Source organism: Methylobacterium sp. ap11 (genome assembly GCF_900110515.1).
Taxonomy (GTDB): domain Bacteria; phylum Pseudomonadota; class Alphaproteobacteria; order Rhizobiales; family Beijerinckiaceae; genus Methylobacterium; species Methylobacterium ajmalii.
In genome coordinates, this window is the sequence record NZ_FOEB01000006.1 from 1 (window position 1) to 110,598 (window position 110,598).

Here is a 110,598-nt window from a genome sequence, read left to right on the forward strand (position 1 = left end):
AAGGCCTCGAACCTCGGCAGCCCGGTGACGCTGAACGCGCCGCAGAGCGCGCCGGCGCGGGCCTACGCGGATGCGGTGCGCCGGCTCAAGGGCGAGACGGTGGCGATGACCGTGCCGAGCGAGAAGCGGTCGCTTCTCGGCAAGCTGTTCACCAGGAGGGCGGCATGAACCTGCTGAGCTTCCTGTCGCGGCGCGGGACGGCGCCGGTGGCGCGCGAGCGCCTTCAGATCCTGCTGGCGCACGAGCGCACGGCCTTCGGCCGCTCGGACCTGGTGGCGGTGCTGCGCGAGGAGATCCTGGCGGTCATCGCCAAGCACGTCGCCATCGACCAGGAGAAGGTGAAGATCACCATGGAGCGGGGCGATGCCGTCTCGACCCTGGAGATCGACGTCGAGCTGCCCAAGACCCTCCACCGCGCGGCCTGACGCCGCTCGCGTCCACCCTTGCGCTCCCGCCCGGCCCGGGCGATTCAGGCATCCCCGGGCCCGGACGGAGCGCGCATTGGCGGACGCCTTTCCTCTGCACGACAAGCTGGCCCTGGTCACCGGGGCCGGCGGCGGCATCGGCGCGGCGCTCGCGGCCGGGCTCGCCCGGCGCGGTGCCCGCCTCGTCCTCGTCGACCGCGATCCCGACGGCCTCGCCCGCACCGAGGCGGCCGTCCGGGCACTCGGACGAGACGTCGGCGCCCATTGCCTCGACCTCACGGACGCCGCCGCCATCGCGGCCCTGCCGGAGACGGTCGCCGCCCGCCACGGGCCCCTCGACCTCCTCGTCAACAATGCGGGCGTGGCGCTCGCCGGCCGCTTCGCCGACCTCGACCTGCCCGATTTCGACTGGCTGATGGACGTGAACTTCCGCGCCGTGGTGCGGATGACCCACGCCTTCCTGCCCGTGCTCGAGAGCCGCCCCGCGGCCCAGATCGTCAACCTGTCGAGTCTCTACGGCCTCGTCGCACCCCCGGGCCAGACCGCCTATGCGGCGAGCAAGTTCGCGGTGCGCGGCTTCTCCGAGGCGCTGCGGCACGAATATGCCGGCAGCTCTCTCGGGGTCAGCGTCGTCCATCCGGGGGGCGTGGCCACCGCCATCGCCCGCAACGCCCGCGCCGGCCCGCGCCTCGACCCCGCCGAGGTCGCCCGCGGCAAGCAGGCGGCCGAGCGCTTCCTGCGCCTGTCCCCGGAGGCGGCGGCCGAGCGCATCCTCGCCGGCATCGCCCGCCGCGAACCCCGCATCGTCGTCGGCCGCGATGCCGCCCAGGTGGCGCTGATCCAGCGGCTGATGCCGGTGCGCTACTGGTCGCTGATCGCCCGCGCCATGGAGTGACCCGTGATGACCAGCCTGCGCGCCCATTTCTTCACCTGGATCATCCGCTGGCAGGTCCGACCGAAGATCGCCCGCGCCGGCGGCGACGTCGCGGCGATCCGGCGGGTCATGAACCAGGGCGGCTTCCCCGACCTGCCCGGCATCGCGTTTCGCGACGGCGAGGTCGGCGGCGTCCCGGGCGAGTGGGCCGAGCGCCCGGGCCTCGCGCCCGACGCGCCGCGCCTGCTCTACCTGCATGGCGGCGGCTTCATCGCCTGCTCGCCCCGCACCCACCGACCGTTCACCGGGGGCTTCGCCGCCCGGGGCTTCCGGGTGTTCTGCCCCGACTACCGCCTCGCCCCCGAGCACCCGTTCCCGGCCGCCCTCGACGACGCGGCCGCCTGCTGGTCGGCCTTCGCGGCCGCGGGCCCGGCCGGCATCGCGGGCGATTCCGCCGGCGGCAACCTGGCGCTCGCCCTGATGCTGCGGGCGCGCCGGGACGGGCTGCCGCAACCGCAGGCCGCCGTGCTGTTCTCGCCCTCGACCGACATGCTGGGGCAGGGCGCGTCGATGCGCACCAATGCCCGCCGCGACGCGATGTTCGACCCGACCAAGCTCCAGCACCTCGTCGACCTCTACCTCGCCGGCCACGACCCCGCCGACCCGCTCGCCTCGCCGCTCTACGGCGACCCCGCCGGCCTGCCGCCGCTCCTGTTCCACGTCGGCGAGCGGGAGGTGCTGCGCGACGATTCCGTGCGCTTCGCCGACAAGGCGCGGGCGGCGGGCGTGGACGCCGCCGTGAAGCTCTGGCCGGTGGTGCCGCATGTCTGGCAGCTCGCCCATTCGTTCGTGCCGGAGGGACGCCGCTCCCTGTCCGAGGCCGCCGCCTTCCTGAAGGAGCATGCGCGCGCGCCGGAGGCGGCGCGGTGACGGACGAGCCCGCCCGCGACGCCCCGCCCTGGCCGACGACCCCGCTCGCCGTCCTGGTGATCGGCGCGGGCTTTTCCGGCCTCGCCATGGCGATCCGCTGCCGCCAGGCCGGCATCGACGACGTGATGGTGGTCGAGAAGGCCGCTTCGGTCGGCGGGACCTGGCACACCAACACCTATCCGGGCGCGGCCTGCGACATCCCGGCCCATCTCTACGCGCTCTCCTTCGCGCCGAAGGCCGACTGGACCCGGACCTATGCCGGCCAGCCCGAGATCGCCGCCTATCTGGGCGGGCTGGTCGAGCGGTTCGACCTCGCGCGCGGCCTCGCCCTCTCCACCGCCGTCACCGGCGCTGTCTGGGACGAGGGGCGGGCGCTGTGGCGGGTCGAGACCGACCGCGGACCCGTCGAGGCCCGGGTGCTGGTCTCCGGCATGGGCGCCCTGCACCACCCGGCGCTGCCGGCGATCCCCGGCCTCTCCAGCTTCCGGGGCCCGCTCTTCCACACCGCCGCCTGGGACCACCGCGTGCCGCTCGCGGGCCGGCGCGTCGGCGTGATCGGCACGGGGGCGAGCGCGATCCAGGTCGTGCCGGCCATCGCCCCCCAGGTCGGCCGGCTGGTGCTGTTCCAGCGCACGCCGCCCTGGGTGATGCCGCGCAACGACCGGGCGATCGGCCCGCGGCTCCACGCCCTGTTTCGCCGTCTCCCGCTCGCGCGCCGGCTCTTGCGCGGCGCCCAGTTCTGGCTGCGGGAGGCGCAGGCGGGGCTCGGCTTCACCCGCGTCTCGCGCCTCACCCGCCTCGCCGAGATGGCGAGCCGGCTCCACCTGCGCCGCCAGGTCCGGGACCCGGCCCTGCGGGCGAAGCTCGCGCCCCCCTACCGCCTCGGCTGCAAGCGGGTGCTGATCTCCGACGAGTTCTACCCGGCCCTGACCCGGCCGAACGTGGCGCTCGAGACCGGCACGATCCGCGCCGTGACCCCGGACGGCGTGACGATGGCGGATGGCAGCCGCCACCCCCTCGACGTGCTGGTGCTCGCCACCGGGTTCGACGTCACCGCCTCGCTCGCCCGGGTGCCGGTGGTCGGCCGCGACGGGCTGATCCTCGCCCGCGCCTGGGGCGAGCGGGTGGCGGCGCATCGCGGCGTCGCGCTCGCGGGTTTCCCCAACTTCTTCATGCTGCTCGGCCCCAATACGGGGCTGGGCCACAACTCGGTCGTGCTGATGATCGAGGCGCAGGTCGAGTACGTCCTCGCCTGCCTCGCCGAGATGAAGGCGCGCCACCTCGCGGCGATCGAGCCGGCCCCGGAGGCCCAGGCGCGCCACCTCGCCGAGCTGGAGACGCGGCTGTCGGGCAGCATCTGGCAGCAGGGCGGCTGCGCCAGCTGGTACCAGGACGCGGCCGGCCACAACATCGCGCTCTGGCCCGGCACGGTAGTGGCCTACCGGCGGGCGATGCGGGCGCCGGACTGGTCCGAATTCGTGCTCACGCCCGCCCGGGGCGGGACGTGAGCGGGCGCCGCTCCCGCAACAGGCGTGGATCGCATCGCTGCGCTGCGGCGATAGCGCTTTGCGCCCGTCACGGACGCGTGCTATCGGCCCGTGCCAACTCAATACAGGCAGATTGCCCGGCAGAGCGCCCGGCACGGCGCCGATTCTGCGGCCTCTTCCGGGGTCCGCAGGCAGCAGGAGTTGGTTCATGGCCCGCATCATCACGGATTCGATCATCGAGGGCCTGACCTTCGACGACGTCCTGCTCCGCCCCGCCGCATCCTCGGTGATGCCCGCGGAGGTGAATCTCGGCACCCGCCTCACCCGCACGATCAAGCTCAACATGCCGATCATCGCCTCGGCGATGGACACGGTGACCGAGGCCCGGATGGCCATCGCGATGGCGCAGAACGGCGGCCTCGGGGTGATCCACCGCAACCTCGAGCCGCCGGAGCAGGCCGAGCAGGTGCGGCTGGTCAAGAAGTACGAGTCCGGCATGGTGCTCAACCCGATCACCATCCACCCGGACGAGACCCTGGCCGACGCCTACACGCTGATGCGCCAGCACGGCATCTCGGGGATTCCCGTGGTCGAGCGCGGCCCCAACGGCTCGCGCGGCAAGCTCGTCGGCATCCTGACCAACCGCGACACGCGGTTCGCCACCAACCAGAGCCAGCCGGTCGCCGAGCTAATGACCCGCGACCGGCTGATCACCGTGCGCGAGGGCGTGACCCAGGACGAGGCCAAGCGCCTGCTGCACCAGTTCCGCATCGAGAAGCTGCTCGTCGTCGACGACCACTACCGCTGCATCGGGCTGATCACCGTCAAGGACATCGAGAAGCAGGTCGCCTATCCGCACGCGATCAAGGACGAGCAGGGCCGCCTGCGGGTCGCGGCCGCCACCACGACCGGCGACGGCGGATTCGAGCGGGCCGAGCGCCTGATCGATGCCGGCTGCGACGTGATCGTGGTCGACACCGCCCACGGCCACTCGGCCAAGGTGCTGGAGAGCGTGCGCCGGGTGAAGACCCTGTCGAACGCCGTGCAGGTCATCGCTGGCAACGTCGCGACCCGCGAGGGCGCCCAGGCGCTGATCGATGCCGGCGCCGACGCCATCAAGGTCGGCATCGGCCCGGGCTCGATCTGCACCACCCGCATCGTCGCCGGCGTCGGCGTGCCCCAGCTCACCGCCATCATGGAGGCGGTCGAGGCCGGCAACGAGGCCGACGTGCCGGTGATCGCCGACGGCGGCATCAAGTACTCGGGCGACCTCGCCAAGGCGATCGCCGCCGGCGCCTCGGTGGCGATGCTCGGCTCGCTGCTCGCCGGCACGGACGAGGCCCCCGGCGAGGTGTTCCTATACCAGGGCCGCTCGTACAAGAGCTACCGCGGCATGGGCTCGGTCGGCGCCATGGCGCGCGGCTCGGCCGACCGCTACTTCCAGGCCGAGGTCAGCGACACCCACAAGCTCGTGCCGGAGGGCATCGAGGGCCAGGTCCCCTACAAGGGCCCAGTCGCGGCGGTGCTGCACCAGCTCTCGGGCGGCCTGCGCGCCGCCATGGGCTATGTCGGCGCTCCGTCGATCCCGGAGATGCAGGAGAAGGCGCAGTTCATCCGCATCACCAATGCGGGCCTGCGCGAGAGCCACGTCCACGACGTGACGATCACCCGCGAGAGCCCGAACTACCCGGGCCGCGTGTGACGCGCTGATCGCTGCGTCGGAGCCGGTCCCGGCTCCGACCGCACGATGACGGCCGGGGGCTCGCCACGGTGCCCCCGGACCGACGACTCCCGCCCTCGAATTGGTCGAAACATCCTCCCCGCGTCCGGACGTCGCCGGCGCGGGACCTCCGAGGCGCGGTCGAGGAGGCCCTGCCCGGGACGATCCCGCCGGCCTCAGTTCCCCTGCGCCCCTCCGGGCGCCGATCCGAGTCGCTTGGCCAGCCGCTCGATCCGCTCGGCGGTGCGCTGGACGGTCTCGGCGAGGCGCGCCTCGGCGCCCTCGCGCTCGGCGGTGCCGGCATCGCTGGATTCGCGCAACGCCGCGGTCTCGCGCTCCATCGCCTCCATCCGGCGCTTCGTCTCGGCCAGCTCGTCCGCCAGGGTCAGCGCCGCCATGACGTGCAGGCGCATGTCGCCGATCTCGCCGAAGGCCTTGCGCATGTCGCCGATGCGGGCGTCGAAGCTCGCGGCCAGCCCCTCGAGATGGCGCTCCTCGCCCTCGCCGCAGGCCATGCGGTAGGTCTTGCCGGCGATGGTGACGGTCACTTGGGGCATGGAGTCACCTGGGGGGAGTCACCTGGGGGGAATGGAATCGCCCGGGGCATCGGTCCGCCGGTCGGTGGACGATCGGGGCTGGGGACGATCGGGGCTGGGGACGATCGTGACTGGGGACGATCGGGACTTGGGACGATCAAGACTGGGCTGTCGAAGGCCGTTGTCGGACGGAGGGCCGGGGGAGGGCGGTCAGGCCTCGCCGCGCTCGCCGGCGCGGCCGAGCACGCCCTCGACGGTGCCGATGGCGCGGCCGAGGCGGTGGTCCACGTCCTCGGTCACGGATTGCACCTCGGCGAGGCGCGCCGTCGCCCCGTCCAGCTCCGCGGCCAGCCGGGCCCGGTCGTCGCGCATGATCTCGAGCTCGGTCTCGAGGTCGCTGTGGCTGCGTTCCGCGTCGAGCCGGCGCGCCACCGCGGATTCGAGGAGGGCCACCGAGGCTTCGAGGCGGCGCAGCGCTTCCTCCACCGCTGCGGTCATGCTGATCTCCGAAAACGCGACAATCCGAGAAAAACCCTAAAGCGCCGCGCCGCGCCTCGCAATCGCCGTGCCGGATTCGCGCAGGCTTCCCGGGGCGAGGCTGGGGACAATCAGGCCGCCGCGGCGACCTCGAGCCGGTTCCGGCCGCCGGCCTTGGCCCGGTAGAGCGCCCGGTCGGCGGCCGAGAGCAGCGCCGGCAGATCCCGGTCGTCGGCCCCGGACACCGCGAGGCCGACGCTGACGGTCGCCGGGATGCCGGGGCCGTCGCGATCCGTCGCCGCCGCCGCGAAGGCCCGGGCGACGTCCTCGCCGACCCGCCGGGCCGCCGCCACGTCGAGCCCGGGCAGGAGGCCGGCGAATTCCTCGCCGCCGAGCCGGCCGATCACGGCGCCGGGCCCGGCGATCCGCCGGGTGGTATCGGCGAAGAGCCGCAGCACCGCGTCGCCGGCGGCGTGGCCGTGGCGGTCGTTGATCGCCTTGAAGTGGTCGAGGTCGAACGCGAGCAGGGCCGCCGGCCGCTCCGGCGCCAGCCCGGCCAGGAGCCGGTCGCCGGCCTCGAAGAAGCCGTGGCGGTTGGCGATGCCGGTGAGGTAGTCGGTGCGCGACGCCGCGACCGCCTGGGCCTGGGCCTCCTCGCGCACCAGCGCGATCAGGCTCATCGGCATGGCGACGGAGTAGAGCACGCCCTCGTACATCGTCGCCTTGCCGAAGGCCGGCAGCAGCCCGTCGCCATAGGCCGCGACGAGCACCGGCGTCAGGACCGCCCGCGCCAGGTTGAACAGCGCGTGGCCGCCCGACACCGCGATCGCGACCTGCCGCGCCCGCAGCGGCCGGGCGGTGCGGCTGCGCACCAGCGCGAGCGCGGTCAGCCCGCAGGCCAGCGCGATCGGCAGCGAGGCGACGTAGTTCCAGAACGGCCCGGGAAAGTGCACCCCGAGGGTGGCCCACAGGAGGGCGAGGCCGGCGAGCACCCCGAGCGGCAGGCGCAGCCGCGCCCGCCCGTCGAGGTGGCGCACCCCATGCAGCACCATCAGGTAGCCGGTCACGATCACCAGGTTGACGAGCGCCGGCCCGAGGATGCCCGGCAGGAGCGTCCGGTTCATCGCCAGGACGAGGCCCGCCGCGAAGGTCAGGCAGGCGCCGGCCCAGATCCCGAGCTCGCGGGCCCGCCGCGGATGCGCCTGGCGCTCCCAGAGCGTCATCGCGCCGGCGACGAGCAGCGTCCCGACGATCAGGCAATAGAGGGTGTGGAGATCGATCTGCATGGTGTCGTCACCTGTACCTCCCGGCATACAGGTCGGTGGACGCAATCTTCGTTACGGTTCCCGCCGTCGCCCGCTCCATGCTCTTGCATGGTTAAACGTCTCTCCCGAAGCTCTCGTGCATCGACGTCGTCGCGCGACGGTGACGGCGCTGCCCCGGAACGATGGGCGAAAGGTCGGCGCGCCCGCGGACGGTGCCAAATGAGGTTTAATCCGGCGCAAGACCATGCGACGCGGCCGGATCGCCGCTGGCGCGGGGCGGGGTTTTCCCCAAGGCCCCGCTCGGGTTTGACACGCCCCGGCGCCATGATAGGAAGCCGGCGCCCCCCGCCGGGCGACTGTCGCCGGCGGATTGACGGAATACGAGCTGCCGTGACGCCTCCCGTGCTCTCCGCCCGTACCGTCCCCGTCGGGACGGCAGGCGTGTGCGGGACCACGGGCGCAGCGGGCCCCGCCGGCCGGAGCCGGTCCCCCATCAGCCTCGCCTCCCGCCGCGCCGGCCCGCCCCGGCCCGCCGCCGGGACCCTTCGGCTCCCGCGAGCGCCACGCCTTCACGGGGCGATCCACCCTCGAGAGGCCCTCCGCCTCCGAGGGGCGACGCGCCCCCAACACCTCCGCCACGCCTAACCCCAAGGGAGACAACACATGACGGTCAAGGTCGCCATCAACGGCTTCGGACGCATCGGCCGCAACGTCCTGCGCGCCATCAAGGAAGCCGGTCGCACCGACATCGAGGTCGTGGCCATCAACGATCTCGGCCCGGTCGAGACCAACGCCCACCTGCTGCGCTTCGATTCGGTCCACGGCAAGTTCCCCGGCACCGTCACGGTCGAGGGCGACCACATCGTGGTCGACGGCCAGCGCATCCGGGTCACCGCGATCAAGAACCCGGCCGAGCTGCCCCACCGCGAGCTCGGCGTCGACATCGCGATGGAATGCACCGGCATCTTCACCTCGAAGGACAAGGCGAAGCTCCACCTCGATGCCGGCGCCAAGCGCGTCCTCGTGTCCGCTCCCGCGGACGGCGCCGACCTCACGGTCGTCTACGGCGTGAACCACGACAAGCTGACGGCCGACCACCTGGTGGTCTCCAACGCCTCGTGCACCACCAACTGCCTGGCTCCGGTCGCCAAGGTGCTCAACGATGCCGTCGGCATCGAGCGCGGCTTCATGACCACGATCCACTCCTACACCAACGACCAGCCGTCGCTGGACCAGATGCACAAGGACCTCTACCGCGCCCGCGCCGCGTCCCTGTCGATGATCCCGACCACGACCGGCGCCGCCAAGGCCGTCGGCCTGGTGCTGCCGGAGCTGAACGGCCGCCTCGACGGCACCTCGATCCGCGTGCCGACCCCGAACGTCTCGGTCGTCGACTTCAAGTTCAACTCCAAGCGCGCCACCTCGGTCGCCGAGATCAACGAGGCGATCAAGACGGCTGCGAACGGCCCGCTCAAGGGCGTGCTCGGCTTCACCGAGGCCCCGAACGTCTCGATCGACTTCAACCACGACCCCCATTCCTCGACCTTCCACATCGACCAGACCAAGGTCATGGACGGCACCTTCGTGCGCGTGCTGACCTGGTACGACAACGAGTGGGGCTTCTCGAACCGCATGGCCGACACCGCCATCGCGATGGCCAAGCTCATCTGATCACGGCCGACGCGACGGGCCGGCTCCCCCGGGCGCCGGCCTTCGCTTTCGGGCGGCCCCGGCGCGGGGCCGCCCGCTTCGTCCCGAGACGACTTTGCCTTCAAGGATTCGCCCCCGAGGATCCGCCGATGACCGACGCCGTGCCCGCCCCCCGCCCCGCGAACGCCGCCGACGCCGCCCTGCTGCAGGGGCAGGTTCCGACTCCGGCCGCTCCGCCGCCGAACGCGACCTCCGTCGTCCCGGCGCACGTCCCGCCGGCTTCCGTTCCCGCTCAGGTCTCCGCGCAGCCGCAGCCCTTCGCGCTGCCGCCGCAGGTCGCCGACCAGCTCGCCCGCATCGAGGACAAGGCCTCGCGGATCGAGGACAAGTACGCCCGCTCCGAGGCCCTGCTCGCCCGCGTCGAGGACCGGGTCGAGGCGGCCGGCGCCCGCATGAACGAGGCCGCCCGCCAGTCCGACCTCGCGGCCCTGCGCGCCGAGGTCCGGGCGCTCTCCGACCGCACCCGCCGCCTGCCGGGCGCCGGCGCCCTGATCCTCACCGCCATCGTCACGGCCGTGCTCACGGTGGCGCTGACCCTGGTGGCCCAGCGCCTCAACCTCCAGTCCCTGATCCCGCTGCGCTGATCCGCGCCGCGCCACCCCCACAAGGTGCCCCGCCGATGACCCAGTTCCGTACCCTCGACGATGCCGGCGACCTGAAGGGCAAGCGCGTCCTCGTCCGCGTCGACTTCAACGTGCCGATGGATCAGGGCCGCGTCACCGACGCCACCCGCATCCAGCGCGTGCTGCCGACCCTCAACGAGCTCGTCGAGGCCGGCGCCAAGGTGATCCTGCTCGCGCATTTCGGCCGCCCGAAGGGCAAGCCGGTCGCGGCCGAGTCCCTGCGCCCGATCGCCGAGGCCACCGCTTCGGCGCTCGGCCGCCCGGTCGCCTTCGCGGAGGATTGCATCGGCGAGACGGCCGCGTCGGCCGTGGCGGCGCTCAAGGACGGCGACGTCCTGATGCTGGAGAACACCCGCTTCCACGCCGGCGAGGAGAAGAACGACAAGGCCTTCGTCGAGGCGCTCGCCGCCAACGGCGACGTCTACGTCAACGAGGCCTTTTCCGCCGCCCACCGGGCGCACGCCTCGACGGAAGGCCTCGCCCACGTGCTCCCGGCCTATGCCGGCCGCCTGATGCAGGCCGAGCTCGACGCGCTGACCAAAGGCCTCGAGGCCCCGGCCCGGCCGGTGGTGGCGATCGTCGGCGGCTCCAAGGTCTCGACCAAGATCGACCTCCTGAAGAATCTCGTCGCCAAGGTCGACGCCCTGGTGATCGGCGGCGGCATGGCCAACACCTTCCTGCACGCCGCCGGCCTCGGCGTCGGCAAGTCGCTGTGCGAGCGCGATCTGGCCGCCACCGCCCAGGCGATCATCGAGGCGGCGCGCGAGAACAACTGCGCCATCATCCTGCCGGTCGACGGCGTGGTGGCGGAAGAGTTCAAGGCCGGCGCCCCCCATCACACCTACGGGGTCGACGCGATCCCCGAGACCGGCATGATCCTCGACATCGGCGCCCTGTCGGTCGACCGGATCGCGGCCGCGATCGACGACGCCAAGACCCTGGTGTGGAACGGCCCCGTCGGCGCCTTCGAGATCGCGCCCTTCGACCAGGGCACGGTGGCGGCGGCCCGCCACGCGGCGGCGCGCACCAAGGCCGGCCAGCTCGTCTCGGTGGCGGGTGGCGGCGACACGGTGGCGGCGCTCAACCATGCCGGCGTGTCGGCGGACTTCACCTACATCTCGACCGCCGGCGGCGCCTTCCTCGAATGGCTCGAGGGCAAGCCGCTCCCGGGCGTCGACGCCCTGCGCCGGCAAGCTTGAGGGTTCCGTTCAGGTCGGCTGCGTTAGGACGCCGGCCGACCCATCCGCTATAATCCAGCTATACTGACGATCTCGGAGGATTTCGACATGGCGCGCATCACGCTCAGGCAGCTTCTCGACCACGCCGCCGAGCACGGCTACGGGGTGCCGGCCTTCAACATCAACAACATGGAGCAGGGCCTCGCCATCATGGCGGCGGCCGACGCCACCGACTCGCCGGTGATCCTGCAGGCGAGCCGCGGCGCCCGCTCCTACGCCAACGACGTCGTGCTGGCCAAGCTGATCGACGGCCTCGTCGAGATCTACCCGCACATCCCGGTCTGCATGCACCTCGACCACGGGAACAACGAGGCGACCTGCGCCACCGCGATCCAGTACGGCTTCACCTCGGTGATGATGGACGGATCGCTCAAGGCCGACGGCAAGACCCCGGCGGACTACAACTACAACGTCGAGATTACCCGCAAGGTGACCGAGATGGCGCACTGGGCCGGCTGCTCGGTCGAGGGCGAGCTCGGCGTGCTCGGCTCGCTCGAGAGCGGCGAGGGCGAGGCCGAGGACGGCCACGGCGCCGAGGGCGTGCTGTCGCACGACCAGCTGCTCACCGACCCGGCCGAGGCGGAAAAATTCGTGGCGGCCACCAAGGTCGACGCGCTCGCGGTCGCGATGGGCACCTCGCACGGCGCCTACAAGTTCACCCGCAAGCCCGACGGCGCGGTGCTGGCGATGAACGTGATCGAGGAGATCCACCGCCGCCTGCCCAACACCCACCTGGTGATGCACGGCTCCTCGTCGGTCCCGCAGGACCTGCAGGACATCATCAACCAGTACGGCGGCGAGATGAAGCCGACCTGGGGCGTGCCGGTGGAGGAGATCCAGCGCGGCATCAAGCACGGCGTGCGCAAGATCAACATCGACACCGACAACCGGATGGCGATGACCGGCCAGATCCGCAAGATCCTGCAGGAGAACAAGGCCGAGTTCGATCCGCGCAAGTACCTGAAGCCGGCGATGGACGCGATGACGAAGCTCTGCAAGCAGCGCTTCGAGGAGTTCGGTACGGCCGGCAACGCCGGCAAGATCCGCCCGATCGCGCTCTCCGAGATGGCCAAGCGCTACGCCGCCGGCAAGCTCGACCCGTCCTTCGCCCCCTCGAAGGCCGCCGCGGAGTGATCCCGGCGCGGCGCTGCGGCTCGCGCCGCATCGCCGCCCCATTGACCATGCAGCAGGGCGGGCGGCCGGCGGGCCGTCCGCCCCGCGCGTTTTCGACACCCCCGTCCCGACCCCTCGCGACAGACTGAAGATGGCCGATCCCCAGACCCGCCTGATCCTCCTCACCGCCCCCGAGGCCGGCCCGGACCTCGGCCAGCGCCTGGCGCGCGCGGTCGCGGCCGGCGACGTCGCCGCGGTGATCCTGCGCCTGCCGCCCGGCGAGGAGCGGGCGCTCGTCAACGCCGTCAAGGCGGTGGCGCCCGCGGTGCAGGAGGCCGGCGCCGCCCTGGTGCTGGCCGGCGGCGGCGGCATCGATCTCGCCACCGTGGCCTCCCGCAGCGGCGCCGACGGCGTCCACGTCCCGGCCAATCACGGCGCGGAGGACCGGGCGGAGGCGGACATCCCCGCCGAGGCCGACGGCGAGGAGGACGAGGAGGAGGACGGCGACAGCCCGCTGCGCGCGCTCCGCGAGCGCCTGCGCGACGGCCGCATCCTCGGGGTCGGGCGCCTGCGCACCAAGCACGCCGCCATGGAAGCGGGCGAGGCCGGCGCCGACTACGTCCTGTTCGGCGACGAGGGCAAGCTCGCCCACGACGACCTCGTGGCGCGGCTGACCTGGTGGGTCGAGATCTTCGAGACGCCCTGCATCGCGCTCGCCCGCGACCTCGCGGCGGTGCCGGACCTCCTCGCCACGGGGGCGGAGTTCATCGGCCTCGATCCGGTCCTGTGGGCCGGGGAGGGGGGCGAGGCCGCGGTCGCCGAGGTGCAGCGGATGATCCAGGACCGCCCGGCCGGGGAGGGGTGAGGATGCGCTCCACCCGCCTCGCGCTCGGTCTCGCCGTCGCCCTCGCCGCCGGACCGGCCGCGGCCAGGCCAACGCCCGCGACCCCGCCGGCCGCCGGCACGGCCCTGCCGGGCGGCGTGCTGCCGGTCCAGCCCGGGGTGTCCCCGCTCGGCAGCCAGACCTTCGGCGCGCCCAACAAGACCCTGCCGGGCGCGGCCTCGCTGCCGCCGGCGCCGTCGAAGGACCCGAACGCCGACCTCGCCTACGGCGCCTACCAGCGCGGCTTCTACGTCACGGCCTTCAAGGAGGCGACGAAGCGGCTCGAGGCCAACAAGACCGACTTTCCCGCCATGACCCTGCTGGCGGAACTCTACAGCCAGGGTCTGGGGGTGCGCCAGGATCCCGCCCGCGCCGCCGAATGGTACCGGCTCGCGGCCAATCTCGGCGATCCCCACGCCGCGGCGACGCTCGGCATGATGCAGATCGAGGGCCGCGGCGTTGCGAAGGACCAGGCCGCCGGCCGCGCCCTCCTGGAGAAGGCCGCCGCCCGGGCCGATGCGACGGCGAGCTACAACCTCGCCCTGATCCTGCTCGGCACCGGCGTGCCCGCCGACCTGACCCGGGCCGCCGACCTGCTGCGCCAGGCCGCCCACCAGGAACTGGCCCCGGCCCAGCACGCGCTGGGCGTCCTCCACCTCCAGGGACGCGGGATGCCGAAGGACACCGCCAAGGCGGCGGACTGGTTCCGCCGCGCCGCCGACAACGGCGATTTGCCCGGCGAGGTCGAGTACTCGATCCTGCTGTTCAACGGCGAGGGCGTGGCGAAGGACGAGGCCCGCGCCGCCCGCTACTTCCGCCACGCCGCCTTCCGGGGCAACGCCGTGGCCCAGAACCGCGTCGCCCGGCTCTATGCCAGCGGCCGCGGCGTCCCGAAGAACCTCGTCGAGGCCGCGGCCTGGGACATGGCCGCCCGGGCGCAGGGGCTCTCGGATGCCTGGCTGACCCAGGCGGTGTCCGGACTCAGCGCGGAGGAGAAGGCCCGCGCCGAGCGGCTGGCGGCGGACCGGGCGGGGCCGTGAGCGGGGCCTGCCGGCGCGCACCAGCCCCGCATCGCCCGAAAAGTGGTTTCCTCGCCTCGTGCCGATGCTCTAGAGCCAATCACCAGCCAAGCGCCCCGCCCCCCCGCGGACGCGCGCTCTTGCCGTTTTCATCCGACGCGGGCGCCAGCGCCCGCCCCAAAGGACTTCGCCCATGACCCCGACCCGCATTCCGGGAGCCGCCTCCCGATGATCGTCTCCCCCCTGATGACCGTGATGGTCGATGCCGTGCGCAAGGCGGCGCGCGGGCTCAAGCGCGATTTCGGCGAGATCGAGAACCTGCAGGTCTCGCGAAAGGGCCCGGGCGACTTCGTCACCGCGGCCGACCGCAAGGCCGAGGCGACCCTGCGCGAGGCGCTGATGAAGGCGCGGCCGGGCTACGGCCTGATCATGGAGGAGAGCGGGGTCATCGAGGGCCAGGACAAGACCCATACCTGGCACGTCGACCCCCTCGACGGCACCACCAACTTCCTGCACGGCGTGCCGCATTTCTGCATCTCGGTCGGCCTCGAGCGCGAGGGCACGATCGTCGCCGCGGTGATCTACGAGCCGATCAAGGACGAGCTCTACCTCGCCGAGCGCGGCAAGGGTGCCTTCCTCAACAACAAGCGCCTGCGGGTCGCCGGCCGGCAGGACCTCGCCGACAGCCTGGCGCTCTACGGCTCGCCCTATCTCGGCCGCGGCAGCCATCCGCGCCTGCTCAAGGAGCTCGCGGCCGTGATGGCGGTGACCGGCGGCGTGCGCCAGACCGGCTCGGCCGCCCTCGACCTCGCGGCGGTGGCCTGCGGCCGGGCCGACGTCTACTGGGAGCGCGACATCAAGACCTGGGACATGGCCGCCGGCCTGCTCCTGGTGCGCGAGGCGGGCGGTTTCGCCAGCAGCGCCGACGGCGGCGCCGACCCGATGACCGCCGGCTCGGTCGCCTGCGGCAACGAGGTGCTGCAGCGCGAGCTCGTCGCCATCCTGCGCAAGGTCGGCGGCTGACCCCGCCCGCCGGGCCGGCTTCCTGCCGGTCCGGACCTTCGCCGACATTTCACGAAAAAGGTCTCCGCATGGACCCGCGCACCACGTCCGCCCTCAAGGACGCGATCCGCTCGATCCCGGACTATCCGAAGCCCGGCATCGTGTTTCGCGACATCACCACCCTGCTCGGCGATGCCCGTGCCTTCCGGCGCGCGGTGGACGAGCTGGTGCACCCTTACGCGGGCGGCCGGATCGATCAGGTCGCCGGCATCGAGGCGCGGGGCTTCATCCTCGGCGGCGCCATCGCCCACCAGCTCTCCTCGGGCTTCGTGCCGATCCGCAAGAAGGGCAAGCTCCCTCACACCACCGTGTCGATCGCCTACGCGCTGGAATACGGTACCGACGAGATGGAGATCCATTCCGACGCGGTGAAGCCCGGCGACCGGGTGATCCTCGTCGACGACCTGATCGCCACCGGCGGCACCGCCACGGCGGCGGTCGAGCTCCTGCGCCGGATCGGCGCCGAGGTGGTGGCGGCCTGCTTCGTCATCGACCTGCCGGAGCTCGGCGGCGCCGACCGCCTGCGCGCCCTCGACCTGCCGGTGCGGACCCTGATCGAGTTCGACGGGCACTGACGAAAAAAGGCGGGCCTCTCGGCCCGCCCCCATCATCACCTTTCATCCCACCCTGCCACCTCATCCTGAGGTGTCAGTCGATCGCAAATCGCCCGCGATCGAAGATCGATTGACCTCGAAGGAGGGCTCCAGATGTCGCTGCGATTTCTGGAGCCCTCCTTCCAGGCCCACTGCGTGGGCACCTCAGGATGAGGTCGAGAGTGGGATGGATGGGGGGAAGCCGAGAAGCTCCCCTCAGGCCGCCTTGGCCAGGCTCTCGAACAGGCCGCGCCCGTCGGTGCCGCCGACGAGCCCTTCGACGAAGTTCTCCGGGTGCGGCATCATCCCGAGCACGTTGCGGGTGTCGGAGTAGATCCCCGCGATCGAGTTGAGGGAGCCGTTGCGGTTGGCCTCCACCGTGAGCTCCCCGGCCGCGTCGCAGTAACGGAACGCCACCCGGCCCTCGCCCTCGAGGCGCGCCAGGGTCTCGGGGTCGGCGAAGTAGTTGCCCTCGCCGTGGGCGACGCAGACGTCGATCACCTCGTTCTGGGCGTAGGCCCTGGTGAAGGCGGTGTCGGCGCGCTCCACCCGCAGGGTCTGGCGGTGGCAGATGAAGCGCCGGCCGACATTGCGCATCAGCACGCCCGGCAGGAGGCCGGACTCGCACAGGATCTGGAAGCCGTTGCAGATGCCGAGCACCAGCCCGCCGCGGGCGGCGTGGGCCCGCACCGCGTCCATGGCATGGGCGCGTCCCGCGATGGCGCCGCAGCGCAGGTAGTCGCCGTAGGAGAAGCCGCCGGGCAGGACCGCGAGGTCGGTGCCGGCGGGCAGCTCGGTCTCGGTGTGCCAGACGGTGGTCACCTCGGCGCCGGCGAGGCGCAGGGCCCGGGCGACGTCCCGCTCGCGGTTGGAGCCCGGGAAGACGACGATTGCGGCCTTCATCGGGCGATCTCGACGCGGTAGTTCTCGACCACGGTGTTGGCGAGCAGCCGGTCGCAGGCGGCCTTCACGGTGGCCTCGGCGCTCGCCTCGTCGGCGGCGTCGACCTCGACCTCGAAGAACTTGCCCTGGCGCACGCCGGCGATGCCGGTGATCCCGAGCGAGCGCAGCGCCCCCTCGATCGCCTTGCCCTGGGGATCCAGGACGCCGTTCTTCAGGGTGACGGTGACGCGCGCTTTCATCGGCCAGACCTTCGGCAACGGGGAGGGCTTTTGTCTGGCTCCCGATAGTGCGGAACGTGCGCCGAGGCAACGCCGGGGCGGCGTCCACGGCAGCCGCGCCGGCGCGGATTGATCTTTGCTGGTAGGATTCTAATACTGCCTGGGATACCGGGTACCGCGGCACGGGCGGGTCGGCGCCGCACCGGGGCGGCGCCGCGGTCAGGGGTGGAACATGTCGGACGCCGACGACGCGTTCATTCGTCAATCGTTCGACCTGATCGACGGCCTCGACGGCCTGTCGGACCCCCTGGACGTGCAGAAGACGATCTTCGACCTCGTCGCCCGCTGCGGCTTCTCCTACTTCGCCATCACCCGGCTGCCGCAGCCGAGCGAGCGGATCGGCCCCAACCTGCTGCTGAGCGTCTGGCCCGAGGGCTGGCTCGCGCATTACGACCGGGTCGGACATTACCGTTACGATCCCGTGGTGCGGCACTGCTTCCGCACCACCGAGCCGTTCTCCTGGAACGAGGCGCCCCTCGATCCCGACACCGCCCCGCAGGCCCGCCGGGTGATGGAGGAGGCGCGCGAGCACGGCATGGGCGCGGGCTACTGCGTCCCGATCCACGACGCCCACGGCTTCCAGGGCGGGATCTCGCTCGCCGGCGAGCGGGTCGAGATGACGCCGCGGGTCCGGCGCGCGGTCCACCTCCTCGGGCTCTACGCCTGGTCGGCCGCGGCCCGCACCACGGCCCGCCGGCGCAAGCCGGGCGGTCGGCTCCTGAGCGCGCGCGAGCGGGACGTGCTGTCCTGCGCCGCGCAGGGGCGCACCCAGGAGGAGACCGCCGACTTCCTCGGCGTCTCGGTCGAGACCGTTTCCACCTACCTGCGCAACGCCCGCACCAAGATCGGCACCCGCAACACCACCCACACGGTGATCGAGGCCCTGCGGCTGCGGGAGATCACCCTCTAGGGAAACGGCAGAAATCCACGCGATCGGCGGCTACCCTCCCGGTTTTCCGGGATACCGCGGGGCGTCCTCCTCTGGCCTTATGGCGCCGGACCGAGGGACGTCAGCGCATGATCCGCCTCCATGCCATCGACCGGACGAGCCGCGGGGCCTACGCGGACGCCCTGGCGCAGCACCATGCGCTGCGCCGCGCCGCCTTCGAGGAAGGCCGCTGCCGGGCGCTGCGCAGCGTCGACGCCGCCGGGCGCGACCGGTTCGACACCGAGGCCACCCGCTACCTCCTGGCCATCGACGGCGACGGCCGGGTGGCGGGCGGCACCCGGCTCCTGCCCTCCGACGGCCCGACCCTCCTGAACGCGGTCTTCCCGCACCTCGCCGACATCCGCGGCCTCCCGCGCGAGCCCGGCACCTGGGAATGCACTCGGCTCTTCTCCTCCACGCGCTACCGCGAGGAGCGGCCGCTGTCGCGGGCCGCCGGCATCGTCTCGGCGGGCATGATCGAGCACTGCCTCGAGCAGGGCATCCCGTACCTGAGCCTCGTCGTCGAGACCTACTGGATCCCGCAACTCGCCGAGATCGGCTGGCGGCCGCGGCCCCTCGGCCTGCCCGTGGCGTGCGAGGGCGTGTCGCTCTGCGCGGTCTCGATCGCGATGAGCGAGGAGGCCCTGCGGGAGACCCGGGCGGCCTACGGCATCGTCGCCTCGGTCCTCGCCCGTACCCCGCCGCCGCCCGACCGCACCCGCGCCGGCCGCGGCCTGGCCGCCTGAGGGGAACCGCGATGCCGTACCACGACGACACCCGCGCCTCGATCCCGCTCCGGGCCCTGCACCTGCCGGCCGTGTCGCGCGCCCCGGCCGACCGGATGGCCGAGCACCTGATCGAGGCCTACCGGCATGCCGTCGCCTGCGAGGACCAGGTCGTCCTCGACCTGCTCCGGCTCGCGCTCGGCTATGTCGGACGGACCTATCCGCCCACCGCGCTCCACGCCGCGGAGGAGCCTTGGTCATGACCTCCGGCGCGCTTCCCGCACCCGCTCCCCGATTCTCATCTCCCCACGACCAGGCACGCATCATGGCCCTCGCGATCCACGCCTCCGCCCCGCATTCCGACATGTCCCAGGCCGCCCGGGCCGAGATCCAGGCCCTGCGCCTGGCCGCCGGCATTCTCGACCTGCAGCACACCGCGAGCCCGCAGATCCGCGACCTGCCCTCCGTGCAGGCGATGATCCGCGCCGCCACGGCGCTGTTCGACGAGCTCGGCTTCATCGAGGAGGGCGAGCCCGAGCGGGCGATGTCGTCCTGAACGGCCGCGACTTTCGGCCGTCCCGCCGCGAGGAGCGCCGGACGGACGAGAAGGCGCGCGGCGCCCCGCCCCCGTACGGGAGCCGGGCGCCGTCGCGCCTTTTTTGTCCGGATCGTCGTGCGTCCGATCGAGGGCGCCGCGCCGTCCTCGCGGCGGCGTCATGCGGTTTCCGGTAGTAATCGTCCGGAAACCGTATCAGTACGCCACCCGCTTCTCGACGTAGCGGAACTGGATCGCGGTGAGCCCGATCACGATCGCCATCAGCACCACCGACTGCGCCGCCGAGCCGCCGAGGTCGGCGCCGATGCGGCCGTCCTGGTAGACCTTGTAGACCAGCGTCTGGGTCGCCCGGCCGGGGCCACCATGGGTGAGCACGTCGATGACGCCGAACGTCTCGCAGAAGGCGTAGACGACGTTGACCACCATCAGGAAGAACGTGGTCGGCGACAGCAGCGGGAAGATGATGGTCCAGAACCGCCGGGCCGGGCCGGCGCCGTCGATCGCCGCCGCCTCGATCACGCTGCCGGGGATCGCCTGGAGGCCGGCGAGGAAGAACAGGAAGTTGTAGGAGACCTGCTTCCAGGCCGCCGCCATCACCACCAGGATCATCGCGTGGTTCCCGTCGAGCAGCGGGTTCCACGGGATGCCGATCTGGTTGAGACCCCGGGCGATCAGCCCGAGGCCGGGCTGGAACAGGAAGCCGAACAGCACGCCCGCCACCGCCGGCGCCACCGCGTAGGGCCAGATCAGCAGGGTCCGGTAGATGCCCGAGCCCCGGATCTCCCGGTCCGCCATCGTGGCGAGGAGCAGCGCGAAGCCGAGGGAAAGCCCCGCCACCGCCGCGGCGAAGACCAGCGTGGTGACGAGAGCCTGGTAATAGGCCGGGTCCGTGAACAGGGCCCGGTAGTTCTCGAACCAGACGAACTCGGTCGAGAGCCCGAACGCGTCCTGCATCTGGAACGACTGCCAGACCGCCTGCACCGCCGGCCAGTAGAAGAACAAGCCGACGATGAGGAGCTGCGGCGTGATCAGCGCCGCCGGCAGCAGCCGGCCTCCGAAGGTGACGCGCTCGGGACCCATGCTGTTACCGTCCGGCCTGCTTCTCGAACTGGCGCAGCATCGCGTTGCCGCGGGTCGCCGCCTCGTCGAGGGCTTGCTTCGCCGTCTTCTTGCCGGCCAGCGTCGCCTCGATCTCCTCGGCCCACATGTCGCGCATCTGCGGCAGGTTGCCGAGACGCAGGCCGCGGGAGTTCTCGGTCGGCGGCTTGTTGGTCAGCTCCTTGATCGGCGTCTCGAGGGCCGGGTTCTTGTCGTAGAAGCCGTCCGCCTTCGACTTCTCGTAGGCCGCCTTGGTGATCGGCATGTAGCCGGTGGTCTGGTGCAGCTTCGCCTGCCGGTCGGTGTCCGACAGGAAGGTGAAGAACTTCGCCACGCCCTTGTACTCGTCGGGCTTCTTGCCGCCCATCACCCACAGCGAGGCGCCGCCGATGATGCTGTTCTGCGGCGCGCCCGGCACGTCGGGATAGTAGGGCATCGGCGCCGAGGCCCAGGCGAACTTCGCCGCGCCCTTGACGTTGCCGTAGGAGCCCGACGAGCCGAACATGATCGGGCACTCGCCGGCGGTGAAGCGGCCGAAGCCGCTGTCGTAGCGGCCGGAATAGTCGAAGCTCTTGTCCTTCTGCGCCTCGGCGAGGTTGCCGAGATGCTTGACCTGGAGCGGGCCGTTGATCTCGAGCGTGGTGTCGAGCCCGTCCATGCCGTTGGCCTTGGTGGCCACCGGCACGTTGTGCCAGGCCGAGAGCTGCTCGATGTTGAGCCAGGTGACCCAGGTGGTCGAGAAGCCGCAATTCGGGAAGCCGTTCTGCGTCAGCTTCTTGGCCGCCGCGAACAGGTCCGGCCAGGTCTTCGGCGGCTCGGAGAGGCCGATCGCCTTCAGGGCGTCGAGGTTGGCCCACATCACCATCGACGACGAGTTGAACGGGAACGAGAGCATCTCGCCCTTGGTCGTCGAGTAGTAGCCGGTGATCGCCGGCAGGTAGGCGTTCGCGTCGAACGGCTCGCCGGCGTCCTTCATCAGCTGGTAGACCGGCTTCACCGCGCCCTTGGCCGACATCATCGTGGCGGTGCCGACCTCGAACACCTGCATGATGTGCGGCGCGGTGCCGGCGCGGAACGCGGCGATGCCGGCATTCAGCGTCTCGCCGTAATTGCCCTTGTAGGTCGGCACCACCTTGTAGTCGCTCTGGCTCGCGTTGAACTCGTCGGCGAGGCGGTTGACGGCGTCGTTGTTGGCGCCCGTCATCGCGTGCCACCATTGCAGCTCGGTCACGGCGAGCGCCGGGGTGGTGGCCAGCGCCAGGCCTAAGCCGGCGAGCGCGATGCGGATGGTCGGGGTGGGGGCCATCGGGTTGTCGTCTCCTCGTGTGCGGCCCCTCATGCGGGGCCCGCGTGACACTCCGACGACAGGCGCCGGGGGTGACGCGGTCCGCACCGTCTCCAGCGGCGGGCAGCTTGTTAGTAGCTGGCTAAGCACAGCCGCGACCGGGGGACAAGGGAGGTTGTCTGGTCGGCGTGATCCCACGGCCGGAATTGAAACCCTCCGGGTCATCCCGGGGCTCGGCGAAGCCGAGAACCCGGGATCCATAACCGCTGACGGGGGAGAACTCGGGGGCGCGCGTTCCGCTTCATCTTGGACTGTCGGCGGTGATGGATCCCGGGTTCCGCTTCGCGGCCCCGGGATGACATCGAGGTTTGCAGGGTTGTCGAGAGAGATGAACAGCCTCGGATGACTACGGCCGCTTCCGGTCCCGCAACGCCTGGATCGTCGTCGTCGGGGTAATCGCCTCGGGGTCGGTCGGGCAGTGCAGGATCGCCGGCAGGCCGGAGGCGAGGGCCCGCGCCAGGGCCGCGGGAAAGTCCTCGGTGCGCTCGACCCGCTCGCCGTAGCCGCCGAAGGCCGTGGCGTAGGCGGCGAAATCGGGGTTCTTCAGCGCGGTGCCGGAGACGCGGCCGGGATATTCGCGCTCCTGGTGCATCCGGATCGTGCCGTACATGCCGTTGTCGACCAGGATGACGATCACCGGCAGCCCGTACTGCACGGCGGTGGCGAATTCCTGCCCGTTCATCAGGAAATCGCCGTCGCCCGAGACGACGACCACGGTGCGCTCGGGCAGCAGGCGCTTGGCGCCGATGGCGGCGGGCACCCCGTAGCCCATCGAGCCCGAGGTCGGGGCGAGCTGGCCGTCATGCGACCGGAACGGCCAGAAGCGGTGGACCCAGGTCGCGAAGTTGCCCGCGCCGTTGCACAGGATCGCGTCGGCCGGCAGCGCCTCGCGTAAGACCGCCATCACGCCGCCCATCTGGAGCGTGCCGGGGGTGGTGATCCGGGTGGGATCGCTCCAGGCGAGGTAGTCGGCATGCAGGTCGTCCGTGCCGGCGGCCCAGGGCAGGGCGCGGGGCGGCTGCACCGTCTCGATCGCCGCCGCGAAGGCGGTCGGGCTCGCGTTGATGGCGAGCGCCGGGCTGTAGACGCGGCCGAGTTCTTCCGGGTCCGGGTGGACGTGGACGAGGGTCTGGCGCGGTCCCGGAATGTCGAGGAGCGTGTAGCCCTGCGAGGGGATCTCCGACAGCCGCCCGCCGACGACGAGCAGGAGGTCGGCCTCCTTGATCCGGGCCAGCAGCTTCGGGTTGACGCCCAGCCCGAGATCCCCGGCGTAGCAGCGGTGATCGGCCGAGAAATGGCCCTGGCGCCGGAACGAGCAGGCGACGGGAAGCGAGAACAGGTCGGCAAAGCGCGAGACGCGCCGCACGGCCTCCGCCGACCAGCGGCTGCCGCCGAGGATCGCGAAGGGTTTTTGCGCCTGCCCCAGCAGGTTCTGCAGGGCGACCATCTGGGCCAGCGCCGGATGGGTCTCGACCGGCCGGAAGGCGGGGGCATCCGGGACGGTCGCGGTCTCGACCAGCATGTCCTCGGGCAGCGCAATCACCACCGGGCCGGGCCGGCCGGCGGTGGCGACGTGGAAGGCGCGGGCGATCAGCTCGGGGATGCGCTCGGCGCTGTCGATCTCCGTCACCCACTTCGCCATGGTGCCGAACACCGCCCGGTAGTCGAGTTCCTGGAAAGCCTCGCGCTCGCGGGCCGCCCGCTCGATCTGGCCGACGAACAGGATCATCGGAGTCGAATCCTGCTTCGCGATGTGCAGGCCGGGCGAGGCGTTGGTGGCGCCGGGACCGCGGGTGACGAAGCAGATGCCGGGCTTGCCCGTGAGCTTGCCGTGCGCCTCCGCCATCATGGCGGCGCCGCCCTCCTGCCGGCAGACGGTGAGGCGGATCTGCGCGTCGTGCAGCGCGTCGAGCACCGCGAGGTAGCTCTCGCCGGGGACGCAGAAGATGTCGCCGACGCCGTGGCGGGCGAGCTGGTCCACCAGGATCTGCCCGCCGGTGCGGGGGCGGGGGGCGTCGGTCATGGGTGTGTCCTCCGGTGGTCTCTCAGGCCCTGATTAAGGGCTTCTCACGGTCTATCCGGTTCGCAACCTCATCCTGAGGTGTCAGTCCATCAGAGATGGACTGACCTCGAAGGAGGGCTCCAGAAGGCTTCGCGATCCCGGGAGTCCTCCTTCGAGGTTAGCCGATCTCTGATCGGCTAACACCTCAGGATGAGGTCGAGGGTGGGAGAGAAAAGACTTGCGCGTAATGCTTGCCTTGGATCGATCCGCGTCACCCGCCCCAGGCCGGATCGGCCAGCACGCTCTGCGTATGATCCCCCACCTGCGGCGAGGCGGTCGCGGCCGCCATCGGCACGCCGTCGATGACGATCGGCGAGCGCACGCTCGGGATCGTGCCGCCCTTGGCGCGCGGATCGGGGAGGTCGAGGCGCATCCCGCGATGGACCACCTGGGGATCGGAGAAGACCTCGGCGAGGTCGTTGATCGGGCCGACCGGCACGTTGACGGCGCCGAGCCGCGCCAGGAGGTCGGCCTTGGTGTGGCGGCCGGTCTCGGCCGCGATGAGCGGGATCAGCACGTCGCGCCGCGTTACCCGGCCCGGATTGGTGGAATAGTCCGGGTCGAGGTGCCAGGTGGTGCCGAGCACGCCGCAGAATTTCTGGAACTGTCCGTCGTTGCCGCAGGCGACGATGATGTGGCCGTCCGACGTCGGGAAGACCTGGTAGGGCACAATGCTGGTATGCTCGTTGCCCATCCGGGGCGGCAGCATCCCGGAGACGAGATAGACCAGGGCCTGGTTGCCGAGCACCGAGACCTGCGTGTCGAGGAGCGCCATGTCGATGTGGCAGCCCTTCCCCGTCGCGTGCCGGCCCTGGAGCGCGGCGAGGATCGCCACCGTGCCGTAGACGCCGGTGAACACGTCCGCGAAGGCGACCGCGGTCTTGACCGGCTCGCCCTCGGGCTCGCCGGTGAGCGACATGATCCCGCCCAGCCCCTGGACCATGAAGTCGTAGCCGGCGCGGGGCGCGTAGGGGCCGTCCTGGCCGAAGCCCGTGACAGAGCAGGTGATCAGCCGCGGGTTGAGGGCGCTCAGGGCTTCGTGGTCGAGGCCGTACTTCTTCAGGCCGCCGACCTTGAAGTTTTCGATCACCACGTCGGCGTGGGCGGCGAGCTTGCGCACCACGGCCTGGCCCTCTTCGGTCTCGAAATCGGCCGCGACCGAGCGCTTGCCGCGGTTCGTCGAGTGGAAATACGAGGCCGAGAGCGTTTCGCCGTCGGCGCCCTCGACGAAGGGCGGGCCCCAGGTCCGGGTGTCGTCGCCGACGACCGGCCGCTCGACCTTGACCACGTCGGCGCCGAGATCCGCCAGGAGCTGCCCGATCCAGGGACCGGCCAGGATGCGGGCGAGTTCGAGCACCTTGATGCCGGCGAGGGGTTTGTGCACGGAAAGAACGCCTCCCAACGACGCGCCTCCCGTTTGCGGGATGGCGCCGGGACCCCGACCCGGGACCCCGTCACGCTTGCATACGACGCGGCCCGGCCGCCGGGAACGCCCGCCGGCCTCCGGTCAGCCCTGCGCCAGCCGCCGCCCGGTGGCGGGGTCGAACAGGTGGAGCGCACTCGCGTCGATCGCGAGCCGCACCGTGTCGCCCTCCTGCGTGGCGGAGCCGGCGGGCACCTGCACCGCCACGTCGGTGCCGGCGAGCGGCCCGTGCAGCAGGCGCGTGGCGCCGAGCTCCTCGACGAAGGCGACCCGGAACGGCAGCCCGTCCTCGGCGATCCGCAGGTCCTCGGGCCGGATGCCGGCCTCGACGGCGGTGCCGGGCGTCAGGCCGGCCGCCGGGATCACCGTCCCGTCGATCCGCACGCCGCCGTCCACGGCCTCGGCGGACAGAATGTTCATCGGCGGCGAGCCCATGAAGGTCGCGACGTAGCGGGTGGCGGGGCGGCGGTAGATCTCGATCGGGGTGCCGACCTGCTCGATCTGGCCGCCGTTCATCACCACCAGCCGGTCGGCCATGGTCATCGCCTCGACCTGGTCGTGGGTGACGTAGACCGTGGTGACGCCGAGCTGGCGCTGCAAGCGGCGGATCTCGACCCGCATCTGCACCCGGAGCTTGGCGTCGAGGTTCGACAAGGGCTCGTCGAACAGGAAGACCTGGGGCTTGCGCACGATCGCCCGCCCCATGGCGACGCGCTGGCGCTGGCCGCCCGAGAGCTGGCGCGGATAGCGCGTCAGCATCGCCTCGAGGCCGAGCAGCCGCGCGGCGTCCGTCACCCGTGTCTCGATCTCGGCCTTCGGCGTGCCGCGGTTGCGCAACCCGTAGGCGAGGTTGTCGTAGACGCGCATGTGGGGATAGAGCGCGTAGTTCTGGAACACCATCGCGATGTCGCGGTCGGCCGGCTCGACGTCGTTGACGACGCGTCCGCCGATGGTGATCGCCCCCGAGGTCACGGTCTCGAGGCCGGCGATCATCCGCAGCACCGTGGACTTGCCGCAGCCCGAGGGACCGACGAGGACGCAGAAGGCGCCGTCCGGCACGTCGAGGGAGACGCCGCGCACCGCGTCGACGCCGCCGGAATAGGTTTTTCGGAGTTGGTCGAGGGCGAGGCCGGCCATCAGAGGCACCCGATATTGAAGACCACGGGATACGGCACGACTTTCTGGCGGCGTCCGCAGCCGTTCCTGCCCACAACCTCATCCTGAGGTGTTAGCCGATCGTAGATCGGCTGACCTCGAAGGAGGGCTCCAGAAGTCTCGCTAATCCTGGAGCCCTCCTTCGAGGTCGGTCCATCATTGATGGGCTGACACCTCAGGATGAGGTCGCGGGTGGGAAAAGGCTGATCGCTGCGATTTCTGCGCCAATGTCGTGTATCGCGGCTGAGGACAGACATCACTTCTCGGTCTCCACCAGGCCGCGCACGAACAGCTTCTGCATCGCGAACACCACCACGACCGGCGGCAGCATCGCCAGCACGGCGGTCGCCATCACGATCTGCCACTCGGTGAGCTGGTCGGTGATCGAGGTCATCTTGCGCAGGCCGATCACCACCGTCTGCATGTCGTCGCGGGTGGTGACCAGCAGCGGCCAGAGGTACTGGTTCCAGCCGTACAGGAACTGGATCACGAACAGGGCCGCCATCGTGGTGCGCGAGAGCGGCAGCAGGGTGTCGAGGAAGAACCGCACCGGCCCGGCCCCGTCGATGCGGGAGGCCTCGACGAGCTCGTTCGGCACCGTGAGGAAGAACTGGCGAAACAGCAGGGTCGCGGTCGCCGAGGCGATCAGCGGCAGGGCGAGGCCCGCGTAGGTGTCGAGGAGCTGGAGGTCGGCCGCGACCTTGTAGGTCGGGTAGATGCGCACCTCGACCGGCAGCATCAGGGTGACGAAGATCGCCCAGAAGGCGGTCTGCCGAAAAGGAAACTTGAAGTAGATCAGTGCGTAGGCCGAGAGCAGCGAGATCGAGATCTTGCCGAGCGCGATGGCGAGCGCCATGATCGTGCTGTTGACCAGCATCAGCCCGACCGGCGCGCCGGCCATGCCGGATTCGGTGAGCGCGCGCCGGTAGGTCTCGAACCCGTGCGAGCCTGGCCAGAGAGGCATCTGGCCGTTGGCGATGGTGGCGGCGTCGTGCGTCGAGCCGATCAGCGCGAGGTAGACCGGAAAGACCACGATCCCGACCCCGAGGCAGAGCACGAGGTGCGGGATCAGGTTGCCGAAGCGGCGGTTCTCGACCAACGGGCCGCTCCCTGGCGGATGGTTTCTTGGGTTCCGGTGCCGCACGCGCGTGACGGGCGTGCGACGGCCGGGAGCGCGATGCGCCGCCGGCTGTCGTTGCCGCACCGGCGGGCATCGTTGCGAAGCCGGCTTAGCATCGGTCAAGCTCTGACGGAAGCGCCGCCGTCCGTCAGAGCTTCAGGCCGGCCTGGGCGGCGAGCGCCTTGAGGTCTCCCTGCGGCCGGGCGCCGAGATGCGAGATGATCTCCGCCGCCGCGACCGCGCCGAGGCGGGCGCAATCGGCGTGGTCGAGCCCGCGGGCGAGGCCGGCGAGGAAGCCCGCCGCGAACAGGTCGCCGGCGCCGGTGGTGTCGACCACCTCGCGCACCGGCGAGGCCGGCACGGACTTGGTCTCGGTCCCGGAGACCACCAGCGCGCCGTCCTCCGAGCGGGTGACGACGCCGAGGAGGCCCTTTTCCGCACGGAGCGCCGCCAAAGCCGTGTCGGCGTCTGCGGTCTGGTACAGGCTCTTCAGCTCGTGGATGTTGGCGAACAGGATGTCGAGGCTGCCGTCGCGGATGAGGCCCAGGAACTCGTCGCGGTACCGGTCGACGCAGAACGCGTCCGACAGGGTGAGCGCCACCTTGTTGCCGGCGCCGTGCGCGATCTTCGCCGCCTTGCGGAACGCCTCCTTGGCGGCCGGCGGGTCCCACAGGTAGCCCTCGAGGTAGACGTGGCGGGCGCTCTTCACCGTCTCTTCGTCGACGTCCGCGGCCGAGAGGCCCTGGCAGGCGCCGAGATAGGTATTCATGGTGCGCTCGCCGTCCGGCGTCACCAGCACGAAACAGCGGGCCGTCGCCGGGCCCTCGCTCGCCGGGGTGACGTCGAAGCGGACGCCGGTGGCGGTGAGGTCGTGGGCGAAGAGGCGGCCGAGCTCGTCGTCGCGCACCTTGCCGACGAAGCCTGCCCGCGCGCCGAGGAGCGCCGCGCCCACCGCCGTGTTGGCGCCCGAGCCGCCCGAGATGACCGTGGCCTGGCCCATCACCTGGAACAGGTGCTCGGCTCGCGCCTCGTCGATGAGCTGCATCGCGCCCTTGTGCACGCCCTCGCGCACCAGGAAGGCCTCGTCGGTGCGGGCCATCACGTCGACGATGGCGTTGCCGAGGACGAGGAGGTCGAGGGAGGCGGTCATGCAGGGGCTCGCGCGGGAAGACGTTGTCGCGCCTGTCGCATTCGCCGCCGGGAGGGTCAAGCGCGCGGGTTCATGGCTCCTCGAACAGGGCCGGGACGGAGAGTTCGAGGCCCGGCGGGTCGAGCCTCAGCGTTCCGTCCTGCACGAAGGCGGTGTCGATCCCGTCGCCGGTACGGCGGTGGTGGACGACCGTACGGCGATCGGGATCGACCATCAGGTAGTGGTGGACGCTCGGCACCTTGAAGTAGCCGACGAGCTTCTCGCTCGCATCGATCCGGCGGGTGCTGGGAGACAGGACCTCGACGACGATGACCGGATTCTTCACCTCGATCGCATCGGGGTCGATGCGCGGCCCGCAATAGATCAAAGCATCCGGCTCGTAGGCGGTGTGGGCGTTGATGCGGACGGTCATTCCGTCCGGCATCGCCCGGCATGTGATGCCGGCGGCGCGTATGGCACCACGCAGAGCGTCGAAAACGGCGACGCGTGTATCCGCATGCCGTGCGCGCTCGGCCGCCATCGAGAAGACCTCGCCCTGCACGAGCTCGTATCGTCCGGGATTCGCCTCGCTCCAGGCGAGGTACTCGTCCACATTCATGTGCGTCTGCGGATGCGGCTTCATCGCGTCGAACCTGTCGATGGCTCCTTGCACCGGCATCATAGCACGCCGGTCAGCGCGCGCCGAAGAGATCGTCCACGGCGAGCACGATCCCGGGCGGGTCGAGCGAAAGGCTCCCCTCGCTCACGATCCGGGTCTCGATCGCCGCGCCGGCGCGGCGATGATGGATCAGGCCGGGGCGCCGCGGATCGACCAGCAGATCCATGCACGACGCTCGGCAGCAGGATGTACCCGGCGACGGCACCTCGACCACGATCACCGGCGGGGGCGCCGCGACCGCGTCGGGGTCCATCCGGGGGCCTCAAGTGAGGAGCGCATCCGGCTCGTACGCGGTATGGGCGTCGACGCGGACGGTCACGCCGCCCGGCAGCATCTCGCAGGCCGCGATCGAGGGCGGACCGGACGGCGACCTTGATCCGGGCGTGACGCGCCCGCTCCGGCGCCATCGCGAAGACCTCGCCGTCGACGAGTTCGTGACGGCCCGGAACCGTCACGCTCCAGGCGAGGAACACGTCGACATCCAGGGCGATCGGGTGAAGTGTCATGGGGCAACGAGCCTGACGAGATAGTCGTCGTCCCAGCCTGCGGTTTTGCGGGCGAGGCGCATGGAGTCCTTGCGCTTTTTGCGGGCTGCCACGGTCACCGCGATGTGGCGGACCGTCTTCATGTTCTCCGGAGCATGAGCGGTGCGGATGCGCGATTGATCGTCGTGGAAGGCGACGTCGAGGATCCAGTGCAGGCCGTTCTCGATCGCCCGGTGCTGCCGGATGGCAGGCACGAGGCGGTCGGCGCCGAGCGGTGACGAGGTCAGGTAGCAGCGGGTCTCACGCTCGATCCTGGTTGCCGCGTCACGGGTGCTCGTATCACGGGTGCGGTCGACGACGATGAGGCTTTTCAGCCCCGGCCAAGCGTGGCGCTGAACAGAACCTCGTCCAGGCGATAGGCGACTTTGCCGGGCTGGCGCGGGTCGGGCAGGTCCGCGAAAGGATCGACGAACACCGTCGCCTCCAACATGGCGACTCCCGGCTCGCTCGCCTCGTCCATCGCTCGCTCTCGAGCCACGTCAGGGCGGACGATCGTTTCAGAGCTTCAGGCTCTTGGCCACCTCCAGCATTCACCCGATTGCCCTGGGGCGGCGTGTTCAACACCTTCCCGTACATGTCGTTCTCGCAGAATGTCGGCCTCGTCGGGGTGACGGGGGTGCGCTCGCGCTTCGTCACCGTGGCGGGCGGTGTCGTGATGCTGGCGCTCGGCCTGTCGCCGAAGATGGCCGCCCTCGTCGAGGCGGTGCCCCAGGTGGTGCTCGGCGGCGCCGGCCTCGTGATGTTCGGCATGGCGACGGCCACCGGCGCCCGCATCCTCGGGGGCATCGACTTCCGCAGGCAGCCGGGGAACCAACTCGTGGTGGCGATCGCGGTCGGCTTCGGCTTGATCCCCCTCGTGGCGCCGACCTTCTTCCGCAACCTGCCGCACGTGCTGCACCCGCTGCTCGAATCGGGCATCCTGCTGGCCTCGATCGTCGCGGTCGTGCTCAACGCCTTCTTCAACGGCGTCGGCAGCGCCGAGCGGGCGGGGCGGGGAGGCCTCGGCGGCGGCGGCCGTCGAGCACGTCTGATCCGAGACCCGGAAGACCGCTTCCGGCTCTCGGTTCGGCAGCCGGCGCGGCGCGCGAGAGACGCCGACATCCGCCTTGCGGGGCAAGCGATCGGATTTCGCATGATTGGGAGAGAGTGAGCCATGACCCTGCTGCACAAGACCTACGGCAAGGGCCGGGTGCGGGTGATGCGCGTCCATCGCGACGGCGACCGGCACGCGGTGCGCGAACTGACCGTGCAGGCGATGCTGACCGGGGCGTTCGATCGCACCTTCACGGATGCCGACAACAGCGCCACCGTCTCGACCGACACGATCAAGAACGTCGTCTATGTCGTCGCCCGCGAGAATCCGGCGCTCGCCACGGAGGCGTTCTGCCGCGCGGTGGCGCAACGCCTGCTCGACAGCTACCCGCAGATGGAGACCGCCACCGTCACCGGCCACGAGACCCGCTGGGCCCGCCTGACGGTCGACGGCGCGGCCCATCCCCACGCCTTCACGCTCGACGGCAACGGCCAGCCCTTCGCCCGGGTCGCGCTGTCGCGCGACGGCGCGGTGCTCAAATCGGGCCTGTCCGGCTTCACCTTTCTGAAGAGCACGGAATCGGGCTGGGCCAACTACGTGAAGGACCCCTACACCACGATTCCCGAGACCCACGACCGCATCGCCGCGACCAGCATGGAGGCGTCCTGGGCCTGGAGCGGCGAGCCCGCCGACTACGAGGCCGCCAACGCCCGCATCCTCGACGCGCTGCTCCGGGTCTTCTCGGGCAGCTACAGCCACAGCCTCCAGGACAGCCTCTACCGCATGGGGACGGCGGCCCTGGCGGCCGTACCGGAGATCGCGACCATCACGCTCGCCTGCCCGAACAAGCACTACCTGCTGGCGAACCTGACGCCGTTCGGCCTCGACAACCCGAACCAGGTCTTCATCGCGACCGACGAGCCGCACGGGCAGATCGAATGCACGGTCGGGCGGTGAGGCGCAGATCGTCCGGGCCGCGCCTCAATGCCGCGTCGGGTTCGCCCCCACGGTCTCGGCGGTGAGCCAATCGACCACCTCGGCCAAAGCCTCGCGGGGCGGCAGGCCGCGGCCGTGCGCCTCGGTGAAGAGCGCGAGCTGGCGGTCGGCGCTGGTGCCGCGGGCGACGATCCAGCGGGCGAGGTCGAGCTCCGCCGCGCAGCCGAGCGCGCGGGCATCCTCGGCGACGAGGGCGAGCGTCTCGGCGAGCACCGTCGCCACCGGCCGCGCCGTCCGGGTCGCCTCGCAGACGAAGCTGCCGTGGATGCCGTAGCGCTGCGCCCGCCAGCAATTCTCCGCCGTGATCGCCTGCGAGGCGCCGGTGAGATCGCGGTGGAGGTCCGGATGCCGGGCGAGGTGGCGCACCAGGCAGCGGTAGAGGGCCGCGATGGCGAGCGCGTCGTCGAGCCGGGTGCAGCTGTCGGCGATGCGCAGGTCGAGGCGCGGACCTGCCGGGGAGGGGCAGACCACCCACCAGACGTGGCGCGGATCGTCGATGGCGCCCGCCGCCACCACCGTGTCGAGGTAGCGGGCGTAGTCGTCCTCGTCGCGAAACAGCGGCGGCAATCCGCTGCGGGGCAGTTCCCGCGCGGCAGCCAGCCGATAGCCGAGGAGCCCGGTGCGCTGCGCCTGCCAGAACGGCGACGAGGTCGAGAGTGCGAGCAGCAGGGGCAGGAACGGCTGGACCCGGTTCATCAGGTCGATCCGCGATAAACCCTCCGGCACCTCGACCCCGACGCTGAGGCCGCAGACGACGGTGCGGCTGCCGACCATCTGGAGGTCGCGCAGCACCCGCCCGCCCGCGGCCTGGTCGCGCGGGCGCACCCGGCTCCACAGGGCGAGGGGGTGGGTGCCGGACGCCATCAGGGCGAGGCCGCGGGCCGAGGCGAGCGCCCCGAGGTTGCCGCGCAGCTCCGTCAGCGCCCGGCGCGCCTCGGCGAGGTCGGCGACCGGCGCGATCGCCCAGACCAGCTGCGGCTCCATCAGCTCGGTGCGCACCAGCGGGGAGGCGGCCCGGCAGGCGGCGAGGAAGTCGCGGGTGCGGGCCCGGGCGGCGTCGCGCTTGCCCGCATCGTTGATGAACACCTCCTCCTCGAGGCAGACGTCGAATTCCGCTCGCATCAGCAGGATCTCCGGCAACAGCAGACCGCGGCGCTCCGGCGGCCGAGGGGCCGCGAATCGGCCTCGGCCGCGGGGGCGGCTCCGTTATCAGGGTGTGGCGGGCGGCGCGAGTCCGGGCCCGGCGCCGCGGGGGCGGATCATGCCATCGGCCCAAGATGCTGACGCATCGGGCCGATGGCCCATCTCGAATTTTCGACGCCAAGCCAAAGGCTTGACGAAAATTCGAGAATGGAACCAAAGGTCGTTTTCAACGACCGTCGGTATCAGTCCCCGGGCCGGCCGTCGCCGAGCACGGCCTGGACCAGGGCGAGCACCGCCACGGCGGCGGTGTCGGCGCGCAGGATCCGCGGGCCGAGGGAGAGGCGCACCGTGTTCGGGCGATCTCCGATCAACGAACGCTCCTCCGGCGTGAATCCCCCCTCGGGCCCGATCACGACGGCGAGCGGCAAGGGAGCGTTTCCGGCGAGGGTCCCGGCGGCCTGCCGCAACGCCGCGACGGGATCGGCGAGCGGCGCGTCCTCGTCGCAGAACACCAGCAGGCGCTCCGGCGCCAGGCCGGCCACGGCCTCGGCCAGCGGCGCGGCCTCGCGGATCTCCGGCAGGGCCAGGATGCCGCATTGCTCGGCCGCCTCGATCGCGTTGGCGTGCAGCTTGTCGAGCTTGATCCGGTCGCCCTGCGTGCGCCGGGTCACCACCGGCTGGATCAGGCTCGCGCCCATCTCCACCGCCTTCTGGGCGACGTAGTCGAGGCGGGCGGCCTTGAGCGGGGCGAACAGGTAGTGCAGGTCGCCCGGCGGGGTCTGCGGCCGGATCTGCGCCCGCAGCACCAGGTCCGCCGCCTTGCGGCCGGTCGGCTCGATCTCGGCCCGCCACTCGCCGTCGCGGCCGTTGAAGACCAGCACCGGTTCGCCCGCGGCGCGGCGCAGCACCGAGAGCAGGTAGTTCGCCTGCGCCCGGTCGAGGGTGTGCCGGGCGCCCTCCCGCATCGGGATGTCGAGGAAGAGCCGGGGAGCGTTGAAATCGGTGGCCGCCATGGCCCCGTGCTCGCCGAGGCGGGGGGCGGCTGTCAATCGCCCCGCCTGTGGCCGTGCCGCAACATTCGCCGGCAACCGCGCCGGGCCACGGAACGAACCGGGTGTCGCCGCACGAAGGCGCCACATTCCTGTGCAGAAACCGGTTCGAGGCCGGGAGCGGCAGGGATTTCTTACGTATGCCCGAGGCGCGACACGCCGGACCGGCGAACGACGTTCGGCGGCGATCCCGGCAAGCCGGGGCCTCGGGGATGGATTTTTTGAGGGGGTGGAGATGACCTGCATGCGTGTGACCGTGGCGGCGCTGGCCGGAAGCGTGCTCGGCGCGACGCTGCTCGGCGGGGCGGCTCTCGCCCAAGGGGCCGATTGCTCGTCGATCCAGAAGACCCTGACCGAGCGCAAGGACATCGTCGGCAAGGTCAATGCCGCCTCCCAGGGCAAGAAGGCGAAGATCACCGCGGCGGCCGCCTGCACCCTGTTCACCAAGCTCCAGGCCAACGGCACCGAGGGCCTGAAGTGGATCGGCGCCAACAAGGATTGGTGCTCGATTCCCGATTCCTTCGTCGAGGGCTTCAAGGCCGATCACAGCCGGGTCTCGACCCTGAAGACCAAGGTCTGCCAGGCCGCCGTGCAGCAGGCGGCGATGGAGAAGAAGGCCCGCGCCATGGCGGCCCAGCAGCAGCAGGGCGGCGGCGGTGGCGGCCTCCTCGGCGGTCCCGGCCTGACCGGCAGCTTCCGGGTGCCGCAGGGCGCGCTGTGACGCTCGTGCACGGACCGGTGCGGCTCCCGTCGGCATGACGACCGCCCCCGATCGTCCCGTCGCCGATGCGGTGACGGGACACTGGGTCGACCGGCACGCCCCCGAGGCCGTGCGCCCCTACCTGCGCCTCGCCCGCATCGAGCGGCCGATCGGCTGGTGGCTCCTGCTGCTGCCGTGCTGGTGGTCGGCGGCGCTCGCGGCCATCGCGACGGGACGGCCCGGCCCGAGCCTGTGGCACCTCGGCCTGTTCCTCGTCGGCGCCGTCGCCATGCGGGGCGCGGGCTCGACCTACAACGACATCGCCGACCGCGACCTCGACGCCCGTGTCGAGCGCACCCGCCTGCGGCCGCTGCCCTCCGGGCGCATCCGCGTGCGGCACGCCCTGGCCTTCCTGGTGGTGCAGGCGCTCGTCGGCCTCGCGGTGCTGCTGCAATTCAACAGGACGGCGATCCTCGTCGGCATCGCCTCGCTCGCGCCCGTCGCGATCTACCCGTTCATGAAGCGGGTGATGCCGGTGCCGCAGGCGGTGCTCGGCCTCGCCTTCGCCTGGGGCGCGCTGATGGGCTGGGTCGCCCTGGTCGGGCGCCTCGAGGCCCCGGCCTACTGGCTCTATGCCGGCGCCATCGCCTGGGTGATCGGCTACGACACGATCTACGCGGTGCAGGACATCGAGGACGACGAGATCGCCGGCATCAAGTCCTCGGCCCGCTTCTTCGGCTCCCAGGTGCGGCTCGCCGTGGCGGGCTGCTTCCTCGCCTGCGTCCTGTGCATCGGCCTCGCCCTGTCCGGGGCCGGGGCCGGGCCGATCGGGCTTGCCGGTCTCGCGCTCTTCGCCGGCCACCTCGCCTGGCAGGTCGGGCGGCTCGATCCGCGCGACGGGGCGGAGGCCCTGCGGCTGTTTCGCTCGAACCGCGATGCGGGTCTGATCCTGTTCTGCGGCCTCACCCTCGACGCGATCTGGCAAGGCCTGATGTAGCGCGGTCGACGCAGCGGCGGCTCGTTCGGTGTCCGATCGGTCGCTCCGCGACGCGGAAACCGGCTTCGCTCGATCGCCGCGCGGGCTGGCGATCCTGTCTCCAGACGGGATCGTCCGGAGGCAGAATCAAAGGCTGCCGCCGTCGGTCATCAGGGCCTCGTCGCGGTAGACCAAGGGGCGCAGCGGCAGCCGGGCGGTCTTGCGGCGGGTGAGGAAGCGGGGCCGGCGGTGGGCGAGCAGGCCGTGCCGGCGGCGGATGCGCACCGCGCCGAGCTTCAGCCGGCCGACCTGCTGGCCCATGCTCGAGACGGCGCCGTCCTCCTGGATCACCACCATCGGCAGGCCGGTCTCGGCGCCGAGGCGCCGCCACACCGCCACCACCTCGTCGTCGCCGTAGAGGCCGAGCCGCATCACCGGGTCGCCGTCGCGGTCGAGCAGCATGACGGCGAAGCGGTCCTCGCCGGCGGCGTCGCTGGCATCGCCGTCGAGGCACAGGGCGAGGCTGCCGGCGACCGAGCCGCCGGGCACGCCGCCGACGATCGGGAGGGCCGAGGCCTCGGCCTGGACCGGGCCGCGGTGGATGACCGGGAGCTCGACGTCGCGGCGGACGGCCTGGCTGCCGGAGGAGTGGCGGTTCGAAGAGGGGAATCTGGTGACCATGGTTCTGCTCGACGCCCTGTCCGCGTGAGGCGGCGACCTCTGTCGTGTCGTCCGCCGTTGAGAGGAGATTGCACCCCCGCCGGCTCAAAACGCCTTAAAAGGCAGCGTTAAGCGATGGTTGTCGCGAGCCGGATGCGTCGAATGCTCAATAGATCCTTGTCCGGACGGGATTCATTTATCGTTCACGCCTTGCACAAGGTCGAGCGATGCTCGCGGGCGCATGGGACGACGGTGCGGCGTCCCCGCGCCGGGCGGCGGGCGGCGGGCGGCGGGCGGCGTCGTCCTTGTGGCGTCCGGTGGCGGGGCCTACAACGGAGGGACCGACGTCCGCCCCACGCATCGCGGGGGAAGCCGGGCGCTCCCCCTCGAACCTTCGCGGCCGACCATGCCTCTCCCCGACGACGTGCGCGCGATCCTGCCCGAGGGGCTCGTGCCCGAGGACTTCCTGCCGAAGGTCCGGGCGATCATCCGCGAGGCCGCGCTCCTGGCGCTGCCGTTCTTCCGCCAGGGCGAGCGCACCACCGCCCGGATCTGGAACAAGTCCGGCGGCTCGCCGGTCACGGAAGCCGACGTCACCGTGGACGCCTTCCTGAAGGTGCGCCTGAGCGAGCTCCTGCCCGGTGCCGCCTGGCTCTCGGAGGAGACCCGGGACGATCCGGTGCGCCTCGCCCACGATCTCGTCTGGATCGTCGACCCGATCGACGGCACCCGCGCCTTCCTGTCGGGCGATCCCGACTGGTCGATCGCCGTGGCGCTCCTCGCCCGGGGCGAGCCGATCCTCGGCCACGTCGCCGCGCCGGTGACCGCGACCCTCTACGAGGCGGTGGCCGGGCAGGGCGCGACGAAGGACGGCGTGCCGATCCGGGTCTCGGCCCACGCCACAGCGGCGGGCGCCCGGGTCACCGGCCCGAAGCCGATGGCCGACCGGATCGAGCACCGGCTGGGCCTCGGCGGCACGCCGGGCGAGCTCGTGCGCCTGCCCCGCATCCCCTCGCTCGCCCTGCGGCTGGTGCGAGTGGCCGAGGGGCTGGTCGATGTCGGGCTGGTCTCGTCGGATGCCCGCGACTGGGACCTCGCCGGCGCCGACCTGATCCTGCGCGAGGCCGGCGGCACGGTGGTCGGCCTCGACGGCCGGCCGCCCGTCTACAACCGGCGCGAGCCGATCCACGGCGAGCTGATCGCGGTGCCCGAGGCGCTGCGGGCGGAGGTGCTGGCGGGCCTGGGCTGACGGCCGCCGGCCGGCGCCTCTTCGCCGTTGCCCCGGCGGTCGAGCGGCGCCACCATGCGGGCATGACCCGCGACGACACCGCCCTGTCCAAGACCCTGTCCTACTGGCTGCGCCACAAGCCGGAGGCAGCCGGCCTCGTCCTCGATCTCGCCGGCTGGACGCCGATCAACGCCGTGCTGGCAGCCTTCGCGGCCGTCGGCCGTCCCGTCGATCGGGACGGCCTGCTGCGGGTCGTCGCGACGAGCGACAAGGCGCGGTTCGAGGTCGATGCCGCCCGGGAACTGATCCGGGCCCGTCAGGGCCATTCCGTGGCGGTCGCCGGCGACTGGGTCCGGTCGGAGCCGCCCGCGCATCTCTGGCACGGCACGGTCGAGCGGGTCGTGCCGGCGATCCTCGCCGAGGGCCTGCGGCCGATGGCGCGGCACCACGTCCATCTCTCGGCCGATCCGGAGACCGCCCGGATCGTCGGCGCCCGCCGCGGCCGGCCGGTCGTCCTGCGCGTCGCGGCCGGGCGCCTGGCGGCGCGGGGACATCCGTTCTGGTGACGGGCAACGGGGTGTGGCTCGCCGAGCATGTGCCGCCCGAGGCGATCGACCGCTCGTGACAGGCTAGGCTGTCGCCAGAGCGTTCTCCGAAGACGTGGATCAAGGTTCGTCGTAGAAAATGCGGCAGAATCAGAGGCCTGGAGCATCGACCGATCGCAAGGCCACGGCACACGGCACTGGCCCTGGCCGGGCTCACCGGCTCATCGTCGGCCAACCCCTTTCCGGGTCCGGTACGGGCCTGCACGACTGCAGCGAAGCGGAAGGAGATCCGGGATCCAGCACGACAAGCCGCGAAGCGTCCGTGCGTCTGCGACGGTGCAGCATGCCGAGCCGCTTCGCGGCACATTCTGTGCTGGGTCCCGGATCTCCTTCCGCTGACGCTCCAGTCGTCCGGGAAAGGGGGCGAGCCTTCATGGAACCCGGCATCCACGCTCGCCGGTGCCGTGTGCCGTGTTGCGAGGCGATCGGGTGGTGCTCTAGCGCGACTCGCGCTTCTCCAGCGCCGTCTTCACCTGCTTGAGCTGGTCGAACACCGCGCTCGGCGTGGTGCCGAAGAAGGCGAAGCCCGCGTTGATCGCCCAGTAGCAGCACAGCACGATCACCGGCACCAGGATCCAGCCCAGGATCTCCTCGCCGATCTTGCGCCGGCGGCGGCGCTGGCGGCGGCGTTCGCGCCGCGTCACCCTGGGGGAGGGCGGGGCCACCGTCGCGGCCGGGGCGAGGGGGCCCTCGTTGAGATCTCCGCTCATGGGAACCGTCTCACGTGTCCTGGCGCGGGCGCGGGGGCCCGCGGCGCTGGTCGCCCGGCGGGACCGCCCGGAGAGCGGGGCCAGGGCCTCAAATGAACATCCCGGCGGGGAGGACCCCGCCGGGATGCGTGCGTCTCTGGTCGTGCCTCATACACGGGAGGCGGGCCGGGATCGAGGGGGCCCCTCGGATCCCGGCCGTGTCGTCCCGTACCGGTCAGGCCCGGACCAGCGGCACCTTCGGCACCGTGCGGATGCCGCCGCCGCCGTCGCCCGAGCCGCCGTCCTTCGGCTTCTTCGAGGCGGCGCGGGGGCGCCGCGGCTTCTTGGCCGGGCCGCCCTTGTCGGCCTTCTTCGTCGCGTTCGTCACGTCCTTCTCGGGACGCGGCATCACCGGGCCGGCCGGGAAGACGAAGCCGAGGCTCGGCTTCTCGCCGTCGGGCCGCTTGACGATCACCCGGACGGCGCCGCCGTCCTTGAGCTTGCCGAACAGCACCTCGTCGGCGAGCGGGGTCTTGATGGTCGACTGGATCAGGCGGGCCATCGGGCGGGCGCCCATGGCCTCGTCGTAGCCGTTCTCGACCAGCCAGTCCCGCGCCTCGTCGGAGAGCTCGATCGTGACGTTGCGGTCGGCGAGCTGCGCCTCGAGCTGGAGCACGAACTTGTCGACGACCTTGGCCACGACGGTCTTCGGCAGGTGGCCGAACGACACGGTCGCGTCGAGGCGGTTGCGGAATTCCGGGGCGAACAGGCGGTTGATCGCCTCCTGGTCGTCGCCGGTGCGCTTGTTCTGCGTGAAGCCGAACGCCGCCTTGGCGAGGTCGGCCGCGCCCGCATTCGTCGTCATGATGATGATGACGTTGCGGAAGTCGACCTGCTTGCCGTTATGGTCGGTGAGCTTGCCGTGGTCCATCACCTGCAACAGGATGTTGAACAGGTCCGGGTGGGCCTTCTCGATCTCGTCGAGCAGCAGCACACAATGCGGATGCTGGTCGATGCCGTCGGTGAGGAGGCCGCCCTGGTCGAAGCCGACATAGCCCGGAGGGGCGCCGATCAGCCGCGAGACGGTGTGCCGCTCCATGTATTCCGACATGTCGAAGCGCAGCATCTCGACGCCGAGGCTCGAGGCGAGCTGCTTGGCGGCTTCCGTCTTGCCGACGCCGGTCGGGCCGGCGAACAGGTAGGCGCCGATCGGCTTGTCGGGATCGCGCAGGCCCGCCCGGGCGAGCTTGATCGAGGCGGTCAGCGCGTCGATGGCGGCGTCCTGGCCGTAGACCACCCGCTTCAGGTTGTCGGTGAGGTGGGCGAGCACCTCCGCGTCGTCCTTCGAGACGGTCTTCGGCGGGATGCGGGCCATCGTGGCGATGGTCGCCTCGATCTCCTTCACGCCGATCGTGCGCTTGCGCCGGCCTTCCGGCACCAGCATCTGCGAGGCGCCGGTCTCGTCGATCACGTCGATCGCCTTGTCGGGCAGCTTGCGGTCGTTGATGTAGCGGGCCGACAGCTCGACCGCCGCCTTCACGGCCTCGGTCGTGTACTTGAGCTTGTGGAACTCCTCGAAGGACGGACGCAGGCCCTTGAGGATCTCGATCGCGTCCGGGATCGACGGCTCGTTGACGTCGATCTTCTGGAAGCGGCGCACCAGTGCCCGATCCTTCTCGAAGTACTGGCGGTACTCCTTGTAGGTGGTCGAGCCGATGCAGCGCAGCGCCCCGGAGGCGAGCGCGGGCTTCAGGAGGTTCGAAGCGTCCATCGCACCGCCCGAGGTCGCACCGGCGCCGATCACCGTGTGGATCTCGTCGATGAACAGGACGGCGTTCGGATGCGCCTCGATCTCCTTCATCACCTGCTTGAGGCGCTCCTCGAAGTCGCCGCGGTAGCGGGTGCCGGCGAGCAGCGTGCCCATGTCGAGGGAGAACACCGTGGCGTCGGCCAGGACCTCCGGCACCTCGTGCTGGATGATCTTGCGGGCCAGCCCCTCGGCGATCGCGGTTTTGCCGACGCCGGGATCGCCGACGAGCAGCGGGTTGTTCTTCTGCCGGCGGCAGAGGATCTGGATCGTACGCTGGACCTCGGTCTCGCGGCCGATCAGCGGGTCGATCTTGCCCTCGCGGGCCTTCTTGTTGAGGTTGACGCAGTAGGCGTCGAGGGCGTCGCCCTTCTTCTTCTGGCCGCCGCGCTCGTCCTCGGCCCCGCTCGGACGTTCCGTCTGACCCTCCTCGTCGGCGCCGCGCACCGGCTTGCCCTCGGACAGGCCGGGGCGCTTGGCGATGCCGTGGCTGATGTAGTTGACCGCGTCGTAGCGGGTCATGTCCTGCTCTTGCAGGAAGTAGGCGGCGTGGCTCTCGCGCTCGGCGAAGATCGCCACCAGCACGTTGGCGCCGGTGACCTCCTCGCGGCCCGAGGACTGGACGTGGATCACCGCGCGCTGGATCACCCGCTGGAAGCCCGCCGTCGGCTTGGCGTCCTGGCGCCCGTCGCCCGTGAGGTTGGCAAGCTCGGTGTCGATGTACTCGACGAGGTTGCGCTTCAGGAGGTCGACGTCGACGTTGCAGGCCCGCATGACCGCGGCCGCGTCCTGGTCGTCGACCAGGGCGAGCAGGAGGTGCTCGAGCGTGGCGTATTCGTGTCGGCGCTCGCCCGCCAGCGCCAGGGCGCGGTGAAGAGCTTGTTCAAGGCTGCGTGAGAAGCTGGGCAAAGCGGGCCTCTTTGCTGGTGCCTGTCTTGATGCGTATCCGTCTCGGTCGGTGTCCGTCTCGGCGGGCGCCTATTTCTTTTCCATGACGCATTGCAGAGGATGTTGGTGCTTGCGCGCAAAGTCCATGACCTGCGTCACCTTGGTCTCGGCGACCTCGTAGGTGAAGATGCCGCACTCGCCGACGCCGTTCTGATGGACGTGCAGCATGATGCGGGTCGCGTCCTCGCGCGACTTGTTGAAGAAGCGCTCGACCACGTGGACCACGAATTCCATCGGGGTGTAGTCGTCGTTGAGCAGCAGCACACGGTAGAGGTTGGGCCGCTTGGTGCGCGGCTTCGTCCGCGTGATCACGGCGGTGCCCGATCGCCCGTCGCCGTTGCCGGGAGCCCGGGGGGTGGCCGCGACCGGCCTGGTGGAGGGTTCTCCCTGCCTCGGGACCTGAGCCATCTGAATCGTACCGACCTCGCTCTGGCGACCGCGCCAGGACGCGCCGGCCCCCGCGAGACGAGGGCCGCGGACGACCTGCCGGCTGGCAGCCTATCATGTCGGCTGCCGGTGCCGAGCCTAATCTATAGGCCGAGTCGGCGCTTCGCCAGTCGGCTGCGCGCTCTTGTCGTGCAGGGGTCGCACGGGGGTCGTGCAACGGTCACGAAACGCGCGCGACCGGCACGGGGGCCCTGTGCCGGTCGCGGTCTCTCGGCGGTCTTTCGGCGATCCCGCGCGGGGGCGGCCGTCCGGCCGGCGCCCTTACGGGATGCGAGGCCTGCTTACGCGGCCTGCTTGGCCTCGTCCTCGATCTTGTTGAAGCCGTCCTTGGCCACCGCGAAGGCGCGGTCCTGGGCCTTCGAGGCCTGGTCCTGGGCCTTGGCGACCATGCCCTCGAACGGCTTCGCCATCTCCTTGGCGAGGTTCTGGTACAGCTCGGTCATCTTGGTGGACTGGGCCACGAGACGCTCGTACGAGGTCTTCATGTACTCGGTCTGGATCTCGAGCGCCTTGTCGAGCGAGCGGACGCCGGCGAGCTTCTCCATGGTGGCGGTGCCGAGCTCGAAGGACTGCTTGGCGAAGTCGGTGGCCTCGACGGCGATCGCCTGGCTGGCCTTCGACAGCGAGCCGAAGCTGCGCAGCATCGCGTCCATGCCGTCCTTGCCGAGCTTCTGGGCGGCCTCGGCCTGCTGGCCCATATACTGCTGGTTCATGGTGTCGCGTGGCACCCGAACGGGTGCCCCCTCTCGCGCGGCGGTCGGGCTCGACGGGGACGCCCGCGCGTCGCGCCCCGCCGACCGCAATATGTGCACTGCACAAAATTCGTCAAGGGTCGTTGTGCGTCGCACAATCGAGACAATTCGAGTCGAATTAACCGGGGCGTAACCGCGCCTCCCTAGCCTGATTGACAGTGATGCCGCCGCGCCACGCCGTCTCGCAGGGCGCCGTCGGTCCAGGGTGCCGCCCTCCGGGGCGCGGGCGCCCTCTGCAATCGAACGGGGTATGTGCGTGATGCGTTGCGTTCACGGCCAATCTGGACCCGCACTGCCGGCCGTGCTCGCCGCCGCGGCGGTGCTGACGGCCCTCACCGCCTCGCCCGCCGAGGCGCGTCGGCGGGCCCACCACGGCGGGGGAGGGGGCTACAATCCGCCCTACGCCGCCATGGTGGTGGATGCCAAGACCGGCCGCGTGATGCACGCGGTCAACGAGGATGCCCTGCGCCATCCGGCCTCGATCACCAAGGTGATGACGCTCTACCTGCTGTTCGAGCAGCTCGAGCGCGGCAAGATGGACCTCGACACGCCGCTGACGGTCTCGGCCAACGCCGCCCGGATGCCGCCCTCCAAGCTTGGCGTGCGCCCGGGCTCGACCGTGACGGTCGAGGAGGCCATCAAGGCGCTGGTGACGAAGTCGGCCAACGACATCGCCTGCGCCATCGGCGAGAACATCGCGGGCTCCGAGCCCGCCTTCGCCGAGATGATGACCCGCAAGGCGCATTCGCTCGGCATGAGCCGCACGCACTACGCCAACGCCTCGGGCCTGCCGGATTCCGACCAGATCACCACCGCGCGCGACCTGACGATCCTGGCGCGGGCGATCCAGGACCGGTTCCCGAAATACTACCGCTACTTCCAGACCCGCTCCTTCGCCTTCAAGGGCCGGGTGATCGGCAACCACAACCACCTGCTCGGCCGCATCGAGGGCGTGGACGGCATCAAGACCGGCTACACCCGCGATTCGGGCTTCAACCTGATGACCTCGGCCCGCACGAGCGACCGCCACATCGTGGCGGTGGTGCTCGGCGGCAAGTCGGGCGCCAGCCGCGACAACATCATGGCGAAGCTCGTCCAGGCCAACCTGCCGGTGGCCTATGCGGGCGCCCGCACCTCGGCGCCGGTGATCGAGGTGGCCGAGCGGCCCCGCCCGGCGGTCGTCGCCGAGCGGCCCGCCGCGACCCGCACCCTCGTGGCGTCGGCCGACGAGGACGACGTGGTCGAGACCACGAACTCCACCGGCCAGCCCCTCGACATCGCCCCGCGCGGCGGCGCGACCCCGAAGTGGCGCGCCGGCGCCCCCGGCGCCGTGCCGGCGAGCGCCCAGGCCTACGCCCCCTCGGCCGCGCCCGCCTTCCCGGCGCCCGGCGGCAAGTACGCCTCGCGCCTGCCGACCGCCGAGCCGGGCGAGGCCCGCGCGCCTACGCCCGCCCCGCGCGAGGCCGCCGCACCCGCGGCCAAGCCCGTCACGGTCTCGCCCTGGGTGATCCAGCTCGGCGCCATGGACGACGAGGGCAAGGCCAAGTCGATGCTCGCCGAGGCGCGCCAGCGCAGCGGCGGCGCGCTCGGCAAGGCCGCGCCCTTCACCGAGCGGGTGACCCATGGCGGCACCACGCTGTTTCGCGCCCGGTTCTCCGGCTTCTCGGAGGCGGAGGCCGCGCAGGACGCCTGCAAGGCGCTCAAGCGCAACGGCTTCACCTGCTTCGCGACCCGGAGCTAGGGATTTGGCTCTCCCGCGAGGGAAGAGCTCTCCGCAACAGAAAACAACACGGGTCCCTCCTCTCCCGAGTGGGAGAGGGGCCGGGGGATCGAAGATCCCGCGTGAGGGTGACACGCTTCAGTGTGAAACGTTGAGCGTCGTGCTGGCAGCGCGACCATCGAGCTTTGCACGGATTCCTAGCACCCTCGTGCGATCTTCGGTCGCCCCTACCCCTCTCCCACTCCTTGCAGCGATACCGGGCAAGCCCGGCATCGCCTGGAGAGGGGATCCCGAGTTGGACTCTTCAAGACTTGAGAACAACATCCCCGCCGCGGCGCGTTCCTGCCGCGGCTTCGTCGACACGCGCGTGGAGCATCAGCGATGTCGGTTGAGCAGAAAGTCCTTGGCCGCGTTGACGCGGGCCGCCAGGTAGTCGGACCCGCCCTGGTCCGGGTGAAGCCGCTTCATCAAGGTTCGGTGCGCCCGGCGCACGTCCTCGAGGGGCGCCCCGCGCTGAAGCCCCAGGATCTGATAGGCCTCCTCCTCCGTCATCGGCCCTGGCTGCGCCGAACCGCCCGGCCGCGGGTCTCGGTCAGCCTGAGCGTCTACGCGCCATCCGGCAAACCGGCGGTCCAGATAAGACTCTAGCAGCCGGGCGCCATCCGGGTCGCTCGCGCGGCACTCGGAGAGCAGGGCGACGAGGCGCGGCTGGGCCAGCCCGTCGAGGGCTTGGCCGGCCAGGGTGCCGGCCAGCACCGTGCCGCGCATGGCTCCGCTGGCGTGGTCGAGCTCCATCTCGAGCATGGCCGAGCGCACCCGCGACACCGCGTCCGCCCGCGGGGCGGCGGCACCGAACCGGCCCAGCCCCATACGGCCCAAGCCCATCCTGCCAAGGCCGAAGGGCAGGGCCGCGCCCTGGCGCCAGCCGAGGAGCCAGGCCCCGCCGAGGCCGAGGGCGCCCGCCATGTCGAAGCGCCCGCGCAGGAACAGGAGGGCCGCCGCCGCGAGGGCCAGCCAGCCGCCGGCCTGGCGGATCACCCGCGCGATCGTCGAGGGGTTCGCCGTCGCGTAGTGGCGGCCGAGCCACCACAGGCCGACGAGGACCAGGATACCGAGGCCGAGGGCGATCATCCGGTCAACGTCACCTTCGTCTCGAGATTCATGGAAGAACCGTCCTACCCGCCGGTCATGCCGGCGAGGAGCCGGCGCGCCGCCGCATTCTCTTGCGCGGCGAGGCGCAATCCGTCGAGTCCCCGGGTGGCGAAGATGGCTGCGGCGCGCAGCAGCGCGGCCAGGACATCGGGCGCGCCGGCGTCGAACCGTGCGAAGGCCCCGCCGCTCAGGCGCGCGATCTCGGCAAAGACCGCGGCAGCATCGGGGTCCGGTCCTTCGTGGAAGCAGAAGGCCGGCAGCCCGAGCAGCCCGAGCTCGCCGGCGACGGCGCAGAGGTCGTCCGGCGACTCCTCGACCGCGTCGCCGACCAGGACAAGAGCCTTGACCGGCTCGCGGCCGGCGAGGTTGCGGGCGTGGCGCAGCACCCGGCCGATCTGGGTGTGGCCGCCCTGGCAGGTCACGCCCTGCATCAGCCCGGTGAGCGCCCGCGCATCCGCGACGAAGCGCGAGGCCCGGCACTCGGAGAGACCGCGGAAGTAGACGAGCTGCACCGCGAGCCCGCCGAGCCGGGCGGTGGCCGCGAACATCCCGGCCTGGACCGCGCAGGCGAGGTCCCAGGTCGGCTGCCGGCTCATCGTCGCGTCGAGGGCGAAGACGAGCCGCGGCGCATCGCCGGCCGGCGCGGCGACCTGCCGGGCCGTCTCCAGGAAGGCGTCGACCGCGGCCGACCGCGCGCCGTCGAGGTCGCGGCCGGACCCGCCCATCGCGCGCTCAGTGCCGCCGGATGGTGGAGGCGGTCAGCGCGTGGACCGAGAACAGGCCGTCCTCGTCGATCCAGACCCTGGTGTGGTCCCAGCCGGCCCGGCGGGCGAGCGCCCGGAAGCCCGGCACCGTGTACTTGTAGCTGTTCTCGGTGTGGACCGTCTCGCCGGAGGCGAAGTGGAACGGCACGCCCGCCACCGTGACGAGCTGGCTGCGCCGGCTCACCAGGTGCATCTCGATCCGCCCCAGGTTCTCGTCGAAGAAGGCGTGGTGCGCGAAGGCGTCGAGATCGAAATCCGCCCCGAGCTCGCGGTTGATGCGGGTGAGGAGGTTGAGGTTGAAGGCCGCCGTGACCTGGGCCTCGTCGTCGTAGGCGGCGTCCAGCACCGCCTTCTCCTTGACGAGGTCGATGCCGACGATGAGCGTCGCGCCGGCCCCGAGCGTGCGGGCGAAACTGCCGAGCAGGCCCGCCGCCGCGTCGGGCTCGAAGTTGCCGATCGTCGAGCCCGGGAAGAAGCCGGCCTTCGGCGCCTCGGCGAGGTCGTCGGGCAGGGGGAACGGCTTGGTGAAGTCCGCCGCCACCGGCTCGACGCGCAGGCGCGGGAAGTCGCGGCAGAGCTCCTCCGCCTCGCTGCGCAGGAACTCCTCCGAGACGTCGACCGGCACGTAGGCCGAGAGGTCGCCGAGATGGGGCAGCAGCCGGCGCACCTTGGTGGTGGAGCCGCTGCCGAACTCGACCAGGGCCGCGCCGGGCGGAAGGCCGGCGGCGATCTCGGGACCGTACCGGTCGAGGATCGCGAGCTCGGTGCGGGTCGGGTAGTATTCCGGCAGGCGGGTGATCGCCTCGAACAGCTCCGAGCCGCGCCGGTCGTAGAAGTACTTCGCCGAGAGGTGCTTGTGCGGGGCGCCGAGGCCCGCCAGCACGTCCCGCAGGAAGCCCTTGTCGGAGGTGTCGTCGAGGGAGGCGCTCGGCGCCAGGTGGGGAAGCGGGGCGTTCACGGGCGTCAAACTCCGAAGGTCGGGCGGGCCTCCCGGGGAAGGCCCGTGTCGTGGCAGATCCAGATCGAGGTCGCTCCGGCCGTGCCTCACGCGCCGTAGTGAGATAGACGCAGGCCGGTGAACTGCCAGCGCTGGTGGGGATAGAAGAAGTTCCGGTAGGTCGGCCGGCTGTGGCCTTCCGGCGTCGCCACCGAGGCCCCGCGCAGCACGAACTGGCTGACCATGAACTTGCCGTTGTACTCGCCGAGCGCCCCCGGCAGCGGCCGGTAGCCCGGATAGGCGGAATAGGCGCTGCGGGTCCATTGCCAGACATGGCCGAAGGCGGCGTCGAGCGAGCCGCTGGCGGCCTCCCACTCGGCCTCCGTCGGCAGGTCGCGCCCGGCCCAGCGGGCGAAGGCGTCGGCCTCGTAGTAGCTGACATGGGTCACCGGCAGGGCCGGATCGACGGGCTTCAGCCCGGCGAGCGTCATGCTCGACCACACGCCGTCGCGCCGGCGCCAGTAGCCCGGCGCCTCCCAGCCTTCGCCCTGCGCGGCGACGAATCCGTCGGAGAGCCACAGCTCGGCCTTGGCGTAGCCGCCGTCCTGCATGAACTCGAGCCACTCGCCGTTGGTGACGAGGGCGCGCGACAGCCCGACCGGCCGCAGCAGCACGTCGTGGCGCGGTTCCTCGTTGTCGAAGTGGAAGCCCTCGCCCGCATGCCCCATCTGCGTCACGCCGCCGTCGAGCGCCACCATGCCGGGGCGCTGCGACAGGGCCGGCCAGCGCCAGGATTCGTCGTAGGCCGGCAGGAGCGGGTTCTGCGCGAAGGCGTGCAGGATGTCGGTGAGCATCAGCTCCTGGTGCTGCTGCTCGTGGTGCAGGCCGATCTCCAGGGTGGCGACGATCTCGGCGAGCTTGCCCGCCGGCGCCTCGGCGATCAGGGCCGCGACGGCGCGGTCGACATGGGCGCGATAGGCCGCGACCTCGTCGCAGGTCGGCCGGGTGACGAGGCCGCGGCTGATCCGCGGCGCGCGCGGGCCCGCCTGCACGTAGTACGAGTTGAACAGGTAGAAGAAGCGCTCGTCGAAGACCGTGTAGCCCGTCACCATCGGCTGGAGCAGGAACTGCTCGAAGAACCAGGTCGTGTGCGCGCGGTGCCACTTGGTCGGGCTCGCATCCGCCATCGACTGGACCTGCTGGTCCTCCGGCGAGAGCGGGGCGGCGCGGCGCTCGGTCTCGTCGCGGACGTGGCGGAACGCCGCGATCCAGGCGTCGCGGTCGATCGGCCGGGCGGTGGCGGGGGGTGGGGGGAACGCGGGACGCGCGACGGGGACTTCCTCTCGGGCCTGCGCGGTCGCGGTCGCTGCCATCGGATCTTCCCTCATGCGTAGACGGATTGCCCACGCTCAACGCGGAACCGGGGAACTCGTTTCTCCGGCGCGGCGTTACCGCGCAGCTTGTGGGGTACGGGAGAAGCGGAGCCTTTTTGCCGCCGCAGTGACCAAGCCTTAACGATCGCGCCGGACTCTCGCCGGCAACTCCTCCTCTGCCTCTCGGTCACACCCCCATGCGGTTCGATCTGATGGCCGGCACGGCTGCGGCGCCCCTGGCGCCCTTCACCCGCTCGCCGGTGGTCCTCGTCTTCGATTCCGGCCTCGGCGGCCTCACGGTGCTGGCCGAGGTGCGGCGCGCTCGGCCCGACGCGAAGCTCGTCTACGCCGCCGACGACGCCGCCTTCCCGTACGGCGCCCTGCCCGAGGACGTGGTCCTGTCCCGCGTGCTCGCCGTGATGGAACGGCTGATCGCGCTCCACGCGCCGGACCTCGTGGTGATCGCCTGCAACACCATGACCACCCTGGTGCTGCCGGCCCTGCGCGGGCGGTTCGCCGTGCCGTTCGTCGGCACCGTGCCGGCGATCAAGCCTGCCGCGACCGCGACCCGGTCGGGCCTCGTCAGCGTGCTGGCGACCCCCGGGACGGTGAGGCGGGAATACACCCGTGACCTGATCGAGACCTATGCGGGGGCCTGCGCGGTGACGCTCGTCGGCGCGACCGGGCTCGCCGCCCTCGCGGAGGCGGAGCTGTCGGGCCTGCCGGTCGCCGACGAGGACGTGCTCGCCGAGATCGCCCCCTGCTTCGTCGAGACGCCGGCGGGGCGGACCGACGTGGTGGTGCTGGGCTGCACGCATTACCCGCTGCTGCTCGCCCGCTACGCGCGCATCGCCCCCTGGCCGGTGACCTGGATCGACCCCGCCCCGGCGGTGGCCCGGCGCATGGTGCAGCTCCTCGGCCAGCCGAGCCGCGACGAGATCCCGGGGCCGATCCTCGCCACCTTCACCAGCGGCGCCCGGCTCACCCCGGTCCTGCGCGCGGCCCTCGGCGAGCGCGGCATCGCCGACGTCGCCCTCGAGGCGATGCCGCTCGTGCTGCAGTGAGACGGTCCTGGTGAGCCTGCGGCAGGCGGTATGGGTCGCGGGCGGCGTCGGCGTCGCGCTGCTGGCCCTCTACGGCGCCGTGGTGGCGGCGTTCTGGTGGTTCCAGCGTAGCCTGCTCTATCCGGGCCAGGGTGGTCCGGTGCCGGTGACCGGGGCGCGTCTGCCGCCGGAGGCCGGGACGGTCGCGGTCGCGACCCCGGACGGGGAGCGCTTGCGCGCCTTGTGGCTGGCCCCGGCGCCGGGCGCGGGCGTCGTGGTCACCTTCCACGGCAACGCCTCGCTGCCGGAATGGCACGCCGAGCGCTTCATGGCCGGGCCCTGGCGCCGCCACGGCTGGGGCGTGATGGCGCCGGCCTATCGCGGCTATCCGGGCTCGACCGGGCGCCCGAGCGAGGCCGGCCTGATCGCCGACGGCCTCGCGGCGCTGGCGGAGGCGCGTCGGCGCGCGCCCGGGGCGCCGGTGCTGCTGCACGGCCACTCCCTCGGCGCGGCGGTCGCGGTGGCGGTCGCGGCCCGGGCCGGGGCGGCGGGCGTGCTCGGCCTCTACCTCGAAGCGCCGTTCGACTCGATGACCGCGATGGCCCGGCACCATTTCCGCCTCCTGCCGGCGGGCCTGCTCGCCGACACCTGGCGCTCCGACCGGGCGATCGCGACGGTCGCCGTCCCAGTCCTGATCGTCCACGGCGACGCCGACCCGGTGATTCCGGAAAAGTACGGCGCGCGCCTCGCCCGGGTCGCGGGCGCCGACTTCGTGGCGCTGCCGGGCGACCACGTCTCGATTTTGGGCGTGCGCGACGGTGAGGCCGAAGCGCGGTTCCGGCCGCGCCTATAGGAGCAAGGTGCGGTTCCGGCCGCGCCCATAGGAGCAAGGTGCAGTTCCGGCCGCGCCCCCAGGGAATGACAGAGACCCCCGAGGGTTGACCCCAGACGCTTCGTCGCCTAAGAGCCCCTCGTTCGCGGGGCTCCGGTTTGGGGCCCCGCGGCATTTTGCGCACCCGCGAGCGGCTCGTCACGGCCGCTCTGTCGCCCCGGTTCCGGGGGGAGGAGGGCGCGTTCCTCTCTTAACGTGATGCAGATCTAAGAGGACACGCGATGTCGAAACGCGTTCAGGCGAAGCACAAGCTCGATCGCCGCATGGGCCAGAACATCTGGGGCCGCCCGAAGAGCCCCGTGAACCGCCGCGAGTACGGCCCGGGCCAGCACGGCCAGCGCCGCAAGGGCAAGATGTCCGACTTCGGCACGCAGCTGCGTGCCAAGCAGAAGCTCAAGGGCTACTACGGCAACATCACCGAGAAGCAGTTCCGCCGCTACTACGCCGAGGCGATCCGCCTGCGCGGCGACTCGGGCGAGAACCTGGTCGGCCTGCTCGAGCGCCGCCTCGACGCGGTGGTCTACCGCTCGAAGTTCGTGGCGACCCCGTTCGCCGCCCGCCAGTTCGTGAACCACGGCCACATCCGGGTGAACGGCGTCCGCGTCAACATCCCGAGCTACCTCGTGAAGCCGGACGACGTGATCGAGATCAAGGAGTCGTCCAAGCAGCTCGAGATCGTCCTCGTGGCGAGCCAGCTCGCCGAGCGCGACGTTCCCGACTACATCGAGGTCGACCACGGCAAGATGACTGCACGCATGACCCGCGTGCCGACCCTGTCCGAGGTCCCGTACCCGGTGCAGATGGAGCCGAACCTGGTCATCGAGTTCTACTCGCGCTGATCGCGCGACGACAGGAACCGAGATCCTGGCAAGATTCTGGAAAGCCGTCCGCGAGGGCGGCTTTTCTGTTTGCGCGCCTACTCCTCCGGCACCAGCCGCCCGGCGAAGGTCAGGCAGAGGCACACGGCCCCGAGGACGAATTCCCAGCGGCGGATGTCGCCGCCGATCGAGGCCACCACGGCCTGCCCGATCAGCACGATCCCGACGAGGGGCGGCACCACGGTGAGGAGGAGGCGCAGGACCCTGCGCCAGCCCGATGTTCCGGTTTCCGTCATGGCCGGCGCGGCGCCTCGCGTGTCGGGTGGTGGGGTAGGGGTGATCCATCCGCCACCTCGCGCGGACCACCGGGAGGTGGCGCGCCGCCCCCGACGGTCAAGGCGTCCCGGAGGCGGGACGCCCCATGTCACGACCCTCGGGTCATGCCGCGCCCGGTTGCGGGCCGTCGTAGCCCTCGATCACGATCAGGTCGATGTCGGCGCCGCCCTCCTGCTTGGCGCGGGCGGCTTGGTACTCCGGCGAGTTCCAGCAGGCGAGCGCCTGGTCGTGGCTCGGGAACTCGATGACCACGTTGCGGGCCCGGCTCGTGCCGCTCACCGCCTCGAAGGCGCCGCCGCGGACGAGGAAGCGCCCGCCGAACTTGGCGAAGGCGGCGCCGTTGGCCGCGACGTAGTTCTTGTAGGCCTCGGGGTTCGAGACGTCGACGCGGCCGACCCAGTATCCCTTCGCCATTGTTGACTCCTCCCTTGTCGTTACCCGGATTCTAGAGCGCCCCGGCCATCTCGTCGACGATGCGGCGGGCGACGTCGCGAGGGTCGGCGGCTCCGGTGATGGGCCGTCCGACCACGACGTGGTCCACCCCGGCCCGCATCGCCTCGGCCGGGGTCACGACCCGCTTCTGGTCGCCGATCTCGGCCCCGGCCGGCCGGATGCCCGGGGTGACGATCAGCCGGTCGGGCCCGAGGATCGCCCTGACCTGCGGCGCTTCCGCCGCCGAGCAGACGATCCCGTCGATGCCGGTCGCGTCCGCCGCCGCCGCCCGGGCGGCGACGAGATCGGCCACGCTCGATGCGTAGCCGGCCTCGCGGGCATCCGCGTCGTCGTAGGAAGTGAGCACCGTCACGCCGAGGATCTTCAGGCCCGTCCCCGCCTTGTCGCGCCCGGCCGCCGCCGCCCGCATGGTCTGCGGATAGGCGTGCACGGTGAGGAAGGTGGCGCCGATCCCGGCGAGCGACTGCACGCCCTCCTCGACGGTGTTGCCGATGTCGTGCAGCTTGAGGTCGAGGAAGACCTTGTGCCCGTCCCGGACCAGCCGCTCGGCCAGCGCGAGGCCGCCGGCATAGCCGAGGCGGTAGCCGATCTTGTAGAAGCTCGCCGCGTCGCCGATCCGCCCGATCAGGCGTTCGGCCTCGTCGGTGCCGGCCATGTCGAGGGCGACGATCAGGCGGTCGCGGGGGCTGATGGGCTCGGGCACGGGACCTCCGTCACGCAAGGGACAAACGTGCGCACCCATCACGGGTCCGGGCCGGAATCAACCCCGGCCGGCGAGCCGCGCGACCTCCGCCCGCAGCACCGGCAACAGCTCGGCCTCGAACCACGGGTGCTTCTTCAGCCACGGGGTGTTGCGCCAGGACGGGTGGGGCAGGGGCAGCAGGCGGGGGCGTCGAGACCCGGAAAAGATCTCGCGCCAGCCCGCGACCGTCTCGGTGAGGCCGCCGGGCCGGCGGCCGAGATGCCAGGCCTGCGCGTACTGGCCGATCAGCAGCACCAGTTCGAGGTTCGGCAGGCCGGCGAGCAGCGGCGCGCGCCAGGTCTCGGCGCATTCGCGGCGCGGCGGCAGGTCTCCGCCCTTGGAATCGTGGCCGGGGAAGCAGGCGCCCATCGGCACGATCGCGATCAGGTCGGGATCGTAGAAGGCCGGCTCGTCGAGACCGAGCCACTCGCGCAGGCGCTTGCCGGAGGGGTCCTGGAACGGGATGCCGCTCTGGAACGCCCGGTTGCCCGGGGCTTGGCTGGCGATGCAGATCCGGGCGCGCGCCGTGCCCTGCACGATCGGCCGCGGCTCGACGGGAAGCGGCGGGCCGTGGCGCGGCGCCTCGCGGCAGAGCCGGCAGGCGCGCACCCGCGCGGCCGTCTCGGCGAAGTCCGGCGCGGATGAAAAAAGGGTGCGGCTCGCGCCGCACCCTGAAGTCGTCTCGGGTCCAAAACTGGAAGTCATGCCCACCATATAGGGCAGGGGTTAAACGTGTGGTGCGCGATCACACGCCGCGGAGGCCCGCGACGTCGAGCGGCAGCGAGCGCAGGCGCTGGCCGGTGGCGGCGAAGACCGCGTTCGAGATCGCCGGGGCCAGCACCGGGACGCCGGGCTCGCCGATGCCGGTGGGCGCGGCGGCCGAGGGCACGATGTGGACCTCGACCTTCGGCATCTCGCTCATCCGGGTCGGCTCGTAGGTGTCGAAGTTCTTCTCCTGCACCTCGCCGTCCTTGAAGGTGATGCGGTTGCGCAGGACCGACGACAGGGCGAAGCCGACCGCGCCCTCGACCTGGGCCCGGATGACGTCCGGGTTCACCGCCACGCCGACATCGACCGCCGCGACGATGCGGTTGACCTTCACCTTGCCGGCCTCGGCCGTCACGTCGGCCACCATCGCCACGTAGGAGCCGAAGGATTCGTGCGCGGCGACGCCGTAGCCCCGTCCCGGCTTCTGGTCGCGGGCGCTCCAGCCCGCCTTCTCGGCCGCCAGCGTCAGCGCGGCGGAGAGCCGCGGCGCCTGTTTGAGGAGGCCGAGCCGGTAGGCGACCGGATCCTGGCCGGCGGCGTGCGCCAGTTCGTCGACGAACACCTCCATCGCCTGCGCGGTGTGGGAGTGCCCGACCGAGCGCCACCACAGGACCGGCACGCCCTCGCGGGCGTTGTGGACCTCGAACCGGTAGGCGGGCAGGGCGTAGGGGGTGTCGGACGCGCCCTCGACCGTCGTGGCGTCGACCCCGTCCTTCACCATCATCGCCTCGAGCGGCGTGCCGATGATGATCGACTTGCCGACGATGCGGTGCTCCCACCCGGTGATCGCCCCCTTGGCGTCGAGCCCGGCGCGGATGCGGTGATAGGCGGCCGGGCGATAATAGCCGCCGGTGATGTCGTCCTCGCGGGTCCAGACGAGGTGGATCGGCGCCTTCTCGCCGGTGGCCTTCAGGATCGCGGCGGCCTCGGCGATGTAGTCGGCCGAGGCCGTGGCGCGCCGGCCGAACGAGCCGCCGGCCCACAGGGTGGTGATGCGCACCTTGTCGGCGGTGGTGCCGAGGATGCCCGCCGCCACCGCCTGCTCGATCGTCTGGAACTGCGAGCCGGCATAGATGTCGTAGGAGCCGTCGCCCGCCCGCTCGATCGTGGCGTTGAGGGGCTCCATCGGGGCGTGCGCGAGGTAGGGGAAGGAGAACTCCGCCTCCAGCACCTTGGCGGCGCCCTTGATCGCGCCGGCGGCGTCGCCGCGCTGCGAGGCGACGAGGCCGGGCTTGTCGGCCAGGGCCTTGTAGGCGGCAGCTTGAGATTCCGTCGATTGCCGCTCGGCGCCGGCATCGTCCCAGGTGAGCGTCAGGGCCTCGCGGCCCTTCATCGCCGACCAGGTGTCGCGCGCCACGACCGCGACGCCGCTCGGGATGCGCACGACCTGGACCACGCCCGGCACCGCCTTGGCGGCGGTGTCGTCCACGCCCTTCAGCGTCGCGCCGAAGCGCGGCGCGCGGGCGACCAGCGCCGTGAGCTGGCCCGGCCGGCGCACGTCGAGGGCGTATTGCGCGGTTCCGTCGGTCTTGGCCTTCGAATCGAGCCGCGGCAGCGTCGTGCCGATCAGCCGGAAGGCGGCGGGATCCTTCAGCACCGGGTTCTCGGGCACCGGCTGCACGGCGGCCTTGGCGGCGAAGGTGCCGAACCGGCCCGCCTTGCCGCTCTTGTGGCGCATCACGCCCTTCTCGATCGTGATCTCGCCGGCCGGCACCCCCCACTCGGCGCTGGCGGCCGCGACCAGCATGGCGCGGGCGGCGGCGCCCGCCTTGCGCAGCTGGATCCAGGAATTCGCCACCGCGGTCGAGCCGCCGGTGCCCTGGATCGGCCCGAAGGCGAGGTTGTTGTAGAGGCTGGCATCGGCGGGGGCGAAGACCGCACGCATCTGCCCCCAGTCGGCGTCGAGCTCTTCCGCCACGATGGTGGCGAGGCCCGTCGTGTTGCCCTGGCCCATGTCGAGGTGCTTGATCACCACCGTCACGGTGTCGTCGGCGGCGATGCGCACGAAGGCGTTGGGCTTGGCCGGCGCCTTCGACAGGTCGGGACCGCCCGCGGCGCGCGCGCCCTTGGGGTCCAGGGTGAGCCCGATCACCAGGGCGCCGGCCGCGGTGGCGGAGCCGCGCAGGAAGGAGCGGCGGGACGTGACGGCGGTGTCGCGCGTCTTAATGCGAGAGTTCAGCATGGCGGCGTCCCGGTCAGGCGAGGGAGCGGGCGGCGTCGTGGATCGCCGCGCGGATGCGCTGGTAGGTGCCGCAGCGGCAGACGTTGCCGTCCATGGCGGCGTCGATGTCGGCGTCGGACGGCGCCTTGTTGTCCGACAGGAGGCCGATCGCCGACATCATCTGGCCGGACTGGCAGTAGCCGCACTGCACGACGTCGAGCTTGCGCCAGGCGGTGCGGACCGCCTCGGCCACCGGGCCGGAGATCCCCTCGATGGTGGTGATCTTCGCCGCGCCGACATCGCCGAGCCGGGTCTGGCACGCGCGCACCGGCTGGCCGTCGAGGTGGACCGTGCAGGCGCCGCACTGCGCGATGCCGCAGCCGTACTTCGTGCCGGTCAGGTTGAGGTGGTCGCGGATCGCCCAGAGGAGCGGCATCTCGGGATCGGCCTCGACCTCGTAGGTCCGGCCGTTGAGGGTGAGTGTCGTCATCGTGCGCTTCCGACGAGAGGCTGGAATGGTTCCAGGCCTGCCTTGTGTCGGCCGCTCCTGCACCGCCCGCAAGCGGGGCCGATGTGCGCCAGCGCACCCCTCCTCGCGTGTCCCAGCGGCAGGGCGGGACGGTCCGTTCGCTCGTATTCGTGGGGTTTCGGCAGGGGGACCTTAACGATTTTCGGTGAGCTTGTCCCGGACCGGCCGGCGGTCCGCGGCGGCGAGGGAGCGGCACGACCCGAGCTCAATGTCCGAGATCACGGCGCAAATGGTCCAGCGCGGGCGCGGCCCGACGGCGGAGGAGGCGGCCCGGCGGCGCAAGGTCGCGCGCGACGTCCGTTCCGCGCGCGAGCGGCTGACCTCGTCGATCGGGCTCGAGCGCGCCTTCGACTACGAGTTGCTGCGCGTCTACGCCCAGTACCGGCGCGGCGCCTTCCTGCCCCTGGTGACGCTCGCCTGTCTGGTCGCGGCGGCCTCGGCGTTCTGGGCCCCGATCCTCCTGAGCAGCGCCTGGTGCGCGGCGGCGATCGCGGCGATCGCGGTCAACACCGTCCTGTCGCGCTCCTTCCTGCGGCAGGATCCCGACGGGCTCTCGCTCCGGATCTCGCGGCGCCGGGTGATCGTCGGCGAACTCGCCCAGAGCGCCGTCTGGGCGCTCCTGGTGCTGGTGCCGCTCCAGGTCGACGCCGCGAATGCCCGCACCTACGTGATGGTGGTGCTGGTCATCGTCGCCGCCGTCACCACGATGCTGGCCGCTACGGTGCCGCTCGCGGCCTATGCGGGGCTCCTGCCGCTCTGCGCCGCCACCGCCACCCTGCTGGCGCTGTCGCGCGAGGTCGAGACCGTCCTGCTCGTCGGCATGGCGGTCTGCGCGCAGCTGTTCTTCCTGTTCCTGTCGAACCACCTGCACGCCTCGACCGTCTCGGCGCTGCAATCGCGGGCCGAGAAGGACGCGATCTTCGGCGAGCTGGAGCAGGCCAAGGCCAATTCCGACGAGGCGCGGCGGCGGGCGGAGGAGGCCAACCTCGCCAAGTCGCGCTTCCTCGCCACGATGAGCCACGAGCTGCGCACGCCGCTCAACGCCATCCTGGGCTTCTCGGAGGTGATGAAGAACGAGGTGTTCGGCCCCCACGCGGCCGCCTCCTACAAGGAATACTCGACCGACATCCACGACAGCGGCCTGCACCTCCTCAACCTCATCAACGAGATCCTCGACCTGTCGCGCATCGAGGCGGGGCGCTACGAATTGAACGAGGAGGCCCTGCAACTCGCCTACGTGGTCGAAGAGGGCCGGCACATGATGGCGCTGCGGGCCCGGGCCAAGAACCAGACCTTCCGCGAGATGATCGATCCGTCGCTGCCGCGGCTCTGGGCCGACGAGCGGGCCTTGCGCCAGATCGTCCTCAACGTCCTGTCGAACGCCATCAAGTTCACCCCGCCCGGCGGCGAGATCGTGATCAAGGTCGGCTGGACCTCCTCGGGCGGCCAGTATGTCAGCGTGAAGGATACCGGGCCGGGCATCCCCGAGGACGAGATCCCGACCGTGATGTCGTCCTTCGGGCGCGGGTCGCTGGCGATCAAGACTGCCGAGCAGGGCTCGGGCCTCGGCCTGCCGATCGTCAAGGGCCTCGTCGACCTGCATGGCGGCGGCTTCCAGCTGAAGTCGCAGCCGCGGGAGGGCACCGAGGTCATCGTGACCTTCCCGGCGGCCCGCGTGATGGACGCGCTGCCGGCCATGGCCGAGCCGGCCGCACCACTGCGGTCATCGCGGGCGGCGTGACGCCTCCGCGCGGGCGTCCCGGGACGATTGCGGTCGGATCTCCGGGCCACGCTGCCGGCGTGCCGCGTCGGGCGGAGGCGACGCTGCGGCGGGAGCCGTCAGGCCGTCGGGGCCAGCGGGATGTCGAGCACGAAATGCGCCCCGGGCCCGCCGGAATCGGTGGCGAGCCGGCCGTCGAGCTGGCGGATCAGGCTGCAGATGATCTTGAGGCCGAGGGTCGGCTGGCGCATCGACACGTCGAAGCCCGGCGGCAGGCCGACGCCCTCGTCGCGCACGGCCAGGTGCAGCCCGTCCTCCCGGACGCCGAGGCTCACCCGCACCGGCCCGGTCCCCCGCGGGTAGGCGTACTTGACCGCGTTGCTCACCAGCTCGCTCACCACGAGCCCGATCGGGATCGCCTGGTCGGCGCTGATCACCTTCGACTCGGCCTCGCAGGTCAGGGCGTGGCCCGGCGCCTCGCCCTGGAGCTTGGCCACCAGCTCGCGCAGGAACGCCGCGAGGTCGACCATGCCGAGCTGGTGCAGGCCGCGCCAGAGATGGTCGTGCACCTCCGCCACGGTGGCGATGCGGGTCCCGGCATCCTCGAGGGCGTGGCGGACCGCATCGGTGCCGGCATCGCGGGCCTGGAGCCGCAGCAGGCCGGCCACGACGCCGAGGCTGTTCTTGACCCGGTGGCTCATCTCCCGGGTGAGCTCGACCTGATGGTCGAGGGCGTCGCGCAGGCGCGCATCGCCCTGGTGGCGTTCGACCGCGATGCCGATCAGCCCGGCGAAGCCGGCGAGGAATTCCTGGTCGGCGCGGTCGAAGCCGTGCCCCTCGCTTCCCCAGGCCTCGAGCACGCCGTAGGCGCGCCGGCTCTCGTCGCCGAGCGCGATCGGCACGTTGACCGCGTGGCGGGTGCCGGCGGGCGCGAGCGCGCCCGGCAGGTGGAAGCGCGCCTCGCCCTGCGGCCCGCCCGCTCCGACCGGGATGCCGTTGGCGAGCACGCCCGCCCCGGTGCGGTAGGCATAGGCCGCCGGCGTCGCCTCGTCGGCGGCCGAGAGGTCGGTGCCGACGAGGGCCGCCGGCAGGCCGGTGCAGGCGCGGATGACGAAGGCATGGTCGCGGGCGCGATATTCCAGCACCTGGCAGCACGGGGCGGCGAGGCCCTCGGCGCAGAGCTCGCTGGCGCGCTGCAGCAGCGCGTCGAGGTCCCGGGTCTGGAGCGCCATGCGGGCGAAGGCGCCCATCAGCGCCTGCTGCCGCAGCCGGTACGGCAACTCCGCCCGGCCGCTCCCGGCTTCGTGCGCCTCACGGCTCGACCCGTCACTCGCCATACGCCGGGACTCTCGCAACTCGGGGTGCCTTACCCGAAAAACACGTCGGACGGCCGGACTCTTACGCCATCCTGACCGGAGCACAAGCCGAGGCCCAGGGGGCCTCAGAGCAGCCGGCGCCGGCGCTCCACCAGCCTGAGGATCATCGGGGTGAGGATCAGCTGCATCGCCAGGTCGAGCTTGCCGCCGGGGATCACCACCGAGTTCGCCCGCGACATGAAGCTGCCGGCGATCATCGAGATCAGGTAGGGGAAGTCGATGCCCTTGGGGTCGCGGAAGCGGATCACCACCATCGACTCGTCGGCGGTCGGGATCCAGCGGGCGATGAAGGGATTCGAGGTGTCGACCGTCGGGATGCGCTGGAAGTTGATGTCGGTGTTGGTGAATTGCGGGCAGATGGTGGTGACGTAGTCGGGCATCCGCCGCAGGATCACGTCGGTCACCGCCTCGGTCGAGTAGCCCCGGGCGGCCTTGTCGCGGTGGAGCTTCTGGATCCATTCGAGGTTGATCACCGGCACCACGCCGATCTTCAGGTCGGCATGCGCGGCGATGTCGAGCGTGTCGCTGACGAGCGCCCCGTGCAGGCCCTCGTAGAACAGGAGCTCCGATCCCTCGGCGAACGCCTCCCAGGGCGTGAAGGTGCCGGGCTCGCCCCCGAAGCGGGCGGCGTCCTCGGCATCGTGCAGGTAGTGCCGGGTGCGGCCGCGGCCGGTCGCGCCGTACTCGCGAAAGACCGCCTCGAGCTCGGGGAGCAGGTTCGCCCGCTCGCCGAAATGACTCAGGGTCGGCTCGCGGGCCATCGCCTCGCGCATCTGCGCCCGGTCGAAGGCGTGGAAGGCGTCGCCCTCGATGAAGGCCGCCACGACGCCCTCGCGGCGGAAGATCTGCTCGAAGGTGTTGCGCACCGAGGTGGTGCCGGAGCCGGACGAGCCGGTCACCGACACGATGGGGTGGAGGGCCGACACGCCGGTCAGGCCCGCAGCAGGCCGCGGGGGGCGAAGAGCGGCGAGCCCCCGGCGTCGCGGTCGGCATCGAGCCGGCGCAGCAGGCCCGCCACCTCCCGGGGCGAGCCGACGGCGAGCGGCGTGCGCCGCTGCAGGTCGTCGGTGGCGAGGTCGAGGATCGCCCGGCCGCGCCCGTCGCTGGCGGTGCCGCCGGCCGCCTCGATCGCCAGGGCGACCGGGGCGGCGGCGTGGACGAGGCGCACGCCGCCGGCATCCCGGTCGTGGTCCATGTCGGCCGGGCGCAGATGCAGTCCGCCATGGGTCAGCACCCGCTGCGCGCCCGCCGAGAGCGAGGCCATCAGCGAGGTCCAGCCGACCGGGGCGGCCTCGCTCCGGCGCGGGGCGTCGGGCCCGCCCCGGGGGCTCGTCTCCCGGACGCGCAGGGAGACCGGCGGCCGGAAGGCGCCGCTCTGCGGGTCGAGGATCCGGGTCGTGGTCGCGGTTCCGTCGGTGAGGGTCAGCAGGGTGCGCGGCCCGTAGGTGACGAAGCCCGCGGCCACCTGCGTGCGGCCGGGCGCCTGGAAGGCGCAAGCCGGGTCTGCGCCGGCCGGGCGCAGCGAGAAGATCGTGCCCGCCGGCATGCCGCCGTCGAGATCGTCGGCCCCTTCGAGGGGGTCGAGCGCGAGGACGAGGGCGGCATCACGCCGGCGCGGCTCGGGCTCCTCCCGGTCGGGCCAGGCGATCGCCGCGACGTCGGCCTCGCGCAGCGCCTCCGCGAACAGGCGCCGGGCCACGCCCTCTGGGCTGCCCGGGAGCGCGGCCGCGAGGACGGCGGCGGTCGCCGCGGCGGCGGCCGCGAGGGCGGCGATCACCGGGCCGACGGCCGGCGGCCGGCGCGGCGTCGTCGCCTCGGTGCGGGCGCTCAGAAGCATGTCCTGTCTCCGAGCCTTGTCGGTGCCTCTCGGGGGCGTCATCCGTCTCCGCTGGCCGCCAGCTTAGGCGCCCGGGGGTAGCGCCGTCACCCCGTCCCGAAGTACGGGATGCGCGGAACTCCGCCGCGATGTCGAACGGATCCTTCCACCGATCGCCGGCCGAGGAGCGGATGGCGCAGGACCGCATACGCAACCTCTCGCTCAAGCAGCTTCATGCCGTCGCGGCGATCGCGCGGCTCGGCACCATGACGCGGGCGGCGCAGGAGCTGAACGTCACCCCGGCCGCCCTGACGGCGCGGATCAAGGGCCTCGAGGACGAGATCGGCCTGCTCCTGTTCGACCGCACCCATGCGGGCCTCAAGCCGACCGATGCCGGCCGCGAGCTGCTCTGGGCCACCGACAGCATCGGCACCGTGCTCGACACCTGCGCCGAGCGGCTGCGGGCCCTGCGCGGCGGGCGCGGCGGCAAGGTCTCCCTCGGCGTGGTCTCGACCGCGAAATACTTCGCGCCGAGCATCGTCGGCGGCTTCGCCCGGGCCCATCCGGGGGTCGAGATCGACCTCGTGGTCGGCAATCGCGGCGCCACCGTCGAGACCCTGCGCGACTACCGCGTCGACCTCGCGCTGATGGGCCGGCCGCCGCGGGACTTCCCGATCACCGCCGAGGCCTTCGGCCCCCACCCCCTGGTGGTGATCGCCCCGCCCGGCCACCGCCTGGCGGCGCGCCGCGGCGTGACCCGCGAGGAACTGGCCGAGGAGCCGTTCCTGGTGCGGGAATACGGCTCGGGCACCCGCACGGTGTTCGAGGAGTTCATGGCCGGGCTGCTGGTGCGGCGCGCGCCGATCGGCATCGACAACGGCTCGAACGAGACCATCAAGCAGACCGTGATGGCGGGCCTCGGGATCGCGCTCATCTCCGGCCACACGGTGGCGATGGAGGTGGCGGCCGGCCGCCTCGTGCTCCTCGACGTCGAGGGCCTGCCGATCCGGCGCGACTGGTTCGCGGTCCGGCGGGCCGACAAGGTGCTGAGCCCCGCCGGCCAGGCCTTCTGGGACTTCCTGGTGGAGGAGGGGGCCGCCTGGCTGCCGGAGCTGCCGGGCGCGGCCCGATAGCGGATCAGGCCGCCTCGCCCCGGACCGGCTCCGGCGGGAGGTCGGCGGGCACCTCGCGGAGCAGGGCCGGCACCCGGGCCCAGGGCTCGGTCAGGGCCGGCAGGTCGCGCAGGCGCGCCGAGGCGGAGGCGCCGACCGCCACGATGTCGTCCCAGCGCGACAGGAAGGCCGCGACGCAGGCCGGGTCGAAGTGGCGGCCGCTCTCGGCCTCGATGCAGGCGCGGGCCTCCGGCAGCGGCATCGCCCGCTTGTAGGGCCGCTCGGTGGTCAGCGCGTCGAACACGTCCGCCACGGCGACGATGCGGGCGGCGAGCGGGATCGCCTCGCCGGACAGCCCGCGGGGATAGCCGACGCCGTCCCAGCGCTCGTGGTGGGATTCCGCGATCTCGGCCGCGAGCCCGATCAGCGCGCAGTGGCTGCCGCCCAGGATGCGCTTGCCGATCTCCGCATGGGTGCGGATCAGGGCGAACTCCTCCGCGTCGAGGCGGCCGGGCTTGAGCAGCACGCCGTCCGGGATCGCCACCTTGCCGACGTCGTGGAGCGGGGCCGCGAGGTAGACCCGCCGGCACAGGTCCGCGTCGAGCCCCAGGGCCTCGGCCATGATCTGGCTGTAGCGGGCGACCCGCCAGGTGTGGTCGCCGGTGTCGTTGTCGCGGTACTCGACCGCGAGCGACAGGCGGAAGATGATCTCGGCCTCCCGCTCGCGCAGGACCCGCACCGCCTTCTCGACCTCGCCGGCGAGCCACGACGCCTGGTCGTCGAGCCGGCGCACCGCGGTGGCCAGGCGCACGACGTTGCGCATCCGCACCTTCATCTCGACCCGGCCCATGCGCTTGTCGAGGAAGTCGGTCGCCCCCGCGTCCAGGGCGGCGAGCCGGGTCCGGTCGTTGACCTCGCTGGTGATCATCACGATCGGCACCTGGGCGTAGTGCTCGATCGCCCGCAGGTGGCGGATCACCGCGATGCCGTCCATCTCGGGCATGTTGTAGTCGACGAGGACGAGGTCGAAGGCGCGCATCCGCGCCTCGTCGAGGGCCGAGAGCGGGTTGTCGATGGCGGAGACGTAGACCTGCTGGTCGTGCTCCAGGAGATGCTTCAGCCGCAGGAGCACCGTCTGGCTGTCGTCGATGACGAGTACGTCCATCTGCCTTCTCCCGCGGCGCACAGCGTTCGACCTTCGGCCGACCCCGCGGCGTGGGAAGCCCTCGCGGCTGCCCATGTGCGAAACCAGGATTCGATCTCCCTGGCGCGGCATCTTGGATTTCGCCACTTAACCGTGAGTAAACGGGTCGCATCGGATTTGGTCGTCACGGTTATGCCGGCATTTCTATCGTCGGCGCATCCGGAACGAACAATGCAGCCATGCTGCCGGCGAGCGACGCGAGGCTCGATCGAACGATCTGCCGGCACTTCGCCGGGACAGCGGGCGGATCTCGTCTCGTGATGATCCTGCGGCGGGGCCGTGTCTTCCGGACCGTCATGCCGCCGCAAGACATGCGTCGGCGGCCAGCGGGTGCCGCGGCACGGTACGGAGTCTGTCGGAGCGGGTCGCTCTGCTGCGAGTCGCCCGCCCGTGATGCGGCTCGATCCCGACGGCGAGCCCACCGGCCGGGATCGTCCCGGCCGGCGGATCGGATGTGAGAGCATTTCCCGACGAAGCGGGTACCGGTTCGTCGTGGAAAACGCGGCAAAACAAATACTTGGAGAGTTTCGCGATCGCAGCGCGATCGTGAGAGCCCTAGAAGTAGAAGCGCGGGCCGTAGATCCGGCGGTAATGCGGCCGGTAATAGGGACGATAGTAGCGGCGGTAATACGGGCGATAGGCGCGCCGGTAGTACGGCCGGTAATAGTAGCGCCGGTAGGGCCGATAGCCGTAGTAGCGGCGATACGGGCGGTAGCGGTAGTGGCGGCGGTAGTAATACGCCTTGCCGACCAGCGGCGCGGCGGGGGCGGCCTCCGCGGCGAGGGCGCCGGCGATCGGCAGGGCGGCGGCGGAGCTGCGGCTGGTGCCGAGCCCGATCCCGGCGACCAGAAGGGTCAGGACCAGGCCGATCCATCGTAGGGCGCGCATGATGTCGGTCTCCCTCGGGCGGCGCGACGCTCATCGCCGGCGCCCCGTCTGCGACTGGACAACGAGACAGAGAAGGCCCGCCGGATCCGCGGCGGGGCGCCCGCCCGACGACCGAGGGGCGCTTCCCGGACAACTAGATCGCGACGGCCCCGCTTCAATCGACGCATCCCGCAAACGTGAGGACCGGACGGGACGCCCCGCATCCCCTGCGGCACCGGCGCTCGCTTGCCGGGACGGGGCGGCCCGCGTACCTGTCGGGCATCCCCTCGGAGATCCCCGCGCCCATGCCGTTCCGGCCCTTCGACGCCCTGCGCGCCCTCCTGCCCGAGCGGTGGGCGCGCCGCCATCCGGTGGTGCCGGTGGTGCGCCTGAGCGGCGCCATCGGGGCGGTCTCGCCGCTGCGGGCCGGCCTGTCCCTGGGCGCCTGTGCGCCGGCGCTCGAGCGGGCCTTCGGCATGAAGGGCATCCGGGCGGTGGCGATCGTGATCAACTCGCCCGGCGGCTCGGCGGCGCAGTCGCACCTGATCTTCCGGCGCATCCGCGCGCTCGCTGCAGAGGCCGAGGTGCCGGTCCTGGCCTTCGTCGAGGACGTCGCGGCCTCGGGCGGCTACATGATCGCCTGCGCAGCCGACGAGATCTTCTGCGATCCGGCTTCCCTCGTCGGCTCGATCGGGGTGGTCTCGGCGGGTTTCGGCTTCACCGGCCTGATCGAGCGCCTGGGCGTCGAGCGCCGGGTCCACACCGCCGGCAAGGCCAAGGCGATGCTCGACCCGTTCCGGCCCGAGAACCCCGACGACGTCGCCCGGCTCAAGACCATCCAGGCCGACGTGCAGGCGATGTTCACCGATCTCGTGCGCAGCCGCCGCCCGGCCCTGTCGGGCGATCCCGACGAGCTGTTTTCCGGTGCGGTCTGGACCGGGCGCCAGGGCCTGGCGCTCGGCCTCGTCGACGGCCACGGCGACGTGCGCTCGGTGCTGCGGAGCCGCTTCGGCGACACGGTGCGGCTGCCGGTGGTCGAGCAGGCCCGCGGCGGCCTCCTCTCGCGGTTGCTGCGCCGGCGCGAGCCGGGCGCGGTCGGAATCGCGGCGATCGAGGGCATGCTCGCCACCCTGGACGAGCGCGCCGCCTTCGCCCGTTACGGGCTTTAGGGATCAAGGCGCCGCCGGCTCCCGCAGGCTCGCCGGCAGCTGCGTCAGGCACAGGATCTGGTCCTGCCGCTCGTAGGTCTCGCGCTCGCGGATCGCCCGCTCGACCTCGTCGGTGTCGGCGGTGGAGTAGCGCAGACCGAAGGGGATCGAGCCGTCCTTCGGGTAGGCGGCGAGCTTGCGCCGGGTCTCGGCCCGGCAATAAGCGACCCAGTCCGGCGGCAGCCCGAGCCGGCGGGCGGTGGCGGCCACGGCGGCCCCGACCCGGATCTGCGCCTCGCGCTCGCTGCGGGCGAGCGCCCGGTCGTCGAGGCCGTTGATCAGCCCGGTGACCACGAAGCCGAGGGCGACCACGATGCTGACGAGGACGAACAGGCTGCGCATGGTCGAAGCCTGCTCCCACGCGGTGGTTCGGGCGTGAGGCTCCAGATGTCGCGCCGGGCCGCCTTGGCAACCCGGCGCGACGGGATCCTCAGTTGCCGCGCAGGAGCGCCTCGAGCACCTTGGCGCCGGGACGGCCGGTCTGCGGCATGCCCAGGCGCCGCTCGACGTCCTTGATCGCCTCGCGGGTCTTGGCGCCGACCTTGCCGTCCGGCTCGCCGACGTCGTAGCCGCGGGAGGCGAGCGCGCTCTGGAGGCTGCGGCGCTCGGCGCGCGACAGGGGCGGGTCGTCGGTCGGCCAGGCGGTCTGCACGCCGGCCTTGCCGCGCAGGCGGTCCGACAGGACCGCGATGGCGAGCCCGTAGGACTCGGCGGCGTTGTAGGAGTAGATCGCGTCGAAGTTCTTGGTCACCAGGAAGGCCGGGCCGGTGGCGCCGGCGGGCGCCAGGATGCCGACCGGCCCCTCGGCCGAGAGCGGCCGGCCGTCGAGGCGGGTGACGCCGAGCGAGGCCCAGTGCCCCACCGGCTTCTTGTTCTTGCGGCCCGCCGCCGCGACGTTGAAGCCCGGCGGCAGCCGCACCTCGTAGCCCCAGGGCTGGCCGTTGTGCCACTTGGCGACGCGCAGGAAGTTGGCGGTGGAGCCGACCGCGTCCGGTACCGAATCGACCACGTCGCGCCGCCCGTCGCCGTCGAGGTCGACGGCGAGGCGGTGATAGGTCGTCGGCATGAACTGGGTCTGGCCGAAGGCCCCGGCCCAAGAGCCGGTCAGGCGCTCGGGCGCGATGTCGCCCCGGGCGATGATCTTGAGGGTGGCGATCAGCTCGCCCTTGAAGAAGTCGCGCCGGCGGGTGCCGCCGCAGGCGAGCGTCGCCAGCGACTGGACCAGCGGCATCTTGCCGAGGTTCTTGCCGAAATTCGACTCGACGCCCCACACCGCCGCGATGGTGTAGCGGTCGACGCCGTAGCGCGACTCGGCCAGCGTCAGGGCGCTGGCGTGCTGGCGCATGGCGGCGCGGCCGTCATCGACCCGCTCGTCGTCGACGAGGGCGGCCATGTAGTCCCAGATCGGCGTCTTGAACTCGGGCTGGGCCTGGGACAGCTCGATGACCTTGTCGTCGAAGCTGATCCCGGCGGTGGCGGCCTGGAACGCCGCCGGCGACACGCCGGCCGCCGCGGCCTCCTGGCCGATTCCGGCGAGGCAGGAACGGAAATCCGCCAGCGCTGCCTGGGGCAGGCCGAGGCCGGCGAGGCAGAGCAGGGTGGCGGCCTTGAGGGTCGCGCGCCGCGTCATGCAGAAATCTCTCCCGTTTCGCCGATCCAAGCACCGGAATAGGGCGTCATCAGGGTTAAGGAAAACCTGACGAACTCGGCGACCGACGGGAGATCCGCCGCGGCGAACGGCCCATCGGCCCGGCGGGATTATTTTTGTCGGAGAGCATCATGCCCGGAAAGGCGTCTTGCTCCGTCGGTGCCGGCTTGACGTGAGCGGAAGGTCCCAACCCACCCACAACCTCATCCCGAGGTGTTGGTCGATTGCAAATCGACTGGCCTCGAAGGAAGGCCTCCAGTTCGCGCAGGGGTGACTGGAGCCCTCCTTCGAGGTCAGTCCATCTGCGATGGACTGACACCTCAGGATGAGGTCGTGGGCGAGAGGAAAAATACCCTTTAGTGCCGCATCAGACGATCAACCACGCTCTCAGGCCCAGGGGCGCTCGGCGAGTTTCTGCTCGTAGGCGTCGATCGAGGCGGCCTTCTCGAGGGTCAGGCCGATGTCGTCGAGACCGTTGATGAGGTTGTGCTTGCGGCCCGGATCGATGTCGAAATGCAGGGTGCCGCCGTCCGGCCCCTTGATGATCTGGTTCTCCAGGTCGATCGTCAGCGTCGCGTTGGCGCCGCGATTCGCGTCGTCGAGGAGCTTTTCCAGGTCCTCGGGCGACACCGTGATCAGCAGGATGCCGTTCTTGGCGCTGTTGTTGAAGAAGATGTCGGCAAAGCTCGTCGAGATGATGCAGCGGATGCCGAAATCGGCCAGCGCCCACGGCGCATGCTCGCGCGAGGAGCCGCAGCCGAAATTGTCGCCCGCCACCAGGATCTTGGCGTTGCGGTAGGCCGGCTGGTTGAGGACGAAGTCCGGGTTCTCGGAGCCGTCGTCGCGGTAGCGCATCTCGGAAAAGAGGCCCTTGCCGAGGCCGGTGCGCTTGATCGTCTTGAGGTACTGCTTGGGGATGATGCGGTCGGTGTCGACGTTGACGATCGGCAGCGGCGCCGCGACGCCCTCGAGAACGGTGAACTTGTCCATTGTGTCTTCGTCCGAGATGCGTGCCGCGCGGGAAGGACCCGCGCGGCGCCAGTTCGGAGGTGTTCTAGCAACTCGCCGGTGCGGCGGGAAGCGCGTGCCGCGTCACCGCGAGCGGGTCGCGCTCAGCGCGACCCCGACAGCTCCAGCACGTCGTCGAAGGTCCTGAGCCCCGGACGCGGCGAGTTCACCAGCACCGCCATGTTGCCGGGCGCGTGCTGGTTCTTCCACATCTTGGTGTGGGCCTCCGGGATCTTGTCCCAGGGGAAGAGCTCGCTCATGCAGGGATCGACCCGGCGGTCGATGACGAACTGGTTGGCGGCCGCCGCCTGCTTCAGGTGGGCGAAGTGCGAGCCCTGGATGCGCTTCTGGCGCATCCAGACGTAGCGGGCGTCGAAGGTGATGTTGAAGCCGGTCGTGCCGGCGCAGAACACCACCATGCCGCCGCGCTTCACCACCAGTGCCGAGACCGGGAAGGTCGCCTCGCCCGGGTGCTCGAATACGATGTCGACGTCGTTGCCCTTGCCGGTGATGTCCCAGATCGCCTTGCCGAACTTGCGGGCTTCCTTGGTCCACTCGTTGAACTCGGGCGAGTTGACCTTGGGCAGCTGGCCCCAGCAGTTGAAGTCCTTGCGGTTGATGACGCCCTTGGCGCCCAGGCTCATGACGTAGTCGCGCTTCGACTCGTCGGAGATGACCGCGATGGCGTTGGCGCCGGCCGCCGCGCAGAGCTGCACGCCGAACACGCCGAGGCCGCCCGACGCGCCCCAGATCAGCACGTTCTGGCCCGGACGGATGGTGTGGGGCGCGTGGCCGAACAGCATCCGGTAGGCCGTGGCGAGGGTGAGCGTGTAGCAGGCGCTCTCCTCCCAGGTCAGGTGCTTGGGCCGCTTCATCAGCTGGCGCGACTGCACCCGGCAGAACTGGCCGAAGGACCCGTCCGGGGTCTCGTAGCCCCAGATGCGCTGGGTCGACGAGAACATCGGGTCGCCGCCGTTGCACTCCTCGTCGTCGCCGTCGTCCTGGTTGCAGTGAACGATGACCTCGTCGCCGACCTTCCAGCGCTTCACCTTGGCGCCGACCGCCCAGACGATGCCCGAGGCGTCCGAGCCGGCGACGTGGAAATCGGCCTTGTGGACGTCGAACGGCGAGATCGGCTCGCCGAGGCCCGCCCAGACGCCGTTGTAGTTGACGCCCGCGGCCATCACGAGGACGAGCACCTCGTCGTCGCCGATCGACCAGGTCGGCAGGACCTCGATCTGCATCGAGTCTTCCGGCGGTCCGTGCCGTTCGCGCCGGATCGCCCAGGCATACATCTTGGACGGGACGTGACCCAGCGGCGGGATCTCGCCGATCTCGTAGAGATCCTTGATCTCGGTCCCGCCCTTCGGGGACCCACCCTTCGACACCGGATCCAGAGCGGCGCTCGCTGCCATCGTGGTCCCTCCCTTGAAATATTGCAGTGCACCGTGGATCCTAGCGGTGTTCTAAGGGGCCTCCAATAGCCCTTTTGGCGATCGGTGCGACTTGTCGGCCTTAGGTCAAGGGTGACGGTCGACCCGGGCGTGTCTACCATCCGGGCGCGAGTGGGCACCGCCCACCGGGCCGGTCAACGAGGGCGAGGGCGGAAATGGGCGAACCGGAGGTCAAGCGCGACAAGCCGTGGATCATCCGCACCTATGCGGGCCATTCCACGGCCGCGGAATCGAACGCGCTCTACCGCGGCAACCTCGCCAAGGGGCAGACCGGCCTCTCGGTCGCCTTCGACCTGCCGACCCAGACCGGCTACGACCCCGACCACGAGCTCGCCCGCGGCGAGGTCGGCAAGGTCGGCGTCTCCATCGCGCATCTCGGCGACATGCGGACCCTGTTCCAGGACATCCCGCTCGCCCAGATGAACACCTCGATGACCATCAACGCCACGGCCCCGTGGCTGCTGGCGCTGTACCTCGCGGTGGCCGAGGAGCAGGGCGCCCCGTTCTCGGCGCTGCAGGGCACGACCCAGAACGACATCATCAAGGAATACCTGTCGCGGGGCACCTACGTCTTCCCGCCGGGGCCCTCGCTCAGGCTGACCAAGGACGTGATCCTGTTCACGACGAGCCAGGTTCCGAAGTGGAACCCGATGAACGTCTGCTCGTACCACCTGCAGGAGGCCGGGGCGACGCCGGTCCAGGAGCTCTCCTATGCGCTGGCGGTCGCCATCGCGGTGCTCGACACGGTGCGGGACGATCCCGATTTCGACGAGGCGAGCTTTTCCGACGTGGTCGGGCGGATCTCGTTCTTCGTCAATGCGGGCATGCGGTTCGTCACCGAGATCTGCAAGATGCGGGCCTTCAGCGATCTCTGGGACGAGATCACCCGCGACCGCTACGGCATCACCGACGAGAGAAAGCGCATCTTCCGCTACGGTGTCCAGGTGAACTCGCTCGGGCTCACCGAGCAGCAGCCCGAGAACAACGTCCACCGCATCCTGATCGAGATGCTCGCCGTCACCCTCTCGAAGCGCGCCCGCGCCCGTGCCGTGCAGCTGCCGGCCTGGAACGAGGCGCTCGGCCTGCCGCGCCCCTGGGACCAGCAATGGTCGATGCGGATGCAGCAGATCCTCGCCTTCGAGACCGACCTGCTGGAATACGACGACATCTTCGACGGCTCGGTCGCCATCGACGCCAAGGTCGAGGCGCTGAAGACCGAGACCCGGGCCGAGCTCGCCCGGATCGGCGCGCTCGGCGGCGCCGTGACCGCGATCGAGACCGGCCTGATGAAGCGGGCGCTGGTCGAATCGAACGCGAGGCGCATCGCCGCGATCGAGCGCGGCGAGCAGGTCGTGGTCGGCGTCAACAAGTTCCAGAACGGCGAGCCCTCGCCGCTCACCTCGGGCGACGGCTCGATCTTCACGGTCTCCGAGACGGTCGAGATGGAGGCCCAGAGCCGCATCAAGGCCTGGCGCAGCCAGCGCGACGCCGCCGCGGTCGCGGCGGCCCTCGACGAGCTCGAGGCCGCCTCCCGCGAGGGCCGCAACGTGATGCCGGCCTCGATCGCCTGCGCCAAGGCCGGCGTCACCACCGGCGAGTGGGGCGAGCGCCTGCGCCAGGTCTTCGGCGAGTACCGCGCGCCGACCGGCGTGACGCCCGAGACCGCGACCTCCGGGGCCGCCGAGGAGGCGCGCCTCCTCGTTGCCGATCTCGGCGAGCGACTCGGCGAGGCGCCCAAGCTCGTCGTCGGCAAGCCCGGCCTCGACGGCCACTCGAACGGCGCCGAGCAGATCGCGCTGCGCGCCCGCGACGTCGGCTTCGACGTGACCTACGACGGCATCCGCCAGACCCCGGCCGAGATCGTCGCCAAGGCGCGCGAGCGCAACGCCCACATCATCGGCCTGTCGATCCTGTCGGGCTCCCACGTCCCGCTGGTGCGCGAGGTCCGGGCGCTGCTGCGCCAGGAAGGCCTCGACCATATCCCGGTCGTCGTCGGCGGCATCATCTCGTCGGAGGACGAGCTGGTGCTGAAGAACATGGGGGTCGCGGCGGTCTACACCCCGAAGGACTACGCCCTCGACACGATCATGGTCGGCCTCGCCAAGGTGGTCGAGCGCGCGATTGCCCGCCGCGACGCGGAAGCCGCGGAGCCGCGGCGCGAGGAGGTGTTCTGACGGCGGGACGCAGGATCCGCCTTCCCCGACACGGCCTCCAGGGATCGGTGCGCCCCCTGGAGGCCTCCTTCGAGGTCAGTCGATCCTCGATCGACTGACACCTCAGGATGAGGTCGTGCATGGAACAGTTGTGCGGGCACCCGGCCCGGGTGACGGCCGTCAGAGAACGACCCGCATCAGGACCGTGACCACCACCGACGCCGCCGCGGCGAGGCCGAGGGCGAGCGGGCTGTCGATGGTGCGGTAGCGCGAGATGTCCGCGACGGGCGCCGCGGCCCGGGGGGCGGTGGGCGGGGACGCCTCGCGCCTCGCCGGGTTCAGGGCGGGGTGTCCGGTCACGCTCGCGCTGGTCACGGCCGTCGTCATCGCGGTTCCTCCTCGTGGATCGCCGCCCATGATGGCCGCGCCCGGGGAGGGGGCCTTGATCCAGCGCAAGCGCGCTCGCCCGCAACCGGCGTTTTCGCGCGCCGCGGGACGAAAGGGATTTCAGCGCAGCGTCAGGATGTCGGCGAACACCGCGTCCCAGGCCGCCCCGTCCATCGCCACGAGGCCGAGGCTGCGCAGGAAGAACGCGCCCTCGGCGGCGAAGAACGCGGTGCGGGCGCGGCGCTCGGCGTCGCAGGCGGGATCGAACTTCGCGATCCAGCCGGCATACCAGTCGCGGACGCGCCGGAGGTGCTCGGGCGATTGCAGCAGCGTCACCAGCATGCCGACCATCCGGGTCTGGGCGACCTCGTCGATCCGGCCGGCCGCGGCGATGTAGTGGCGGGTCTGCTCCAGGGTGTCGGCCCCCGACGGCAGGCTCTGGGCGAGCTCGGCGTCGAGCGCCGTCATCCAGCGCTCGACGATCGCCGCGATCAGGTCGTCCTTGGTGCCGAAGCAGTATTGCAGGCCGCCCTTGGTGATGCCCGAGGCCTTGGCGACCGCCTCGAAGGTCAGGGCCGCCGCGCCGTCGCGCAGCACGATCGCCTCGGCGGCCTCCAGCACCTTGTCCCGGTCGATCGTGCGCGGTCGCCCCATTCCGAACCCCCTTTTCAATCCATACGTATGGATTTAAACGCGGGCCTCGCATCGCGCAACCGACCGGAGGTCAGATGCCGTCCCCGCGCCGAAACTCCCGGCTCCTGCCGCTCGCCCTAGTCTGCCTGTCCGCGGCCGCCTGCAAGCCCGCCTCCGAGGATCGGTCGGCCGCCGCGGCACCGGCACCGGACGTCTCCGTGGCGCGGGCCGAGGCGGCGACCGTGCCGCGCCTCGTCGATCTGCCGGGGCGCCTCGTGCCGACCCGCGTCGCCGAGGTCCGGGCCCAGGTCGCCGGCATCATCCAGGAGCGGGCCTTCGCGGAGGGGAGCCTCGTGCGCAAGGGCGACGTGCTGTTTCGCATCGACCCCTCGGTCTACCGCGCCGAGGTCGACGCGAAGGCCGCCGCCCTCGCCCGCGCCGAGGCGACCCGGATCCAGGCGCTGCGGCAATCGGAGCGCACCGAGACGCTGGTGGAGAGGCAGGCCGCCAGCACCGCGCAGGCCGACATCGCCACCGCGACCCTGCGCCAGGCCGAGGCCGACGTGGCGAGCGCCCGGGCCCTGCTCGCCCGCGCCCGGATCGATCTCGACTTCGCCACCGTGCGCGCGCCGATCGACGGCCGCATCGGCCGGGCCCTCGTCACCGAGGGCGCCCTCGTCAGCCAGGGCGAGGCGACAAAGCTGGCGCTGATCCAGCAGGTCGACCCGATCTTCGCCGACTTCAACGCCGCGGCCTCCGAGGCCGGCCTCCTCGCCGAGCGGGCGGCCGGCCGGGACGGCCCGGAGGTGCGGCTGGTGATGCCCGACGGGTCGCTCCACGGCGATGCCGGGCGGCTGCTGTTCACCGACGTGAGCGTCGATCCCGGCACCGGGCAGGTCTCCCTACGGGCGACCTTCCCGAACCCGGCCGTCGCGCTCCTGCCGGGCACCTATGTCCGGGTACGCCTGGCGCAGGGGATGGCGGCCGGCGCCGTCGTGGTGCCGGCCCAGGCGATCCAGCGCTCGAGCGCGGGCGTGCCCCAGGTCTACGTCGTCGGCCCCGACCGGACGGCCGCCCTGAGGCCGGTGCGGGTCGGCGCGCTCACCGAGTCCGGCTGGATCGTCGAGGACGGCCTGCGGCCGGCCGAGACCGTCGTGGTCGAGGGCTTCCAGAAGATCCAGCCCGGCCTGGCGGTGAACCCGCTGCCCTGGCCGGGCGCGCGCACCGCTGCCGCGAAGCCCTGACGACACGATCCCACGGGACGAGGACCGGCCATGACCCGCTTCTTCATCACGCGCCCGATCTTCGCCTGGGCGATCTCGATCTTCATCATGCTGGTGGGCGCGATCGCGATCGCGTTCCTGCCGGTGTCGCAATACCCGGACGTCGCCCCGGTCACGATCCAGGTGACGGCGACGTATCCGGGCGCCCCGCCCGAGCGGCTCTACGACGGCGTCACCCGGATCGTCGAGGAGGAGCTGAACGGCATCCCGGGGCTGATGTACTTCGAATCGACCAGCGACACCTCGGGCCAGGCCCAGATCATGGCCTCGTTCGCGCCGGGCTCGGACCCGGCGAAGGCGACCGTCGCGGTGCAGAACCGGATCAAGCGGGTCGAGGCGCGGCTGCCCCGTGCGGTGGCCCAACAGGGCGTGATCGTCGAGGAGGCGAGCACCAGCTTCCTGCAATTCGTCGTGGTGACCTCCCGCGACGGCGCCTTGAGCGAGAGCGATCTCGGCGACCTCGCCGCGCGCCGCCTGCTGGGCGAGCTGCGCCGGGTGCCGGGGGTCGGGCGCGCCACCCTGTTCTCGTCCGAGAAGGCCCTGCGGATCTGGATCGATCCGGCAAAGCTCGTCGGCTTCAACCTGACGCCCGCCGACGTGACGGCCGCGGTGGGGGCGCAGAACGCCCAGGTCGCCTCCGGCCTCGTCGGCGCCCAGCCGGCCCGGGACGACCAGCGCATCGCCGCGAGCGTGCTGGTGAAGGGCCAGCTCACCGGCATCGCCGAGTTCGAGGAGATCGTGCTCCGGGCCAACCCGGACGGCTCGCTGGTGCGCCTGCGCGACGTCGCCGAGGTGAGCCTCGGCGCCCAGTCCTACGCGATGCAGACCCGCCAGGACGGCCGCCCGGCCGCCGGCATCGGCATCCAGCTCGCGCCCGGCGGCAACGCGCTCGCCGCCGCCACCGGCGTCAAGGCGAAGATCGCCCAGCTGCAACGGACGCTGCCGGCGAATGTCAGCGTCACCGTGCCCTACGACACCACGCCCTTCGTCGAGGTCTCGATCAAGAAGGTCTTGATGACGCTCGCCGAGGCGATGGCCCTCGTCTTCGCGGTGATGTTCCTCTTTCTCCAGAACATCCGCTACACGATCATCCCGACGATCGTGGTGCCGGTGGCGCTCGCCGGCACCTGCGGCGCGCTGCTCATGGCCGGCTTCTCGATCAACGTGCTGACGATGTTCGGCATGGTGCTGGCGATCGGCATCCTGGTCGACGACGCGATCGTGGTGGTGGAGAACGTCGAGCGGATCATGGCCGAGGAGGGCCTGCCCCCGAAGGAGGCCACCGCCAAGGCGATGGGCCAGATCACCGGGGCGATCGTCGGCATCACCTCGGTGCTGGTGGCGGTGTTCGTGCCGCTCGCGTTCTTTCCCGGCTCGGTCGGGGTGATCTACCGGCAATTCGCGGTCAGCATGGCGACCTCGATCGCGTTCTCGGCCTTCCTGGCGCTCTCGCTGACGCCGGCGCTCTGCGCCACGCTCCTCAAGCCCGTCGCCCCCGGCCACGGCCACGCGGGCACCGGCTTCTTCGGCTGGTTCAACCGCCGCTTCCGGGCCGGCACGCTCGCCTACCGGGCCGGTGTTTCCGGGATGCTGCGCCGGCCCGTGCGCGCGCTCCTCGTCTACGCTGCCCTGGTGGCGGCCCTGGGCTGGGGCTACGCCCGGATGCCGTCGAGCTTCCTGCCGGTCGAGGACCAGGGCTACGTCATCGTCGACGCCCAGACCCCGCCGGAGGCGGCCACCGCCCGCACCCGCGACGTGGTCGAGCGGATCGAGGCGCATTTCGCCGCCGAGCCGGCGGTGGCGGGCCGCACCACGCTCCTCGGCTTCGGCTTCTCGGGCCAGGGCCAGAACGCCGCCATCGCCTTCGTCACGCTCAAGGACTGGGCCGAGCGCGGCCCGAACGACGGCGCCGAGGCGGTGAGCGCGCGGGCGAACGCCGTGCTGGGCGGCCTGCCCGACGCCGTCGCCATGTCGCTCTCGCCCCCGGCGATCGAGGCGCTCGGCAATTCGAGCGGCTTCTCGTTCCGCCTCCAGGACAAGGCGCAGCAGGGCTACGCGGCGCTCGCCGCCGCCCGCGACCAGCTCCTCGCCGCGGCGAGCCGGAGCCCGGTGCTGGCCGGAATCTACGTCGAGGGCCTGCCGACGGCGCCGCAGATCGAGCTTCTCCTCGACCGGCAGAAGGCCAGCGCGCTGGGCGTGACCTTCGCGGACGTCAACGACGCGCTCTCGACGAGCCTCGGCTCGGCCTACGTCAACGACTTCCCCAACCAGTCCCGGATGCAGCGGGTGATCGTGCAGGCCGAGGCCGCCGCCCGGATGAAGGCGGAGGACCTGCTCGACCTCTTCGTGCGCAACGCCGCCGGCCAGATGGTGCCGCTGCGCTCCTTCGCCCGGGTCTCCTGGACGATGGGGCCGTCGCAGGTCGTCGGCTTCAACGGCTATCCGAGCATCAAGATCTCCGGCAGCGCCGCGCCGGGCTTCGCCAGCGGCGACGCGATGGCCGAGATGGAGCGCCTGGCCGCCCGGCTTCCCCCCGGCTTCGACTACGCCTGGACCGGGCAGTCGCTGCAGGAGAAGCTGTCGGGCTCGCAGGCCGTCTACCTCCTGGCGCTGGCGCTGTTCTGCGTCTTCCTGTGCCTGGCGGCGCTCTACGAGAGCTGGTCGATCCCGCTCGCCGTCCTGCTCGTGGTGCCGACCGGCGTGGTCGGGGCGGTCTTCGCCATGCTGGCCCGGGACATGCCGAACGACGTCTACTTCAAGGTCGGGCTGATCACGGTGATCGGCCTCACCGCCAAGAACGCGATCCTGATCATCGAGGTGGCCAAGGACCTGGTGGCGCAGGGCCGGCCGGTGCGCGAGGCGGCGCTCGAGGCCTGCGGCTTGCGCTTCCGGCCGATCGTGATGACCTCCTTCGCCTTCATCCTCGGCGTCGTGCCGCTCGCGATCGCCACGGGGGCCAGCATGAACAGCCAGCGGGCGATCGGCACCGGCGTGCTCGGCGGGATGATCACCGCCACGGTGCTGGCGGTGTTCGCGACCCCGCTCTTCTACGTGCTGATCGCCTCCGGCCTGCGCCGCCGCCGGACCGCGGCGGCCCCCGCCGCGCCTGTCCGCGCCGAGGTCGGGTGAGCGGCCTCCCGCTACAGCGAGCTGCCGCCGCAGACCACCAGCTGCTGGCCGGTCGTCGCGGCGGCCTCCGGCGACAGGAAGTAGGCGACGGCGGCCGCGACCTCGTCCGGCCGGATGAAGCGGCCGAGCGGCGGCAGCTTCGGCGAGACGGCGCCCCGCGACGGATCGGTCAGCATCGGGGTCTCGGTCGCCGCCGGGGCGACGACGTTGACGGTGATTCCCCGGGGCATCTGCTCGGCGGCCCAGGAGCGGGCGAGCCCGACGAGGGCCGCCTTCGAGGCCGCGTAGGCGCCGCGCCCCGCCGCGCCCGCGGCGGTGCGGCTGCCGACGAGCACGACCCGTCCCCCCGCCGCCATGCGCGGGACGAGGAGGTCGGCGAGACGGCTCGCCGCCTCGACGTGGAGCCGCCACATCGCGGCGCCGTCCTCCGGGGGCAACTCGCCGAGGCGGCCGACCCGCAGCAGGCCGGCGGCGTGGACGAGGGCATCGACCCGCAACTCGCCGATCGCCGGCGCGATGGCGTCGAGGTCCGAGAGGTCGAGGGCGAGGGGGCGGTAGCGCGGATGCGCGGGCCCGCCCGCGCTCCGGCTCACGCCGGTGACCTGCCAGCCCTGGTCGAGCAGGCGGGCGACGATCGCCGCGCCGATCCCCGAGCTCGCCCCCGTGACGAGGGCGTGGCGCACCGCCTCACTCACCGGCCGCCACCCAGGCCTCGCTCACCCGCACGTGCTTGATCGCCTGGCGGTGATACGTGAAGGCGATGTGGATCGCCCCGTCCGGCGTCTGGGTGACGGACGGATACGACAATTCCCGGTTCGAGCGGTCGCGGGAGTTGTTGGTCATGCAGTAGCCGTCGCCGGTCTCGACGTCGCGCCGCTGCGGCCAGGTGCGGCCGCCGTCGGGCGAGATCGCGAGGGTCAGCGGAGCCCGCGGGGTGCCCCAGAACGCCGTGCGCTTGTCCGGGTCGACCGGGGCCGGGGCGGCGTCGGAGGCGGGCTCCTCGTCCTCGATCTCGTCGTAGAGCGAGGCCCGGCGCTCGGTGGCGGCCTCGGCGTTGGTCGCGTTGAAGACCAGCGCGACGTGGCCGTTGGCGAGCACAGTCGCCTGGATCGACGAGTTGTTGTTCGGCAGCTCCGTCGGCACCGGGGCCGACCAGGTCTCGCCGTTGTCGGTCGAGCGGCTCTCGTAGATCGAATCGGCCCAGCGGCTGCGGTAGAGCGCCAGCAGCGTGCCGTCGTGGAGGGCGAGCACGTTCATGTGCACGGCGCCGGTGCTGTCGGGCACCGCCACCTCGCGCCAGGTCTTGCCCTCGTCCGACGAGATCATCACCGCGCTGGTGTCGTCGTCGCCGACCCATTTGGCGCCCGGCACGCTCGGGCAGTGGAAGATCGGCAGGAGCCAGGTGCCGTTGCCCAGCACCGCCGGCGGCTGGCGCACGAAGGTGCCGCAGCCCGGCCGCTGCGCGAACAGGGTCTCGATCGGGCCCCAGGTCGTGCCGTGATCGTGCGAGATCCGCCGGCGCACCAGGGCGGTGTCCTGGTTGCCCGAGACCTGCGCGGTCCAGATCAGCCACAGATCGCCGGTCGGCGCGTTGAACAGGATCGGGTTCTGCTCCGAGCGGGCGGGATCGTCGGAGAGCTTCTGCGCCGCACTCCAGGTGTCGCTGCCGGCGGGCAGGCGGGCGCCGTAGACCGAGATGTCGGCCATGCCCTCCTGCGTGCCGCCGAACCAGACGCAGGCGAGGTCGCCGTTTCGCAACGGCATGATGTTGGCGGCGTGGTTCTGCACGCAGGGGCTCGGGATGAAGGCCTCGCGGCGGAGGGGGTCTCCGGCGACCGGCCGGACCTCCCCGGTGCGGTCCATCGGTGTCTGGACGGTGTCGAGCATCGGTGTCTCTCCGGGGTCAGGCGGTGGTGGCGGGGCGGACGGGCTCGGCCTGCTCCTTGGCCTGCTCCTTGTCGCCCCAGCGGAAGACGCGTTCGATGCCCATCACGACGAGCGGCGCGAGCGCGGCGATGTACATGTTGTCGACCCCGTAGGGGTTGCCGAGCGCGTACCAGACGGTGGTGGCGAGCGCCGCGCCGAGGAGCCCCAGCGTCGCGCCGCGGTTCGAGCCGAACCAGGGCAGGTAGAAGCCGACCATGGCGACGATCGAGATCGACAGGCGAAGCGCGCGGGTGAAGAACGACAGCTTCAGGATCTCCGGGATGAAGAACACGAAGACCAGCGGCACCACGGCGATGACCAGCGAGAACACGCGGGTCATGCGCAGCTCCCGGGCCGCGTCCGGCTTCCAGTACGGCACGTAGAAGTCGCGCACGACCAGCGACGCGATGGCGAGCGCCACGGTGCTGACGCTGACGAAGATCGAGGCGACGAGCGAGGTGGTGACGACGCCCGCCAGCAGCGGGTGCATGGTCTTCAGGAAGATCGGCAGCGCGTAGAGGCTGTTCATGCTCGGGTAGAGCGTCTTCGCTGCGAGCCCGATCAGGGCCAGCACGATGCCGAGCGGCAGGCAGAACGCCGCCGCGTAGAGGGCCGAGGCCCGGGCCGCGGACGCGCTCTTCGTCGAGGAGATCGCCTGGACGATGAACTGAGTCGAGAAGATCGCCCCGACCGTGCCGAAGGTCCAGGCGAAGATGGTGGCAGCGCCGATCTTGCCGTCCCAGCTGAAGTATTCGGGCGGAAGCGCCGCCTGCATCGGGGCGATGCCGCCGGTGGCCGAGAGCGCGACCCACAGGATGATGCCGATGCCTGCGACCTTGATGGCGCTGTGCAGGATCGTCACCCAGGCGATGCCCTTCAGCCCGCCGAACACGTAGTAGAACGTGCTCACCGCGGCGATGATGCACATCGCGGTCGGGATGTTGACCCGGAGCGCCGTCGAGATCGCGGCCGCGCCGCTGACGTAGTTGCCGACGTTCACGAGCAGCAGCGCGTAGATCATGATGACCGAGACGGTCATCATGGTCGACTTGCCGTATTTCTGCGCGATCGCGGCCGAGATGGTGTACTCGCCCGAATCGTAGATCCGGCGGACGATCAGAAGCCCGAACAGAAGGAAGCCGATCGAGGCGCCGAGCACCGACCAGGCGGCGGCGATGCCCGAGTTGAACGCTTCCTGCGCGGTGCCGACCGTCGACTTGGCGCCGACGAATTCCGACATCAGCAGCACGCCGACGACGAGCGCCGGCATCGAGCGCGACGCGGTCATGAACTGGGCGTTGGTGCGGCTGCGCAGCTTCAGGGTCAGCCAGCCGGTGAACAGGATGTAGGCGACCACCATGGCCGCGATGGTCAGGCTCTCGCCCTCGGTGAATTCATGCATGGGCGTGTCCTCGGGTAATATATTAGTAATTAACGAGTCGGTGACCCACCCCTTTCCCGGACGACTGACGCGTCAGCGGAAGGGGATCCGGGAACCAGGGCAAAAAGTCGCGAAGCGTCCGTCTATTCGCAACGTCGCGTCATACAGAGCCGATTCGCAGTATTTCCTCTGCTGGATCCCGGATCTCCTTCCGCTGACGCGTCAGTCGTCCGGAAAAGGGCCGTGAAGGGGATGAGAAACCTGACCGGCATCTTGGCGCGCCGTTTCCGGGCCGATCTCAGGAGGCCCGGGCCAGTCCGTCGGTCGTCCCCAGCAGCGCGCTGCGCTCGGCCTCGGTCAGGGGCATCAGCGGCGGGCGCAGGCGGTGCCAGCCGGCATCGCCGGTGCGCTCCGCCGTCATCGCCTTGAGCGAGGCCATCTGGGCGAAGCGCGAGGCGCGCTCGCGGGTGGCCACCACACGCGCCTGCGCCGCCGCGACCGCGTCGGCCTTCGCCGGATCGGCGTGGTGGTCGAAGACGAAGCGCAGGTCGCGGGCGCAGAGGTTGGTGGTGGCGGTGATCGCGCCGGCCCCGCCGACCTTCAGGAGCGGCAGCATCAGCGGGTCGGCCCCGGCCAGCACCGAGAAGCCCGGGAAGCGCTCGATCAGCGCCGTCATGTGGGCGAGGTCGCCGGACGAATCCTTGATGCCGGTGACGATGCCGGGAAAGCGCTCGCGCAGGGCCGCGATGACCCCGTGGGGGATCGCCACGCCGGACATCTGCGGGATGTGGTAGAGCACCACCCGAAGGCGGTCGTCGCCGACGCCCTCGATGATCCGCGAATAGGCCGCGACCAGCCCGTCCTCGGAGACGCCCTTGTAGTAGAACGGCGGCAGCAGCACGACCGTGGCGACGCCGACCGACAGCGCGTGGCGGGTGAGCGCCACCGACTCGGGGATCGCCGCGACGCCGGTGCCGGGCATCAGCTGCGCGGGCGCGACGCCCCCGGCAAGCGCGGCCTCGAGCAGGCGCATCCGCTCGTCGGACGAGAACGAGTTCGCCTCGCCGGTGGTGCCGAGCAGCGCGACGCCGGTGCAGCCCTCCTCGACCAGGTAGCGGCAATGGGCGGAGAAGGCCGAATAATTCGGGTTGAGATCGGAATCGAGGGGCGTGAGGGCGGCGCAGAAGACGCCGCGCGGGAAGACGGGATCGGTCATGAGATCGGTCATGGGATCGGCGCTCCTCAGCCGGCGGCGTGGTAGAGGGCGAGGATCTGCTCTTGGCTGATCTCGCGCGGGTTGTTGTCGAGGAGCCGGCGGATGGCGTGGGCCTCCGCCGCCATGGCGGGCAGGTCGCCGGCCGGAACGCCGTGGGCCGACAGGCGCATGGCGATGCCGAGATCGGCGCACCAGCGCGTCGTCGCCTCGACCACCGCCGCCTCGTCGTCGCTCTCCGGCAGGCCGAGCGCCGCCATCACCTGGCAGGTCTTTTCCGGCACCGCGGGCGCGTTGAAGGCCAGCGTGTGGGGGAAGATCACCGCGCAGGCGAGCCCGTGCGGGATGTGGTGGCGGGTGCCGAGCGGATAGGCGACGGCGTGGCCCGCCGTGGTGTTGACCGGACCGAGGCAGAATCCGCCGTAGAGCGAGGCGAGCGCCAGCCCGGCCCGGGCCTCGCGGTCGCCTCCGTCGCGCACGGCGCGGGGCAGGAACCGGCCGACGAGGCGGATCCCCTCCAGCGCGTAGAGATCGATCAGCGGGTGGGCCTTCCTGCTGGTGAAGGCCTCGACGCAATGCGCCATGGCGTCGACGCCGGTGGCGGCGGTGACCGCGGCCGGCACCGTCATGGTGAGATCGGGGTCGATCACCGCGGCGTCGGCCAGCATGAAGCGGCTCTGCACCGCGAGCTTGTTCTGGGTGGCCGGATCGGTGACCAGCGCCCGGGTGCCGCCCTCGCTGCCGGTGCCGGCGGTGGTCGGCACCTGGATCAGGCCGATGCGTCGGCCCCGCACCTTCTCGGGGCCGACGACCTCGTGCAGGGTCTGGCCGCTGCCCGGCAGCACCGCCACGAGCTTGGCGAGATCCATGGCGCTGCCGCCGCCGAAGCCGACGACGAGGTCCGGGTTGATCTCCTCGGCGAGTGCCAGCGCCCGCTCCAGGTTCGGGATGTCGGGCTCGGGCTTCACCTCGCCGAACACCCGCACCTCGCCGGGCAGGTCGAGGAGGTCGACCCGGGCGGCGTTGAAGGCGTCGGCGACGACTAGGATGGTGCGGGCACCCATCGCGCGGGCGCGGCGGCCGACCTCCGCGACGGTGCCGGAGCCGAAGGCGATGTCCGGGCGGACGATCTCGATGGGGGTGGAGAGAGGGTTCACGCGGCGCTCCTCTGGGTGATCGCGCCGTTGGCGGCGAGACGCTCGGCGTATTCGATGGCCTCGATCAGGCTGCGCTCGTTGGCGATGCCGCGGCCGGCGATGTCGAAGGCGGTGCCGTGATCGACCGAGGTGCGGATGATCGGCAGGCCGAGCGTGATGTTGACGCCCGACAGATCGACCCAGCGGCCGGTCTCGGGGTCGACCTCGAAGCCGAGGAGCTTGACCGGGATGTGCCCCTGGTCGTGGTACATCGCGACGACCGCGTCGTACTGGCCAGCCCTCAGCTTGACGAAGACCGTGTCGCCCGGGACCGGGCCGACGATGTCGAGGCCGTCGGCCACCTTGCCGGCGATCACCGGCGCGCTGACGTCGATGTCCTCGCGGCCGAACAGGCCGCCCTCGCCGGCATGCGGGTTGAGCGCCGCGATGGCGATGCGGGGCTTGTCGAGCCCGATCCCCTTCAGGGCCGCATGGGTGAGGTCGATGACGAGGCGCAGCCGCTCGGGCGTCAGGCGCTTGGGCACGTCCTGGAGCGCGACGTGGGTGGTGACGTGGCTCACCCGCATGTTGCCGTGGGCGAGCATCATCACCGAGCCGCGCACGCCGGTGAGGTCGGCCAGCATCTCGGTATGGCCGGCATAATGGTAGCCGGCGAGGTTCAGCGCCTCCTTGTTGAGCGGCGCCGTCACGATCCCGCCGATCGTGCCGGCGAGCGCGAGATGCACCGCCCGCTCGATCGCCTTGAAGGCGAAGCGGCCGCCATCGGCGCTGAGCTTGCCCGGCTCGATCGGCGCCCCTTCCGCGTCGGCCTGGAGGCAGCAGAGCGCCGGCCACTCGCCGTCGCCGGAGACCTCCGGGATCTCGACGCCGAGGCCGAGCGCGCTCTCCGCCCGCTTGAGCGCCGGGTTGCTGCCGATGACGACGAGCTTCAGGTCGCCGGAGGCCAGGCGGTCGCGCAGCTTGTGCGCGGCCTTGACGATGATCTCGGGGCCGATCCCGGCGGGATCGCCCATGGTGATGGCGAGGTGACGGGTCACGCGACGGTCCTTTCGTGAATGAGGCCGTTCTCGCGCAACAGGTCGCGCCAGACGGCGGGCGTGCCGAACGCCCCGGATTTCGAGATGATGGCGGTACCGTCCCACAGGCCGCCGCGCATCCGCGAGCGGGGCAGGCCCGGGGCGACCTGGCCGGTGACGACCAGGGACTCGGTCCGCAGCGCGAGGCAGAGCGCCTTCAGCGTCTCGCCCCCGGCGACGATCAGGGTGCCGGGCGGCGGCAGGGCGCGGGCGAGGCGCCCGAAGGCGGCGGCGATGCGGGAGGCGGCCTCGTCCCGGGCAATGCCCGGGGCGAGCGCGAGGCTGACGAGGGCGACGCCCTTTGCGCCGAGCCGGTCGGCGACGGCGCCGGCATGGTCGCCGTCCGCGCTCAAGGCCAGCCGGTGCTCCGGGCAGGCCGCGAGCTGGCCCTCGGTCTCCGGCCGGTCCGAGCCGAACAGGCCGAGGACCGGGCCGTGCAGGCCTCCGCCGGCGGGGGCGGGCGCGGAGCGCGCGAGCGCCCCGGCGAGGCCGCCGCTGCCGCACCACAGGACCGGCGCGCCTGTCCCGAGCGCGGCGATCCGGTCGAGATCGTCCTCCTGCGCCGCGTCGTAGACGGCGACGCCCTCGACGAGCCCGTCGGCGACCACGGCGCGGCGGGCCGGCACGCCGACCGCCCGCAGGGCCTCGGCGATGTCGTCCGAGACCGGCTCCCACCCCTCGCCCCGGCGGGCGAGCTGGCGGCCGTCCAGGGTTTGGCGGCCCTGGTAGGGGAAGGCCGGGGCCACGATCGCGTGACGCCATCCGCCGAGGCAGGCGGCGAGCTCCGCCGCCCAGGGCCCGCGCAGCAGGCTGTCGAGCTTCTTGAAGGCGAGGTCGGCGCCCGCCAGCATCGGGGCCGCCCCGGCGGCGATCCGGGCCGCCGTGGCCGCGTCGCGCTCGCGAGTGCCGGTGTCGAGGGCGAGGCTGCCGCCCGAGGGGAGGGCGGCGCCGACCCATGCGACCTCCACCGGCCCGACGAGCCCGGTGAAGCCGGCCGTCGTGTCGAGGGTGCCGGTGAGGTCGTCGGCGAGGAGGCGCAGGGTCGGCATCGGGCTCATGCGCGGCCGACCGCCCCTGACAACCTGACAACATCGGCGACCACGCCAGTGGAGCCGAGCCGAACCATCGCGACGGTGGCGCCGACGCGGCAGGCGTCCCGATCGACGGTATCAGGCAACCGGGCGTCAACCGGTATCAGGACGTGGGCGTGTCCGGCCGGTGCGATGCGCCGATCCGCCAAGCCGCCAGCCTCCTGCATGCCCGTCCCTCCCGTTCGGCGCCCAGACAAGCGCTCGATTTGTTGTAAACTTGTCATGCGGTACGGGAGTCGGGGTGGGGTTGTCAAGCGGGACTCCCGCGGCGGATCGCGAGCGCTCCCGATTGCCTCGGCGGCGCGGTCCTGGCAGATTCGGCGGCGGCAGGTGCCGCCAGCCGCTCGCGTCCCTCGGGGGATACGGTGAAGGCACCACGTTCTGATTCTCTCCGGCAGTCCTTCTCGGGATGCTCAGCCCGGCGACGGATCGGCAATGCGAGCCCCGATGACCCGTCGCCGGCGCAGGAGACTGCCATGCCGACACGCGACCCACCGACGCGCGACCAGGCGAAGACGATGGCCAGGCGGCTGCGATCCGCCCTGGCGATCCGCCGGATCGACCTCTCGCACGCCGACAGCCTCGAACTCGTCGCGGCTTCTTTCGACCTGCGCGACTGGAACACCGCCGCGGGCCTCCTCGACGACGACCGGCCGGACCGCATCGCCTTCCATCGGACAAGTCCGATCCTGCGCATCTTCGACGTGGCGAAGGCCCGCGAGTTCTACTGCGGTTTCCTGGGCTTCGCGGTGACGCTCGAACACCGTCACGAGCCCGGCCTGCCCCTGTACATGGCCGTCGCGCGGGCCGGCCTGGAACTCCATCTCAGCGAGCATCACGGCGATGCCAGCCCCGGCTCGACGGCGTTCGTCCGGATGACGGGGGTGCGGGATTTCCACGCGGAGCTGATCGCGAAGAACTACGGCTACGGCCGGCCCGGGCTCGAGCGGTTGCCCTGGGGCGAACAGATGGAGGTGCACGACCCGTTCGGGAACCGGATCCGGTTCTGCCAGGCGCACGGATAGGCGACGGGACGGCGGGTGCGGCCGTGCCCTCGGCGGGTCCGGCCGCGCCTGTCCCGCCTACAGCGACAGGTCGAGCATCCGCCCCTCGAACAGCCGGTCGCGGGAGGAGCAGATGTGGCGGTGCATCCGGTCGCGGGCGGTCTCGGAATCGCCGTCGCGGATCGCCGCGAAGATGGCGCGGTGCTCGTCGAGCACGCCCTGCAGGCCGGAATTGGGGCCGAGCAGCGCCAGGCCGTGGATCTTCATGCCGACCGCGATGTGCGATTGCAGCGCCTGGAGCGAGGCGCCGTAATAGTGGTTGTTCGAGGCTTCGGCGATGGCGAGGTGAAAGGCGAAATCGGCGTCGTCGCGGTGCTGCTGCTGGCGCGTCGCGGTGTTCATCAGGTCGAGGGCGGCGAGGATGCGCTCCAGCGCCGGGCCGTTGCGGCGCAAGGCGGCGTAGCGGGCCGCCTCCGGCTCGATGGTGAGGCGGAACTCGTAGCAGCGCTGGATGTCGGCGATGCTCTCGACGGGGGCGTAACCCAGAGCCGGGGCCCTGCCCTGGCTGCGCACGAAGCTGCCGGCGCCCTGGCGCGAGACGATGACGTTCTCCTGCCGAAGCCGCTCCAGCGCGGCGCGGACCACCGGGCGCGAAACCTTGTAGCGGGATGCCAGCTCGTTCTCGCTCGGCAGCTTCTGGTTCTCGCCGTAGGTGCCGCCGGCGATCTCGGACAGGATGCCGTGATAGACCCCCTCGGCGAGGCCCGACGCCCTCGCCGGGCCCTGCGGCTCGGCCCCGACGGCCTCCTGCACTGCCGATTCCATCGCGCCCGCGCCCTCCTCACCCGTTCCTGACAACCTCTATGCCGCCCTTCGCGGCGCGGGCGCAAGCTTGTTAAATGTTGTCAGGGGCGCGGAGGGCGCCGGGGGTCAGCGCTGCCCGTTCCTCAGCGCTGCCCGTCCCATTTGGCGATGGCCTCCTTGGCGAGCCCGCCGACGCGCGCGTGCGGGCGACCGCCGGTGGTCATGGCGAGCGCGAACAGGATCTCGTCGGCGCGCGGCCCGTCCGCTAGGGCCACGGTGACGCCGTCGAAGTGGGAGCGGACATAGGCCGCGTCCTTGTGGTGGATCGGCACGTCGAGGGACGCGCCCATGCCGCCGACCTTCGTCATCGACGGCACGATGGCGAGCGCCTGGCCGAGCAGCTCGCGCATCGCGTAGCCGCCGGGGACGTGCCAGAGCGCACCGTGCTCGAGCTCGCCCGACGTGCCGACGAGCGAGCCCTTGCCGTAGGCCTCGATCCGGCCCGGATCGCCGCCGAGCGCGTCGAGGAGCTTGCGGGCGCACTCGACGCCGAGGGGCTTGAGCGCATCCATCATCGGGGTGATCTCGGCCTCGTAGCGGCCGGCGAAGGGGTTCCGCACCAGGCAGGCGACCGACCCTTTGAGGATCGGGGTGTCGAGGACGGGGCCGCCGTCGTGGCGGACCTCCTCGACGGTGACGACGATCTTGCGGACCTCGATCATGGGCGGATCTCCCTCGGTTCTTCGAGAAGCACGGACTGGCCCTGCAGCATCAGGGCGGCGGAACGGATCAGGCCGGCGGCGCGCATCGCCGCGGCGCGGGCCCGGCCAGCCTCGAGGGCGGCGGCGATCTCGTCCGGCGACAGGGCCGGCACCGCCACGGTGACGAGGCGGGGCCCGAGGTCGGAATCGGGGTCGAGGTCGCTGGCCGGCGTGCGCTCCACGCCCGGATGCCCGGGCAGGTCGACCGCGTTGGCGATCAGCGTCGCGGCGGCATCCGCCGCCGCGGCGTCGCGGGCGAGCACCGTCACCGAATCGGCGAGCCCGAGGGAGAAGGACCGGCCCTGCCGCCCCGAGGTGGCGATGCCGCCGATGCCATCCCGATGGCGCAGGATCACCCGGCCGTTCACCGCCGGCACCGGGCCGCGGGAAAAATCCGCCGCCACGCCGATCGCCAGGGTCTCGTCCTCGGTGAGGTGGAGCGCGATGTCGCCGCCGTCGTTGACGAAGGCCTTGTCGAGGGGAGCGGCCCCGCACATCGCCGCGAGGATCTCGTCGGCCACCGCGCCCGCCACCGCGGCCATCGGGGTGAGGAACCCCTTGTGCGGCCGGCAGGCCGCGACCATCCGGCGGGCGATCGCGCCCTCGACCCGCGGCCGCTCGCTCATGGACTTGCGCAATTCCGGCAACTCGCCGACGAGCTCGCCCAGCACCGTCGCGAAGCGATCGACGGCGGCGCGGTGCGCCTCGGCCACCGCAAAATCCGCCCCGAAGGCGCGCAGCACCAGGTCGATCGGCCCGTGCTGCAGATGCAGCCGGCCATCCGCCAGGATCTGGTGTGCCGGGCCGTCCATCCTTCAGCCGAGCCGGGCGAGGAGGCGGACGAGGTCTGCGGCCTCGCCGGGGGAGAGGGGATCGAGGGTGCGGGCCGTCACCTCGCCGCCGCGGCTCTTCATCGCCTCGATCACCCCGAGACCCTCGTCGGTGAGCGCCAGCACCACCAGGCGGGCGTCGGATTCGTCCGCCTTCGGCTGCACGAAGCCGCGGGCGGCGAGGCGGCGGGCGACGCCGAACATCGTCGCCGGATCGACCCCGACATGGCGCCCGACCTGGTTCTGCGAGGTCGGCCCGAGATCGTGGAGCTTGCACAGCACGGCGTATTGCACCGGCGTGACGCCGAAGTCGCGCATCACGGTCTCGAAGATCGCGGAGGCGCGCTGGTGCGCCCGCCGGATCAGGTAGCCGATCTGATCCTCGACCCGGTAGGTGCGGATCGCCTCCGCGTCGATCGCCGGGGCGGCCTCGCGCCGTCGGGGGGCGGTCATGCGACCGCTCCGGCCGGCCAGGGGTGGTCGGGGTTCCACGGATCGATCCGGGCGGCGGGGCCGACCTCGCGCAACACGTCCGTCATCGCCACCACGTCGCCGTCATGCCCCCCGAGCCTCGTATAGAGGTCGCGCGGCAGGGTGAACTCGATCGGCGCGACGATCGCCGGGGTCGGCACCGAGCCGAAGGCGTTCTTCGGTAGCTGCGTCACGTCGGCCATCACCGTGATGCCGCCGCCGGGCCAGACCGTGACCGGCGCGCCGCCCATCGTCACCCGCGTCTCGCCGGCGGCGACCGAGCGGGTGAGCAGCACCGGGTTCTCGGTGACCCCGGCCCGCAGGGACCCGCCGGCCCCGGCCATGAACAGGACCGTGCAGAGCGAGGGCTCGCAATTCTCGCCGATCCGGTCGACCACCCCGCGCACCGGCGCCGGCATCTCGGCCGGCACGGGCTTCAGGTCATCGTCGAGGACGACCCAGAGGGCGTGCTCGCCGGTGGTCGAGGTCATCAGGAGCCGCAGGCCCGGCCAGGCGGTCGCGGGGTCGATCGCCTGGATGATGCCGAGCGGGTCGGCGATGTCGGTCCCACCCCAGCCGATGCCCGGATTGGCGACCTGGAAGTAGCGCCCCGGCGTCGAGCGGCGGCCCTTCACCCGGATGCCGGCCGGGCGCATGCCCAGCACCTTGCCGGCCTGGTGCTCGGTCAGCACGCCGGTGATGTGGTCGTCGACGACGATCACCTCGTCGGCGTGGCCGAGCCATTGCCGGGCGAAGATGCCGACCGTCGCCGAGCCGCAGCCGACCCGCATGCGCTGCTCCGGCGTGCCGTCGACGATCGGCGCGCGTCCGGCCTGGACCACGACCTCGTGGCCGCCCTCGATCGTCATCGTGACGGCGTCACCGGCGCAGAGGCGGAGCAGCGTGTCGCAGGTGACGGTGCCCTCCTTCTTCGAGCCGCCGGTGAGGTGGCGCACGCCGCCGACCGACAGCATCTGCGAGCCGTACTCGGCGGTGGTGACGTGGCCGACCTCCTCGCCGGCGACGCGGATCGCCGCGCGCTCGGGACCGAGATGGCGGTCGGTGTCGATCTTCACCTTCACCCCGCAATAGCTGAAGATGCCCTCGGTCACGACCGTGACGGTCTCGACGCCCGCGTGCTCGCTCGCCACGATGAAGGGGGCGGGCTTGTAGTCGGGATAGGTCGTGCCGGCGCCGATGCCGGTGACGAAGGTGCGCGAGGGATCGAGCACCCGCCCGTCCCACTCCGCCGCCCCGAACGGGACGAGCTTCTGCCCCGCCTCCGCCGCATCGTGCAGCAGCACGACCGGATCGGTGCGGATCAGATGGCCGTTCTCGTTGGCGTAGCGCGAGCAGGCGCCGGAGCGGCCGGGCCGGATCCGGCACAGGACCGGGCAGGCATCGCAGCGCACGATGCCGTCGGCCTCCGCCGCGCCGAATTTCTTGGACCTCGCTTCGGTGGAGAGGCTGTCGGCGCTCATGATCGGCTCCCCCACAGATTCTCGGCCTCGTCGTCCCGGTAATAGCCCCGGCGCAGGTCGCGGGCGACGAGCGCGGGGTCGCGGGTGGCGGGCGCGCCGTAGCCGCCGCCGCCCGGGGTCATCACCTCGACCCGGTCGCCGGCCCGGATCGCGATGTTCTGGTCCTTCGAGAGGTGGAGCGGGACGATCGTCTCGGCCCCGCGGTGGATGCGCACCACGTTGGGCGCCCCGTCCCCGCCGCCGAGTACGCCCGGCGGGCCGAACCGGCCGTGATCCATCACGAACGAGGCCCGGGCCTCGCCGCGCAAAAGCTCCACCTCGTAGTGGACGCCGAAGCCGCCGCGATGGGCTCCGGCTCCCCCGGAGCCCTCGCGCAGGGCGAAGCGGCGGAAGAGCACCGGATAATACTGCTCCATCACCTCGACCGGCGCGGTCTTGGAGATGCCGATGGTCGAGCAGCCGTTCGAGAGCCCGTCATGAGCAATGTTCCCGCCGTAGCCGCCACCGGTGATCTGGTACATCACGTAGGCCGCGTTCTTGGCCGGATCGAAGCCGCCGAGCGCGAAGTTGCCCGAGGTGCCGGCGGGCGCCGCGGTGACACGCTCGGGGATCGCCTGGACGAGGGCGAGGAACACGGCCTCGGCGATGCGCTGGCTGACTTCCGCCGCGCAGCCCGAGACGGGCCGCGGATAGCGGGCATCGAGGAAAGTGCCCTCGGGCTTAATGATCGTCAGCGGTTCGAAGGTGCCGGCATTGATCGGCACGTCCGGGAAGACGTGCTTCACCGCGAGGTAGACCGACGAGTAGGTCGTCGCCACCACCGAGTTCATCGGGCCGCGGCAGGGCGGGGACGAGCCGGAAAAATCGAAGGTGAGGCCGTCCCCGGCCTTGGTCAGGTTAAGCGCGATGCGCAGGGGCTCGTTCACCACGCCGTCGGAATCGACGAAGGCTTCCGAGGTGTAGGTCCCGTCCGGGATCTGGCGGATCTCGGCCCGCATCCGTTCGGCCGAGCGGGCGCGGATCTCCTTGATCGCCGCATCCAGGGTCTCGGGCCCGTACTTGGCGAGGAGGTCGGAGAGCCGGCTCTCGCCGATCAGCAGCGCCGCGGCTTGCGCCTTGATGTCGCCGATGCGTTGGTCGGCGACGCGGATGTTGGACGAGATGATCGAGAAGATCTCCTGGTCCATCGTGCCGCGCTTGAACAGCTTGACCGGCGGCAGCCGCAGGCCCTCCTGCTCGACCTCCGTGGCATGCGCCGAGAAGCCGCCCGGCACCATGCCGCCGATATCGGGCCAGTGACCGGTATTCTGCAGCCAGCAGAACAGCGCGCCGTCGACGAAGACCGGCTTGACGAACCGCACGTCCATGAGGTGCGTGCCGCCGAGATACGGATCGTTGACGATGTAGATGTCGCCGGGCTCCGGCGTCCCGACCCGTCCCTCGCGGATCAGGCGGATCAATTCGCCTGTCGAGTACTGCATCGTGCCGACGAAGACCGGCAGGCCGTACTCCCCTTGCGAGATCAGCGCGCCGGTGTCGCGGTCGTAGATCCCGTCCGAGCGGTCGTCCGCCTCGGCGATGACCGGCGAGAAGGCGGAGCGCGAGAAGGCGATGTCCATCTCGTTGCAGACCTGCTGCAATCCGGCCTGGATCACCGCCAGGGTGAGGGCGTCGAGCTGGGTCATACCCGGATCCTCAGGTTGCCGATGGCGTCGACCTGCGCCGTGGCGCCGGGCTCGATCACGGTCGTGGCGTCGATCTGCTGGATCACCGCCGGTCCGGCGATCTCGGCCCCGAGCGGCAGGGCCTCGCGGGTGTAGATCGCCGCCTCGTGCCAGGCGCCGCCGGCATAGACCGGGCGCGTGCCGAGGCGGGCGCCGACGAGATCGGTGCGGCCGGCCTCGTCGATCAGCGCGGCGAGGGGGAAGGGCTTGCGCCGTCCGATCACCGAGGTGACGAGGTTGACCACTACCGCCCGGATCTCCGGCAGCCGGACCTGGAAGCGACGGAAGTAGGCGGCCTCGAACAGCTCCTGGAGCGTCGCGCGGTCGATGTCCGGGGAGGGCAGGGCGACGCGGATCAGGTGGGTCTGGCCGCGGAACTGCATGTCGGCGCCGTAGGTGACCGTGGTCTCCTCGATCTCCGACCGCTCCTCGGCGACCATCGCCAGCGCATCCGCCGCCTGCTCCTCCAGGACGGTGCGCAGATCCGCCATGTCGAGCCCGTCCAGGGGGCGGTTGAGGGTCCGGACCCGGTCCTGGCGCAGATCGGCGACGAGGCAGCCGAGCGCGTTGGTGAGGCCGGGGCGCGCCGGCACCAGCACCTCCGGGATGCCGAGTTCCCGGGCGAGCGCCACGGCGTGGAGCGGCCCCGCGCCGCCGAAGGCGAAGAGCACGAAGTCGCGCGGGTCGTAGCCGCGCGACAGCGACACCATGCGGATCGCGCCGGTCATGTGGACGTTGCCGAGGCGAATGACCGCCTCGGCGGCCTCCTCGACGCTCATGCCGAGGGGACCTGCGAGGTCACGGGCGAAGGCCTCCCGGATGGCGTCGATCGAGACGCCGGCCCGCACGGCGGTGAGCCTTGCTGGATCGAGGCGGCCGAGGACCAGGTTGGCGTCGGTGATGGTCGGCCGCGTGCCGCCGCGGCCGTAGCCGATCGGGCCCGGCTCGGAGCCGGCACTCTCGGGACCGACTTGCAGCATGCCCGCCCGGTTCACCGAGGCGACCGAGCCGCCGCCGGCCCCGACCGTGTGCACGTCGACCATCGGCAGGTGGATCGGCAGCCCGTAATCGATGGTCAGTTCACCCGAGACCTCCGGCACGCCGCCGGCGATCAGCGCCACGTCGGTCGAGGTGCCGCCCATGTCGTACGTGATGGCGTTCGTGAGCCCCGACTGGGCCAGGGTCGCGGCGGTCGCCATCACGCCGGAGGCTGGGCCCGACATCACGGTCTTGGCCGCGGCTTCCACCACCAGTCCCGCCGGCACGGTGCCGCCGTTGCCGTTCATCACCAGCAGGTCGCGGGCGAAGCCTTGCGCCCGCAACTCGTCCTGGAGGCGGCGGATGTAGCGGTCGAGGATCGGCTGCACCGCGGCGTTGACCGAGGCGGTGGTGCCGCGCTCGTATTCGCGGAACTCCGACAGGAGCGCGTGGCCGAGGGTGACGTACGGATTCGGCCAGATCTCGCGGGCGATGGCGCCGGCGCGCAGCTCGTGCTGCGGGTTGGCATAGGCGTGGAGGAAGTGGATCACCAGGGCCTCGCAGCCTTCCGCCAGCAGATTGCGCACGGCTTGCGCCACCGCCGCCTCGTCGAGGGGCGTGCGCACCGCGCCGTCCGCCATGACGCGCTCGGGCACCTCGCGGCGCCACTCGCGCGGGATCAGCGGCTCGAAGTTGCCGAACAGGCCGTAGGGCTTGGGGCGGGTGCGGCGCCCGAGTTCGAGCACGTCACGAAAGCCCTCCGTGGTGATGAGGCCGACCTTGGCGGTCTTGCGCTCCAGCACCGCGTTGGTGGTGGCGGTGGTGCCGTGGATCACGAGGTCGAGGTCGGCGGGCGCCACCTCGGCGGCGGCAATGGCCGCCAGCACGCCCTCGGCCTGGTTGCGGACCGTCGTCGGCACCTTGGCGAGGCGCACGCGCACGCCGGACTGGTCCGCCTCCGTCAGGAGAAGGTCGGTGAAGGTGCCGCCGACATCGATGCCTGCCACGCGTCTCACGTCACACCTCGATCATTCGCCTACGAACGGGTTCGTCGGGAGGCCGACTTTGGGTCGGCCTTGTTCGTCATCCGCTTCCCCGCGCTGGGAAGGTCGCACTCTCCCCTCTCCCGTGTGGGAGAGGGGCCGGGGGTGAGGGTGACACGGTTCAGTGTGAAGCTGCGACCGTCGGGCTGGCGGCGAACCGGCCAGAGCCTAACTCGAGACCGTGTCACCCTCACCCCTATCCCTCTCCCACACGGGAGAGGGGGTCCCGCACCATCTCCGGAATCACCTCACACCGTCAGGTACGCCTCCCTGACCGCCTCGTCCGCCTCCAAGGCCGCCATCGTCCCCTCGAAGTGGATCGCGCCCTTCTCGATCACGTAGGCCCGGTCCGAGACCGCGCCGGCGAAGCTCAGGTTCTGCTCGGAGAGCAGGACCGCGATGCCCTCGCGCTTCATCCGCAGCACCGCATCCGCCATCTGCTCGACGATCACCGGCGCCAGTCCCTCCGACGGCTCGTCGAGCAGCACCGCATGCGGGTTGCCCATCAGGGTGCGGGCGATGGTGAGCATCTGCTGCTCGCCGCCCGACATCGCGGCGGCGCGGCGCCCGCGCATCTCGGCGAGGTTGGGAAAGATCGAGAAGAGCCTTTCGGGGGTCCAGGCGGCGCGCCCGTCCGCCGGTACCTTGCGGCCGACCTCCAGGTTCTCCATCACCGTCAGGTCGGTGAAGATGCGCCGCTCCTCCGGCACGTAGCCGAGGCCGAGGCGGGCGACGCGAAACGGCTCCCAGCCGGTGACCGCCCGGCCCTCGAACCACACCGTGCCGCCGGTCGGCGGCAGCACGCCCATGACGGCCTTCAGCGTCGTCGACTTGCCGGCGCCGTTGCGGCCCATCAGGGCCACGACCTCGCCGGGACGCAGCCGCAGCGTCACGCCGAACAGTACCTGGGCCCGGCCGTAGGCCGCCGTGAGACCCGACACGTCGAGGAGGGGCTTGTCCATCACGCCACCGCCTTCCGGCGCGCGCGCATCGCCGCCTCGGTGCCGGCCTCGCCGAGATAGACCTGCTTGACCCGCGGATTGGCCCGGATCTCCTCCGGCGTGCCGGCGGCGATGATCTCGCCGCGCACCAGGACCAGCACCCGGTCGGCATGGGCGAAGACCGCCTCCATGTCGTGCTCGGTGTAGAGGACGCCGATGCTCCGTGTCCGCGCCACCTCGGCGGTGAGCGCCATCAGGCTGGAACGCTCCCGCGGCGCCATGCCGGCGGTGGGCTCGTCCATCAGCAGGAGCTTGGGCCGCGAGGCCAGCGCCACCGCGAGTTCCACCCGCTTCACGTCGCCGTAGGCCAGTTCCGAGACCGGGCGCTCGGCATCGGCCCGCATCCCGACCCCGGCGAGGAGCGCCAGCGCCTCGTCGCGGTAGAGGGCGCGGGCGTCTCGAAAAAGGCCGCGCGAGCGGCCGTGATGCGAGAGAAGCGCCATCTGGACATTCTCGGCCACCGTCATCGACACGAAGGTCTGGGCGACCTGGAAGGTGCGCCCGACGCCGGCCTTCCAGATCGCACGGGCCGGCAGGCCGGCGATCGAGGCGCCGTCGAGGGTGATGGAGCCGGAATCGGGCCTGAGCTGCCCGCCCACCATGTTGAAGGTGGTCGACTTGCCGGCGCCGTTCGGCCCGATGATCGCCAGCATCTCGCCGGCTTGAAGCGTGAACGACACGTCCTTGGCGGCGGCGACGCCGCCGAAGCGCTTGGTCAGGCCCGCGACGACGAGGAGCGTCATGCCGAGGCCTCCACGGGCTCGGGGGCGGCCGCACGGCGGCTCCGCAGGGCCTCGGCGGCCCCGGCGAGCCCGCGCGGGAAGGCCAGCACGGTGGCGATGATGGCAAGGCCGAGGAGCAGGCGCCAGAACTCGGTCAGCGGCATCACCGCGTCCTTGAGCGCGTGGAAGAAGGCGGCGCCGACGAGCGGGCCCATTACGGTCTGGATGCCGCCGACCAGCACCATCACCAGGAAGTCGATCGAGAGCGGGATGCCGGTGAGCGTCGGGTCGATCGAGCCCTTCATGAAGGCGTAGAGCCCCCCCGCGAGCCCGGCCGCGGCGCCCGCCAGCGTGAAGGCGAGCCAGCGATGGGTGCGGACATCGAGGCCGATCGCCTCGGCGCGGGTGGCCGAATCGCGCGCCGCCCGCAACGTGTAGCCGAAGGGCGCGTAGATCACCCGGCGCAAGGCGACGATCGCGGTGAGCGACAGGGCGGCGACGAGGTAGAAGTAGGTGGTGCGGCCCGCCGCCCAGGCCGAGGGCCAGACCCCGACGACGCCGTTGTCGCCCCCCGTCACCTCGACCCACTGGAAGCAGACCGCGTAGACGATCTGCCCGAAGGCCAGCGTCAGCATGGCGAGGTAGATGCCCGACAGCCAGACGATGAAGAAGCCGAACAGGGCCGCGCCGAGGCCCGCGACGAGGGGGGCGGCGACGAGCGCCAACTCCATCGGCGCCTTGAACGGCCCGGTGACGAGCAGCCCGGCCGCGTAGGCGCCGAGCCCGAAATAGGCGGCGTGCCCGAACGAGACGAGGCCGCCGACCCCGACCAGGAATTGCAGCGAGAAGGCGGCGAGCGCGAAGACCAGGATCTCGGTGGCGACCTTGACCTTGTAGGCGTCGCCGACGAGCGGCACCGCCAAGAGCGCGAGGATGGCGAGGCAAGCGAGCGCGGTCTCGGCCGGGCGGAAGCGGCGCAGGGCGGGTATCCCCTCCGGCGGCATCACCCGGCCGGACGCGGCCTCGGGCCGGCCGAACAGGCCCCAGGGCTTGACCACCAGCACCACCGCCATCAGGGCGAAGACCAGAACCAGTGTGACCTTCGGGAAGATCAGGATGCCGAAGGCCTGGAGCTGGCCGATGATCAGCGCCGCCACGAAGGCGCCCGGCACCGAGCCCATGCCGCCGATCACCGTGACCACGAAGGCATCGGTGATGACCGAGAGGTCCATGTGGGCGTTGGCGGGGATGCGCGGGATCTGGAGCGCGCCGCCCAACCCCGCGAGGCTGGCGCCGAGGAACAGCGTCAGGGTGAAGAGCCGGGCCTGGTTGACGCCGAGCGCGCCGACCATCTCGCGGTCCTGGGTCGCCGCCCGGATCAGCACGCCGAAGCGGGTGCGGTGCATGAGGAGCCACAGGAGACCCAGCACCAGCGGCCCGACCGCGATCAGCACCAGCTCGTAGGCCGGGAAGCGCTGGCCCAGGATCTCGACGCCGTGGCGCAGCGAGGGCGCGCGGGGTCCGGCGATGTCGACCGGCCCCCAGACCTTGAGCACCAGATCCTCGACGATCAGCACGACGCCGAAGGTCGCGAGCAGCTGGAACAGCTCCGGCACCCGGTAGATGCGGCGCAGCAGCAGCACCTCGACCGCGACGCCGATGAGCCCGACGAGGAGGGCCGAGAGCAGCACCCCGAGGAAGAAGCTGGCCGGCGAATACGACAGGTCGAGGAGCCGCGGCACGATGGTGACCGCGATGTAGGCCCCCAGCATGTAGAACGAGCCGTGGGCGAAGTTCACGATCCGGGTGACGCCGAACACGATCGTCAGCCCGGAGGCGATCACGAACAGCGACGACGCGCTGGCGAGGCCGGAGAGGGCCTGGAGGACGAGGAAGGACGGGTCCATGGGGCCTCCGCGCCGGCGCCGGGGATGGGGCTCTCGGGGATCAGGCCTTGCGGGCCGCCTTCACCTCGGCCTCGGGGAATAGGTAGTTCGCCCCGTCAGCGTAGCGCACGTTCTTCATGGTGCCCTGGCGGCCGTTTAGCGCCGTCTCGCCGATCCAGGCGCCCAAGGTCGACTGGTGGTCGAGCGCCCGCATCGTCACCGGGCCGGCGATGGTCTGGGAGGTCAGGCCCTCGAGCGCCGTGATCATCGCCTCGGTCTCGGTCGACCCGGCCTTTTCCAGCATGTCGCGGATCATGCCGACGACGACGTAGCCCAGCAGCGAGCCCAGCCGCGGCGTGTCGTTGAACCGGGCCCGGTAGGCGGCGACGAACTCCTTGTGGCCGTTGCCCTCGATCGTCTCCCACGGGTAGCCGGTGGTGACCCAGCCCTCCGGCGTCTCGTCGCCAAGCGGGATCATGTATTCCGGCTCGCCGGTGAGCAGGCTCGCCACCGTGCGCTTCTCGAACAACCCGCGGGTGTTGCCCTCGCGCACGAAGGTGGTGAGGTCGGCGCCGAACAGCACGTTGAACAGGCCGTCGGCCTTCATCTGCGACAGGGCGCCGACGGTGGCGCCGGCATCGACCTTGCCCAAAGCCGGGAACTGCTCGCCCACCACCTCGAAGCCCGGGACAGCTGCGGCCATCAGCTTCTTGAAGTTGGCGGCGGCCGACTGGCCGTACTCGTAGTTCGGCGCCACGATCGCCCAGCGCTTGACGCCGCGGTCCTTCACGGCGTCCACCAGCATGCGGGTCTGCATGTAGGTGTTGGGCCGCACCCGGAAGGTGTAGCGGTTGCCGCTGCCCATGGTGAGGGCGTCGGTGAGCGGCTCGGTGGCGAGGAACAGCGCCTTGCGCTGGTTGGCGAAATCCGCCACCGCGAGGCCGACGTTCGACAGGAAGGTGCCGCACAGGAAGGCGACGTTCTCGCGGGTCAGCAGCTCCTCGGCGACCCGGGTCGCGTCGCCCGGGGTCGAGCCGTCGTCGCGAAACACGATCTCGATCGGGCGTCCGCCGAGCGCCTTGATGCCGCCGGCCTTGTTGACCGCGTCGACCGCGAGCTGCATGGCGTTGCGGTAGGGCACCGCGAAGGCCGCCATGCGGCCGTAGGAGTTCAGTTCGCCGATGCGGATCGGCCCAGCGCCTTGTTGACCTTGCGCGACCGCCCGCGAGGCCGCGAGGCCGAGCGGTGCCGCGGCGAGGCCGCCGAGCAGCGTGCGGCGGGACAGGGGATAGAACGTCTCGTCGCGGGTCGACATCGGGGCGAACCTCCGGCGGATCCCGTCGCGACTTCACGCGAGCAGGATGCAAACTCGTTCGTAGGCGAACGATACTGTGCCTGAGCCTGGAGGCAAGAGCGAATTCTGCAGAAAATCACGGCGGCATCTGCCCGCCGCCTGGGCAGGCCGGGGGCGCCGGGCTCATAGGGAGCCGTGTCAGAAGCCGGCCTCGCGGGCGAGGCAGGCGTCGAGGGCGCGTTCGCGCTCGGCCTCGATCATCGCGGCGATCCAGGCCGCCTGCTCGATGCGGGCGGTCTCGGCGGTATCCTCGTCGCGCTCGTGGCTCGGCTGCATCCTGTCCTCCTCTGCCGGTCGGTGCCGGGACGATCGTCCTTCGATGAGAACAAAATAGGAACAGACGTCGGGATCGGCAAGCCGACGAAACGGTGGAAAACGCGGGACCTCGGCCGGTGGTCCGCGCGTTGCCGCCCCACGATACCTCGGAGAAGGACACATCCCATGCGGACCGCCCTCATCGCCCTCGCCACGACTGTCGCCCTCACCGGCGCCGCGCTCGCCCAGACCGGCGCTGCCGGCTCGGCGGAGAACAACCTGAACAACCCGGCCAGCGTGAAGAGCAACGCCGAGAAGGGCATGCCCGAGCGCGACCTGACCACCGGGACCGTCGCGCCGACGGCGCCCGGCACCATGGCCCCCGCCGCCCGCGCCGACGACCTGCCGAGCCACAGCGGCGGCAACGCCGCGGCGACGAGCCCGGCCAACCGCGCCCGCTGAGCCTCGATCCGACGTCCGGGCCGGCCCCCTGCGGGGCCGGCCCGTTCGCCTTGCGACCGCACCGTCCTCGCATCCGCGATGACTGGAGCCGGCAGGTGCCGGCCCCCGCTCAGGCCCGGGTCACCGCGATCTGGCCGCCATCCATCATCACGAACCGGATCCCGGCGGCCCGCAGGGCGGCGATCGCCTTGACGCGGGAGCGCGCACCCCGGATCTCGGACCCGTCCTCGAGACGCTTGACCGTCGAGAGCGACACGCCGCTGGCGGCGGCGAGCTGCGCCATCGACCAGTCGAGCAGGCCGCGGGCCGCCCGCAGGTGCGGGGCCTCCACCCCGTCCTCCAGGCCGCGCCGGATCGCGCCGTCGAGCGGAGGGGCGGTGCCGGACAACGGCGCGCCTGAGTCGTGGATCGGGTATTTCATCCCGGCCCGGCCGAGATAGCGCCCGGCCGGATCCCAGAGCGGCACCCCGATGATCCGGAAGCGCCGGACGTCGCCATCGGCGAGGCGCTCGCGGGCCGTTTCCTGAAACCGGGCCACATGCGAGCGGACCGCCATCGCCGCGTCGCGGAACGCCGGCCGGTCCCACGGCACGACCATCAGGAACGGGTCGCTCCTGATGGCGGCGAGGTCCAATCCGTGGGCCGTCGCCATCTCGGGCGGGAAATCGTAGGTATTGTTCGGCTCCACCGCGTAGGTGATCGCGTAGGTGGTCTGGTAGAGCGCGCGCCGCCGCAACTGCTCCCGTTGCAGCATCAGGCTCAGCCGCGCGCGGTCGGTGACATCGAGGGCGATCCCGCTCAGGCCGGTCGGGCGCCCGTCCGGCGCGAACCTGAGCTCGGATCGGACCGAGAGACTGCGCAGCTCCCCGCTCGGGCGGATCACCCGGAGGAGGGCGCAGGGCAGGACATGGCCGGCCAGCACGTCGGCCGGGCCGGCGATCCGCCGCCGGTCCGCCGGGCACACGAGGTCGACGAACATAGCGTAGCTCGGCGCGATGGAATGCGCCGCCAGGCCGAGGAGCCGCACGAAGCCCGGCGACCAGCGCTGCTCGCCCGATGCGAACGACCAGTGCCACGTCCCCACGAGGCCGGTATCCTCGATGGCCTTCAGGAAGGCGTCCGACCGGACCTTCAGGTCGTCGGCATGCATGGAGCAGTCTTGCATCCAACTGTCTCGACTCACGCGCTTCCCGGCTGATCGCTCGGCGAGTGCCGCGCAGTCGCCGCGCGACGCCGACCTCGGCTTCGCCCAGCTGCCGCCGAGGCAGGCCCGGACACCCCTCGGCCCGCCGCACCTGCGCGGTCCCAGCTGCCTTTACAACGATGACACATCTCGGGAGATGCCGTAGATGTGAAATTCCAGATGCCGTTGCGTTTCTGCACCATTTCTTTACGGCATTCGTTTCGCAACTTAGGAGGGTAGTGTCTCGCGCGATCGTCCGATCAGTTGCGACACTGACGAAATTTCTCTGACAGGCGAATTCGATTTTAGATTTAAATTTTGATTTATATTTTAATGATTTATATGAAATATCTATCATCAAGCTTAACATCGTGAAATCACGTCAAGTCGCGGTTTTTTGTTTTACCGTAAATCATCGAGAATAGAAGGATCGCCCGGCCGTCTTATCTCTTCCCCAGGCAAGCGGTTCGGACATCCCACAGCCCGGATTTCGGCAGATCACCCGAGATCCGATGGAAGGCTACGCAACGCGGATGTCGGCTTTGATCGAGCGCCGCGCCGGTGGGCGGTCCGAGATCCGGAACCCTGCTTCCGGTTCTCGCGTCCTTCAGATCTTCGCCACCGCGATGGCGCCGTCGTCCATCGCGATGAACCGGATGCCGGCCCGGCGCAGGGCGGCCACCGCCTTGTGGCGGGAGCGCGAGCCCTCGCCCTCCGCGTTGTCCTCCAGGCGCCGCACCGACGAGAGCGACAGGCCCGCGGCCTCGGCCAGCGTCGTCATCGACCAGTCGAGCAGGCCGCGGGCGGCCCGCAGGTGGCGGCCACGCACCGCCTGTTCGAGGCTGCGCCGCATCTCCGCATCCCCGGGGGCGAGGGCGCCGTGCACCGGCGCGCCGGATTCGTGCACCGGGTACTTCATGCCGACCCAGCCGAGGGCGTGGCCGGCCGCGTTCCAGGCGGGCACCCCGACGAGGCGGAACCGCCATACCTCGCCGTTGGCGAGGCGCTCGTGCGCGATCGCCTGGAAGTGCAGATGGCGGTCGTGCCTGTCCCAGCCGCGGTCGCGCAAAGCGGTCCGCTCCTCCGGCACGACCATCAGGAACGGATCGACCTGGATCTCCTCCAGGGCCAGGCCGTGCACCTGCGCCACCTCGTCGGGGAAGCGGTGCACGAGGTCGTGGCCGAGGGTGTAGGTCGTCGTGTAGGAGGTGAGGTAGAGGGCCCGGCGCCGGCGCTGCTCGGCCTCCTGCAACTGCCGGAGCCGCTCGCGGTCGGTGACGTCGAGGGCGACGCCGCCGAGGGAGAGCGGCCGTCCCTCCGGCGAGACGCGCAGCTCCGACAGGACCGACAGGATGCGCAGATCTCCGCTCGGCCGGATCAGCCGGACGATCGCCTCCGGCACGACCTCGCCCCGGCGGATCCGGGTCGGGCTCGCCAGGCGCGCCCGATCGTCCGGATGCAGGAGGTCGAGGAAGAGGTCGTAGCGGGCGACCGCGAATGCCGGATCCAGCCCCAGGAGCCGGAAGAAACCGGGCGACCAGCGCTGCTCGTCCGAAGCGAGCGACCAGTGCCAGCGCCCCGCGACCCCGTATTCCTCGATCATGCGCAAGAACACGTCGGAGCACGACGTCAGATCGCCAGCATCCATGCGCGTCGGCCAGCTCGCAATCACTACCGCCCGGGATGCGAAAACCCCACGACATAGGGTCGAGGCCGCCGGTTCGTGTCAAGGGCGGCCGCGCCCGGCCGGCATGCTGCCATCAGGCCACGGATGCGCGCGACGCCGACACGGCCGACCGGCGGGCGCGGTCGATCACCTGCTCGGGCGTCGGCGGGTTGGCGGGGTGGTGGCTGAGGCAGAGCGGCGTGCGCAGCTTCGCCGGCTTCCCCGAGCCCTCGGTGGCGAAGTAGAACTCGCCCGCCCCGAGCCGGCCGATATCGGGCGCCGCCCCGCCGCTCGCCGCCATGATCTCCTGGGCCGCCGCGATGGTGGCCGGCGCGCTCTGGCGGCCGAAGAACTGGGTGGTGCAGTTCGACACGACCTGGTTGTGGATGCCCTTGGGCACCTGCGTCGCCACGATCATCCCGAGCCCGTATTTGCGGCCCTGCGCCACGAGCTTGATGCCGCTGCCGAGGCTCGGCGGCGTCCGGCCCGAGGGCAGGAAGGTCTGCGCCTCGTCCAGCACGTAGAGCCGGCCCCGGGGCGAGGGGTTGGCCTTGATCCAGCCGAACAGCGCCATCTGCAGCCGGTTGACGAAATCCTCCCGGGCGGCCTCCGAGGCGAGGCCCGACAGGTTGACGACCGAGATCCGGGTCCGGGCCGGATCGGGACCGTGGAACAGGCGCGCGGGATCGAGCACCGCGCCCTCGACCCGCAGCAGCGGGTTGGTGGCCACCGCCGCCAGCAGCTGGTTCGCCATGTCGGCGGCGAGCCTTGGGGCGTTGCCGATCTGGCTGGTGCCGTCGGGCAGGTCGGCCAGCAGGTCGGTGAAGGCCGCGAGCGTGCCGCCGCCCCGGGCCGCGAAGCCCCGGAGCGCGTCGGCCAGCACTCCGCGCTGGAGGGTCTTTCCCGCGCCCGCGAGCGGTCCGAGGGTCTCGGCCGCCATCTCGATCGCCTGGGCGCGCTCGTCGCGGTCCTCGCTCGCGGCGAGGTCGGGCATGACGGACAGGAAGAGCGGGTTGCCGGCATGCACGCCCGGCGTCCACACCACGACCTCGGCCCGCGCGGCGTAGAGCGCGGCCTTGGCGTCGTCCTCGGGGTCGAACCGGTCGGGCCGCTCCGGCCAGGAATCGCCGAGGCGCGACAAGTCGTTGTTGGGATCGACGACGATCGCCGGGATGCCGGCGAGCGCCGCCTCCTCGACGAGGCGGCGCAGCAGCACGGTCTTGCCCGAGCCGGAACCGGCGATGATCGCGGTGTGGCGCGGCAGGAGCCGCAGCGGCAGGGCGACCGGCGGCGCGTCGGGGGTGAGGCGGCGGCCGACCGGGATGGCATCGGTCGGGGCGACATCGCGCGGGGCACCATCGCGCACCGGGGGCACGGCCGGCGCGGGATCGGGCGCCCGGTGCGTCGACGCGACCGGCTCCGGTAACCGGACGGGATCCGCCGCCGGAGGCGCGACGGCGGCGGCCTCTTCCGCGGGGTCGGGGTCGCGCCGCGGCCGCCGGGGCGGCAGCGGGGGCGGCGGTACGCGGCCGGTGCGGGGCGCCGGGGCGGGCTCCCGGGGAACGCCGGCGTTGCCCGCCAGGCCGATCGCCCGGAAGAACCCGGTGGCGCGCACCGGCAGGGTCTCGCGCATCCAGCCGGCGAAGCGGTCGATCTCGCCGTCGCGCACCGCCCGGTCGCGCAGGGTGCGCAGGGCGACGAAGGTGCGCAGGTCGTCGTCGGTCGGGTCGATCAGCCGGCCGCCGGCCGCGAGGAACCGGTCGACCAGGGCGTCGGTCTTGGCGCCGGGCGGCACCGGGCCGCGGCGCACCAGCACCAGGTCCCGGCCCGGGATCCTGGTCGAGATGCCCGAGGCGGTCAGCGCCGCCCGCAGCCGGGCCTGGAAGGCGATCGGGTGGGTCTGCAGCAGGGCGCGGTAGCAGACGTGGCGCTCGCGGTCGTTCTCGTCGCGGTGCAGGAAGGTCAGCCGGCCGTGCAACGGCGGCAGCCTCTGCTCGGGCTCGCCCTTGCTGACCACGTCGATCGCGTCGTGGGGATCGTCCTCCAGGGCGTAGAGGTCGAAGGCGGCGCGCAGCAGCTCGCCGAGCCCGGCCTCCTCGTCGTCGAGGATGCCCGAGAGGTCGGCCGCGCAGCGGGCCGCGTCGAGGTCGAAGGCCGGCGCCGGGGCGGGCGCGGTCCGGTCGGGCGCCTGGCCCGTGAGGTCGCGGCAGGGGACCACCGCCCCCTCCGCCAGGCAGGCGCGCCGGAAGGCGTCGCAGCGCATCAGCAGGGTCCGGGGCCGCATCGCGCTCGCGGCGGCCCGCGCGATCGCCGCCTGCTCGAACGGCCAGGTCGGGGCGGGCGGGACGAAGCCGGCCTCGGCATAGGCCGGGGCGAGGCGGCCGCGGATTAGCGCCGCGGCGGCGTCCGGCCGGTTCAGGCCCTCGAGCAGCACCGGCGGATCGAACCGGTCGAAGGCGGATTTGAGCCCCCGCGCCTCGAGCCGCTGCCAGGATTCGGGAAGGCAGGCGACCAGCGTCATGCCGTGCCCGCCGCCCTCGTGCAGCTCCATCAGGCCGGCGGCCAGCATCTCAGCGAGGCCCGGACCGGGCTCGAAATCGTCCTGCGCGGCGAGCCGGCTCGCGTCGACCACGCCGTCGATCTGGTCGACGGCGACGAGGGTCGGTCCGCTCAGACCCATGATCCAGGCCATCCCGCGCACGAGCTCGATCGGCGAGGGCGGCGGCGTGGTGAAGCCCAGGGCGGTGCGGGCGGCAGGGTCGGCCTCGTAGCCCTGCAGCCAGGCATGGGCGAGGCCGACCGCCGCGAGGTCCTGGGCCCGCAGCAGGCAAAGCGCCCGAAACACGTCCTGGTGCTTGAGCGCCCGCCCGGTATCGACGTGCATCAGGGCCCGCACCAGGAGGTCGACGATCCGGCGGGCATCGATGTTGGGGGTGTTGAACGCCTGCTCGACCTGCGCCTCGACCCGGAACCGGCGGGCGATGCCGGCCAGCACCGCGTCGGACTGGCGCCGCCCGTCGGGCATCGGCTGCATCAGGGCAGTGAGGTAGCTCAGCGCCGCGCTGCGCCAGAAATCGGTCAGGCCAAGCACGTCGAGGAGCACGAACCAGCCGCCCGAGGCCCAGACCGCGCGGCGGATCTGCCCGACGAGGTGGGTCTTGCCGATGCCGGCCTCGCCGACGAGCACCCGGCCGCGCGGGCGCGGCCCCGCCCCTTGCGCGTGCAGGGCGGTGACGAGGCCCGGCACCAGGGCCTCGTTGGGCGCCCCCGTTGGCTCGGCGTCGAGCCAGACGCTGTCGAGGGTGCGGACCCAGTCGAAGTTGACGCGGCGCAGGGCGTCGAGGGCGTCGCTCATGCCTGGATCCAGATCTCGTGGAAGGGCTCGCCGGCCGGCGCGAAGGCCGCCGCGCGCTCGGCGGCGTCGAGGGCCTTCGGATCGCCGATCCGGGTGAGCCGGATCGCCGGATCGCCCGACAGGATCGCCGCCAGCCCGGCATCGAGGGTCGCGCGGTCGAGATCGGCGAGCGCCGCCCGCAGCGCGCTGAGGCGGACGGCGGTGGCCTTCCGGCCCCCGGTGCAGGCGAGGTAGGCCCGTTCGATCCGGGTGCGGACCTCGCCCGGGTCGGGCTTGCCTGCCACATCGGATGCCGGCCGCGCCTTCGCGCGCGCCCTGTGCCGCGACTTGGGCCGCGCCGTGCGGGCTTTCGGCGCCGGCGGCGTCCGCTCGGGGGCCGGGCCGACGAACTCGGCCAGCGTCGCCCCCGTCGCCGCGAGGTGGTGGTGCAGCCGCGTCAGCCAGTCCTGCAGCACCCGCATGGGCGGCGGCAGCGGCTCGCGCAGGTGCGCGCCGGCCCAGTTCCAGCCCTTGTCGGTCACGGTCAGGCGCGAGGAGCGGCCCTCCCTCTCGACCGCCAGGAAGCCGGCTCGTTGCAGCGCCTCGCGCTCGGCCTTCCTCGGGGCGATCTCGTTGTTGAGCGCGGTGCCCTGCCGGCCGAGCAGGCGCCAGAGGATCATCGCCTGGGCGGGGTTCGGCGTCTCGCTCATCGTGTCGGTGTCCCGCTCATCGGGGGGCCTCTCCTGGTCCGGGGCCGGTGCGCCGCAGCCGCACGACGGCGCGGATCTTCTCGATCGCCCGCTGAAGGTCATCGGTCACCTGCGCGTTGGTGAGGCGCAGCACGAGGTAGCCGGCGACCGTCAGCTCGTAGTCGCGGTGGCGGTCCTCGCCGAACTTAGGCTCGGCCTGGTGCTCGGGCCCGTCGAGCTCGACGACGATCCGGTGCGCCCGGCACAGGAAATCGACCCGGGGCTGGCGGCCGTCTCCCGCCACCCGGACGGTCTCGTTGCCGGAGAAGAGGCCGGCCAGCTGCGGATCGGCCGCGAGCGCGGCCTCGACCCGCCGCTCGACCGCGCTCGCCGGATGGGCGCGCGAGCGCGCGGGAATGAAGCGGGAGGCGGCCGGGGTGGCCGGATGGCCGACCGTGCAGGCGCCGTAGAGGATGCGGTCGTAGGGCGGGGTGTCGGGCGGCACGGCCGGCAGGGCGGCGATGCAGGCCGCGCCGTGCCCGGCGCACCATTCCAGCGCCTCGATCACCGGCGCCGCCCGCGCGGCCGAGGCCGGATCGACCTCCGCCACCAGAATCATGCTGCCGGGATCGACTGCCCGCAGGAGCTGGGCGAATTCGAGCGCCCGCGCCGCCCGCCGGAACCGGGGCGGGCGCCCCGAGGCCGCGAGCGTCGCGGCCGCCTTGAGCCACGGGCCCGAGACCTCCGGCGCCGAGCCGTCCGGCCAGTCCGGCCAGCGGGCGAGGGCGAGCTCCGCGAGGTCGTCGAGCACGCCGTCGACCACGGCCGTCGCGCTCCGGGGCTCCCCGGCGGCGACGAGCAGCGCCCCACGGCCGATTCCGGCCCCCGCCAGGATCTGCCCGACGCCGTCGCGGGTGAGGCCGAGGACGGCGAGCCGCGCACCGTCCGCGAGCCCCGCCACGCGCCCGGCGAGTTCGACCGGCGTCAGGAGCGGCGAACCGGTCGTCTCTCGGGAGCTGTGCAAGGCCAAACCGGCACCCCCGGACCGGCCGACGACGCCCCTCGCGTCGTCCGGCTGTCCCGGGGCGATATCCAGCACAGGTTGCCGTGCCTTGCCAAGGGGTTGTGGCGAGGCGCGCGGGGTGCCGGAGCCCCCCGCTCCCGTCACCGCGCCGGCGCGGCTCCCGCCGGTGCCGCCGCGCCGGTGCGGATCGCCCACAATTCGGTCGGCAGGCTGATCGGCGCGCCGGGCTTGTAGTCGGCCGAATCCTGGATGTGCGAGGTGGTGACGTAGATCGTGCCGTCCGGTCCCTCGCCGAAGGTGTCGGGCCAGCGCAGCTGCGGGTCCTGGACCAGGGTGGTCAGACCGGCGCCGTTATTGGCGAGGTCGCGGACCTTCACGGCGTTGTCCTGGGGCGAGGTGACGTACATCCGCCCGTCCTTGCGGCCGATCAGCAGGCCGTCCGCCGGCCCGTTCTCGCCGACCGTGACGATCTTGGCCCCCAGCGTCCGGTCGGTGAGCATCTCGGGGACCACCGTGGCCGTCGCCCAGCCGGTCAGGGCGTCGGTCGGCAGGCTGTAGAGCGTCTTGCCCTTGATCGCCTGCCAGTAGAGCGTCTTGCCGTCGGGCGAGAGCGCGATGCCGTCGGCGGAGAAGTCGACGCCGCGGCCGTCCGGGCGGCGCAGGGGCTGGCCGTCGGCGGTCACGGTCACGCCCTTGTCCGGCATGGTCGAGGGGTGACCCGACAGCACCCGCCGGGCCGAGCCGCTGTCGAGGTCGACGACGACCAGGGCGCCCTCGGCGCCGGAGTCGGTGAGGTAGGCGGTCTTGCCATCGGGCGAGATCCGGACGTCGTTGAGGTAGGAGGCCTGCAGGATGGTGGGCGCATCGAACGGGATCGTCTTGATCACTTGGTTGGTCTTGAGGTCGATACCGACGAGCTTCGGTCCGTCCTTGACCACCGCGCCCATCGCCGGGGCGCCGGCATCCACCACCCAGAGCCGGTCCTGGGCATCCGCCACCACGCTCTGCACGCAGACGAAGTGGGTCTTGGGGTCGATCTCGTCCTTCTTGGCGTTGCGCCAGGAGTTCCAGCCGGCATCCGGGTAGGGCACCGACTTGCCGTCCTTGAGCTCCGCCACCGAGACCGGGGCGTCCTCGCTCCAGCGCGGGAAGTTGACGAAGATCCGCCCGTCGCGGGCGACCGTGACGCCGGTGACCTGGTGGTCGAAGCTCGCGACCTTGTCGAGGCGGGGGGAGGCGCCCTGCGCCAGCGCAGGCGCGGCGCCGGCGAGGAGGAGGCAGGCGAGCGCGAGGCGGGCGCCGTGGTGATGCGTCATGGGAATGGAAACTCTCGGTCCGGGCACGCGCCCGGACGGAGAACGCAACGGCACCCGGTCGAGGTCCCTGGGTGTATCGTCAGCGGGCCGGCCCGTGGCCGGCGGGCGGGCGCGAGCCGAGATGGGAGCGCAGGGTCGTGCCCTCGTACTCGGTGCGAAAGAGGCCGCGGCGGCGCAGCTCGGGCAGGACGAGTTCGATGAAGTCGTCGAGACCGCCCGGCAGGGTCGGCGGCATGATGTTGAAGCCGTCCGCGCCCCCGGCCCGGAACCGCGCCTCCATCTCGTCGACGATCTGGACCGGCGTGCCGACGATCTGCGAATGGCCGCGCGCCCCGGCGATGCGCAGGTAGAGCCGGCGCAGGCTCAGGCCCTCGCGCCGGGCGAGATCGAGCATCAGCTGCTGGCGCGACTTGAGCCCTTCGCTCTCCGGCAGTTCCGGCACAGGCCCGTCGGGATCGTGCCCCGAGAGGTCGTGGCCGACCATCCGGCTCAGGAGCGCCAGCCCGACCACCGGGTCGATCAGAGCCTGCAATTCCTCGAACTTCTCTCGCGCCTCCGCCTCGGAGCGGCCGACGACGGGAAACAGTCCGGGCATCACCTTGAGGTCGTCGTGCTGGCGGCCGAACCGGGCCATGCGGCCCTTGAGGTCGCGGGCGAACTCGACCGCCTCCTCGAGGGTCTGGTTGGCGGTGAACACGATCTCGGCGGTGCGCGCCGCGAGGTCCTTGCCGGGACCCGAAGATCCGGCCTGGACCAGCACCGGCTGGCCTTGCGGCGTGCGCGACAGGTTGAGGGGGCCGCGGACCTCGAAATGCTTGCCCTTGTGGTCGAGGGGCCGGAAGCCGTCTGGCTTCGAGAACTGGCCCGACGCCTTGTCGATCACGACCGCATCGTCGTCCCAGGTGTTCCACAGGCCCAGCACGACGTCGACGAACTCCTCCGCCCGCTCGTAGCGGTCGGCGTGGCGGGAAATCCTGTCGTTGCCGAAATTCGCGGCCTCCAGGTCGGTGGCGGAGGTCACGAGGTTCCAGCCGGCCCGGCCGCCGCTGAGGTGGTCGAGGGAGGCGAAGCGGCGGGCGACGTTGAAGGGCTCGTTGAAGCTCGTCGAGGTGGTGGCGACGAGGCCGATCCGCCTGGTGACGGCGG

At 71.6% G+C, this 110,598-nt stretch carries 104 protein-coding genes and 3 pseudogenes (1 of these 107 only partly in view); 36 read left to right on the forward strand and 71 right to left on the reverse strand.

Translation table 11 applies throughout. The annotated features are described in order from the left end of the window. The 6 genes and pseudogenes from BMX97_RS10295 to guaB all read left to right on the forward strand — a co-directional run. Window positions 1-168: pseudogene (locus tag BMX97_RS10295) on the forward strand (septum site-determining protein MinD); the annotation flags it as partial. After that, on the forward strand, window positions 165-425 hold the full coding sequence (minE, locus tag BMX97_RS10300) for a cell division topological specificity factor MinE (RefSeq protein ID WP_091749056.1): 261 nt from the start codon (window positions 165-167) through the stop codon (window positions 423-425). The pseudogene BMX97_RS10295 and the gene minE, both read left to right, overlap by 4 nt. A 76-nt stretch (window positions 426-501) precedes the next feature. Then, window positions 502-1,320: an SDR family NAD(P)-dependent oxidoreductase gene (locus tag BMX97_RS10305; protein ID WP_091749058.1), complete on the forward strand. Its 819-nt coding sequence runs from the start codon at window positions 502-504 to the stop codon at window positions 1,318-1,320. 6 nt (window positions 1,321-1,326) lie between these two features. Next, on the forward strand, window positions 1,327-2,229 hold the full coding sequence (locus tag BMX97_RS10310) for an alpha/beta hydrolase (RefSeq protein ID WP_091749060.1): 903 nt from the start codon (window positions 1,327-1,329) through the stop codon (window positions 2,227-2,229). Beyond that, window positions 2,226-3,737, forward strand: coding sequence for a flavin-containing monooxygenase (locus BMX97_RS10315; protein ID WP_244538371.1), 1,512 nt, complete (start codon window positions 2,226-2,228; stop codon window positions 3,735-3,737). The genes BMX97_RS10310 and BMX97_RS10315 overlap by 4 nt, the downstream gene beginning before the upstream one ends. A 187-nt stretch (window positions 3,738-3,924) precedes the next feature. Beyond that, window positions 3,925-5,418, forward strand: a complete 1,494-nt coding sequence (gene guaB, locus BMX97_RS10320) for an IMP dehydrogenase (protein ID WP_091749063.1) — start codon at window positions 3,925-3,927, stop codon at window positions 5,416-5,418. Window positions 5,419-5,612: 194 nt separating this feature from the next. Here the strand turns inward: guaB and BMX97_RS10325 are convergent, their stop codons facing one another. The 3 genes from BMX97_RS10325 to BMX97_RS10335 all read right to left on the reverse strand — a co-directional run bounded on the left by BMX97_RS10325 (window position 5,613) and on the right by BMX97_RS10335 (window position 7,735). Continuing rightward, on the reverse strand, window positions 5,613-5,993 hold the full coding sequence (locus BMX97_RS10325; RefSeq protein WP_091749066.1) for a cell division protein ZapA: 381 nt from the start codon (window positions 5,991-5,993) through the stop codon (window positions 5,613-5,615). A 189-nt stretch (window positions 5,994-6,182) separates the two neighbouring features. Beyond that, a complete protein-coding gene (locus tag BMX97_RS10330) occupies window positions 6,183-6,470 on the reverse strand; it encodes a DUF4164 domain-containing protein (protein ID WP_048430045.1) in 288 nt (95 codons plus the stop codon). Window positions 6,471-6,580: 110 nt separating this feature from the next. Further along, the gene (locus BMX97_RS10335) at window positions 6,581-7,735 is read right to left on the reverse strand and encodes a GGDEF domain-containing protein (protein WP_091749069.1); all 1,155 of its coding nucleotides are present in this window, start codon (window positions 7,733-7,735) and stop codon (window positions 6,581-6,583) included. Window positions 7,736-8,377: 642 nt separating this feature from the next. Between BMX97_RS10335 and gap the strand changes: the two genes are divergently transcribed. The 8 genes from gap (at window position 8,378) to BMX97_RS10375 (ending at window position 15,937) form a co-directional block, all read left to right on the forward strand. Next, window positions 8,378-9,385 (forward strand): type I glyceraldehyde-3-phosphate dehydrogenase, encoded by a 1,008-nt coding sequence (gene gap / locus BMX97_RS10340; RefSeq protein ID WP_091749072.1) that lies wholly within the window; start codon window positions 8,378-8,380, stop codon window positions 9,383-9,385. A gap of 128 nt (window positions 9,386-9,513) precedes the next feature. Continuing rightward, window positions 9,514-10,008 (forward strand): hypothetical protein, encoded by a 495-nt coding sequence (locus BMX97_RS10345; protein WP_091749075.1) that lies wholly within the window; start codon window positions 9,514-9,516, stop codon window positions 10,006-10,008. 35 nt (window positions 10,009-10,043) lie between these two features. Beyond that, on the forward strand, window positions 10,044-11,246 hold the full coding sequence (locus tag BMX97_RS10350) for a phosphoglycerate kinase (RefSeq protein WP_091749080.1): 1,203 nt from the start codon (window positions 10,044-10,046) through the stop codon (window positions 11,244-11,246). An 87-nt stretch (window positions 11,247-11,333) separates the two neighbouring features. Continuing rightward, window positions 11,334-12,419, forward strand: coding sequence for a class II fructose-bisphosphate aldolase (fba, locus tag BMX97_RS10355; RefSeq protein WP_060849785.1), 1,086 nt, complete (start codon window positions 11,334-11,336; stop codon window positions 12,417-12,419). Window positions 12,420-12,549: 130 nt separating this feature from the next. Next, the gene (locus BMX97_RS10360) at window positions 12,550-13,263 is read left to right on the forward strand and encodes a thiamine phosphate synthase (protein WP_091749083.1); all 714 of its coding nucleotides are present in this window, start codon (window positions 12,550-12,552) and stop codon (window positions 13,261-13,263) included. Between the two features lie 2 nt (window positions 13,264-13,265). Next, on the forward strand, window positions 13,266-14,321 hold the full coding sequence (locus BMX97_RS10365; protein WP_091749086.1) for a tetratricopeptide repeat protein: 1,056 nt from the start codon (window positions 13,266-13,268) through the stop codon (window positions 14,319-14,321). Between the two features lie 207 nt (window positions 14,322-14,528). Then, window positions 14,529-15,323 (forward strand): inositol monophosphatase family protein, encoded by a 795-nt coding sequence (locus tag BMX97_RS10370; protein WP_060849787.1) that lies wholly within the window; start codon window positions 14,529-14,531, stop codon window positions 15,321-15,323. Between the two features lie 68 nt (window positions 15,324-15,391). Further along, a complete protein-coding gene (locus tag BMX97_RS10375) occupies window positions 15,392-15,937 on the forward strand; it encodes an adenine phosphoribosyltransferase (RefSeq protein ID WP_060849788.1) in 546 nt (181 codons plus the stop codon). Window positions 15,938-16,171: 234 nt separating this feature from the next. Here the strand turns inward: BMX97_RS10375 and purQ are convergent, their stop codons facing one another. After that, window positions 16,172-16,858: a phosphoribosylformylglycinamidine synthase subunit PurQ gene (gene purQ / locus BMX97_RS10380; RefSeq protein WP_091749089.1), complete on the reverse strand. Its 687-nt coding sequence runs from the start codon at window positions 16,856-16,858 to the stop codon at window positions 16,172-16,174. Further along, on the reverse strand, window positions 16,855-17,097 hold the full coding sequence (gene purS / locus BMX97_RS10385) for a phosphoribosylformylglycinamidine synthase subunit PurS (protein WP_060850814.1): 243 nt from the start codon (window positions 17,095-17,097) through the stop codon (window positions 16,855-16,857). Before purS ends, purQ begins: the two co-directional genes overlap by 4 nt. Before the next feature lie 211 nt (window positions 17,098-17,308). Here purS and BMX97_RS10390 point away from each other — a divergent pair, with 211 nt between their 5' ends. From BMX97_RS10390 to BMX97_RS10405, 4 genes are all read left to right on the forward strand, one after another. Continuing rightward, window positions 17,309-18,046, forward strand: a complete 738-nt coding sequence (locus BMX97_RS10390; RefSeq protein ID WP_091749093.1) for a LuxR family transcriptional regulator — start codon at window positions 17,309-17,311, stop codon at window positions 18,044-18,046. A 107-nt stretch (window positions 18,047-18,153) separates the two neighbouring features. Beyond that, window positions 18,154-18,810, forward strand: a complete 657-nt coding sequence (locus BMX97_RS10395; RefSeq protein ID WP_060849791.1) for an acyl-homoserine-lactone synthase — start codon at window positions 18,154-18,156, stop codon at window positions 18,808-18,810. An 11-nt stretch (window positions 18,811-18,821) separates the two neighbouring features. After that, window positions 18,822-19,052: a hypothetical protein gene (locus BMX97_RS10400; RefSeq protein WP_091749096.1), complete on the forward strand. Its 231-nt coding sequence runs from the start codon at window positions 18,822-18,824 to the stop codon at window positions 19,050-19,052. A gap of 62 nt (window positions 19,053-19,114) precedes the next feature. Beyond that, on the forward strand, window positions 19,115-19,345 hold the full coding sequence (locus tag BMX97_RS10405; RefSeq protein ID WP_091749098.1) for a hypothetical protein: 231 nt from the start codon (window positions 19,115-19,117) through the stop codon (window positions 19,343-19,345). A 195-nt stretch (window positions 19,346-19,540) separates the two neighbouring features. Here BMX97_RS10405 and ugpA read toward each other — a convergent pair whose 3' ends face one another. From ugpA to BMX97_RS33620, 11 genes are all read right to left on the reverse strand, one after another. After that, on the reverse strand, window positions 19,541-20,425 hold the full coding sequence (gene ugpA / locus BMX97_RS10410; protein WP_091749101.1) for a sn-glycerol-3-phosphate ABC transporter permease UgpA: 885 nt from the start codon (window positions 20,423-20,425) through the stop codon (window positions 19,541-19,543). A gap of 4 nt (window positions 20,426-20,429) precedes the next feature. Then, complete coding sequence (gene ugpB / locus BMX97_RS10415) at window positions 20,430-21,749, reverse strand: sn-glycerol-3-phosphate ABC transporter substrate-binding protein UgpB (protein WP_091749104.1); 1,320 nt, start codon at window positions 21,747-21,749, stop codon at window positions 20,430-20,432. Between the two features lie 385 nt (window positions 21,750-22,134). After that, a complete protein-coding gene (locus BMX97_RS10420; protein WP_091749107.1) occupies window positions 22,135-23,811 on the reverse strand; it encodes a thiamine pyrophosphate-binding protein in 1,677 nt (558 codons plus the stop codon). Window positions 23,812-24,061: 250 nt separating this feature from the next. Then, on the reverse strand, window positions 24,062-25,234 hold the full coding sequence (locus BMX97_RS10425; RefSeq protein ID WP_091749110.1) for a CaiB/BaiF CoA transferase family protein: 1,173 nt from the start codon (window positions 25,232-25,234) through the stop codon (window positions 24,062-24,064). 123 nt (window positions 25,235-25,357) lie between these two features. Next, entirely contained in the window at window positions 25,358-26,410 is a 1,053-nt protein-coding gene (locus BMX97_RS10430; protein ID WP_091749113.1) for an ABC transporter ATP-binding protein, read from the reverse strand. Between the two features lie 274 nt (window positions 26,411-26,684). Beyond that, the gene (gene ugpE, locus BMX97_RS10435) at window positions 26,685-27,527 is read right to left on the reverse strand and encodes a sn-glycerol-3-phosphate ABC transporter permease UgpE (RefSeq protein WP_091749116.1); all 843 of its coding nucleotides are present in this window, start codon (window positions 27,525-27,527) and stop codon (window positions 26,685-26,687) included. Between the two features lie 169 nt (window positions 27,528-27,696). Next, entirely contained in the window at window positions 27,697-28,698 is a 1,002-nt protein-coding gene (locus BMX97_RS10440; protein ID WP_091749119.1) for an adenosine kinase, read from the reverse strand. Window positions 28,699-28,768: 70 nt separating this feature from the next. Continuing rightward, the gene (locus tag BMX97_RS10445) at window positions 28,769-29,320 is read right to left on the reverse strand and encodes a Uma2 family endonuclease (protein WP_244538372.1); all 552 of its coding nucleotides are present in this window, start codon (window positions 29,318-29,320) and stop codon (window positions 28,769-28,771) included. Window positions 29,321-29,369: 49 nt separating this feature from the next. Then, window positions 29,370-29,522 carry a hypothetical protein gene (locus BMX97_RS34335; protein WP_348273119.1) on the reverse strand — a complete coding sequence of 51 codons (153 nt, stop codon included), beginning with the start codon at window positions 29,520-29,522 and terminating at the stop codon, window positions 29,370-29,372. 336 nt (window positions 29,523-29,858) lie between these two features. Continuing rightward, window positions 29,859-30,215 carry an ISAs1 family transposase gene (locus BMX97_RS10455; protein WP_143074600.1) on the reverse strand — a complete coding sequence of 119 codons (357 nt, stop codon included), beginning with the start codon at window positions 30,213-30,215 and terminating at the stop codon, window positions 29,859-29,861. After that, window positions 30,212-30,361 carry a transposase family protein gene (locus tag BMX97_RS33620; RefSeq protein ID WP_143074551.1) on the reverse strand — a complete coding sequence of 50 codons (150 nt, stop codon included), beginning with the start codon at window positions 30,359-30,361 and terminating at the stop codon, window positions 30,212-30,214. Before BMX97_RS33620 ends, BMX97_RS10455 begins: the two co-directional genes overlap by 4 nt. A gap of 87 nt (window positions 30,362-30,448) precedes the next feature. Here BMX97_RS33620 and BMX97_RS33625 point away from each other — a divergent pair. Together BMX97_RS33625 and pucL are read left to right on the forward strand one after the other, a co-directional pair. Further along, a pseudogene (locus tag BMX97_RS33625) lies at window positions 30,449-30,932 on the forward strand (solute carrier family 23 protein); the annotation flags it as partial. A 122-nt stretch (window positions 30,933-31,054) separates the two neighbouring features. Then, window positions 31,055-31,891 carry a factor-independent urate hydroxylase gene (pucL, locus tag BMX97_RS10465; protein ID WP_091749124.1) on the forward strand — a complete coding sequence of 279 codons (837 nt, stop codon included), beginning with the start codon at window positions 31,055-31,057 and terminating at the stop codon, window positions 31,889-31,891. Window positions 31,892-31,915: 24 nt separating this feature from the next. On the opposite strand, the gene BMX97_RS10470 is transcribed toward pucL, so the two are convergent. Next, entirely contained in the window at window positions 31,916-33,052 is a 1,137-nt protein-coding gene (locus BMX97_RS10470; RefSeq protein ID WP_091749895.1) for a YbdK family carboxylate-amine ligase, read from the reverse strand. A 263-nt stretch (window positions 33,053-33,315) separates the two neighbouring features. Next, window positions 33,316-34,086 carry a 16S rRNA (uracil(1498)-N(3))-methyltransferase gene (locus BMX97_RS10475; protein ID WP_091749127.1) on the reverse strand — a complete coding sequence of 257 codons (771 nt, stop codon included), beginning with the start codon at window positions 34,084-34,086 and terminating at the stop codon, window positions 33,316-33,318. Between the two features lie 271 nt (window positions 34,087-34,357). Between BMX97_RS10475 and BMX97_RS10480 the strand changes: the two genes are divergently transcribed. Beyond that, on the forward strand, window positions 34,358-34,843 hold the full coding sequence (locus BMX97_RS10480; RefSeq protein ID WP_091749898.1) for a hypothetical protein: 486 nt from the start codon (window positions 34,358-34,360) through the stop codon (window positions 34,841-34,843). A gap of 34 nt (window positions 34,844-34,877) precedes the next feature. Next, window positions 34,878-35,819 carry a 4-hydroxybenzoate octaprenyltransferase gene (gene ubiA, locus BMX97_RS10485; protein WP_091749130.1) on the forward strand — a complete coding sequence of 314 codons (942 nt, stop codon included), beginning with the start codon at window positions 34,878-34,880 and terminating at the stop codon, window positions 35,817-35,819. A gap of 126 nt (window positions 35,820-35,945) precedes the next feature. Here ubiA and BMX97_RS10490 read toward each other — a convergent pair whose 3' ends face one another. Next, window positions 35,946-36,479, reverse strand: coding sequence for a DUF6101 family protein (locus BMX97_RS10490; protein WP_091749133.1), 534 nt, complete (start codon window positions 36,477-36,479; stop codon window positions 35,946-35,948). 385 nt (window positions 36,480-36,864) lie between these two features. On the opposite strand from BMX97_RS10490, the gene BMX97_RS10495 reads away from it, so the two are divergent. Together BMX97_RS10495 and BMX97_RS10500 are read left to right on the forward strand one after the other, a co-directional pair. Continuing rightward, a complete protein-coding gene (locus tag BMX97_RS10495; protein WP_091749135.1) occupies window positions 36,865-37,707 on the forward strand; it encodes a 3'(2'),5'-bisphosphate nucleotidase CysQ in 843 nt (280 codons plus the stop codon). A gap of 62 nt (window positions 37,708-37,769) precedes the next feature. Further along, window positions 37,770-38,252, forward strand: coding sequence for an RNA 2'-phosphotransferase (locus BMX97_RS10500; RefSeq protein ID WP_244538373.1), 483 nt, complete (start codon window positions 37,770-37,772; stop codon window positions 38,250-38,252). Between the two features lie 476 nt (window positions 38,253-38,728). On the opposite strand, the gene BMX97_RS10505 is transcribed toward BMX97_RS10500, so the two are convergent. From BMX97_RS10505 to BMX97_RS10520, 4 genes and pseudogenes are all read right to left on the reverse strand, one after another. After that, entirely contained in the window at window positions 38,729-39,001 is a 273-nt protein-coding gene (locus tag BMX97_RS10505) for a hypothetical protein (RefSeq protein ID WP_091749138.1), read from the reverse strand. 214 nt (window positions 39,002-39,215) lie between these two features. Further along, window positions 39,216-41,696: an ATP-dependent Clp protease ATP-binding subunit ClpA gene (clpA, locus tag BMX97_RS10510; RefSeq protein WP_091749141.1), complete on the reverse strand. Its 2,481-nt coding sequence runs from the start codon at window positions 41,694-41,696 to the stop codon at window positions 39,216-39,218. A gap of 69 nt (window positions 41,697-41,765) precedes the next feature. Next, entirely contained in the window at window positions 41,766-42,143 is a 378-nt protein-coding gene (gene clpS / locus BMX97_RS10515) for an ATP-dependent Clp protease adapter ClpS (protein WP_091749144.1), read from the reverse strand. Between the two features lie 410 nt (window positions 42,144-42,553). Next, window positions 42,554-42,880 (reverse strand): annotated as a pseudogene (locus BMX97_RS10520) (phasin family protein); the annotation flags it as partial. Window positions 42,881-43,193: 313 nt separating this feature from the next. On the opposite strand from BMX97_RS10520, the gene BMX97_RS10525 reads away from it, so the two are divergent. Further along, entirely contained in the window at window positions 43,194-44,675 is a 1,482-nt protein-coding gene (locus BMX97_RS10525; protein WP_091749901.1) for a D-alanyl-D-alanine carboxypeptidase, read from the forward strand. A gap of 354 nt (window positions 44,676-45,029) precedes the next feature. Here BMX97_RS10525 and BMX97_RS10530 read toward each other — a convergent pair whose 3' ends face one another. The 4 genes from BMX97_RS10530 to egtB all read right to left on the reverse strand — a co-directional run bounded on the left by BMX97_RS10530 (window position 45,030) and on the right by egtB (window position 48,880). Beyond that, the gene (locus BMX97_RS10530; RefSeq protein ID WP_177202183.1) at window positions 45,030-45,785 is read right to left on the reverse strand and encodes a DnaJ domain-containing protein; all 756 of its coding nucleotides are present in this window, start codon (window positions 45,783-45,785) and stop codon (window positions 45,030-45,032) included. Between the two features lie 44 nt (window positions 45,786-45,829). Then, on the reverse strand, window positions 45,830-46,531 hold the full coding sequence (locus BMX97_RS10535) for a vWA domain-containing protein (RefSeq protein WP_091749147.1): 702 nt from the start codon (window positions 46,529-46,531) through the stop codon (window positions 45,830-45,832). Between the two features lie 7 nt (window positions 46,532-46,538). Further along, window positions 46,539-47,528 carry an L-histidine N(alpha)-methyltransferase gene (gene egtD / locus BMX97_RS10540; RefSeq protein WP_091749150.1) on the reverse strand — a complete coding sequence of 330 codons (990 nt, stop codon included), beginning with the start codon at window positions 47,526-47,528 and terminating at the stop codon, window positions 46,539-46,541. A gap of 86 nt (window positions 47,529-47,614) precedes the next feature. Then, complete coding sequence (egtB, locus tag BMX97_RS10545; protein WP_091749153.1) at window positions 47,615-48,880, reverse strand: ergothioneine biosynthesis protein EgtB; 1,266 nt, start codon at window positions 48,878-48,880, stop codon at window positions 47,615-47,617. A gap of 197 nt (window positions 48,881-49,077) precedes the next feature. Here egtB and murI point away from each other — a divergent pair, with 197 nt between their 5' ends. From murI to rpsD, 3 genes are all read left to right on the forward strand, one after another. Continuing rightward, on the forward strand, window positions 49,078-49,944 hold the full coding sequence (gene murI, locus BMX97_RS10550) for a glutamate racemase (protein ID WP_091749156.1): 867 nt from the start codon (window positions 49,078-49,080) through the stop codon (window positions 49,942-49,944). Window positions 49,945-49,960: 16 nt separating this feature from the next. Further along, window positions 49,961-50,776, forward strand: coding sequence for an alpha/beta hydrolase (locus BMX97_RS10555; RefSeq protein ID WP_244538388.1), 816 nt, complete (start codon window positions 49,961-49,963; stop codon window positions 50,774-50,776). Between the two features lie 260 nt (window positions 50,777-51,036). Beyond that, a complete protein-coding gene (rpsD, locus tag BMX97_RS10560; protein WP_048430210.1) occupies window positions 51,037-51,654 on the forward strand; it encodes a 30S ribosomal protein S4 in 618 nt (205 codons plus the stop codon). A 77-nt stretch (window positions 51,655-51,731) separates the two neighbouring features. Here the strand turns inward: rpsD and BMX97_RS10565 are convergent, their stop codons facing one another. The 6 genes from BMX97_RS10565 to BMX97_RS10590 form a co-directional block, all read right to left on the reverse strand. Further along, complete coding sequence (locus BMX97_RS10565) at window positions 51,732-51,929, reverse strand: hypothetical protein (protein ID WP_091749159.1); 198 nt, start codon at window positions 51,927-51,929, stop codon at window positions 51,732-51,734. 142 nt (window positions 51,930-52,071) lie between these two features. Continuing rightward, window positions 52,072-52,383 carry a DUF1330 domain-containing protein gene (locus tag BMX97_RS10570; RefSeq protein WP_091749165.1) on the reverse strand — a complete coding sequence of 104 codons (312 nt, stop codon included), beginning with the start codon at window positions 52,381-52,383 and terminating at the stop codon, window positions 52,072-52,074. Window positions 52,384-52,414: 31 nt separating this feature from the next. Continuing rightward, window positions 52,415-53,125 (reverse strand): orotidine-5'-phosphate decarboxylase, encoded by a 711-nt coding sequence (pyrF, locus tag BMX97_RS10575; RefSeq protein ID WP_091749169.1) that lies wholly within the window; start codon window positions 53,123-53,125, stop codon window positions 52,415-52,417. Between the two features lie 57 nt (window positions 53,126-53,182). Next, entirely contained in the window at window positions 53,183-53,869 is a 687-nt protein-coding gene (locus BMX97_RS10580) for a uracil-DNA glycosylase family protein (RefSeq protein WP_091749910.1), read from the reverse strand. A 40-nt stretch (window positions 53,870-53,909) separates the two neighbouring features. Beyond that, window positions 53,910-56,114, reverse strand: coding sequence for a xanthine dehydrogenase family protein molybdopterin-binding subunit (locus BMX97_RS10585; protein ID WP_091749172.1), 2,205 nt, complete (start codon window positions 56,112-56,114; stop codon window positions 53,910-53,912). A gap of 13 nt (window positions 56,115-56,127) precedes the next feature. Further along, the gene (locus BMX97_RS10590) at window positions 56,128-56,583 is read right to left on the reverse strand and encodes a (2Fe-2S)-binding protein (protein WP_060849916.1); all 456 of its coding nucleotides are present in this window, start codon (window positions 56,581-56,583) and stop codon (window positions 56,128-56,130) included. Between the two features lie 247 nt (window positions 56,584-56,830). Between BMX97_RS10590 and BMX97_RS10595 the strand changes: the two genes are divergently transcribed. Further along, entirely contained in the window at window positions 56,831-58,363 is a 1,533-nt protein-coding gene (locus BMX97_RS10595; RefSeq protein WP_091749175.1) for a sensor histidine kinase, read from the forward strand. Window positions 58,364-58,461: 98 nt separating this feature from the next. Here BMX97_RS10595 and BMX97_RS10600 read toward each other — a convergent pair whose 3' ends face one another. The 3 genes from BMX97_RS10600 to BMX97_RS10610 form a co-directional block, all read right to left on the reverse strand. Continuing rightward, window positions 58,462-59,679 (reverse strand): sensor histidine kinase, encoded by a 1,218-nt coding sequence (locus BMX97_RS10600; RefSeq protein WP_091749178.1) that lies wholly within the window; start codon window positions 59,677-59,679, stop codon window positions 58,462-58,464. A 104-nt stretch (window positions 59,680-59,783) separates the two neighbouring features. After that, complete coding sequence (locus BMX97_RS10605) at window positions 59,784-60,644, reverse strand: phosphoribulokinase (protein ID WP_091749181.1); 861 nt, start codon at window positions 60,642-60,644, stop codon at window positions 59,784-59,786. A gap of 5 nt (window positions 60,645-60,649) precedes the next feature. Further along, window positions 60,650-61,555, reverse strand: a complete 906-nt coding sequence (locus tag BMX97_RS10610) for a hypothetical protein (protein WP_091749184.1) — start codon at window positions 61,553-61,555, stop codon at window positions 60,650-60,652. A gap of 185 nt (window positions 61,556-61,740) precedes the next feature. Here BMX97_RS10610 and BMX97_RS10615 point away from each other — a divergent pair, with 185 nt between their 5' ends. Continuing rightward, window positions 61,741-62,667, forward strand: coding sequence for a LysR family transcriptional regulator (locus BMX97_RS10615; RefSeq protein ID WP_091749912.1), 927 nt, complete (start codon window positions 61,741-61,743; stop codon window positions 62,665-62,667). Between the two features lie 4 nt (window positions 62,668-62,671). Here the strand turns inward: BMX97_RS10615 and BMX97_RS10620 are convergent, their stop codons facing one another. Both BMX97_RS10620 and BMX97_RS10625 read right to left on the reverse strand, forming a co-directional pair. Continuing rightward, on the reverse strand, window positions 62,672-63,811 hold the full coding sequence (locus BMX97_RS10620) for an HD domain-containing phosphohydrolase (RefSeq protein ID WP_091749187.1): 1,140 nt from the start codon (window positions 63,809-63,811) through the stop codon (window positions 62,672-62,674). Window positions 63,812-64,405: 594 nt separating this feature from the next. Continuing rightward, on the reverse strand, window positions 64,406-64,738 hold the full coding sequence (locus BMX97_RS10625) for a hypothetical protein (protein WP_244538374.1): 333 nt from the start codon (window positions 64,736-64,738) through the stop codon (window positions 64,406-64,408). Window positions 64,739-65,022: 284 nt separating this feature from the next. On the opposite strand from BMX97_RS10625, the gene BMX97_RS10630 reads away from it, so the two are divergent. After that, window positions 65,023-65,886 carry a S49 family peptidase gene (locus tag BMX97_RS10630; protein WP_091749190.1) on the forward strand — a complete coding sequence of 288 codons (864 nt, stop codon included), beginning with the start codon at window positions 65,023-65,025 and terminating at the stop codon, window positions 65,884-65,886. A gap of 3 nt (window positions 65,887-65,889) precedes the next feature. On the opposite strand, the gene BMX97_RS10635 is transcribed toward BMX97_RS10630, so the two are convergent. The 4 genes from BMX97_RS10635 to ccrA all read right to left on the reverse strand — a co-directional run bounded on the left by BMX97_RS10635 (window position 65,890) and on the right by ccrA (window position 69,996). Then, window positions 65,890-66,267: a hypothetical protein gene (locus tag BMX97_RS10635; RefSeq protein WP_060849923.1), complete on the reverse strand. Its 378-nt coding sequence runs from the start codon at window positions 66,265-66,267 to the stop codon at window positions 65,890-65,892. A gap of 88 nt (window positions 66,268-66,355) precedes the next feature. Further along, complete coding sequence (locus BMX97_RS10640; protein ID WP_091749193.1) at window positions 66,356-67,555, reverse strand: lytic murein transglycosylase; 1,200 nt, start codon at window positions 67,553-67,555, stop codon at window positions 66,356-66,358. Window positions 67,556-67,960: 405 nt separating this feature from the next. Continuing rightward, a complete protein-coding gene (gene leuD, locus BMX97_RS10645; RefSeq protein WP_091749196.1) occupies window positions 67,961-68,563 on the reverse strand; it encodes a 3-isopropylmalate dehydratase small subunit in 603 nt (200 codons plus the stop codon). 122 nt (window positions 68,564-68,685) lie between these two features. Then, a complete protein-coding gene (gene ccrA / locus BMX97_RS10650; RefSeq protein ID WP_091749200.1) occupies window positions 68,686-69,996 on the reverse strand; it encodes a crotonyl-CoA carboxylase/reductase in 1,311 nt (436 codons plus the stop codon). Window positions 69,997-70,190: 194 nt separating this feature from the next. On the opposite strand from ccrA, the gene BMX97_RS10655 reads away from it, so the two are divergent. Then, window positions 70,191-72,209 (forward strand): protein meaA, encoded by a 2,019-nt coding sequence (locus tag BMX97_RS10655; RefSeq protein WP_091749203.1) that lies wholly within the window; start codon window positions 70,191-70,193, stop codon window positions 72,207-72,209. Between the two features lie 159 nt (window positions 72,210-72,368). On the opposite strand, the gene BMX97_RS10660 is transcribed toward BMX97_RS10655, so the two are convergent. Beyond that, window positions 72,369-72,575 carry a hypothetical protein gene (locus BMX97_RS10660; RefSeq protein ID WP_091749205.1) on the reverse strand — a complete coding sequence of 69 codons (207 nt, stop codon included), beginning with the start codon at window positions 72,573-72,575 and terminating at the stop codon, window positions 72,369-72,371. A 120-nt stretch (window positions 72,576-72,695) separates the two neighbouring features. Further along, complete coding sequence (locus BMX97_RS10665) at window positions 72,696-73,229, reverse strand: TetR/AcrR family transcriptional regulator (RefSeq protein ID WP_060850140.1); 534 nt, start codon at window positions 73,227-73,229, stop codon at window positions 72,696-72,698. Window positions 73,230-73,303: 74 nt separating this feature from the next. Between BMX97_RS10665 and BMX97_RS10670 the strand changes: the two genes are divergently transcribed. Together BMX97_RS10670 and BMX97_RS10675 are read left to right on the forward strand one after the other, a co-directional pair. Further along, complete coding sequence (locus tag BMX97_RS10670) at window positions 73,304-74,452, forward strand: efflux RND transporter periplasmic adaptor subunit (RefSeq protein ID WP_091749207.1); 1,149 nt, start codon at window positions 73,304-73,306, stop codon at window positions 74,450-74,452. 30 nt (window positions 74,453-74,482) lie between these two features. After that, window positions 74,483-77,620, forward strand: coding sequence for a multidrug efflux RND transporter permease subunit (locus tag BMX97_RS10675; RefSeq protein ID WP_091749210.1), 3,138 nt, complete (start codon window positions 74,483-74,485; stop codon window positions 77,618-77,620). Between the two features lie 11 nt (window positions 77,621-77,631). On the opposite strand, the gene BMX97_RS10680 is transcribed toward BMX97_RS10675, so the two are convergent. From BMX97_RS10680 to BMX97_RS32805, 8 genes are all read right to left on the reverse strand, one after another. Further along, window positions 77,632-78,315, reverse strand: coding sequence for an SDR family NAD(P)-dependent oxidoreductase (locus tag BMX97_RS10680; protein ID WP_091749212.1), 684 nt, complete (start codon window positions 78,313-78,315; stop codon window positions 77,632-77,634). Further along, on the reverse strand, window positions 78,308-79,507 hold the full coding sequence (locus BMX97_RS10685) for a sialidase family protein (protein ID WP_091749214.1): 1,200 nt from the start codon (window positions 79,505-79,507) through the stop codon (window positions 78,308-78,310). The genes BMX97_RS10680 and BMX97_RS10685 overlap by 8 nt, the downstream gene beginning before the upstream one ends. A 16-nt stretch (window positions 79,508-79,523) precedes the next feature. After that, window positions 79,524-80,948: a sodium:solute symporter family protein gene (locus tag BMX97_RS10690; RefSeq protein ID WP_091749216.1), complete on the reverse strand. Its 1,425-nt coding sequence runs from the start codon at window positions 80,946-80,948 to the stop codon at window positions 79,524-79,526. Window positions 80,949-81,225: 277 nt separating this feature from the next. Beyond that, window positions 81,226-82,155, reverse strand: a complete 930-nt coding sequence (locus BMX97_RS10695) for a dihydrodipicolinate synthase family protein (RefSeq protein WP_244538375.1) — start codon at window positions 82,153-82,155, stop codon at window positions 81,226-81,228. Window positions 82,156-82,169: 14 nt separating this feature from the next. Further along, window positions 82,170-83,297 (reverse strand): iron-containing alcohol dehydrogenase, encoded by a 1,128-nt coding sequence (locus tag BMX97_RS10700; RefSeq protein ID WP_091749218.1) that lies wholly within the window; start codon window positions 83,295-83,297, stop codon window positions 82,170-82,172. Next, window positions 83,294-84,334 (reverse strand): 4-hydroxythreonine-4-phosphate dehydrogenase PdxA, encoded by a 1,041-nt coding sequence (pdxA, locus tag BMX97_RS10705; protein ID WP_177202184.1) that lies wholly within the window; start codon window positions 84,332-84,334, stop codon window positions 83,294-83,296. Before pdxA ends, BMX97_RS10700 begins: the two co-directional genes overlap by 4 nt. Further along, the gene (locus BMX97_RS10710) at window positions 84,331-85,422 is read right to left on the reverse strand and encodes a four-carbon acid sugar kinase family protein (protein ID WP_091749923.1); all 1,092 of its coding nucleotides are present in this window, start codon (window positions 85,420-85,422) and stop codon (window positions 84,331-84,333) included. The genes pdxA and BMX97_RS10710 overlap by 4 nt, the downstream gene beginning before the upstream one ends. 5 nt (window positions 85,423-85,427) lie before the next feature. After that, window positions 85,428-85,631, reverse strand: a complete 204-nt coding sequence (locus BMX97_RS32805) for a hypothetical protein (protein WP_091749220.1) — start codon at window positions 85,629-85,631, stop codon at window positions 85,428-85,430. Window positions 85,632-85,940: 309 nt separating this feature from the next. On the opposite strand from BMX97_RS32805, the gene BMX97_RS10720 reads away from it, so the two are divergent. Further along, window positions 85,941-86,489: a glyoxalase superfamily protein gene (locus BMX97_RS10720; protein ID WP_091749222.1), complete on the forward strand. Its 549-nt coding sequence runs from the start codon at window positions 85,941-85,943 to the stop codon at window positions 86,487-86,489. A 57-nt stretch (window positions 86,490-86,546) separates the two neighbouring features. Here BMX97_RS10720 and BMX97_RS10725 read toward each other — a convergent pair whose 3' ends face one another. The 12 genes from BMX97_RS10725 to BMX97_RS32810 form a co-directional block, all read right to left on the reverse strand. Continuing rightward, a complete protein-coding gene (locus tag BMX97_RS10725; RefSeq protein WP_091749224.1) occupies window positions 86,547-87,293 on the reverse strand; it encodes a FadR/GntR family transcriptional regulator in 747 nt (248 codons plus the stop codon). Between the two features lie 122 nt (window positions 87,294-87,415). Then, window positions 87,416-87,994, reverse strand: a complete 579-nt coding sequence (locus BMX97_RS10730; RefSeq protein ID WP_091749226.1) for an amino acid synthesis family protein — start codon at window positions 87,992-87,994, stop codon at window positions 87,416-87,418. After that, entirely contained in the window at window positions 87,991-88,845 is an 855-nt protein-coding gene (locus tag BMX97_RS10735) for a UPF0280 family protein (RefSeq protein WP_091749229.1), read from the reverse strand. The genes BMX97_RS10730 and BMX97_RS10735 overlap by 4 nt, the downstream gene beginning before the upstream one ends. Before the next feature lie 3 nt (window positions 88,846-88,848). Continuing rightward, complete coding sequence (locus BMX97_RS10740) at window positions 88,849-89,316, reverse strand: MarR family winged helix-turn-helix transcriptional regulator (RefSeq protein ID WP_091749232.1); 468 nt, start codon at window positions 89,314-89,316, stop codon at window positions 88,849-88,851. Further along, a complete protein-coding gene (locus BMX97_RS10745) occupies window positions 89,313-90,815 on the reverse strand; it encodes a 6-hydroxynicotinate reductase (RefSeq protein WP_091749926.1) in 1,503 nt (500 codons plus the stop codon). Before BMX97_RS10745 ends, BMX97_RS10740 begins: the two co-directional genes overlap by 4 nt. Then, window positions 90,812-92,500, reverse strand: a complete 1,689-nt coding sequence (locus BMX97_RS10750) for a hydantoinase B/oxoprolinase family protein (protein WP_091749235.1) — start codon at window positions 92,498-92,500, stop codon at window positions 90,812-90,814. Before BMX97_RS10750 ends, BMX97_RS10745 begins: the two co-directional genes overlap by 4 nt. After that, window positions 92,497-94,533: a hydantoinase/oxoprolinase family protein gene (locus BMX97_RS10755; RefSeq protein WP_091749238.1), complete on the reverse strand. Its 2,037-nt coding sequence runs from the start codon at window positions 94,531-94,533 to the stop codon at window positions 92,497-92,499. Before BMX97_RS10755 ends, BMX97_RS10750 begins: the two co-directional genes overlap by 4 nt. 275 nt (window positions 94,534-94,808) lie before the next feature. After that, window positions 94,809-95,522 (reverse strand): ABC transporter ATP-binding protein, encoded by a 714-nt coding sequence (locus BMX97_RS10760; protein WP_091749240.1) that lies wholly within the window; start codon window positions 95,520-95,522, stop codon window positions 94,809-94,811. Then, complete coding sequence (locus tag BMX97_RS10765) at window positions 95,522-96,304, reverse strand: ABC transporter ATP-binding protein (protein ID WP_091749243.1); 783 nt, start codon at window positions 96,302-96,304, stop codon at window positions 95,522-95,524. The genes BMX97_RS10760 and BMX97_RS10765 overlap by 1 nt, the downstream gene beginning before the upstream one ends. Further along, entirely contained in the window at window positions 96,301-98,190 is a 1,890-nt protein-coding gene (locus BMX97_RS10770) for an ABC transporter permease (protein ID WP_091749246.1), read from the reverse strand. Before BMX97_RS10770 ends, BMX97_RS10765 begins: the two co-directional genes overlap by 4 nt. A 40-nt stretch (window positions 98,191-98,230) precedes the next feature. Continuing rightward, complete coding sequence (locus tag BMX97_RS10775; protein ID WP_091749249.1) at window positions 98,231-99,484, reverse strand: ABC transporter substrate-binding protein; 1,254 nt, start codon at window positions 99,482-99,484, stop codon at window positions 98,231-98,233. A 177-nt stretch (window positions 99,485-99,661) separates the two neighbouring features. Continuing rightward, a complete protein-coding gene (locus BMX97_RS32810) occupies window positions 99,662-99,799 on the reverse strand; it encodes a hypothetical protein (protein WP_175539976.1) in 138 nt (45 codons plus the stop codon). Window positions 99,800-99,964: 165 nt separating this feature from the next. On the opposite strand from BMX97_RS32810, the gene BMX97_RS10780 reads away from it, so the two are divergent. Further along, window positions 99,965-100,240: a hypothetical protein gene (locus tag BMX97_RS10780; protein WP_091749252.1), complete on the forward strand. Its 276-nt coding sequence runs from the start codon at window positions 99,965-99,967 to the stop codon at window positions 100,238-100,240. 109 nt (window positions 100,241-100,349) lie between these two features. Here the strand turns inward: BMX97_RS10780 and BMX97_RS10785 are convergent, their stop codons facing one another. From BMX97_RS10785 to BMX97_RS10815, 7 genes are all read right to left on the reverse strand, one after another. After that, the gene (locus BMX97_RS10785) at window positions 100,350-101,405 is read right to left on the reverse strand and encodes a helix-turn-helix domain-containing protein (RefSeq protein WP_143074601.1); all 1,056 of its coding nucleotides are present in this window, start codon (window positions 101,403-101,405) and stop codon (window positions 100,350-100,352) included. 625 nt (window positions 101,406-102,030) lie between these two features. Further along, window positions 102,031-103,071 carry a PAS domain-containing protein gene (locus BMX97_RS10790; protein WP_091749258.1) on the reverse strand — a complete coding sequence of 347 codons (1,041 nt, stop codon included), beginning with the start codon at window positions 103,069-103,071 and terminating at the stop codon, window positions 102,031-102,033. A gap of 112 nt (window positions 103,072-103,183) precedes the next feature. Further along, window positions 103,184-106,444 (reverse strand): ATP-binding protein, encoded by a 3,261-nt coding sequence (locus BMX97_RS10795; protein ID WP_091749261.1) that lies wholly within the window; start codon window positions 106,442-106,444, stop codon window positions 103,184-103,186. Further along, the gene (locus BMX97_RS10800; RefSeq protein WP_091749264.1) at window positions 106,441-107,133 is read right to left on the reverse strand and encodes a hypothetical protein; all 693 of its coding nucleotides are present in this window, start codon (window positions 107,131-107,133) and stop codon (window positions 106,441-106,443) included. Before BMX97_RS10800 ends, BMX97_RS10795 begins: the two co-directional genes overlap by 4 nt. A 16-nt stretch (window positions 107,134-107,149) precedes the next feature. Next, window positions 107,150-108,136: an endonuclease domain-containing protein gene (locus BMX97_RS10805; RefSeq protein ID WP_244538376.1), complete on the reverse strand. Its 987-nt coding sequence runs from the start codon at window positions 108,134-108,136 to the stop codon at window positions 107,150-107,152. A gap of 140 nt (window positions 108,137-108,276) precedes the next feature. Next, on the reverse strand, window positions 108,277-109,452 hold the full coding sequence (locus tag BMX97_RS10810; RefSeq protein WP_091749270.1) for an L-dopachrome tautomerase-related protein: 1,176 nt from the start codon (window positions 109,450-109,452) through the stop codon (window positions 108,277-108,279). Window positions 109,453-109,531: 79 nt separating this feature from the next. Next, window positions 109,532-110,598 carry the 3' portion of an LLM class flavin-dependent oxidoreductase gene (locus BMX97_RS10815; protein WP_091749274.1) on the reverse strand. 262 nt of this gene lie beyond the right edge of the window, so 1,067 of the gene's 1,329 nt are visible here — the last part of the coding sequence; its start codon lies off the right edge, out of view — the gene reads right to left on this strand; the stop codon is at window positions 109,532-109,534.

What these genes read in the sequence shown, in the direction of transcription:
- minE (WP_091749056.1), top strand. Translation starts at nt 165, where the DNA reads ATGAACCTGCTGAGCTTCCTGTCGCGGCGCGGGACGGCGCCGGTGGCG.
- BMX97_RS10310 (WP_091749060.1), top strand. Translation starts at nt 1,327, where the DNA reads ATGACCAGCCTGCGCGCCCATTTCTTCACCTGGATCATCCGCTGGCAG.
- guaB (WP_091749063.1), top strand. Translation starts at nt 3,925, where the DNA reads ATGGCCCGCATCATCACGGATTCGATCATCGAGGGCCTGACCTTCGAC.
- BMX97_RS10325 (WP_091749066.1), bottom strand. Translation starts at nt 5,993, where the DNA reads ATGCCCCAAGTGACCGTCACCATCGCCGGCAAGACCTACCGCATGGCC.
- BMX97_RS10330 (WP_048430045.1), bottom strand. Translation starts at nt 6,470, where the DNA reads ATGACCGCAGCGGTGGAGGAAGCGCTGCGCCGCCTCGAAGCCTCGGTG.
- BMX97_RS10335 (WP_091749069.1), bottom strand. Translation starts at nt 7,735, where the DNA reads ATGCAGATCGATCTCCACACCCTCTATTGCCTGATCGTCGGGACGCTG.
- gap (WP_091749072.1), top strand. Translation starts at nt 8,378, where the DNA reads ATGACGGTCAAGGTCGCCATCAACGGCTTCGGACGCATCGGCCGCAAC.
- BMX97_RS10345 (WP_091749075.1), top strand. Translation starts at nt 9,514, where the DNA reads ATGACCGACGCCGTGCCCGCCCCCCGCCCCGCGAACGCCGCCGACGCC.
- BMX97_RS10350 (WP_091749080.1), top strand. Translation starts at nt 10,044, where the DNA reads ATGACCCAGTTCCGTACCCTCGACGATGCCGGCGACCTGAAGGGCAAG.
- fba (WP_060849785.1), top strand. Translation starts at nt 11,334, where the DNA reads ATGGCGCGCATCACGCTCAGGCAGCTTCTCGACCACGCCGCCGAGCAC.
- BMX97_RS10360 (WP_091749083.1), top strand. Translation starts at nt 12,550, where the DNA reads ATGGCCGATCCCCAGACCCGCCTGATCCTCCTCACCGCCCCCGAGGCC.
- BMX97_RS10365 (WP_091749086.1), top strand. Translation starts at nt 13,266, where the DNA reads ATGCGCTCCACCCGCCTCGCGCTCGGTCTCGCCGTCGCCCTCGCCGCC.
- BMX97_RS10370 (WP_060849787.1), top strand. Translation starts at nt 14,529, where the DNA reads ATGATCGTCTCCCCCCTGATGACCGTGATGGTCGATGCCGTGCGCAAG.
- BMX97_RS10375 (WP_060849788.1), top strand. Translation starts at nt 15,392, where the DNA reads ATGGACCCGCGCACCACGTCCGCCCTCAAGGACGCGATCCGCTCGATC.
- purQ (WP_091749089.1), bottom strand. Translation starts at nt 16,858, where the DNA reads ATGAAGGCCGCAATCGTCGTCTTCCCGGGCTCCAACCGCGAGCGGGAC.
- purS (WP_060850814.1), bottom strand. Translation starts at nt 17,097, where the DNA reads ATGAAAGCGCGCGTCACCGTCACCCTGAAGAACGGCGTCCTGGATCCC.
- BMX97_RS10390 (WP_091749093.1), top strand. Translation starts at nt 17,309, where the DNA reads ATGTCGGACGCCGACGACGCGTTCATTCGTCAATCGTTCGACCTGATC.
- BMX97_RS10395 (WP_060849791.1), top strand. Translation starts at nt 18,154, where the DNA reads ATGATCCGCCTCCATGCCATCGACCGGACGAGCCGCGGGGCCTACGCG.
- BMX97_RS10400 (WP_091749096.1), top strand. Translation starts at nt 18,822, where the DNA reads ATGCCGTACCACGACGACACCCGCGCCTCGATCCCGCTCCGGGCCCTG.
- BMX97_RS10405 (WP_091749098.1), top strand. Translation starts at nt 19,115, where the DNA reads ATGGCCCTCGCGATCCACGCCTCCGCCCCGCATTCCGACATGTCCCAG.
- ugpA (WP_091749101.1), bottom strand. Translation starts at nt 20,425, where the DNA reads ATGGGTCCCGAGCGCGTCACCTTCGGAGGCCGGCTGCTGCCGGCGGCG.
- ugpB (WP_091749104.1), bottom strand. Translation starts at nt 21,749, where the DNA reads ATGGCCCCCACCCCGACCATCCGCATCGCGCTCGCCGGCTTAGGCCTG.
- BMX97_RS10420 (WP_091749107.1), bottom strand. Translation starts at nt 23,811, where the DNA reads ATGACCGACGCCCCCCGCCCCCGCACCGGCGGGCAGATCCTGGTGGAC.
- BMX97_RS10430 (WP_091749113.1), bottom strand. Translation starts at nt 26,410, where the DNA reads ATGGCCGGCCTCGCCCTCGACCAACTCCGAAAAACCTATTCCGGCGGC.
- BMX97_RS10440 (WP_091749119.1), bottom strand. Translation starts at nt 28,698, where the DNA reads ATGACCGCCTCCCTCGACCTCCTCGTCCTCGGCAACGCCATCGTCGAC.
- BMX97_RS10445 (WP_244538372.1), bottom strand. Translation starts at nt 29,320, where the DNA reads ATGAAGCCGCATCCGCAGACGCACATGAATGTGGACGAGTACCTCGCC.
- BMX97_RS34335 (WP_348273119.1), bottom strand. Translation starts at nt 29,522, where the DNA reads ATGGATCTGCTGGTCGATCCGCGGCGCCCCGGCCTGATCCATCATCGC.
- BMX97_RS33620 (WP_143074551.1), bottom strand. Translation starts at nt 30,361, where the DNA reads ATGGACGAGGCGAGCGAGCCGGGAGTCGCCATGTTGGAGGCGACGGTG.
- pucL (WP_091749124.1), top strand. Translation starts at nt 31,055, where the DNA reads ATGACCCTGCTGCACAAGACCTACGGCAAGGGCCGGGTGCGGGTGATG.
- BMX97_RS10470 (WP_091749895.1), bottom strand. Translation starts at nt 33,052, where the DNA reads ATGCGAGCGGAATTCGACGTCTGCCTCGAGGAGGAGGTGTTCATCAAC.
- BMX97_RS10475 (WP_091749127.1), bottom strand. Translation starts at nt 34,086, where the DNA reads ATGGCGGCCACCGATTTCAACGCTCCCCGGCTCTTCCTCGACATCCCG.
- BMX97_RS10480 (WP_091749898.1), top strand. Translation starts at nt 34,358, where the DNA reads ATGACCTGCATGCGTGTGACCGTGGCGGCGCTGGCCGGAAGCGTGCTC.
- ubiA (WP_091749130.1), top strand. Translation starts at nt 34,878, where the DNA reads ATGACGACCGCCCCCGATCGTCCCGTCGCCGATGCGGTGACGGGACAC.
- BMX97_RS10490 (WP_091749133.1), bottom strand. Translation starts at nt 36,479, where the DNA reads ATGGTCACCAGATTCCCCTCTTCGAACCGCCACTCCTCCGGCAGCCAG.
- BMX97_RS10495 (WP_091749135.1), top strand. Translation starts at nt 36,865, where the DNA reads ATGCCTCTCCCCGACGACGTGCGCGCGATCCTGCCCGAGGGGCTCGTG.
- BMX97_RS10500 (WP_244538373.1), top strand. Translation starts at nt 37,770, where the DNA reads ATGACCCGCGACGACACCGCCCTGTCCAAGACCCTGTCCTACTGGCTG.
- BMX97_RS10505 (WP_091749138.1), bottom strand. Translation starts at nt 39,001, where the DNA reads ATGAGCGGAGATCTCAACGAGGGCCCCCTCGCCCCGGCCGCGACGGTG.
- clpS (WP_091749144.1), bottom strand. Translation starts at nt 42,143, where the DNA reads ATGGCTCAGGTCCCGAGGCAGGGAGAACCCTCCACCAGGCCGGTCGCG.
- BMX97_RS10525 (WP_091749901.1), top strand. Translation starts at nt 43,194, where the DNA reads ATGCGTTGCGTTCACGGCCAATCTGGACCCGCACTGCCGGCCGTGCTC.
- BMX97_RS10530 (WP_177202183.1), bottom strand. Translation starts at nt 45,785, where the DNA reads ATGATCGCCCTCGGCCTCGGTATCCTGGTCCTCGTCGGCCTGTGGTGG.
- BMX97_RS10535 (WP_091749147.1), bottom strand. Translation starts at nt 46,531, where the DNA reads ATGGGCGGGTCCGGCCGCGACCTCGACGGCGCGCGGTCGGCCGCGGTC.
- egtB (WP_091749153.1), bottom strand. Translation starts at nt 48,880, where the DNA reads ATGGCAGCGACCGCGACCGCGCAGGCCCGAGAGGAAGTCCCCGTCGCG.
- murI (WP_091749156.1), top strand. Translation starts at nt 49,078, where the DNA reads ATGCGGTTCGATCTGATGGCCGGCACGGCTGCGGCGCCCCTGGCGCCC.
- rpsD (WP_048430210.1), top strand. Translation starts at nt 51,037, where the DNA reads ATGTCGAAACGCGTTCAGGCGAAGCACAAGCTCGATCGCCGCATGGGC.
- BMX97_RS10565 (WP_091749159.1), bottom strand. Translation starts at nt 51,929, where the DNA reads ATGACGGAAACCGGAACATCGGGCTGGCGCAGGGTCCTGCGCCTCCTC.
- BMX97_RS10570 (WP_091749165.1), bottom strand. Translation starts at nt 52,383, where the DNA reads ATGGCGAAGGGATACTGGGTCGGCCGCGTCGACGTCTCGAACCCCGAG.
- BMX97_RS10580 (WP_091749910.1), bottom strand. Translation starts at nt 53,869, where the DNA reads ATGACTTCCAGTTTTGGACCCGAGACGACTTCAGGGTGCGGCGCGAGC.
- BMX97_RS10585 (WP_091749172.1), bottom strand. Translation starts at nt 56,114, where the DNA reads ATGCTGAACTCTCGCATTAAGACGCGCGACACCGCCGTCACGTCCCGC.
- BMX97_RS10590 (WP_060849916.1), bottom strand. Translation starts at nt 56,583, where the DNA reads ATGACGACACTCACCCTCAACGGCCGGACCTACGAGGTCGAGGCCGAT.
- BMX97_RS10595 (WP_091749175.1), top strand. Translation starts at nt 56,831, where the DNA reads ATGTCCGAGATCACGGCGCAAATGGTCCAGCGCGGGCGCGGCCCGACG.
- BMX97_RS10600 (WP_091749178.1), bottom strand. Translation starts at nt 59,679, where the DNA reads ATGGCGAGTGACGGGTCGAGCCGTGAGGCGCACGAAGCCGGGAGCGGC.
- BMX97_RS10610 (WP_091749184.1), bottom strand. Translation starts at nt 61,555, where the DNA reads ATGCTTCTGAGCGCCCGCACCGAGGCGACGACGCCGCGCCGGCCGCCG.
- BMX97_RS10620 (WP_091749187.1), bottom strand. Translation starts at nt 63,811, where the DNA reads ATGGACGTACTCGTCATCGACGACAGCCAGACGGTGCTCCTGCGGCTG.
- BMX97_RS10625 (WP_244538374.1), bottom strand. Translation starts at nt 64,738, where the DNA reads ATGCGCGCCCTACGATGGATCGGCCTGGTCCTGACCCTTCTGGTCGCC.
- BMX97_RS10630 (WP_091749190.1), top strand. Translation starts at nt 65,023, where the DNA reads ATGCCGTTCCGGCCCTTCGACGCCCTGCGCGCCCTCCTGCCCGAGCGG.
- BMX97_RS10635 (WP_060849923.1), bottom strand. Translation starts at nt 66,267, where the DNA reads ATGCGCAGCCTGTTCGTCCTCGTCAGCATCGTGGTCGCCCTCGGCTTC.
- BMX97_RS10640 (WP_091749193.1), bottom strand. Translation starts at nt 67,555, where the DNA reads ATGACGCGGCGCGCGACCCTCAAGGCCGCCACCCTGCTCTGCCTCGCC.
- leuD (WP_091749196.1), bottom strand. Translation starts at nt 68,563, where the DNA reads ATGGACAAGTTCACCGTTCTCGAGGGCGTCGCGGCGCCGCTGCCGATC.
- ccrA (WP_091749200.1), bottom strand. Translation starts at nt 69,996, where the DNA reads ATGGCAGCGAGCGCCGCTCTGGATCCGGTGTCGAAGGGTGGGTCCCCG.
- BMX97_RS10655 (WP_091749203.1), top strand. Translation starts at nt 70,191, where the DNA reads ATGGGCGAACCGGAGGTCAAGCGCGACAAGCCGTGGATCATCCGCACC.
- BMX97_RS10660 (WP_091749205.1), bottom strand. Translation starts at nt 72,575, where the DNA reads ATGACGACGGCCGTGACCAGCGCGAGCGTGACCGGACACCCCGCCCTG.
- BMX97_RS10665 (WP_060850140.1), bottom strand. Translation starts at nt 73,229, where the DNA reads ATGGGGCGACCGCGCACGATCGACCGGGACAAGGTGCTGGAGGCCGCC.
- BMX97_RS10670 (WP_091749207.1), top strand. Translation starts at nt 73,304, where the DNA reads ATGCCGTCCCCGCGCCGAAACTCCCGGCTCCTGCCGCTCGCCCTAGTC.
- BMX97_RS10675 (WP_091749210.1), top strand. Translation starts at nt 74,483, where the DNA reads ATGACCCGCTTCTTCATCACGCGCCCGATCTTCGCCTGGGCGATCTCG.
- BMX97_RS10685 (WP_091749214.1), bottom strand. Translation starts at nt 79,507, where the DNA reads ATGCTCGACACCGTCCAGACACCGATGGACCGCACCGGGGAGGTCCGG.
- BMX97_RS10690 (WP_091749216.1), bottom strand. Translation starts at nt 80,948, where the DNA reads ATGCATGAATTCACCGAGGGCGAGAGCCTGACCATCGCGGCCATGGTG.
- BMX97_RS10695 (WP_244538375.1), bottom strand. Translation starts at nt 82,155, where the DNA reads ATGACCGATCTCATGACCGATCCCGTCTTCCCGCGCGGCGTCTTCTGC.
- BMX97_RS10710 (WP_091749923.1), bottom strand. Translation starts at nt 85,422, where the DNA reads ATGCCGACCCTGCGCCTCCTCGCCGACGACCTCACCGGCACCCTCGAC.
- BMX97_RS32805 (WP_091749220.1), bottom strand. Translation starts at nt 85,631, where the DNA reads ATGCAGGAGGCTGGCGGCTTGGCGGATCGGCGCATCGCACCGGCCGGA.
- BMX97_RS10720 (WP_091749222.1), top strand. Translation starts at nt 85,941, where the DNA reads ATGCCGACACGCGACCCACCGACGCGCGACCAGGCGAAGACGATGGCC.
- BMX97_RS10725 (WP_091749224.1), bottom strand. Translation starts at nt 87,293, where the DNA reads ATGGAATCGGCAGTGCAGGAGGCCGTCGGGGCCGAGCCGCAGGGCCCG.
- BMX97_RS10730 (WP_091749226.1), bottom strand. Translation starts at nt 87,994, where the DNA reads ATGATCGAGGTCCGCAAGATCGTCGTCACCGTCGAGGAGGTCCGCCAC.
- BMX97_RS10735 (WP_091749229.1), bottom strand. Translation starts at nt 88,845, where the DNA reads ATGGACGGCCCGGCACACCAGATCCTGGCGGATGGCCGGCTGCATCTG.
- BMX97_RS10740 (WP_091749232.1), bottom strand. Translation starts at nt 89,316, where the DNA reads ATGACCGCCCCCCGACGGCGCGAGGCCGCCCCGGCGATCGACGCGGAG.
- BMX97_RS10745 (WP_091749926.1), bottom strand. Translation starts at nt 90,815, where the DNA reads ATGAGCGCCGACAGCCTCTCCACCGAAGCGAGGTCCAAGAAATTCGGC.
- BMX97_RS10750 (WP_091749235.1), bottom strand. Translation starts at nt 92,500, where the DNA reads ATGACCCAGCTCGACGCCCTCACCCTGGCGGTGATCCAGGCCGGATTG.
- BMX97_RS10760 (WP_091749240.1), bottom strand. Translation starts at nt 95,522, where the DNA reads ATGGACAAGCCCCTCCTCGACGTGTCGGGTCTCACGGCGGCCTACGGC.
- BMX97_RS10765 (WP_091749243.1), bottom strand. Translation starts at nt 96,304, where the DNA reads ATGACGCTCCTCGTCGTCGCGGGCCTGACCAAGCGCTTCGGCGGCGTC.
- BMX97_RS10770 (WP_091749246.1), bottom strand. Translation starts at nt 98,190, where the DNA reads ATGGACCCGTCCTTCCTCGTCCTCCAGGCCCTCTCCGGCCTCGCCAGC.
- BMX97_RS10775 (WP_091749249.1), bottom strand. Translation starts at nt 99,484, where the DNA reads ATGTCGACCCGCGACGAGACGTTCTATCCCCTGTCCCGCCGCACGCTG.
- BMX97_RS32810 (WP_175539976.1), bottom strand. Translation starts at nt 99,799, where the DNA reads ATGCAGCCGAGCCACGAGCGCGACGAGGATACCGCCGAGACCGCCCGC.
- BMX97_RS10780 (WP_091749252.1), top strand. Translation starts at nt 99,965, where the DNA reads ATGCGGACCGCCCTCATCGCCCTCGCCACGACTGTCGCCCTCACCGGC.
- BMX97_RS10785 (WP_143074601.1), bottom strand. Translation starts at nt 101,405, where the DNA reads ATGCAAGACTGCTCCATGCATGCCGACGACCTGAAGGTCCGGTCGGAC.
- BMX97_RS10790 (WP_091749258.1), bottom strand. Translation starts at nt 103,071, where the DNA reads ATGGATGCTGGCGATCTGACGTCGTGCTCCGACGTGTTCTTGCGCATG.
- BMX97_RS10795 (WP_091749261.1), bottom strand. Translation starts at nt 106,444, where the DNA reads ATGAGCGACGCCCTCGACGCCCTGCGCCGCGTCAACTTCGACTGGGTC.
- BMX97_RS10800 (WP_091749264.1), bottom strand. Translation starts at nt 107,133, where the DNA reads ATGAGCGAGACGCCGAACCCCGCCCAGGCGATGATCCTCTGGCGCCTG.
- BMX97_RS10810 (WP_091749270.1), bottom strand. Translation starts at nt 109,452, where the DNA reads ATGACGCATCACCACGGCGCCCGCCTCGCGCTCGCCTGCCTCCTCCTC.